This is a genomic window from Actinoplanes sp. HUAS TT8 (assembly GCF_051380535.1).
Lineage (GTDB): Bacteria > Actinomycetota > Actinomycetes > Mycobacteriales > Micromonosporaceae > Actinoplanes.
Map to the genome: position 1 here is coordinate 2,501 of NZ_CP195646.1, position 115,343 is coordinate 117,843.

Annotated in this window: 85 protein-coding genes, 1 tRNA gene, 2 rRNA genes and 2 pseudogenes (2 of these 90 running past the window's edge); 63 read left to right on the forward strand and 27 right to left on the reverse strand. The window is 69.2% G+C overall.

Annotation, left to right across the window (positions count from 1 at the left end; genetic code table 11):
• The 4 genes from ACSHV8_RS00010 to ACSHV8_RS00025 form a co-directional block, all read left to right on the forward strand.
• Window positions 1-2,684 (forward strand): 23S ribosomal RNA (locus ACSHV8_RS00010); it begins 392 nt to the left of the window's first position.
• A gap of 158 nt (window positions 2,685-2,842) precedes the next feature.
• A 5S ribosomal RNA gene (gene rrf / locus ACSHV8_RS00015) occupies window positions 2,843-2,959 on the forward strand.
• Window positions 2,960-4,908: 1,949 nt separating this feature from the next.
• The gene (locus tag ACSHV8_RS00020; RefSeq protein ID WP_436536639.1) at window positions 4,909-5,904 is read left to right on the forward strand and encodes a Replicase polyprotein 1ab; all 996 of its coding nucleotides are present in this window, start codon (window positions 4,909-4,911) and stop codon (window positions 5,902-5,904) included.
• On the forward strand, window positions 5,901-6,899 hold the full coding sequence (locus ACSHV8_RS00025; protein ID WP_436528099.1) for an HAD-IIA family hydrolase: 999 nt from the start codon (window positions 5,901-5,903) through the stop codon (window positions 6,897-6,899). The genes ACSHV8_RS00020 and ACSHV8_RS00025 overlap by 4 nt, the downstream gene beginning before the upstream one ends.
• A gap of 298 nt (window positions 6,900-7,197) precedes the next feature.
• Here ACSHV8_RS00025 and ACSHV8_RS00030 read toward each other — a convergent pair whose 3' ends face one another.
• Window positions 7,198-7,413, reverse strand: a complete 216-nt coding sequence (locus ACSHV8_RS00030) for a hypothetical protein (RefSeq protein ID WP_436528101.1) — start codon at window positions 7,411-7,413, stop codon at window positions 7,198-7,200.
• 148 nt (window positions 7,414-7,561) lie between these two features.
• Between ACSHV8_RS00030 and ACSHV8_RS00035 the strand changes: the two genes are divergently transcribed.
• On the forward strand, window positions 7,562-8,842 hold the full coding sequence (locus tag ACSHV8_RS00035) for a methyl-accepting chemotaxis protein (protein WP_436528103.1): 1,281 nt from the start codon (window positions 7,562-7,564) through the stop codon (window positions 8,840-8,842).
• Here ACSHV8_RS00035 and ACSHV8_RS00040 read toward each other — a convergent pair whose 3' ends face one another.
• Complete coding sequence (locus tag ACSHV8_RS00040) at window positions 8,843-9,376, reverse strand: GNAT family N-acetyltransferase (protein WP_436528105.1); 534 nt, start codon at window positions 9,374-9,376, stop codon at window positions 8,843-8,845.
• A gap of 113 nt (window positions 9,377-9,489) precedes the next feature.
• Window positions 9,490-9,825, reverse strand: coding sequence for an alkyl sulfatase C-terminal domain-containing protein (locus ACSHV8_RS00045; protein ID WP_436528107.1), 336 nt, complete (start codon window positions 9,823-9,825; stop codon window positions 9,490-9,492).
• Between the two features lie 95 nt (window positions 9,826-9,920).
• On the opposite strand from ACSHV8_RS00045, the pseudogene ACSHV8_RS00050 reads away from it, so the two are divergent.
• The 13 genes and pseudogenes from ACSHV8_RS00050 to ACSHV8_RS00110 all read left to right on the forward strand — a co-directional run.
• Window positions 9,921-10,505: pseudogene (locus tag ACSHV8_RS00050) on the forward strand (phasin family protein); the annotation flags it as partial.
• A gap of 703 nt (window positions 10,506-11,208) precedes the next feature.
• The gene (locus tag ACSHV8_RS00055; RefSeq protein ID WP_436528109.1) at window positions 11,209-11,436 is read left to right on the forward strand and encodes a hypothetical protein; all 228 of its coding nucleotides are present in this window, start codon (window positions 11,209-11,211) and stop codon (window positions 11,434-11,436) included.
• A gap of 25 nt (window positions 11,437-11,461) precedes the next feature.
• Complete coding sequence (locus ACSHV8_RS00060) at window positions 11,462-12,403, forward strand: TlyA family RNA methyltransferase (RefSeq protein ID WP_436528111.1); 942 nt, start codon at window positions 11,462-11,464, stop codon at window positions 12,401-12,403.
• On the forward strand, window positions 12,400-13,287 hold the full coding sequence (locus ACSHV8_RS00065; RefSeq protein ID WP_221323139.1) for an NAD kinase: 888 nt from the start codon (window positions 12,400-12,402) through the stop codon (window positions 13,285-13,287). Before ACSHV8_RS00060 ends, ACSHV8_RS00065 begins: the two co-directional genes overlap by 4 nt.
• A gap of 166 nt (window positions 13,288-13,453) precedes the next feature.
• Entirely contained in the window at window positions 13,454-15,211 is a 1,758-nt protein-coding gene (gene recN / locus ACSHV8_RS00070; protein WP_436528114.1) for a DNA repair protein RecN, read from the forward strand.
• Window positions 15,212-15,313: 102 nt separating this feature from the next.
• Complete coding sequence (gene steA / locus ACSHV8_RS00075) at window positions 15,314-16,492, forward strand: putative cytokinetic ring protein SteA (protein ID WP_436528116.1); 1,179 nt, start codon at window positions 15,314-15,316, stop codon at window positions 16,490-16,492.
• Between the two features lie 7 nt (window positions 16,493-16,499).
• Window positions 16,500-17,426, forward strand: a complete 927-nt coding sequence (locus ACSHV8_RS00080; protein ID WP_436528117.1) for a copper transporter — start codon at window positions 16,500-16,502, stop codon at window positions 17,424-17,426.
• Window positions 17,427-17,442: 16 nt separating this feature from the next.
• Entirely contained in the window at window positions 17,443-18,270 is an 828-nt protein-coding gene (locus ACSHV8_RS00085) for a hypothetical protein (protein ID WP_436528119.1), read from the forward strand.
• Window positions 18,267-20,117: a murein biosynthesis integral membrane protein MurJ gene (gene murJ / locus ACSHV8_RS00090; protein ID WP_436528121.1), complete on the forward strand. Its 1,851-nt coding sequence runs from the start codon at window positions 18,267-18,269 to the stop codon at window positions 20,115-20,117. Before ACSHV8_RS00085 ends, murJ begins: the two co-directional genes overlap by 4 nt.
• A 268-nt stretch (window positions 20,118-20,385) precedes the next feature.
• Window positions 20,386-21,492: a glycosyltransferase family 4 protein gene (locus tag ACSHV8_RS00095; protein WP_436528123.1), complete on the forward strand. Its 1,107-nt coding sequence runs from the start codon at window positions 20,386-20,388 to the stop codon at window positions 21,490-21,492.
• Window positions 21,489-23,726 (forward strand): hypothetical protein, encoded by a 2,238-nt coding sequence (locus ACSHV8_RS00100; RefSeq protein WP_436528125.1) that lies wholly within the window; start codon window positions 21,489-21,491, stop codon window positions 23,724-23,726. Before ACSHV8_RS00095 ends, ACSHV8_RS00100 begins: the two co-directional genes overlap by 4 nt.
• Window positions 23,727-23,849: 123 nt before the next feature.
• On the forward strand, window positions 23,850-25,550 hold the full coding sequence (locus tag ACSHV8_RS00105; protein ID WP_436528126.1) for a CTP synthase: 1,701 nt from the start codon (window positions 23,850-23,852) through the stop codon (window positions 25,548-25,550).
• A gap of 49 nt (window positions 25,551-25,599) precedes the next feature.
• The gene (locus ACSHV8_RS00110) at window positions 25,600-26,148 is read left to right on the forward strand and encodes an NUDIX domain-containing protein (RefSeq protein ID WP_436528128.1); all 549 of its coding nucleotides are present in this window, start codon (window positions 25,600-25,602) and stop codon (window positions 26,146-26,148) included.
• Window positions 26,149-26,151: 3 nt separating this feature from the next.
• Here ACSHV8_RS00110 and ACSHV8_RS00115 read toward each other — a convergent pair whose 3' ends face one another.
• Window positions 26,152-27,543 carry an alpha/beta hydrolase gene (locus ACSHV8_RS00115; protein WP_436528129.1) on the reverse strand — a complete coding sequence of 464 codons (1,392 nt, stop codon included), beginning with the start codon at window positions 27,541-27,543 and terminating at the stop codon, window positions 26,152-26,154.
• 177 nt (window positions 27,544-27,720) lie between these two features.
• Between ACSHV8_RS00115 and ACSHV8_RS00120 the strand changes: the two genes are divergently transcribed.
• Window positions 27,721-28,233: a helix-turn-helix domain-containing protein gene (locus ACSHV8_RS00120; RefSeq protein ID WP_436528131.1), complete on the forward strand. Its 513-nt coding sequence runs from the start codon at window positions 27,721-27,723 to the stop codon at window positions 28,231-28,233.
• A 44-nt stretch (window positions 28,234-28,277) separates the two neighbouring features.
• Entirely contained in the window at window positions 28,278-29,522 is a 1,245-nt protein-coding gene (locus tag ACSHV8_RS00125) for an MFS transporter (RefSeq protein ID WP_436528133.1), read from the forward strand.
• Here the strand turns inward: ACSHV8_RS00125 and ACSHV8_RS00130 are convergent.
• Complete coding sequence (locus ACSHV8_RS00130; protein WP_436528135.1) at window positions 29,512-30,489, reverse strand: NAD(P)-dependent alcohol dehydrogenase; 978 nt, start codon at window positions 30,487-30,489, stop codon at window positions 29,512-29,514. The genes ACSHV8_RS00125 and ACSHV8_RS00130 overlap by 11 nt on opposite strands.
• Before the next feature lie 92 nt (window positions 30,490-30,581).
• Here ACSHV8_RS00130 and ACSHV8_RS00135 point away from each other — a divergent pair, with 92 nt between their 5' ends.
• Window positions 30,582-30,998: a VOC family protein gene (locus ACSHV8_RS00135; RefSeq protein ID WP_436528136.1), complete on the forward strand. Its 417-nt coding sequence runs from the start codon at window positions 30,582-30,584 to the stop codon at window positions 30,996-30,998.
• Between the two features lie 50 nt (window positions 30,999-31,048).
• Window positions 31,049-31,687, forward strand: a complete 639-nt coding sequence (locus tag ACSHV8_RS00140) for a maleylpyruvate isomerase family mycothiol-dependent enzyme (protein WP_436528138.1) — start codon at window positions 31,049-31,051, stop codon at window positions 31,685-31,687.
• Here ACSHV8_RS00140 and ACSHV8_RS00145 read toward each other — a convergent pair.
• Window positions 31,677-32,462: an SAM-dependent methyltransferase gene (locus tag ACSHV8_RS00145; protein WP_436528140.1), complete on the reverse strand. Its 786-nt coding sequence runs from the start codon at window positions 32,460-32,462 to the stop codon at window positions 31,677-31,679. The two genes, ACSHV8_RS00140 and ACSHV8_RS00145, sit on opposite strands and share 11 nt — an antisense overlap.
• A 22-nt stretch (window positions 32,463-32,484) precedes the next feature.
• Window positions 32,485-33,690 carry a barstar family protein gene (locus ACSHV8_RS00150; RefSeq protein WP_436528142.1) on the reverse strand — a complete coding sequence of 402 codons (1,206 nt, stop codon included), beginning with the start codon at window positions 33,688-33,690 and terminating at the stop codon, window positions 32,485-32,487.
• Between the two features lie 126 nt (window positions 33,691-33,816).
• On the opposite strand from ACSHV8_RS00150, the gene ald reads away from it, so the two are divergent.
• The 9 genes from ald to ACSHV8_RS00195 all read left to right on the forward strand — a co-directional run bounded on the left by ald (window position 33,817) and on the right by ACSHV8_RS00195 (window position 43,355).
• A complete protein-coding gene (gene ald / locus ACSHV8_RS00155) occupies window positions 33,817-34,932 on the forward strand; it encodes an alanine dehydrogenase (RefSeq protein ID WP_436528143.1) in 1,116 nt (371 codons plus the stop codon).
• Window positions 34,929-35,843, forward strand: coding sequence for a site-specific tyrosine recombinase XerD (gene xerD, locus ACSHV8_RS00160; RefSeq protein ID WP_436536641.1), 915 nt, complete (start codon window positions 34,929-34,931; stop codon window positions 35,841-35,843). The genes ald and xerD overlap by 4 nt, the downstream gene beginning before the upstream one ends.
• Window positions 35,844-35,944: 101 nt before the next feature.
• Window positions 35,945-36,877, forward strand: coding sequence for a ParA family protein (locus ACSHV8_RS00165; RefSeq protein WP_436536643.1), 933 nt, complete (start codon window positions 35,945-35,947; stop codon window positions 36,875-36,877).
• A 12-nt stretch (window positions 36,878-36,889) separates the two neighbouring features.
• A complete protein-coding gene (locus ACSHV8_RS00170) occupies window positions 36,890-37,564 on the forward strand; it encodes a hypothetical protein (RefSeq protein ID WP_436528144.1) in 675 nt (224 codons plus the stop codon).
• A gap of 515 nt (window positions 37,565-38,079) precedes the next feature.
• The gene (locus ACSHV8_RS00175; protein ID WP_436528146.1) at window positions 38,080-39,225 is read left to right on the forward strand and encodes a hypothetical protein; all 1,146 of its coding nucleotides are present in this window, start codon (window positions 38,080-38,082) and stop codon (window positions 39,223-39,225) included.
• A 23-nt stretch (window positions 39,226-39,248) separates the two neighbouring features.
• A complete protein-coding gene (locus tag ACSHV8_RS00180; RefSeq protein ID WP_436528148.1) occupies window positions 39,249-40,337 on the forward strand; it encodes an adhesin in 1,089 nt (362 codons plus the stop codon).
• Between the two features lie 144 nt (window positions 40,338-40,481).
• On the forward strand, window positions 40,482-41,552 hold the full coding sequence (locus ACSHV8_RS00185) for a segregation and condensation protein A (RefSeq protein WP_436528150.1): 1,071 nt from the start codon (window positions 40,482-40,484) through the stop codon (window positions 41,550-41,552).
• A gap of 32 nt (window positions 41,553-41,584) precedes the next feature.
• Entirely contained in the window at window positions 41,585-42,622 is a 1,038-nt protein-coding gene (scpB, locus tag ACSHV8_RS00190; protein ID WP_436536645.1) for an SMC-Scp complex subunit ScpB, read from the forward strand.
• Complete coding sequence (locus ACSHV8_RS00195) at window positions 42,591-43,355, forward strand: pseudouridine synthase (protein ID WP_436528152.1); 765 nt, start codon at window positions 42,591-42,593, stop codon at window positions 43,353-43,355. The genes scpB and ACSHV8_RS00195 overlap by 32 nt, the downstream gene beginning before the upstream one ends.
• Window positions 43,356-43,400: 45 nt before the next feature.
• Here the strand turns inward: ACSHV8_RS00195 and ACSHV8_RS00200 are convergent, their stop codons facing one another.
• Entirely contained in the window at window positions 43,401-44,066 is a 666-nt protein-coding gene (locus ACSHV8_RS00200) for a permease-like cell division protein FtsX (protein WP_436528154.1), read from the reverse strand.
• Window positions 44,067-44,229: 163 nt separating this feature from the next.
• Here ACSHV8_RS00200 and ACSHV8_RS00205 point away from each other — a divergent pair, with 163 nt between their 5' ends.
• Window positions 44,230-45,123, forward strand: coding sequence for an aminoglycoside phosphotransferase family protein (locus tag ACSHV8_RS00205; RefSeq protein ID WP_436528156.1), 894 nt, complete (start codon window positions 44,230-44,232; stop codon window positions 45,121-45,123).
• Window positions 45,124-45,205: 82 nt separating this feature from the next.
• Complete coding sequence (locus ACSHV8_RS00210) at window positions 45,206-46,531, forward strand: hypothetical protein (RefSeq protein WP_436528158.1); 1,326 nt, start codon at window positions 45,206-45,208, stop codon at window positions 46,529-46,531.
• Here ACSHV8_RS00210 and ACSHV8_RS00215 read toward each other — a convergent pair.
• Both ACSHV8_RS00215 and ACSHV8_RS00220 read right to left on the reverse strand, forming a co-directional pair.
• On the reverse strand, window positions 46,525-47,319 hold the full coding sequence (locus ACSHV8_RS00215; RefSeq protein ID WP_436528159.1) for an alpha/beta fold hydrolase: 795 nt from the start codon (window positions 47,317-47,319) through the stop codon (window positions 46,525-46,527). The two genes, ACSHV8_RS00210 and ACSHV8_RS00215, sit on opposite strands and share 7 nt — an antisense overlap.
• Before the next feature lie 141 nt (window positions 47,320-47,460).
• The gene (locus ACSHV8_RS00220) at window positions 47,461-47,970 is read right to left on the reverse strand and encodes a hypothetical protein (protein ID WP_436528161.1); all 510 of its coding nucleotides are present in this window, start codon (window positions 47,968-47,970) and stop codon (window positions 47,461-47,463) included.
• Window positions 47,971-48,184: 214 nt separating this feature from the next.
• On the opposite strand from ACSHV8_RS00220, the gene ACSHV8_RS00225 reads away from it, so the two are divergent.
• Complete coding sequence (locus tag ACSHV8_RS00225; protein WP_436528163.1) at window positions 48,185-59,767, forward strand: LamG-like jellyroll fold domain-containing protein; 11,583 nt, start codon at window positions 48,185-48,187, stop codon at window positions 59,765-59,767.
• An 11-nt stretch (window positions 59,768-59,778) separates the two neighbouring features.
• The gene (locus ACSHV8_RS00230; protein WP_436528165.1) at window positions 59,779-60,492 is read left to right on the forward strand and encodes a hypothetical protein; all 714 of its coding nucleotides are present in this window, start codon (window positions 59,779-59,781) and stop codon (window positions 60,490-60,492) included.
• 185 nt (window positions 60,493-60,677) lie between these two features.
• Here ACSHV8_RS00230 and ACSHV8_RS00235 read toward each other — a convergent pair whose 3' ends face one another.
• Together ACSHV8_RS00235 and ACSHV8_RS00240 are read right to left on the reverse strand one after the other, a co-directional pair.
• Window positions 60,678-62,561: a purple acid phosphatase family protein gene (locus ACSHV8_RS00235; protein ID WP_436528167.1), complete on the reverse strand. Its 1,884-nt coding sequence runs from the start codon at window positions 62,559-62,561 to the stop codon at window positions 60,678-60,680.
• A gap of 10 nt (window positions 62,562-62,571) precedes the next feature.
• Window positions 62,572-63,966 (reverse strand): AMP-binding protein, encoded by a 1,395-nt coding sequence (locus ACSHV8_RS00240; RefSeq protein WP_436528169.1) that lies wholly within the window; start codon window positions 63,964-63,966, stop codon window positions 62,572-62,574.
• Between the two features lie 74 nt (window positions 63,967-64,040).
• On the opposite strand from ACSHV8_RS00240, the gene ACSHV8_RS00245 reads away from it, so the two are divergent.
• The 3 genes from ACSHV8_RS00245 to ACSHV8_RS00255 all read left to right on the forward strand — a co-directional run bounded on the left by ACSHV8_RS00245 (window position 64,041) and on the right by ACSHV8_RS00255 (window position 67,085).
• Window positions 64,041-65,198, forward strand: a complete 1,158-nt coding sequence (locus ACSHV8_RS00245) for an RNA ligase RtcB family protein (RefSeq protein ID WP_436528171.1) — start codon at window positions 64,041-64,043, stop codon at window positions 65,196-65,198.
• Window positions 65,195-65,806, forward strand: coding sequence for a peptide chain release factor H (prfH, locus tag ACSHV8_RS00250; RefSeq protein ID WP_436528173.1), 612 nt, complete (start codon window positions 65,195-65,197; stop codon window positions 65,804-65,806). Before ACSHV8_RS00245 ends, prfH begins: the two co-directional genes overlap by 4 nt.
• A 511-nt stretch (window positions 65,807-66,317) precedes the next feature.
• Entirely contained in the window at window positions 66,318-67,085 is a 768-nt protein-coding gene (locus ACSHV8_RS00255) for a hypothetical protein (protein WP_436528175.1), read from the forward strand.
• A gap of 268 nt (window positions 67,086-67,353) precedes the next feature.
• Here the strand turns inward: ACSHV8_RS00255 and ACSHV8_RS00260 are convergent, their stop codons facing one another.
• The 3 genes from ACSHV8_RS00260 to ACSHV8_RS00270 form a co-directional block, all read right to left on the reverse strand.
• Complete coding sequence (locus ACSHV8_RS00260) at window positions 67,354-69,771, reverse strand: transglycosylase domain-containing protein (RefSeq protein WP_436528177.1); 2,418 nt, start codon at window positions 69,769-69,771, stop codon at window positions 67,354-67,356.
• A 78-nt stretch (window positions 69,772-69,849) separates the two neighbouring features.
• Entirely contained in the window at window positions 69,850-71,067 is a 1,218-nt protein-coding gene (locus ACSHV8_RS00265; protein WP_436528178.1) for an alpha/beta hydrolase family protein, read from the reverse strand.
• Window positions 71,068-71,138: 71 nt separating this feature from the next.
• Entirely contained in the window at window positions 71,139-72,032 is an 894-nt protein-coding gene (locus ACSHV8_RS00270) for a LysR family transcriptional regulator (protein ID WP_436528179.1), read from the reverse strand.
• An 81-nt stretch (window positions 72,033-72,113) separates the two neighbouring features.
• On the opposite strand from ACSHV8_RS00270, the gene ACSHV8_RS00275 reads away from it, so the two are divergent.
• On the forward strand, window positions 72,114-73,328 hold the full coding sequence (locus ACSHV8_RS00275) for an MFS transporter (protein WP_436528181.1): 1,215 nt from the start codon (window positions 72,114-72,116) through the stop codon (window positions 73,326-73,328).
• 76 nt (window positions 73,329-73,404) lie between these two features.
• Window positions 73,405-74,148, forward strand: a complete 744-nt coding sequence (locus ACSHV8_RS00280) for an SDR family NAD(P)-dependent oxidoreductase (protein ID WP_436528182.1) — start codon at window positions 73,405-73,407, stop codon at window positions 74,146-74,148.
• Between the two features lie 14 nt (window positions 74,149-74,162).
• Here ACSHV8_RS00280 and ACSHV8_RS00285 read toward each other — a convergent pair whose 3' ends face one another.
• The 3 genes from ACSHV8_RS00285 to ACSHV8_RS00295 form a co-directional block, all read right to left on the reverse strand.
• On the reverse strand, window positions 74,163-75,113 hold the full coding sequence (locus ACSHV8_RS00285; protein WP_436528184.1) for an NADP-dependent oxidoreductase: 951 nt from the start codon (window positions 75,111-75,113) through the stop codon (window positions 74,163-74,165).
• A 41-nt stretch (window positions 75,114-75,154) separates the two neighbouring features.
• Window positions 75,155-75,580 carry a ricin-type beta-trefoil lectin domain protein gene (locus ACSHV8_RS00290; RefSeq protein WP_436528186.1) on the reverse strand — a complete coding sequence of 142 codons (426 nt, stop codon included), beginning with the start codon at window positions 75,578-75,580 and terminating at the stop codon, window positions 75,155-75,157.
• A 106-nt stretch (window positions 75,581-75,686) separates the two neighbouring features.
• A complete protein-coding gene (locus ACSHV8_RS00295; RefSeq protein WP_436528187.1) occupies window positions 75,687-76,481 on the reverse strand; it encodes a hypothetical protein in 795 nt (264 codons plus the stop codon).
• 231 nt (window positions 76,482-76,712) lie between these two features.
• Between ACSHV8_RS00295 and ACSHV8_RS00300 the strand changes: the two genes are divergently transcribed.
• The gene (locus ACSHV8_RS00300) at window positions 76,713-77,387 is read left to right on the forward strand and encodes a nucleotidyltransferase domain-containing protein (RefSeq protein ID WP_436528189.1); all 675 of its coding nucleotides are present in this window, start codon (window positions 76,713-76,715) and stop codon (window positions 77,385-77,387) included.
• 151 nt (window positions 77,388-77,538) lie between these two features.
• Here ACSHV8_RS00300 and ACSHV8_RS00305 read toward each other — a convergent pair whose 3' ends face one another.
• The 3 genes from ACSHV8_RS00305 to ACSHV8_RS00315 all read right to left on the reverse strand — a co-directional run bounded on the left by ACSHV8_RS00305 (window position 77,539) and on the right by ACSHV8_RS00315 (window position 81,001).
• Window positions 77,539-78,432 carry a DMT family transporter gene (locus tag ACSHV8_RS00305; protein WP_436528191.1) on the reverse strand — a complete coding sequence of 298 codons (894 nt, stop codon included), beginning with the start codon at window positions 78,430-78,432 and terminating at the stop codon, window positions 77,539-77,541.
• Window positions 78,433-78,487: 55 nt separating this feature from the next.
• Window positions 78,488-80,602: a bifunctional polysaccharide deacetylase/glycosyltransferase family 2 protein gene (locus tag ACSHV8_RS00310; protein WP_436528193.1), complete on the reverse strand. Its 2,115-nt coding sequence runs from the start codon at window positions 80,600-80,602 to the stop codon at window positions 78,488-78,490.
• A gap of 99 nt (window positions 80,603-80,701) precedes the next feature.
• Window positions 80,702-81,001 carry a hypothetical protein gene (locus ACSHV8_RS00315; RefSeq protein ID WP_436528195.1) on the reverse strand — a complete coding sequence of 100 codons (300 nt, stop codon included), beginning with the start codon at window positions 80,999-81,001 and terminating at the stop codon, window positions 80,702-80,704.
• Between the two features lie 164 nt (window positions 81,002-81,165).
• Here ACSHV8_RS00315 and ACSHV8_RS00320 point away from each other — a divergent pair, with 164 nt between their 5' ends.
• Window positions 81,166-81,705 carry a GNAT family N-acetyltransferase gene (locus ACSHV8_RS00320; protein ID WP_436528197.1) on the forward strand — a complete coding sequence of 180 codons (540 nt, stop codon included), beginning with the start codon at window positions 81,166-81,168 and terminating at the stop codon, window positions 81,703-81,705.
• Here the strand turns inward: ACSHV8_RS00320 and ACSHV8_RS00325 are convergent.
• Window positions 81,649-82,488, reverse strand: a complete 840-nt coding sequence (locus tag ACSHV8_RS00325; protein WP_436528199.1) for a hypothetical protein — start codon at window positions 82,486-82,488, stop codon at window positions 81,649-81,651. The two genes, ACSHV8_RS00320 and ACSHV8_RS00325, sit on opposite strands and share 57 nt — an antisense overlap.
• Window positions 82,489-82,788: 300 nt before the next feature.
• Here ACSHV8_RS00325 and cmk point away from each other — a divergent pair, with 300 nt between their 5' ends.
• The 7 genes from cmk to ACSHV8_RS00360 all read left to right on the forward strand — a co-directional run bounded on the left by cmk (window position 82,789) and on the right by ACSHV8_RS00360 (window position 91,661).
• Window positions 82,789-83,484 (forward strand): (d)CMP kinase, encoded by a 696-nt coding sequence (gene cmk / locus ACSHV8_RS00330; protein WP_436528200.1) that lies wholly within the window; start codon window positions 82,789-82,791, stop codon window positions 83,482-83,484.
• Entirely contained in the window at window positions 83,481-84,923 is a 1,443-nt protein-coding gene (gene der, locus ACSHV8_RS00335; protein WP_436528202.1) for a ribosome biogenesis GTPase Der, read from the forward strand. Before cmk ends, der begins: the two co-directional genes overlap by 4 nt.
• A gap of 51 nt (window positions 84,924-84,974) precedes the next feature.
• Window positions 84,975-85,051: transfer RNA gene (locus ACSHV8_RS00340), tRNA-Pro, on the forward strand.
• Window positions 85,052-85,219: 168 nt separating this feature from the next.
• Entirely contained in the window at window positions 85,220-86,356 is a 1,137-nt protein-coding gene (locus ACSHV8_RS00345) for a tyrosine-type recombinase/integrase (protein WP_436528204.1), read from the forward strand.
• Window positions 86,357-86,438: 82 nt separating this feature from the next.
• Window positions 86,439-86,660, forward strand: coding sequence for a hypothetical protein (locus ACSHV8_RS00350; RefSeq protein WP_436528206.1), 222 nt, complete (start codon window positions 86,439-86,441; stop codon window positions 86,658-86,660).
• A 1,632-nt stretch (window positions 86,661-88,292) separates the two neighbouring features.
• A complete protein-coding gene (locus ACSHV8_RS00355) occupies window positions 88,293-89,018 on the forward strand; it encodes a hypothetical protein (RefSeq protein WP_436528208.1) in 726 nt (241 codons plus the stop codon).
• Between the two features lie 180 nt (window positions 89,019-89,198).
• Window positions 89,199-91,661 (forward strand): phage/plasmid primase, P4 family, encoded by a 2,463-nt coding sequence (locus tag ACSHV8_RS00360; protein ID WP_436528210.1) that lies wholly within the window; start codon window positions 89,199-89,201, stop codon window positions 91,659-91,661.
• A gap of 481 nt (window positions 91,662-92,142) precedes the next feature.
• Here the strand turns inward: ACSHV8_RS00360 and ACSHV8_RS00365 are convergent, their stop codons facing one another.
• On the reverse strand, window positions 92,143-92,676 hold the full coding sequence (locus tag ACSHV8_RS00365; protein ID WP_436528212.1) for a hypothetical protein: 534 nt from the start codon (window positions 92,674-92,676) through the stop codon (window positions 92,143-92,145).
• A 1,026-nt stretch (window positions 92,677-93,702) separates the two neighbouring features.
• Here ACSHV8_RS00365 and ACSHV8_RS00370 point away from each other — a divergent pair.
• Window positions 93,703-94,839 carry an SAM-dependent methyltransferase gene (locus ACSHV8_RS00370; RefSeq protein ID WP_436528214.1) on the forward strand — a complete coding sequence of 379 codons (1,137 nt, stop codon included), beginning with the start codon at window positions 93,703-93,705 and terminating at the stop codon, window positions 94,837-94,839.
• Window positions 94,840-95,408: 569 nt separating this feature from the next.
• Window positions 95,409-95,705: a helix-turn-helix domain-containing protein gene (locus ACSHV8_RS00375; protein ID WP_436528216.1), complete on the forward strand. Its 297-nt coding sequence runs from the start codon at window positions 95,409-95,411 to the stop codon at window positions 95,703-95,705.
• 103 nt (window positions 95,706-95,808) lie between these two features.
• On the opposite strand, the gene ACSHV8_RS00380 is transcribed toward ACSHV8_RS00375, so the two are convergent.
• A complete protein-coding gene (locus ACSHV8_RS00380) occupies window positions 95,809-96,516 on the reverse strand; it encodes a hypothetical protein (RefSeq protein WP_436528218.1) in 708 nt (235 codons plus the stop codon).
• 547 nt (window positions 96,517-97,063) lie between these two features.
• Between ACSHV8_RS00380 and ACSHV8_RS00385 the strand changes: the two genes are divergently transcribed.
• From ACSHV8_RS00385 to ACSHV8_RS00410, 6 genes are all read left to right on the forward strand, one after another.
• On the forward strand, window positions 97,064-97,870 hold the full coding sequence (locus ACSHV8_RS00385; protein WP_436528220.1) for a L,D-transpeptidase: 807 nt from the start codon (window positions 97,064-97,066) through the stop codon (window positions 97,868-97,870).
• Between the two features lie 39 nt (window positions 97,871-97,909).
• Entirely contained in the window at window positions 97,910-98,503 is a 594-nt protein-coding gene (locus ACSHV8_RS00390; protein ID WP_436528222.1) for a hypothetical protein, read from the forward strand.
• 63 nt (window positions 98,504-98,566) lie between these two features.
• Window positions 98,567-100,348 carry an asparagine synthetase B family protein gene (locus tag ACSHV8_RS00395; protein WP_436528224.1) on the forward strand — a complete coding sequence of 594 codons (1,782 nt, stop codon included), beginning with the start codon at window positions 98,567-98,569 and terminating at the stop codon, window positions 100,346-100,348.
• A gap of 75 nt (window positions 100,349-100,423) precedes the next feature.
• Complete coding sequence (locus ACSHV8_RS00400; protein ID WP_436528226.1) at window positions 100,424-101,707, forward strand: cytochrome P450; 1,284 nt, start codon at window positions 100,424-100,426, stop codon at window positions 101,705-101,707.
• Complete coding sequence (locus tag ACSHV8_RS00405) at window positions 101,704-102,876, forward strand: histidine decarboxylase (RefSeq protein ID WP_436528228.1); 1,173 nt, start codon at window positions 101,704-101,706, stop codon at window positions 102,874-102,876. Before ACSHV8_RS00400 ends, ACSHV8_RS00405 begins: the two co-directional genes overlap by 4 nt.
• Window positions 102,877-103,041: 165 nt before the next feature.
• Window positions 103,042-104,058, forward strand: coding sequence for a YaaC family protein (locus ACSHV8_RS00410; protein ID WP_436528230.1), 1,017 nt, complete (start codon window positions 103,042-103,044; stop codon window positions 104,056-104,058).
• Window positions 104,059-104,387: 329 nt separating this feature from the next.
• Here the strand turns inward: ACSHV8_RS00410 and ACSHV8_RS00415 are convergent, their stop codons facing one another.
• The 3 genes and pseudogenes from ACSHV8_RS00415 to ACSHV8_RS00425 form a co-directional block, all read right to left on the reverse strand.
• Window positions 104,388-105,632, reverse strand: coding sequence for a hypothetical protein (locus ACSHV8_RS00415; RefSeq protein WP_436528232.1), 1,245 nt, complete (start codon window positions 105,630-105,632; stop codon window positions 104,388-104,390).
• Between the two features lie 84 nt (window positions 105,633-105,716).
• A pseudogene (locus ACSHV8_RS00420) lies at window positions 105,717-106,588 on the reverse strand (IS5 family transposase).
• A gap of 15 nt (window positions 106,589-106,603) precedes the next feature.
• Window positions 106,604-106,936 carry a hypothetical protein gene (locus ACSHV8_RS00425; protein ID WP_436528234.1) on the reverse strand — a complete coding sequence of 111 codons (333 nt, stop codon included), beginning with the start codon at window positions 106,934-106,936 and terminating at the stop codon, window positions 106,604-106,606.
• Window positions 106,937-108,161: 1,225 nt separating this feature from the next.
• On the opposite strand from ACSHV8_RS00425, the gene ACSHV8_RS00430 reads away from it, so the two are divergent.
• From ACSHV8_RS00430 to ACSHV8_RS00455, 6 genes are all read left to right on the forward strand, one after another.
• Complete coding sequence (locus ACSHV8_RS00430; protein ID WP_436528236.1) at window positions 108,162-109,220, forward strand: hypothetical protein; 1,059 nt, start codon at window positions 108,162-108,164, stop codon at window positions 109,218-109,220.
• Window positions 109,211-109,588 (forward strand): hypothetical protein, encoded by a 378-nt coding sequence (locus ACSHV8_RS00435; protein ID WP_436528238.1) that lies wholly within the window; start codon window positions 109,211-109,213, stop codon window positions 109,586-109,588. The genes ACSHV8_RS00430 and ACSHV8_RS00435 overlap by 10 nt, the downstream gene beginning before the upstream one ends.
• Window positions 109,589-109,674: 86 nt before the next feature.
• The gene (locus ACSHV8_RS00440) at window positions 109,675-111,723 is read left to right on the forward strand and encodes a hypothetical protein (protein ID WP_436528240.1); all 2,049 of its coding nucleotides are present in this window, start codon (window positions 109,675-109,677) and stop codon (window positions 111,721-111,723) included.
• Window positions 111,724-111,738: 15 nt separating this feature from the next.
• Entirely contained in the window at window positions 111,739-113,253 is a 1,515-nt protein-coding gene (locus ACSHV8_RS00445; protein WP_436528242.1) for an SCO6880 family protein, read from the forward strand.
• Window positions 113,250-114,821, forward strand: coding sequence for a hypothetical protein (locus ACSHV8_RS00450; protein WP_436528244.1), 1,572 nt, complete (start codon window positions 113,250-113,252; stop codon window positions 114,819-114,821). The genes ACSHV8_RS00445 and ACSHV8_RS00450 overlap by 4 nt, the downstream gene beginning before the upstream one ends.
• Before the next feature lie 50 nt (window positions 114,822-114,871).
• Window positions 114,872-115,343 carry the 5' end (the start) of a type IV secretory system conjugative DNA transfer family protein gene (locus ACSHV8_RS00455; protein ID WP_436528246.1) on the forward strand. The gene runs 1,334 nt beyond the window's last position, so the window shows 472 of its 1,806 coding nt (coding positions 1-472); it begins with the start codon at window positions 114,872-114,874; its stop codon lies off the right edge, out of view.

Genomic DNA, 115,343 nt, shown 5'->3' on the forward strand with positions numbered 1-115,343 from the left:
AAGCCAGCCGTAGACGGTGAGAGCCCGGTAGACGAAAATTCCAAGCCTCCTTACAGTGTTCCCGAGTAGCAGCGGACTCCTAGAATCTGCTGTGAATTTGCCAGGACCACCTGGTAAGGCTGAATACTTCCTGGTGACCGATAGCGGACTAGTACCGTGAGGGAATGGTGAAAAGTACCCCGGGAGGGGAGTGAAATAGTACCTGAAACCGTTCGCCTACAATCCGTCGGAGCCTTTAGGGGTGACGGCGTGCCTTTTGAAGAATGAGCCTGCGAGTTAGTGGCATGTGGCGAGGTTAACCCGTGTGGGGTAGCCGTAGCGAAAGCGAGTCTGAATAGGGCGCTCTGTAGTCGCATGTTCTAGACCCGAAGCGGGGTGATCTAGCCATGGGCAGGTTGAAGCGTGGGTAAGACTGCGTGGAGGACCGAACCCACCAACGTTGAAAAGTTGGGGGATGACCTGTGGTTAGGGGTGAAAGGCCAATCAAACTCCGTGATAGCTGGTTCTCCCCGAAATGCATTTAGGTGCAGCGTCGTGTGTTTCTTGCCGGAGGTAGAGCACTGGATGGTCTAGGGGGCCTACAAGCTTACTGAAATCAGCCAAACTCCGAATGCCGGTAAGTGAGAGCGCGGCAGTGAGACTGCGGGGGATAAGCTTCGTAGTCGAGAGGGAAACAGCCCAGATCGCCAGCTAAGGCCCCTAAGCGTGTGCTAAGTGGAAAAGGATGTGGGATCGCATGGACAACCAGGAGGTTGGCTTAGAAGCAGCCATCCTTTAAAGAGTGCGTAATAGCTCACTGGTCAAGTGGTTCTGCGCCGACAATGTAGCGGGGCTCAAGCACACCGCCGAAGCTGTGGCATTCACATCTTGATGTGGATGGGTAGGGGAGCGTCGTGCAGCGGGTGAAGCGCCGGAGTGATCCAGGTGTGGACGCTGTACGAGTGAGAATGCAGGCATGAGTAGCGAATGAAGGGTGAGAACCCCTTCCGCCGGATGACCAAGGGTTCCAGGGCCAGGCTAATCCGCCCTGGGTGAGTCGGGGCCTAAGGCGAGGCCGAGAGGCGTAGTCGATGGATAACGGGTTGATATTCCCGTACCCGCAAAGAAACGCCCAAGACGAACCTACTTGTACTAACCACGCAAAGCCGGCGAGGACTTCGGTCTGAACTGGTGGAGTCTGGGACCTCGGGTGGTAGTAGTTTAGTGATGGGGTGACGCAGGAAGGTAGATGAGCCCGGCCGGTGGTTGTGCCGGGGTAAGCGTGTAGGCCGTCATGTAGGCAAATCCGCATGGCAATAGGCTGAGACGTGATGCCGAGCCGTTCTGGTGAAGTCATTGATCCTATGCTGCCGAGAAAAGCCTCTAGCGATGTTTCGAGCGGCCCGTACCCTAAACCGACACAGGTGGTCAGGTAGAGAATACCGAGGCGACGGGTGAACTGTGGTTAAGGAACTCGGCAAATTGCCCCCGTAACTTAGGGAGAAGGGGGGCCGGACGCGTGAAGCCACTTGCTGGTGGAGCGTGGTATGGCCGCAGAGAGCAGGGGGAAGCGACTGTTTACTAAAAACACAGGTCCATGCCAAGTCGTAAGACGATGTATATGGACTGACGCCTGCCCGGTGCTGGAACGTTAAGGGGACCTGTTAGCTCTTCGGGGCGAGGCGGAGAACTTAAGCGCCAGTAAACGGCGGTGGTAACTATAACCATCCTAAGGTAGCGAAATTCCTTGTCGGGTAAGTTCCGACCTGCACGAATGGCGTAACGACTTCCCCACTGTCTCAACCACAGGCCCGGCGAAATTGCAGTACGAGTAAAGATGCTCGTTACGCGCGGCAGGACGGAAAGACCCCGGGACCTTTACTATAGCTTGACATTGGTATCTGAATTCGATTGTGTAGGATAGGTGGGAGACTGTGAAGCTCGGACGCCAGTTCGGGTGGAGTCATTGTTGAAATACCACTCTGTTGGGTTTGGGTATCTAACTTGCGGCCCTGATCGGGTCGAGGGACAGTGTCTGGTGGGTAGTTTAACTGGGGCGGTTGCCTCCTAAAGGGTAACGGAGGCGCCCAAAGGTTCCCTCAGCCTGGTTGGCAATCAGGTGTTGAGTGTAAGTGCATAAGGGAGCTTGACTGTGAGACTGACGGGTCGAGCAGGGACGAAAGTCGGGACTAGTGATCCGGCACTTGCGTGTGGAAGCGGTGTCGCTCAACGGATAAAAGGTACCCCGGGGATAACAGGCTGATCTTCCCCAAGAGTCCATATCGACGGGATGGTTTGGCACCTCGATGTCGGCTCGTCGCATCCTGGGGCTGTAGCAGGTCCCAAGGGTTGGGCTGTTCGCCCATTAAAGCGGTACGCGAGCTGGGTTTAGAACGTCGTGAGACAGTTCGGTCCCTATCCGCCGTGCGCGTTGGATACTTGAGAAGGGCTGTCCCTAGTACGAGAGGACCGGGACGGACGAACCTCTGGTGTGCCAGTTGTCCTGCCAAGGGCACGGCTGGTTGGCTACGTTCGGAAGGGATAACCGCTGAAAGCATCTAAGCGGGAAGCTCGCTTCGAGATGAGGTATCCCACCACCTTGAGTGGGTAAGGCTCCCAGCTAGACTACTGGGTTGATAGGCCGGAGATGTAAGCACGGTAACGTGTTGAGTTGACCGGTACTAATAGGCCGAGGGCTTAACCACCCTAAACATTTTACTTGCGTCCACTGTGTGATTCACAGCAAACGAACAACCACCCCGAGAATTCTCAGGGTTGTTGGTTGGTAACCGATTCTGTCGGTGCCGGCCGGCAAGCCGGAGGGGAAGATCGGGTTGCTGGTTGATTCCGCGCTGACAGTTGTTTCGGTGGTCATAGCGGAGGGGAAACGCCCGGTTACATTCCGAACCCGGTAGCTAAGCCCTCCAGCGCCGATGGTACTGCACTCGGGAGGGTGTGGGAGAGTAGGACGCCGCCGGACTTAACGTAACGGTCGAGGGCCGCCCCACCTGGGGTCGGCCCTCGACTGCGTTTATGACTTGGTTCCCTAGTAACTTTGTGTTTGACGACAGGCCGCCGCCCGCATCGAGGGGCCGCCGCCGTGCTTGGAAGGAATGATCCGTGAGTACAGGACCGCAGGACGGCGGCTCCAGCAACCGCGACGAGGCCCGGGAGGGCCGCGGTCGCGATGGCGGCGACGCTCGCCGCGGCGATGGAGGCGGATATCAGGGCGGCAACCGTTCCGGGGGTGACCGGGGCGGCTTCCGTGGCGGCGACCGCGACCGGGGTGCCTCGCGCGGCGGTGACCGTGGTGGCTACCAGGGCGGTGGCGACCGCGGCGGGTTCCGTGGTGGCGACCGTGACCGTGGTGGTTACCAGGGTGGCGGCGACCGTGGCGGCTTCCGGGGCGGGGACCGCCCCCAGGGCGACCGTCCGCAGGGTGGTGGCTTCCGTGGTGGCGACCGCGATCGTGGTGGTTACCAGGGTGGCGGCGACCGTGGCGGCTTCCGCCCGCAGGGTGACCGTCCCCAGGGCGGTGGCTTCCGTGGTGGCGACCGTGACCGTGGTGGTTACCAGGGTGGCGGCGACCGCGGCGGGTTCCGGGGCGGCGACCGTGCCGTAGGCGGCGGCGAGCGTCGTCCGTTCAACCGTGACGACCGTGGCGGCAGCGCCGGCGGTGGCTACCGCGGTGACCGGCCCCAGGGCGACCGTCCGCAGGGTGGCGGCTTCCGTGGCGGCGACCGTGACCGTGGTGGTTACCAGGGTGGCGGCGACCGCGGCGGCTTCCGCCCCCAGGGTGACCGTCCCCAGGGCGGTGGTTTCCGTGGTGGCGACCGTGACCGTGGTGGCTACCAGGGTGGCGGCGACCGCGGTGGTTTCCGTGGTGGCGACCGTCCGCAGGGCGACCGTCCGGGTTACCAGGGTGGTGGCGAGCGTCGTCCGTTCAACCGTGACGACCGTGGTGGCAGCACCGGTGGTGGCTACCGGGGTGACCGTCCGCAGGGCGACCGTCCGGGTTACCAGGGTGGCGGCGAGCGTCGTCCGTTCAACCGTGACGACCGTGGTGGCAGCACCGGTGGTGGCTACCGGGGTGATCGGCCCCAGGGCGACCGCCCGCAGGGTGGCGGTTTCCGTGGCGGCGACCGCGATCGTGGTGGCTACCAGGGCGGCGGCGACCGGGGCGGCTTCCGTCCGCAGGGCGACCGTCCGGGTTACCAGGGTGGCGGCGAGCGTCGTCCGTTCAACCGTGACGACCGTGGTGGCAGCACCGGTGGTGGCTACCGGGGTGATCGGCCCCAGGGCGACCGCCCGCAGGGTGGCGGTTTCCGTGGCGGCGACCGTGACCGTGGTGGTTACCAGGGTGGCGGCGACCGCGGCGGGTTCCGTGGTGGCGACCGTACCGGTGGCACCCGTGAGGGCTTCCAGGGTGGCGGCGGATATCGCGGCGATCGGCCCCAGGGCGACCGTCCGCAGGGTGGCGGCTTCCGTGGTGGCGACCGTGACCGTGGTGGTTACCAGGGTGGCGGCGACCGGGGCGGTTACCAGGGCGGCGACCGCGGTGGTTTCCGCGGTGGTGACCGTCCGCAGGGCGACCGTCCGGGTTACCAGGGTGGCGGCGACCGCGGTGGATTCCGCGGCGGGGACCGTGACCGTGGTGGCTACCAGGGTGGTGGCGACCGGGGCGGTTACCGCGGTGGCGACCGTCCGCAGGGCGACCGTCCGGGCTACCAGGGTGGCGGCGACCGTGACCGCGGCGGCTTCCGGGGCGACCGGGACCGTGGCGGCTACCAGGGTGACCGGCCGGAGAACACCGAAGACGGTCAGGCTGCCTTCCAGGCGCCCGACATCCCCGACGAGATCGTCGCGACCGACCTCGACCAGGAGGTTCGCGCCGAGCTGGTAGCGCTGGCCCGGGACGTCGCCGACAAGGTGGCGCGTCACCTGGTGGCGGCCGGCACCATCATCGACGAGGACTCCGAGCTGGCTCTGCAGCACGCGATCGCGGCGCGGCGGCTGGCTTCACGGATCGCCGTGGTGCGTGAGGCGGTCGGCCTGGCGGCGTACGCGGCCGGCGACTGGACCACGGCGATCGCCGAGCTCCGGACGTACCACCGGATGACCGGCAAGCAGACCCACCTGGCCGAGATCGCCGACTGCGAGCGGGCGCTGGGCCGCCCCGAGCGGGCCATCGACCTCTACCGGGGCGCCGAGGTCGCGAAGCTGGAGAAGTCCGGCGCGATCGAGCTCCTGATCGTGGCCGCGGGTGCACGTGGTGACCTCGGTCAGCACGAGGCGGCCGTGGCGATGCTGCAGGTCAAGGAGCTGACCGCGGAAGAGACCGCCGACTGGGCGGCCCGTCTGCGGTACGCGTACGCCGATGCCCTGCTCGCCGCCGGTCGGCGCGACGAGGCCCGGGAGTGGTTCGGACGGGCCGCCGCGGTCGACGAGGACCAGCTCACCGACGCCGCGGACCGGATCCTCGAGCTCGACGGCGTCACCATCGAGGGTGACGACGACGAGGACGACGAGGACCTGGACGACGAGCCGCGCGACGCGGCCGACGAGGACTCGGACGACGACGAGGACGACCAGGACGAGGACGACGAGGAGCTCGACGACGAGCCCGCGGCGGACTACGACGAGGACGACCTCGACGAGGACGACGAGGACTCTGACGACGACGACTCCGACGCCGAGGACGAGGACGAGCAGGACGAGGAGCCGGTCGCCACGACCGACGCCGACGCCGAGCCGGTCAAGGCCGAGCCGGCCAAGGCCGACGCGGTGAAGGCCGACGCCGGGAAGTCCGAGAAGCACGAGGTTCCGGCCGCGGTCTTCGAGGCGCCCAAGTCGGACGACGCGGAGAAGGACGAGAAGGACGGCGACGAGTTCGTCGGCCGGGGTGAGGACCGCCCGCAGGCATGAGCGATCACCTTGCCGGTGAGTACGACCTGGCCATCTTCGACCTGGACGGCGTCGTCTTCCTGATCGACGAGCCGATCCCGGGCGCGGCCGAGGCCGTCGAGCGGCTGCGGGCGGACGGGACGTCGATCGCGTACGCGACGAACAACGCGTCCCGTCGCGCCGCGGACGTGGCCGCTCTGCTCACCGGCATGGGTGTCAGTGCTGAGCCGGCCGAGGTTCTGACCTCGGCCGGCGCGGCCGCCGCCCGCATCGCCGAGCACGTCGAGGCCGGCTCACCGGTCCTGGTGGTCGGGGCCGAAGCGCTCCGGGCCGAGGTCCGCGACGCGGGCCTCACCCCGGTCGACTCGGCCGACGACGCGCCGGTCGCGGTGGTGCAGGGCTACGGGCCCGAGGTGGGCTGGAAGATCCTGTCCGAGGCGGCGATCGCGGTTCGCGCGGGCGCCACCTGGTACGCCACCAACACCGACCGGACGCTGCCCAGCCCGCGCGGCCCGCTGCCGGGCAACGGCTCGCTCGTCGCCGTGCTCCGGACCGCGCTGGACCGGGAACCGGACGTGATCGTCGGCAAGCCGCAGCCCGCGCTGTTCACCACGGCCGCGTCACGGGCCGGGGCCGAACGTCCGCTGGCGATCGGCGACCGGCTGGACACCGACATTCAGGGTGCGGTCGGCGCCGGGATGGACAGCCTGCTCGTCCTGACCGGGGTCAGCAGCCCGAAAGACCTGCTGGAAGCGCCGGCCGAGCGCCGGCCGAAGTTCGTCGCGGCGGACCTCTCCGGTCTGTTCCGCCCGGCCGCGCTGGCCGTGGTCCCGGCCGCCGAGGTCGACGGCTGGACGGTCACCCGTGAGGGCGACCGCGCGACCCTGGACGGTTCCGGCGACCCGACCGATGCTCTGCGTCTGCTGTGCGGCCTCACCTGGGACGGCGTGAAGCCGGCCGACGTGACCGGCACGTCCGACGCCGCCACGAACCTGCTCCACACCTGGGGTCTCTGACCCCGACCGGACACCAGCAGCCCCGGCCACTCGGCCGGGGCTGTTCTGTTTCACCACCGGCTGGTGCTCAGGGCTGTTTCGAGGGCTCGGAGGCAGCCCTGAGCACCAGCCGGAGGCGGGAGGTCTGCGGCGGGGCCGGCCTGCGGCGCGGGCGGGCTTCTGGCCGGTGGTGACGGAGTGGGGCAGTCGCCGCTGCCGGCTGGAGGGTGAGCTGGGTGAGAAACGAGGGCCGCTGGGCGTGGCTGGGCGGGCGGGGGCTCACCACGTACGGCGAAATGGGGTTGGGGGTGAAAAAGGGTCAGGAATGGTGGTACTGCTCGGGGCGGGGGCGGTGGCTGCGACGGGGGAGTGGGGGTGCCTCCGGGTCGATGCGGAAGATGCCGTCGACCATGGCGACCATCGGGGAGCTCATGTAGTCGAAATCGGGCACGGCGACCCGCTCGGCGCGGGCGTGCACGTTCTCCGCGTTGCACGAGCCGTCGATGCAGGGGACGTCGGGGCGGACGTGGATCATGGGTGCCTCCCAGTTTCCCGGGGCGGCCGTCGTCCGGGCGGTCGCGTTCCTACGGTCATCGTCCCACCGGGAACCGGCGAGCGACCAGGAAAATCGCTGCTGTTGCGATTCCGGTCAATCGGGCGGGCGAACAGCCGATGCTTGGGATGTGACCTCTCTTACACTGCCGCGGGGCGCACGGCTGTCCGAGGCGTCGTGGCGGGCGCGGCACCGGATCATCAGCCGGCTGTTGTGGTTCCACGTCCCGGCGTTCCTGGTGCTGGGGATGATCGGGCCGCGTCCGCGCTGGGAGGTCGTGCTGCTGGTCGCCGCGGTGGCCGGGTGGGCCGCGCTGATCCCGGTCCTGCCGAGCGCGAAGGCGCAGGCCTCGCACACCAGCGTCGGCCTGATCGCCTGCACGTTCGTGGCGATCGAGCTGTCCGGCGGATCGATGACCGCACACATCCACCTGTACGCGATCCTGATCTATGTGGCGCTGTATCAGATGTGGGCGCCGCTGATCTCCGCCGTGCTCGTCGTCGTGGTGCATCACGGGGTGCTCGGGCTGCTCGCGCCGGAACGGGTGTTCGGCATGCACCACATGGGCGTGGGGGCGGCGATCGAGCAGGTCGCGGTGCACGCCGGACTGGCCGTCGTCGAGGTGGTCGGCATCGTGATCTTCTGGCACTTCGCCGAGCAGGTCGAGCGGGAGAGCGAGCAGCTGGCCAAGGAGGCCGAGCAGGCCCGGGACGAGGTCGAACGGGCCGAGCGAGAGGCGTCCGAGCGGGCCGCCGAGGAGTTGCGGGCGCGCTCCGAGGAGACCGCCGAGCAGGCCCGCCGGCTCACCGCGGACGTCGGGTCGATCAGCGAGCAGGCGCACGCCGCGATCTCGGCGGTCGCCGCGGTCGATCGGGAACTCGCCGCGCTGACCGCTTCTGTTCAGGACATCGCATCACGGTCGGCGTCGGCCGCCACAACGGCTGCCGAGGGCAAGGACGCGGCGGCGTCGGCCGGGGAGAAGGTGCGGGCGCTGGAGCGCTCGGTCGGCGAGATCGCCGACGTCAACGCCATCATCGCGTCGCTGGCCGACCAGACCAACCTGCTCGCGCTGAACGCCACGATCGAGGCGGCCCGGGCCGGCGAGATCGGCAAGGGGTTCGCGGTGGTGGCGAGCGAGGTCAAGGACCTGGCCCGGGAGACCGCGGACTCGGTGGAGCGGGTGAACACGGTGATCACGGCGATCGTCGCCGAGACCGACGACGTGGCGCAGACGTTCGCGCAGACGACCGGAGCCGTGGACGGGATCCACGAGCTGCAGCTGAACATCGCGTCGGCGGTCGAGGAACAGGCGGCCGTGCTCGGCGAGGTGACCAAGCAGCTGTCGACGGCGACCGCCTCGGCCGATCAGGTGCTCACGGGGCTTGAGGAACTGGCGGCCAAGGCGCGGTGATCATCGGAGTCCGACGCAGTCGTAATCCCAGAAAGTGTGCAGGTAGACCAGGGTGCCGGTCATCTCCGGCCGATATCCGGGCAGCGGCATGACCTGGAAACCGGGGTCGGGGATGCGCAGTGACGGCTTGCGGAAATCCAGGGTGTGGCCGGGGACGAAACCCCACTTCGAGTAGTACGCGGGGTCGCCCTCCAGGAAGATCAGGGGGACGTTGCGTCTGGTGAGCTCGGTTATCCCGTATGCGATGAGGGCCTTGCCGATGCCCTCGCGCTGTCGCCCCGGAGAAACCGCGAGCGGGCTGAGCACCTGGACCGGGATCAGGCGTTCCGGGGCGTCGAGCAGGTTCCGGGTGAACATGACGTGCCCGACGACCTCGCCGCCGTCATCGGCCACGAAAGCCTGAAAGTTCGGATCGTCGCGGCGCAGCGCCGTGACCAGCTCGGCGACGACGCGACCGTGATCACCCCCGAAGGCCAGCTCGACGAGTCGGCCGACGGCGGGGTGGTCGGCGGGAGTCTCAGCGCGAATCTGCATTCCGCGACGCTATGCGGCCTGAGCTCGGCCGGCAGCTCAATTTCGGCGGTGACCGGAACTGATCGGGCGGCCTTTGAACGATTCAGGGACCGGGGTCGTATGACCGGGCGTGATCAGAGGAGTTTGCGGAGCTTGAGCAGGTCGAACGGGTTGGCCCGGATGGTGATCTGGCGGGCGGCGACCGCGCGGGTGATGTCCAGCTCGCCGGCGATCAGCTTCAGCAGATCCTCACTGTTGGCGACCAGGGCGATCTTCGCCTTCGGGTCGTCGCCGTCGGCGATGTCGGTGAGCAGGCCGCCGGCGATCCGGCCGTGGAAGGCCGTCTCCAGGTCGGTGACCCGGCAGGCGAGTGTGCGATCGAAGTCCAGACGACCGCGGGCCTCCGCGTTCGCCGCGAGCTTCGCGGCCAGATCGTGCAACGCTTTACGGCACTCGTCCACGGTGGCCATCGCCATCCCCCCTCGCGACACCAGCACCGTACCTCAGGAAGTTGTCGGGGGCTCCCGGTAGCGTGGCACCCGACGCGGCGAGAGGAGGAGGGATCATGCCGGATGCATGGCGTGCGTATCTGGACCTGGCGCTCGGGCTGACCGAGGCGCCCCGGAAGAGGGCGCAGAAGGTCGCCGGTGAGTTGCTCAACCGGGGCGGTGCGACCGCGGCACAGGTGCAAGGGCTGGTCGAGGATCTGCTCTCGGCGGGCATCGCCAATCGTGAGGCTTTGACCAGCATCGTTCGGTACGAGGTGGACCGGGCGCTCGGGCGGGTCGGTCTGGCTACCGCTGATGAGGTTTCCGAGCTGACGACCCGGGTTCATGACCTGGAGAAGGAGTTGCGGGAGGCTCGGGCGGCCGGAGGGGCTCCGGTTCCGAGTGCCGGCCGGGTGGGTTCTGCCCCGGTCCCGGCTCCGGTCCCGGCTCCCGTGAAGAAGGCCGTGGCCAAGAAGGCGGTCGCGAAGAAGGCTGTGAAGGCTACGCCGAACGCTATGCCGTCGGCGGGGACCGGTCGGGGTGGGCCTGCGGCCAACGCGGCGGCCGGGACACCGGGGTCCTCTTCGACTCCTGCGGCTGCTCCGGGGGCTCCGGCCAAGAAGGCTGTGCGGAAGTCCACTTCGCCTGGTGGGAGTCCGGCCGAGGTCGCGGCTGAGGCTGTCGCTGCGGCGGTCGAGGCGCAGCCGGCGAAGAAGGCGCCCGGTCGCGTGGCCAAGAGTGCTGCGCCGGCGAAGAGCGCGCCCGTGAAGAAGGCGGCGGCCGGGCGGGCGCCTCGGAAGAGTGCTGCCGCGCCGGGTTCGGCGAGCATCACGCCGGCGGGGACGGCCGCTTCGCCGGTCAGTGGTGTGAAGGAGGCGGCGGCCGCTACCGAGTTGCCGTTCATCGCGCCGAGTGAGGCCGCGTCGGGTGGCAGCGCTCCGGGTGACGTCTCGGGCTCGGTGGGGGCGGCTCGGAAGAGTGCGCCGGCCAAGAGGTCGGGTGGGAGTGCGGCCGGGCGGACCACGCCGGTGAAGCGTGGCGCGCGGAAGGCGGCTCAGGTGCCGAGTCAGACGCAGGCCAGGAAGTCGCAGCCGGTGGGCGAGAGCACCGGGCGGACCGAGAAGCCGGAGGCGTGATTCCGTGACGTTCCCGAATTCCGTGCCCGGCCCGCCGCCGGGTGGTTTCCGGCCCGGTCCGCCTCCGGGTGGGCCGCGTCCCGGGGCACAGCCCGGTGGCGGCCGGCCGGGTCCGCAGCCCGGTGGGTTCCGCCCGGGGCAGCAGCCTGACGGGGCGCGTCCGGGGCAGCAGGCCGACGGGGCGCGTCCGGGGCCCGGTGGGTTCCGGCCGGGGCCGCCGGCCGGTGGGGTGCGGCCGGGATCGCCGGGCGGGTCGGCCGGGGGTGAGGCGTTCGCGCCGGGTGAGCATTACCGCACGGCGGAGGACGGGACAGTGGTGGAGACCGGTCACCCGGCGGTGGACGCGGTGCTAAGTTCGCTCGCCAACGCCGCGCGGCTGGCCCCGGGCGAGCAGATCGCTGAGTACGAGGCCGCGCACCAGGTGCTCCAGGAGACTCTGGCCAGCATCGATCGCTGATCCGACGTACCGAAAAAGGATTGTGATGGCCCGCCGCGCGCGTCTCGACGCCGAGCTAGTCCGCCGCAAGCTCGCCCGTTCCCGGGAACAGGCCGCTCAACTGGTGGCGGCCGGCCGTGTCCAGGTCCGGGGGACCGTGGCCCACAAGGTGGCGGCCATGGTCGACCCGGCCGACCCGGTGCTGGTCACCGGGGAGGACCCGCAGACCGAGTACGTGTCGCGGGGTGGCCACAAGCTGGCCGGCGCGCTGGCCGCGTTCGGCGCCCGGGGCCTGACCGTCGAGGGGCGGCGCTGCCTGGACGCGGGCGCTTCGACCGGCGGGTTCACCGACGTGCTGCTGCGTGCCGGGGCGAGCCGGGTGGTCGCGGTCGACGTCGGTTACGGGCAGCTGGCCTGGCCGATCCGCACCGACGAGCGGGTCGACGTGCACGAGCGCACCAACGTCCGCACGCTGACCCCGGAGATGATCGGCGGGACGGTCGACCTGGTGGTGGCCGATCTGTCGTTCATCTCGCTGCGCCTGGTGCTGCCGGCCCTGACCGCGTGCACGGGTCCCGAGGGGGACCTGGCGCTGATGGTGAAGCCGCAGTTCGAGCTGGGCCGGGAACGTCTGGCCGGCACCGGCGGCGTGGTCCGCGACTGGCGGTTGCGCGCCGAGGCGGTGCTGGACGTGGCGGCCGTCGGGGCCGAGCTGGGGCTCGGTGTGGTGGATGTGACCGCGAGCCCGCTGCCCGGCCCGAGCGGCAACGTGGAGTTCTTCGTCTGGTTCCGGCGTGGCGCGCCCGCCGCGGACCGGGCCCGGGTGGAGGTGGTGGTCGAGGCCGGCCCGACCGGCGCCGGGCTGCCTGCCGAGCTCCTGGCCGAGGCGGCGGCTGCGGCCGAGCCGGCCGGTGAGCCGGATCATGAACGACCGGTGCCCGCAGAGGCGCGGGAGCATCGACCGGTGGCCCACCTGGAGGACAAATGACTCGCTCGGCTTTGCTGGTGACGCACACCGGGCGCCGGCAGAGTACGCAGCATGCCCGTACGGTCGCTCTCGATCTGATCGCCGCGGGCTTCGAGGTCCGGGTCATCGCCGACGAGGTCGCCGACCTGGGGCTGCCCGACGAGGTGCGGGCGGTCGACAACGAGGAGGCGGCCGAGGGTATCGAGATCGTGCTGGCGCTCGGCGGCGACGGCACGTTCCTGCGCGCGGCCGAGCTGGCCCGGCCGGTGAAGGCGCCGCTGCTCGGCATCAACCTGGGCAAGGTGGGGTTCCTGGCCGAGGCCGAGATCGACCACATCGACGAGGCGGTCCGCGAGATCGTCTCGGGCGACTACACCGTGGACGAGCGGCTCACCCTCGACATCCGGGCGGAGTACGACGGCCGTCTGATCGCCGAGTCGTGGGCGCTCAACGAGGTGAGCGTGGAGAAGGGCCAGCGGGCCCAGATGCTCGAACTGATGGTCGACGTGGACGGGCGGCCGCTGTCCCGCTACGGCTGTGACGGTGTGGTGTGTGCCACTCCGACCGGGTCGACGGCGTACGCGTTCTCGGCCGGTGGCCCGGTGGTCTGGCCCGAGGTGGAGGCGTTGCTGCTGGTCCCGATCAGTGCGCACGCGCTGTTCAGCAAGCCGCTGGTGACCGCGCCGACGTCGACGTTCAAGCTGACCGTGGATCCGTACACCTCGTTTGCCGTGCTGTGTTGTGACGGTCGCCGCACGTGGGACCTTCCGCCGGGGTCGACGGTGACCGTCGAGCGGGGGCAGTTGCCCGTCCGGCTGGTCCGGCTGGCTCCGCGGCCGTTCACCGACACCCTGGTGGCGAAGTTCGAGCTGCCGGTGGTGGGTTGGCGGGGCAACCGGCGCTGACCTGACGCTCCGTCCGGTGCCGCCGCCACGGCGAGCCGGCACCGGGTGGGGCGCGGAGGACAGAAACGGCGAAGTCCGGGAAAACCGGCGGTATCCACGATGATTGACGCTGATCAGAAACCCCCGCGCTGGGCAATTGTCAGGGGTCCCCACTACCCTCTGCCGTGTGCTGGAGGAACTGCGCATCACCGGTCTGGGCGTCATCGACGACACGACCCTACGGCTGTCGGCGGGTATGAACGTGATCACCGGTGAGACCGGCGCCGGTAAGACGATGGTCGTGACCGGTCTCGGACTTCTGTTCGGTGGCCGGGCCGACGCCGGCCGGGTCCGGGCCGACCCGGGCCGGGCCGTGGTCGAGGGCCGGCTGAAGCTGAAGGGCACGCTGGGCGACGCGGTCCGCACCCGGATCACCGACGCCGGCGGCGAGACCGACGACGACGGCGCGCTGCTGCTGAGCCGTACGGTGACGGCCGAGGGCCGGTCCCGGGCGCACGTCGGTGGCCGCAGCATGCCGGTCTCCACGCTGAGCGAGCTGGGTGAGCAGGTGCTGGCCGTGCACGGCCAGTCTGACCAGTTGCGCCTGCTGCGCCCGAGCGAGCAGCGGTCGGCGCTGGACCGGTTCGCCGGCCCCGAGCACGAGAAGCTGCTGGACGGCTATCGGGAGTCGTTCGCCCGCTGGCGCAAGGTGGTCGACGACCTGGCCGACCGGCGGCGCAACGCCCGCCAGCGCTCGCAGGAGGCCGACCTGCTCAAGCTCGGCCTCGACGAGATCACCCGGGTCGACCCGCAGCCGAACGAGGACGAGGATCTGCGCGCCGAGGTGCAGCGGCTGGAGCACGCCGAGGGTCTGCGGATCGCGGCCGCCCTGGCCGCGCAGGCGCTGGCCTCCGGGGTGGAGGTCGCCGACGACGCGCCGGATGCGGCGACGCTGCTCGGCACGGCCCGGCGCACGCTGGAGGGCCAGGCCGGTGTCGACGCCAAGCTGGGCGATCTGGCGCTGCGCATCGAGGAGGCGGCGACCCTGGTCAGTGACGTCGCCTCGGAGCTGTCGGCCTACCTGAGCGAGCTGGACGCGGATCCGGCCCGGCTGGAGGCGATCTACGAGCGGCGGGCCGCGCTGCGCGGGCTGACCCGGAAGTATGCGGACGACATCGAAGGCGTCATCGCCTGGGCCGAGAACGCGAAGACCCGCCTGACCGAGCTGGACTCCTCCGACGAGCTGCTGGAGGAGCTGGACAAGGAGCGTCAGCGGCTGGCCGTCACGGTCGGTGAGCTGGCCGGCCGGTTGACCGCGGCCCGGCGTGAGGCGGCGGTGCGGTTCTCCGAGGCGGTCAGTGTCGAGCTGGCCGGGCTGGCCATGCCGCACTCGCGGGTCGAGGTGGCGGTGCTGACCCACGCCCCGTCGAAGGACGAGCCGGCCGTCACGGTCGACGGCGAGGAGCTGGGCGCCGGGCCGGACGGGGCCGACGAGGTGGAGCTGCGGCTGCTGGCCCACCCGGGGGCGCCGTCGCTGCCGCTGCAGAAGGGCGCGTCCGGCGGTGAGCTGTCGCGCGTGATGCTCGCCATCGAGGTGGTGTTCGCCGGTTCGGGCGGCCCGCCGACGCTGGTCTTCGACGAGGTGGACTCCGGCGTGGGTGGCACCGCGGCGGTGGAGATCGGGCGGCGGCTGGCCCGGCTCGCCCGTACGCATCAGGTGTTGGTCGTCACGCATCTTCCGCAGGTCGCGGCGTTCGCCGATCGCCACCTGGTGGTCGCCAAGGACACCGGTGGGGCGATCACCACGAGTGGGGTGCGGATCGTGGAGGAGACCGAGCGGGCGCGGGAGCTGTCCCGGATGCTGGCCGGCCTGCCGGATTCGGATCTGGGTATCGCCCACGCGGAGGAATTGCTGGCCGTCGCGGGCCGGGAAAAGCGGAGCTGAGTGAAACATGACCGGGAAGGGGCGGACGATAAGTCCGTTTTGTCAATGAGCTAGAGCATGTCTAACGGGGGCCGCGTGAAGCGGCGTGTCAGGATGGCCGGGATGCGACTTCCCACCTTGCGCCGTGTGCGCACCACGGAGCCGGGCCCGGTCTCCGGCGTGGCCCGGCTCGACCGGCGCACGAAACGGCTGACCGGCCGGCTGCGGCCGGGCGAGATCGCCGTGATCGACCACGTCGACCTGGACCGGGTCGCGGCCGACTCGCTCGTCGCCTCCGGGGTGACCGCGGTGCTCAACGCCAAGCCGTCCATCTCGGGGCGGTATCCGAATCTGGGCCCCGAGGTGCTCATCCAGGGTGGCGTGGTGCTCCTCGACAACCTGGGCGAGGAGGTCTTCGCCGGCCTGCGCGAGGGCCAGGTGGTCAGCATCGAGGGTGACGCCGTGCTGCTCGACGGCACGCCGGTCGCCACCGGCACCCGGCAGGACGCGGAGACCGTGGCCAAGGCCATGGCCGACGCCCGGGACGGCCTGTCCGTGCAGCTCGAGGCGTTCGCCGCGAACACCATGGACTACCTGAAGCAGGAGCGTGACCTGCTCCTCGACGGCGTCGGCGTGCCCGACGTGCAGACCCGCATCGCCGGGCGGCACGTGCTGATCGTCGTCCGCGGCTACGACTACAAGGAAGACCTGGACGTCCTGCGCCCCTACATCCGGGAGTACAAGCCGGTGCTGATCGGCGTCGACGGCGGTGCCGACGCGCTGGTGGAGAACGGCTACACCCCCGACATGATCATCGGCGACATGGACTCGGTCACCGACGACGTGCTGCGCTGCGGCGCCGAGGTGGTCGTCCACGCGTATCCGGACGGCCGCGCCCCGGGCCTGGAGCGGGTCAGCAACCTGGGCGTCGACGCGCTCACCTTCCCGGCCGCGGCCACCAGCGAGGATCTGGCGATGCTGCTGGCCGACGAGAAGGGCGCGTCCCTGATCGTGGCCGTCGGCACGCACGCGAACCTGGTCGAGTTCCTGGACAAGGGGCGCGGCGGCATGGCTTCGACGTTCCTCACCCGGCTCAAGGTCGGCGGCAAGCTGGTCGACGCCAAGGGGGTGAGCCGGCTCTACCGGCAGAACATCTCCGGCTCGGCGCTGCTGTTGCTGGTGCTCTCGGCGGTGGCGGCCATGGCCTCGGCGGTGGCGGTCTCCACGGTGGGGAAGGCATATCTCACCGTCGTGTCCGAGTGGTGGGACAATCTCGTCTTTACGCTGGGCAATCTTTTCTGAGGGCGTCGTGATCAACTTCAGGTACCACGTGGTGTCGCTCACCGCGGTCTTCCTCGCGCTGGCGATCGGCCTCGTGGTCGGCACCGCCGCACTCAACGGCCCGGTCTCGGAGAATCTCCGCGCCCAGCTCACCGCGCTCAACAAGGACAACAACGCCAAGCGCGACCAGGTCAACCAGTACAAGGAAGAGCTCAACCGCAACCAGGACTTCGCCACCCAGACCGCGCCCTACGTGCTGGCCGGCAAACTGGCCACCCGCAAGGTCGCGGTGGTGGCGCTGCCCGGCGCCTCCGACTCGGCCGACGGCGTCGCCAAGATGCTCACCGTGGCCGGCGCGACGATCACCGCGCGGGTCACGATCGAGGACAAGTTCGTCGACCCGAACAACGCGAACGAGCTGCTCGACCTGGCCGACCAGTCCTCGCAGCCGACCATCTCGGCGGCCCTGCTGCCGTCCAACAGCGACGGGGTGGAGACGGCCGGCGCGCTGCTCGCGCTCACCCTGCAGCAGGGCACGACCGTGGTGAACGCGGACGACGTCACCGCCGTGCTGGCGGCGCTGTCCAAGCCCGGTTACATCTCGGTCGGGGACAAGGCGGTCGGCGGGGCCGAGATCGTCGTGCTGGTCGGTGGCCCGCCGCCGACCGACAAGGACGCCGGTAAGAAGACGTCGAACGCGGTCACCGTCGCCAACCAGTTCAAGAATCACCCGCTCGTGGTCGCCGGGACCAGCGTCGGTGACAACAACCTGGTCTCGGAGATCCGCAGCGACCCCACCCTGGTCAAGGTGATCTCCACGGTGGACAACGCGAGCACCGTGCAGGGCCAGGTGTCGACCGCGATGGCCACCCACGAGCGGCTGCTGCAGAACAAGGTCGGACAGTACGGTCTGGCCGCGGGCGCGACCTCGCTCGTGCCGTCCGCGGCCCCGTAAGGCAGACTCTTCTGCCATGGCTTTCTTCCGTTCGCTCGGGACCGGTGCCCTGGTCGCGCGTGCCGTGCTCAGCTGGGTGAGCCGCGATCCGAACGCGGGCGGCCTGCGCCGGAGCAACTTCCAGGGCCGCACGGTCACCCTCGCGGGTGGTCCCGCGCTCGCCGCCGGTGCCACGATCGGCGCGGCCGGCGGGGCGCCGTCCAAGCGGCTCGCCGCCGCCGTGGTCACCGCCGGGGCGGTCAGCGGCGCGGTCGGCCTCTACGACGACATCGTCGGCAGCCGCCCCGACCAGAAAGCCGCCAAAGGTTTCGCCGGGCACCTCGGCGCGCTCCGCGAAGGCCGTGTGACCAGCGGACTCGTCAAGATCGGAGGGGTCGGCGCGGCCGGGCTGGTCGCCTCCGCGCTGATCGGCAGCCGCCGGAGCAGCGCGTTCGGCCGCGGCGTGGACGTGCTGATCGGCGCGGGCGTCATCGCCGGCGCGGCCAACCTGCTCAACCTGCTCGACCTGCGCCCCGGCCGCGCGCTCAAGGCCGGTCTCGTGCTCGGCGCGCCGCTCGCGGTCGGGCGCAACGCCGCCATGACCGCCGGCACGCTCGGCGCGAGCGCGGCCCTGCTCCCGGCCGACCTCGGCGAGGAGATCATGCTCGGCGACTCCGGGGCGAACGCGCTGGGCGCGCTGCTCGGCGTCGCGTACACCGCGCGGACCGGCACGTTCGGCCGCCTGGCGGCGCTGGCCGCCGTCGCGTCGCTCACCGCGGCCAGCGAGAAGGTCAGCTTCACCAAGGTCATCCAGGACACGCCGTGGCTGCGGCGCCTCGACGAGCTCGGCCGTCGTCCGGCGTGACCTCGGCGAACGACTCCGGCGCGGCCTCCGCAGCGCCGGTCGACCCGGGCACGCCGGCTTCGCCCGCGGCCACCTCCGGTCCGGCTCCGGCCGCCGGGTCCGATGCCGCCTCCGGTCCGGCTCCGGCCGCCGGGTCCGGTCAGAGCGAGGCCGCGGGTGGTGCCGCCGGGCGGTCCGCCGCCGGGTCCGCTTCTGGTGCGGCTTCCGACATTTCCCGTACGGCGGAGTGCCCCGCTCCCGCGTCGGTGCGGGACACGCCGCGGGAAGGGGCGGCGGCGCCCGGCCACACGGCGGTCAAGCTGGCCGGGGCCGCGGCGCTGATCACGGTGCTGACGATCCTGGCCCGGCTGGCCGGGTTCGGGCGCACGCTGGTCTTCTTCTACGCGGTCGGCGACGGTGGTCACGGCGGGCTGCCCGACCTGTACTTCGCCGCCAACACGGTCCCCAACATCGTCTTCGAGCTGGTCGCCGGTGGGGCCCTGGCCAGTCTCGTGGTGCCGCTGCTGGCCGGTGCGGTCGCCGACGGTGACCGGGCGCGCGTCGGCCGGATCACGTCGGCGCTGCTCACCTGGATGCTGGCGCTGACGGTCCCGCTGGCGATCGTGGTGGCGCTGGCGGCCGGCCCGATCACCGGGCTGCTGCACGGGATCCCGCCCGAGCATCAGCAGGTCGCGGCCCGGATGCTGCGGATCTTCGCGCCGCAGCTGCCGCTCTACGGGATCGGGATCGTGCTGACCGGCACCCTGCAGGCGCATCACCGTTTCGCCTGGCCGGTCATCGCGCCGCTGCTGTCGAGCCTGACCGTGATGGGCGCGTACCTCACGTATGCGCTGGTGGACGGTGCGCGTAGCGACTTCGCCGGCCTCACCCGGGCGGGCGAGCTGATCCTGTCCGCGGGCACCACGCTCGGCGTCGTGGTGCTGACTTTCTGCCTGCTCATCCCGCTGCGCACGCTGCGGTTGCGGCTGCGGCCGGGCTTCACGTTCCCGGGTGGCGAGGGGCGGCTGGCGGTCCGGCTCGGCTGGGCCGGTGCGGTCACGGTCGGCGCGCAGCAGGTGGTGGTCGCGCTCATCGTCACGCTCGGCGCGCAGCAGCTGGCCCGCTACAACGGTGCGCAGACCGTCTTCCTGCTGCCGTGGGCGGTCCTGGCGGTGCCCCTGGCCACCGCGGTGTACCCCAGGCTGGCCGACGCGGCGGTGCGGCGGGACGAGGACGCGTACGCGGGGGCGCTCTCCGGCACCGCCCGCTCGATCGTGCTGCTGGCCGGGCTGGGCATGGCCGCGCTGGCCGGGCTGGCCGTCCCGGCCGCGCACCTGATGAACGCGCGCGGCGCGGCCCCGGCGATCGTCGGCTTCGCGCCCGGGCTGCTCGGCTACGCGCTGTTCGCGCTGCTGTCCCGTGCGCTCTACGCCCGCGGTGCGACGGTCGCGGCGGCGGTCGCCTCCGGGGTGGGCTGGCTCTGCGCCGGGATCGCGGTCGTGATCGTGACGTCGACGACCGGGGGCGGGGCCGAACTGGCCGGGCTCGGACTGGCCAACGCGCTCGGCATGTCGGTAACCGGACTTCTGCTCGTGCTCGCCGTGCGCCGGCACGCCGGCCGGGCCGCGCTGGCCGGCCTGCTCCGCGCCGCCGTGGCCGCCGTGGTCGCGGCCGCCGTCGCCGGCCTGGCCGGGTGGGCGGTCGTGACCGGCATCGAGGGGCCGGTCCCGAGCATTCCGCGCAGCCTGGTCGAGGGTGTCCTGGGTGGGATCGTGGTCGCGGTGGTCTTCGTCGCGGTCGCGGTCGCCCTGGACCGGCGCGACCTGAGCCCGCTGGCCGCGACCCTGCGCCGCCGGCTCACCCGGTGATCCACCCGCCGCGCACACCGGGCGGGGCCGGCCGGGGAGTGCGGCCTGCCCCGCGTCGGAGCCGCGGTTGCCGGGCGTTGCCGGCAGTGCGGAACGTCGCAGGCGGCCCGGGCTGGCTCCGGGCGGTGCGCCGGCCGCGTGATAGACACCTGGAAGCCGGCCCGTTCGGCGGGGGTTGACCGACCCCGGAGAGCCGGCCGGACGGGTGGCGGGGACAGGTCAGGGTCGAGGGACGCGAGAAGCGCGTCGGGAGAGGGGTGGACCGCTCGTGAGCAGCGACGACGGGTGGCGCGGTTCGGTCGTGCTGGTGCTGGGATCCGCTACCGGCGGGACCGGCGGGCACGTCCTCTCGCTGGCCCGCGGACTGGTCGCGGCCGGTTGCCGGGTCCTGGTCTGCGGTCCGGCCGCCAACGACGAGCACTACGGGTTCACCGGCTCGGGGGTGGAGTACGCGCCGGTGGAGATCCCGGCCGACCCCGGGCCGCAGGACTCCGGGGCGATCCGGGCGTTGCGCCGGGCGATCGCCGGACGCGACGCCGCGGTGATCCACGCGCACGGACTTCGGGCGGCCTTCGTGGTGTCGCTCGCCCGCACCGGTGTCCCGCTGGTCGTGACCTGGCACAACGCCGTACTGGCGAAGGGTCTGAAAGGTCAGGCAGGGGCCCTGGTCGAACGCATCGTGGCCCGCAACGCCGCCCTGACGCTGGGGGCCTCGGAGGATCTCGTGCAGCGGGCGGTCGCGCTCGGCGCCCGGAACGCCCGGCTCGGGCCGGTCGCCGCACCCGAGATGCGGCCGCCGAAACGCACCCGGCAGGCGGTGCGGGCCGAGTTCCGGGTCAAGGGGGACACCCCGCTGATCCTGTCGGTCGGCCGGCTGCACCCGCAGAAGCACTACGACCTGCTGGTCGACGCGGCCGCCCGGTGGCGCGAGCTGGACCCGGCCCCGGTGGTCGTGGTGGCCGGCTCCGGGCCGAGCTACATGGGCCTGGCCCAGCAGGCGTCCCGCACGCACGCCCCGTTCCACCTGCTCGGGCATCGCAGCGACGTGCCCGACCTGCTGCTCGGCGCCGACCTGGCCGTGGTCACCAGCGACTGGGAGGCGCGGCAGCTGTTCGCCCAGGAGGCCCTGCGGGCCGGGGTGCCGCTGGTCACGACCGCAGTCGGCGGGCTGCCGGGGCTGGTCGGGGACGCGGCCGTGCTGATTCCGCCGCGCGATCTGGACGCGCTGGATCATGCCGTACGGGAAATTCTCTCCGACCGGGGGAAAAGAGCGGACCTGGCCGCCCGTGGTCCTCGGCAGGCAGCGACCTGGCCGGACGAGACCGCCGTGGTGAACGCCGTCCGAGCCGCCTATGCCGAGGTCAGCGCCTCGTGACCAGTCGTCTCGACCACATCCGGCGGGTTCGTCCGCCGGGCACCCCGCGGGGGCGCCGGGCCGCCGTCTGGGTGCCGTCGGTGCTCGTCGTGCTGATCGCGGTGGCCAGCCTGATCGGGCTCACGATCCGCCCGGACGGGCAGGACAAGCGGGGCACCGCCGACTACGTGGTGGTCGCCGCCGCGGCCGGCCTGCGCTGGGACGATCTCGACCCGCAGCGCACACCGGCACTGTGGGCGGAGGCGACCAAGGGCTCGACCGGCTGGCTGTCGGTGCGCTCGGCGCATCAGGTGACCTGCCCGGCCGACGGCTGGCTGACGCTGGGCGCGGGCAACTACGCGGCCTGGGACACCCGGGCCGTGACCGGCCGATGCCCGGCCGTCTCGCCCGAGGTGACCCGGCCGGACGCGATCGGTGCGAGCGTGACCGCGCAGAACACCGTGGTCCGCACGAACCAGGACCGGCTGCCCTACGGCACCACCCCGGGCGCCCTGGCCGAGTCGGTCCGGTGCACGGTCGCGGTCGGCCCGAACGCCGCGGTCGCCGCCGCCCGCCCGTTCGGCCGCGTCGACCAGTACGCCGAAGCCCTGCCGCCGGAACCGGCGAAACTGCTCTCCGAGTGCGTGCTGAGCATCGTCGACCTGGGCACGATCACCGGCACCGGCGCCGAACGGCAGGAAGCGGTCGCCGCCGCCGACCGGATCCTGGCCCGGGTCCTGGCCGCCCGCCCGGACCGGTCGACGATGCTGATCGCCGGGATCGCCGACACCGACACCACCTCCCGGCTGCACGTGGCGATCGCCGAGGGCGAGGGCTGGGACGGCGGCTGGCTGACCTCGGCCGGCACCGGCCGCGAAGGCTACCTGCAGCTCATCGACCTGGCCCCGACCGTGCTGGCGGTGCTCGGCAAGGCGCCGCCGGAGAAGCTTTTCGCCGGGTACGCGGCGACCGTCTCGGACGGCCGCACGGCCGACCCGGCCGCGGCGATGCAGGGGCGCAACAACGCCGACCAGCGCGCGATCGCCCAGCACGGCGTCGCGTCGATCTTCTTCGCGGTCCTGGCCGGGGTGCAGGTGCTGCTGTTCGCCGCGCTCGTGCCGGTGCTGATGCGCGCCCGCCGGCACGCCGGCCCGGCCGCTCCGCCGCTGCCCCCGCCCCGCCTGGTCGCCGTACTGGAGGCCGCCCTGGTCGCGGCCTCGCTGGCCATCCCGGCGGCCCTGGTGGCCGACGTGGCGCCGTGGTGGAACGCCGACCATCCGGCCTGGATGTTCGGCGGCGCCACGTTCGTCCTGATGATCCTCGGAACGCTGGCCGTGCGCCTCGGCCCGCGCTACCGGATGACGCTGTGGCCGATGGGCGCCACCGCCGCCCTCAGCGCCGTCGTCATCGTCGTGGACCTGCTGACCGGGGCCCGGCTGCAGCTCAACGGCGTCGCCGGCTACTCGGCCACGCACGGGGTGCGCTACGCCGGTCTGGGCAGCGTCGGCCTGGGCGTGTTCGTGGCGGCGTTGCTGCTCATGGCCGGCTGCCTGGCCCAGTGGGTCGGCAAGACGTGGCGGCCGGTGGTGCTGGTGCTGGTCGGCGGCCTCGGCGTGGTCATGGTCGGCAGCCCCTACCTGGGCGCCGACCCGGTCGGGGCGATCGCCGTGACCGCCGGGGTGTGCGTGGCCGCGGCGATGAGCTCCGGCGGCTGGCTGACCTTTCCGCGGGTGGCCTGGGCGGCCGTCGGCGCGATCACCGTGACCGCCAGCTTCGCCGCCTTCGACCTGCACCGGACCGCCCTGGAACAGGGCACCCTGGGCCGGTTCCTGACCGCGCTGGGCAGCGGCACGGCCGGGCCGGCCATGCAGCGCGCCGCCACCGCGAACGGTCAGGCCCTGCTGGACAGCCCGCTCAGCCTGCTGGCCCTGGCCGGTGCGCTGATGCTGGCGTTCGGCCAGTTCTCGCCGTGGGGTGGTCTCAACCGGGTCTACGGGCTGCACCCGGCCCTGCGCGCCGCCGTCGCCGGCACGGTGGTGGCGTCGATCACGGCCGGGATCTTCGGCGGCACCGCGCTCGGGGTGGCCGGTGCGGCCGCCGCCACCGCGGTCCCGGTGGCGCTGCTGACCGCCCTGCGGGTGTTGTTGCACGCGGCCGACCGCACCCCGCCGCCCGGCGTGACCGAGGGCCCGGGCGGCCCGTTGTTGCGCAAAGCCGACGACGACGAACTGACAGTGACCGAGCAAGCCGGCTGACACGCACGCCGACCAGCCCGAACGTGGCAGGCCCGGCAAACAGTGTTACGGTGAACTCCCGTGGATGGGGCGATGAAGCCCCGGTCTGCATCTTCACCTGACAGGCGACCACGGGAGCGGGCCTTGGCCTCAACAGTGCGCGACACTCGGCACATCTTCGTCACCGGGGGCGTCGCCTCCTCGCTGGGCAAGGGCCTCACCGCCTCCAGTCTCGGCAATCTGCTCACCGCCCGCGGTCTTCGCGTCGTGATGCAGAAGCTCGACCCCTACCTGAACGTCGACCCGGGAACGATGAACCCGTTCCAGCACGGTGAGGTCTTCGTCACCGAGGACGGCGCCGAGACCGACCTCGACGTCGGGCACTACGAGCGCTTCCTGGACCGGGACCTGTCCGGCAAGGCGAACGTGACGACCGGCCAGGTCTACTCGGCCGTCATCGCCCGGGAACGGCGCGGCGAATACCTGGGCGACACCGTCCAGGTGATCCCGCACATCACCAACGAGATCAAGAGCCGGATCTTCGCGATGGCCGACCCGGACGAGAACGGCCTGGTCCCCGACGTGGTGATCACCGAGGTCGGCGGCACCGTCGGCGACATGGAGTCGCTGCCGTTCCTGGAGGCGATCCGTCAGGTCCGCCACGAGGTCGGCCGGGACCACGTGTTCTACCTGCACGTGTCGCTGGTGCCGTACCTCGCCCCGTCCGGGGAGCTGAAGACCAAGCCGACCCAGCACTCGGTGGCCGCGCTGCGCAACATCGGTATCCAGCCGGACGCGTTGATCTGCCGCAGCGACCGGGAGATCCCGGCCAAGATGAAGGAGAAGCTGGCCCTCTACACCGACGTGGACGTCGAGGCGGTCATCGGCTGCCCGGACGCGCCCAGCATCTACGACATCCCGAAGGTGCTGCACGACGGTGGGCTGGACGCGTACGTCGTACGCCGTCTGGGCCTGTCGTTCCGCGACGTGAACTGGAAGACCTGGAACGACCTGCTGGAACGCGTGCACCACCCGAAGCGGACGATCACCGTCGCGCTCGTCGGCAAGTACGTGGACCTGCCCGACGCCTACCTGTCGGTCACCGAGGCGATCCGCGCGGCCGGCTTCGGCAACACCGTGAAGATCCAGATCCGGTGGGTGCCGAGCGACAGCTGCGAGACCCCGGCCGGCGCCGCCACCGCGCTCAAGGGCGTCGACGGCATCGTGATCCCCGGCGGCTTCGGGGTGCGCGGCATCGAGGGCAAGGTCAACACGTCGCGGTACGCCCGGGAGAACGGCATCCCGATCCTCGGCCTCTGCCTCGGCCTGCAGTGCATGACCATCGACGCCGCCCGCAACCTGGCCGGACTGACCGGGGCCAACTCGCTGGAGTTCGACGAGACCGCGGCCTACCCGGTGATCTCGACCATGGCCGACCAGGAGGACATCGTCGCCGGTAAGGGCGACATGGGCGGGACCATGCGGCTGGGGGCGTACCCGGCCGCGCTCAAGGAGGACTCGATCGTCGCCGAGGTTTATGGCGCGACCGAGATCTCCGAGCGGCACCGGCACCGCTACGAGGTGAACAACGACTACCGGGACAAGCTGGCGCAGGCCGGCCTGATCTTCTCCGGCACCTCGCCGGACGGCCGCCTGGTGGAGTTCATCGAGCTGGACCGGGCCGTGCACCCGTACTTCGTGGCGACCCAGGCGCACCCGGAGCTGAAGAGCCGGCCGACGCGGCCGCACCCGCTCTTCGACGGCCTGGTCAAGGCCGCCGTGGTCTACAACGCGGCCGACGAGCTGCCGGTCGAGGCCGCCTCCGAGCCGGTCGAGGCATCCTGATGGGCCGCGCCGTCATGAGTCGCGCTCAGGGGACGGCCGGGGTCTCTTGATGGCGTTCGAGCACGAGACCGTCGGCACGACCGAGCAGTACCGCGGGGCGATCTTCGACGTGGTCACCGACGAGGTGACCATGTCCGACGGCGGCACCGCCAAGCGCGACGTGGTCCGCAACCGGGGCGCGGTCGTGGTGGTCGCGCTCGACGAGGACGGCCGGGTCGTGCTGATCAAGCAGTACCGGCATCCGCTCGGCCGGCGGATCTGGGAACTCCCGGCCGGGCTGCGCGACATCGACGGCGAGGAGCCGGCGCTGGCCGCGGCCCGCGAACTGGCCGAGGAGGCCGACCTTGTCGCCGGGCGGATGGAGAAGCTGGTCGAGGTGCACACCTCGCCCGGCTTCAGCACCGAGCACGTGCTGATCTACCTGGCCCGGGACCTCTCGCCGGTGCCGGACGCGGACCGTTTCGCCCGGCACGACGAGGAGGCCGACCTCGAGGTCACCCGGGTCGGCCTCGACGAGGCGATCGCGATGATCTTCCGCGGGGAGATCACGAACGCGGCCGCCGTGGCCGGCCTGCTGGCCGCCGCCCGGACCGTCTAGGTCCTACTCCGCCGCCGGGCAGGACGCGCCCGGCGGCGGGACCGTCAGGTCGATCAGGTAGCGGTCCACCACTGCGGTCATGCAGGCGCTGCGCTGGTAGGACCCGTGGCCCCAGCCCTGATAGGTGACCAGCCGGCCGCTGCGGCCCAGCTCGGCGGCCACGTGCTGAGCCCACGGGTAGGCCGTCCGCGGGTCGTGCACCGCGTTGATCAACAGCAGCGGGACGTGGGTGCGGACCGCCAGCCGGTGCGGCGGATTCGCGATCGGTTTCGGCCACCCCAGGCACGTCGAGATGGCCAGCATCCCGGCGCCGTACCGCACGTCCGGCGCTGCTTCGGCCGCGACCTTCAAGACTTTCGCGTACGACCGGAAGTCGCGCACCCCGGCCGGGAAGTCCCCGCAGAAGATCCCCGACGCCACGTCCAGGTTCGGCGCGGACGGCACGTAACCACCGTCCAGCGCCTTGATCACCTGGGCGAAGTCGGACCAGCGCGGAGTCTGCAGGAACCCCAGCGGCGCCGAGGCGATCTCGAACGAGTTCCGCGGCGAATACCCACCGGCGTCCGCGCGCTGCAGGATCGACCGCCAGGTGGCCCGGACGTCGGTGCCGTGCAGCACGCACTCGGTCGTGGTGACCCGCCCGCACCAGGCCACGAACTCGTCGAACGAATCCTGCAGAGCCGCCGCCTCGGTGCGGACGAAATCGGTCACCGGCAGGTCGTGGTCGAACACGCTCTCCAGCACGATCGCGCGAACCCGGTCGGGGAACTGCTCGGCGTACATCTGGCCCAGCAACGTCCCGTAGGAACTGCCGTGGAAGGTCAGCTTCCGCTCGCCGAGGGCCTGGCGCAGCGCGTCCAGATCCCGCGCGAGCGTCACCGAGGCGGCGTGCTCGAAGACCGGGCTGGTCGCGGCGCACTGCGCCCAGTAGGCCCGGTTGGCGGTCACGGTCGCGTCGAAGCCGGCCTGGTCCCGCAGGATGACCGGCGGGCGATCGGCCGACGGCGTGCAGGTCGGCGCGGCCGTCCGGTGAACCGTGCGGGGATCGAAACTCACCAGGTCGAACCGGTCCAGCTGCTCGTCGCTGAACCGATCGCCCTTACGCATCCGCTCCACACCGGAGTCGATCGGCCCGCCCGGCCCGAAGACGAGCGTCCCCACCCGGCGGCCGGCATCCCGGGCGATCCGCTTCTCCACCGCCATCCCGAACGTCGGGCCGTGCGGATCCGCCCAGTCCACGGGCAGGGTCAGGGTCGCGCAGACCTCGTTCTCATCCGGGGGGAAACCCGGCACGTCGTCGACGCACTCACCCCAGTCGAGACCGGGCGCCTGGTGGGTCACGCCGGTCGGGGCGATGCTCAGGGCGAGCGCGGTGATCAGGGCGACCAGGCGCATGGCGACTCCTCGGGTCCAGTGACGCTGACCGATTCATCGTTCTCCGCCCACGTCCCCGGGCCCATCGGGATCGTCCCCTAATGCGTCCCCTAGATCCGCTCCAGCCGCCCGGCGATGGTCCGTGCACATGGCGAAACGGCATGGACGGGATTTACGTACTTCCGTAAGTTCGTCTTCATGAGTGATGACCTGAGCGAACGCCTCGCCGCCCTGGAACGTGTTGTTGCCGACCTGGTCGAGCAGGCCGCGAAACCCGCCCCCGAGCCCCCCGCCGACGTCGCGCACGCGGAGACCTTCTGGGCCCTGGAAGGCCTGCGCGCCAAGGTCGCCGACACCACCGGCGGTGTCCTGTTCACCGGCACGGTCGATCTGCCGACCGGGGAGCACTACGACTGGCAGTACGGCCGGATGCTCGACGACCTCCTGGAGATCGATTGGACCGAGGCGGCGCCGGTGCTGGCCGCTCTCGGCCATCCGGTCCGGTTGCGGTTGCTTCAAAAGATCATTTCGGGTACGCGGGCCGCCGCCGACCTGGCCGAGGATGCCGAGCTGGGCACGACCGGGCAGGTCTACCACCATCTGCGCCAGCTCGTGTCGGCCGGCTGGCTGCGCACGGTGGGCCGCGGGCAGTACACGATCCCGGGTGAAAGGGTCGTGCCCCTTCTCGTGATCCTGGCCGCAACCAGATAGACCATCATTGATCATTCGGTCGTTCGGTGATCCGATGGACCTCGATGACCGATTCACGAGTTTCAATCGGGAAGATCCTTCCACCGGCCGGCCTGCCCCGGATGCTCGCGGTGCAGAGCGCCCTCTGGGGTGTCGGCGTCGGCGCGTTCCTGGCCGGCAGTGTCGTCTTCTACAGCCTGTACGTCGGGTTGTCCCCGGCCCGGATCGGCATCGGCCTGTCCGTGGCCGGTTTCACGGCGGTGATCGGTTCGATGCCGCTGGGTCATCTGGCCGACGTGCTGGGCGGGCGCCGGGCCTGGGCGTTCGGTTCGGCGGCCCGGGCGGTGGCGTTCGCGGCCTACCCGCTGGCCCACAGTTTCTGGCCGTTTCTGCTGCTGATGGTCGTGCAGACGGCCGCCGACACGCTGTCGATCGGCGGGCGGGTGGTCTACACCGCGGCCGCGGTGACGCCGGAGAGCCGGGTGCGGGTGATGGCGTTCAGCCGGGCGTACCTCAACGTGGGCTGGACCGTGGGCGCGGGTCTCGGGGCCGGCGCGCTGGCGCTGGACTCCCGGCCGGGGCTGCTGATCCTGACGTTCACGGCGAGTGCGGTGTCGGCGGTCAACGCGATCTGTGTGGCGCGGATGCCGACGGTCGCGCCGGCCGCGGCCGGGGACGGCCCACGGCCCGGGCCGTGGACGGTGTTGCGGGACCTGCCGTACGCGATGGGGTCGGTGCTTTATGGGTTTTTGTGGTTGCACGCGATCCTCTGGACCGATGTGCTGCAGCTCTGGGTGATCACCCGGACCGATGTGCCGAAACCGGTGCTGGGCGGCCTGGTCGCGTTGAACACCGTGCTGGCGGTGGCCTTCCAGGTGCGGGCGACCCGCGGCGCCGCGAGCATGCCGGGGGTGATCCGGCTGACCCGGGCGGCGGCGCTGAGCGCGGCGGTCGCCTGCCCGATCGCCGCCGCGACCGGATCGACCCGTGGCTGGCCGGCGGTCGCCCTGCTGTTCCTGGCGGTCCTGCTGTTCACCGCCACCGAGCTGTGGGCCTCCGCGTCCCAGTGGTATCTGCAGGTGGAGGTTCCGCCGGCCGCGCGGCGCGGGGTCTACGCCGGCCTGGACCGTTCGGTGCAGGGGGTGGCCCGGATGGCCGGGCCGGCCGGGCTGACCTTCCTGGTGATCGGTTCCGGCGGCTGGGGCTGGTGGGTGATCGGCGCCGGGTTCGCCGCGTGTGCGCTGGCCGCGCGCCCGGTGCTGGCCTGGATCGAACGCACCCCGCGGGCCGCCGAGCGGCTCAGACTGTGACGGCCAGCTTCCCGCCGGTGTGACCGCCGCCGACCAGCCGGACCGCCTCGGCCGCGGCGGACAGCGGGAACACCCGCTCGACGGCCGGGCGCAGCGTGCCCGACTCGATCAGCTCGGCCAGCGCCCGCAGGTCGTCCGCGTTCTCCTTGGCGATCATCCCGACCAGGCGCTGCCCACTGACCAGGGAGGCCAGCGGCGCGGCGATCCAGGCCCGGCTCATGCCGCCGAGCAGGGCCGTGCCCCGGGCCTCGCCGCCGATCAGCACCAGCGTGCCGCGCGGGGTGAGCGCCCGGCGCAGCAGCGACAGGCGGCGGCTGCCGGCGATGTCGACGATCACGTCGAAGACCGGGCCGCGGGCGTCGACCTCCTCGGTCCGGTAGTCGAGCACGTCGGTCGCGCCGAGCGAGCGGACCAGGTCGGCCTTGGCCGCGCCGCACACCCCGGTCACCTCGGCACCGGCCGCGGCGGCCAGCTGGACCGCGTACGACCCGACGCCGCCACCGGCGCCGATCACCAGGACCCGCAGGCCGGGGCCGACCCGGCCGGCGTCGCGGATCGCCTGCAGCGCCGTGGTGCCGGAGACCGGGACGACCGCGGCCTGCTCGAACGAGAGGTTGGCCGGTTTGGCGGCGATCCGGGCGGCCGGGGCCGTCGCATACTCGGCGAAGGAACCGGTGGAGGTGGTGCCGTAGACCTCGTCACCGGGCCGGAAGCCGGTCACCCCCTCGCCGGCCTGCTCGACGACGCCGGCCAGGTCGCGGCCGCGCACCCGGACCTTGGGCACGCGCAGGCCGGTGACCGGGCGCATGGCCCACGGCCGGCCGGTCATCATGTGCCACACGCCGGGGTCGACCCCGGCGGCGACGACCCGGATGAGGACCTCACCGGGTTGCGGTACGGGCGGGTCGACGTCGCCGACTCGGAGCACGTCGGCCTCGCCGTAGACGTCCTGAACGACAGCTCTCATACGACCGACGGTATGGACGCGCGGCAACCGGGACTTTTCGTCCGGGGTGGGTAGTACGTTCAGCGGCGGCATCGAACGATGGAGGAGGAGACATGGGTTTTCCGAGGCTGCAGTCGGTCGTGCTGGACACTCCGGACGCGCGCGGCCTGGCCGAGTTCTACCGGCGCCTGCTCGGGTTGGAGTATCGGCCCGGCGACGAGCCGCCCGCCCCGGGGCAGGACGACGAGAAGGGCCGCGACTGGCTCGTGCTCGTCGGTGACGGCGGGGTCCGGCTGGCGTTCCAGCAGGAGCCGGGGTTGAAGCCGACCACCTGGCCCGGCGGCGAGATCCCGCAGCAGTTGCACCTGGACACGTCCGTCCCGTCCGTCGAGGAGCTGAACCGGCAGCACGAGCGGGCCCTGAGCCTGGGCGCGACGCTGCGTTTCGACCGCAGCGACGACCCGGAGGAGCCGCTGCGCGTCTACGCCGACCCGGCCGGGCACACATTTTGTGTGTTCGTGGGTGAGTGAAGGGCGCCGGATCCTGTAGCGGGGCGGCTTCGCACGGTAACTTGTCCATCGTGGACCTTGTGTCGATGATCGCCGATGAGCGCCGCCGCATGGCCGAACTCGTCGAGACGCTCAAGCCGAGCCAGCTGTACACGAACAGTCTGTGCGAGGCCTGGACCGTGCACGAGGTCGCCGCCCACCTGTGCGCCCCGTGGATCTTCGGCGCGCGCCGGATCGTGCCGGCCGTCGTCCGGCACGGTTTCCGGGTGCACCGGGCCAACGCCGAGCTGGTCCGTGACCTGGCCACCGACCTGACCGCCGACGAGATCGCGCTGCAGCTGCGGATGAACGCCGAGTTCCTCTTCAACCCGCGCGTCGTCGACCCGCTGGGGCAGCTCACCGACCTGCAGGTGCACGGTCAGGACATCTGCCGGCCGCTCGGGCTGACCCGCGATCTGGTCCCGGAGCGGATGCTGCTGTCACTGGAATTCCTGCTCGGGCCGAAGGCGCGCGGCTCGTTCGTGCCGCGCGGCCGGCTCGACGGCCTGCGCTTCCTGGCCGAGGACCTGGACTGGGAGGGCGGGCAGGGTCTGCTCACCGTCCGAGGTCGTGGCGAGGCGGTGCTGCTCGCGGTGACCGGCCGCCCGGTGGTGCTGGACGAGCTGACCGGAAGTGGCGTGGCCGCGCTGCGAGCGCGCCTCAGCGCTTGATCGCGACCCCACCCGACATCTGCACGTGCAGGTCGTCCACCCCGGCCGCGGCCGCGTCGGGCCGCCACCGGTGCACCAGCTGCACACCGGGCTCGACCAGCTCCAGGCCGCGGAACAGGTCGGTCACCTCGGCGTCGGTGCGCGGCTTGGCCGCGATGCCCCGCGCCGTGTACGCCTTGGCGCCCTGCACGGCCTGCTCGTTGTGCGCGGTCACGGTCGAGATGGCCAGCGCGCTGCCCGGTGCGAGCGGCGCCATCAGCGTGTCGATGATCCGGTGCGCCTCGTCCTCGTCGGTGACGAACTGCAGGATGGCGATCAGGCAGATGGCGATCGGGCGGCTGAGGTCCAACGCCCGTACCTCGGAAGCCTGAATGATTTTCTCGACGTCACGCAGATCGGCGTCGAGGTAGGCGGTGGAGCCCTCCGGGGTGGAGGTGAGCAGCGCCCGCGCGTGCACGAGCACGATCGGATCGTTGTCGGCGTAGACCACCCGGGCCGCCGGGTCGACGCCCTGGACGACCTCGTGCAGGTTGGGCGAGGTGGGCAGCCCGGCGCCGATGTCCACGAACTGGCGGATGCCCAGGTCGGCGGCGAGGTAACGGGCCGCGCGGGCGAGGTAGTTACGGTTGGCCCGCATGGAGATCGGCAGGCTGGGGGAGGCCTTCACGATCTCGCCGGCGGCGGCGCGGTCGGCCGCGAAGTTGTCCTTGCCGCCCAGCAGGTAGTCGTAGATGCGGGCGGAGTGCGGAACGTCGGTGTTGAGATCAACAGCCATGCGTGCAATGTAGTCGAACAGATCAGCGCAGTTCGACGTCGACCCCGTCCTCGGCGAGCCAGGCGAGCAGGTGGTCCATCGTCACCGACGGGCAGAAATCGCGGCGGTCGTAACCGGGCACCAGGTGCTTGCGGGCCACCGTCGAGTCGTGCCAGACCAGCCGGAACCCAGGGGCGGCACCCCAGTCACCGAGCAGGCAGTCGTGCAGCGCACCGGCGTTCCAGCCGAAGTACCCGCCCGGGCCGTTGACCGCCTCACCGATCGCGCAGTAGAAGCCGTCCTCGTCGGTGACGTTTCGCCCGTCCAGGTGATAGGTGCGCCCGGTGGGCCGGTCCGGGCCGGGCCGGTGATGCGCGAGCGCGGCGCCGGCCCACTCGTGCCGCAGCTCGGCCGGGAACGCCGCCCACAGCCCGGTCTCGGCCGGCCGGCCGGCCCGCCAGTGCTCCCAGATCTCCCGGGCGCCGGACGGGCGTCCGCCTTTGATCGCATCCCCGTACGTGCTCTCAAACGTCACGTCGAGCAGACCGTCCCCGAGTACCGAGGGACGGACATCCGACACCTCGGCCCCCAGTCCACTGTCCAGCATGTGGGTCGCGGTGCCGTCGTCGGCGACGCTGAAGATCGACGCGATGATCATCCGCCGGTGCCGGGCGGCGCCCCGCTGGAGCGCGTCGATGGCCCGGGTCAGGCGCGGCTCGGGCCGGCAGCCGATCAGCGTGGCCGGCCGGGGCAGCACCGCCGGCCGGGGCCGGAACACCCCGGTCACGTCCTGGCAGGTGCCGAACTTCTCCTCGCCCTCACCGGTGATGCCGGTCAGCACGTATCCGTCCGACTCGGGCGCGCGGTCCGGCCCGCGGCGGCGTTTGCGGTGTTCGGGGTCTATTCGCAGACGACCCTCCAGGGTGACGTCGAAGACGCCGAACCCGGTCGGGCGCACGTCGACCACGTTCAGGTCGAGCAGCTCCTCGGTGCACTCCCAGCACTCGCGGGGATGCTTGGAGTCGGGCCGGTGGATCGTCTCCAGACCGATGTTGCCCACCCAGGGGGCACCGAAGCCGTCGCACGCCGCGCGCAGCGCGCCGGCCGGGGCGCAGCCCTGCAGCGTGTACCGCTCGACCGGCAGCTCACCCGGGTCGGCGAACAGGCCGTCGATGTCGGCGCAGGCCGCCACCACCGCGTCGCCGTCGTCGATGTTCTGGTCGACGAGAAGCCAGGGAAAGCCGGTCATCGGGCGACCGTACCGGTTCACCGGCGTGACGCGGACATGGGGATCAGTGCGTATGAACCGGGGTAGTCTGCGGCGGATAAGGACATATCGCGCAACGCAACGTCGCGGTGACGCAGGGAGAATGAAGTGAAGGTCGGTATCCCCAGCGAGGTCAAGAACAACGAGTTCCGGGTCGCGATCACCCCGGCCGGTGTCTTCGAGTTCGCCCGCGCCGGTCACCAGGTGTTCGTGCAGAGCGCGGCCGGGATGGGCTCGTCGATCACCGACGCCGACTTCCGGGACGCCGGCGCGACGATCCTGCCCGACGCCGACGCGGTGTGGGCCGACGCCGACCTGGTCCTCAAGGTCAAGGAGCCGGTGGCCAGCGAGTACCACCGGATGCGTGAGGGCCAGGTGCTCTTCACCTACCTGCACCTGGCCGCGTCCAAGGAGTGCACCGACGCGCTGGTCGACCGGCGGATCACCGGGATCGCCTACGAGACGGTCGAGCTGCCGGACCGCTCGCTGCCCCTGCTGGCCCCGATGTCCGAGGTCGCCGGGCGGCTCGCACCGCAGGTCGGGGCGTACCACCTGATGCGCCAGGGCGGCGGGCGCGGTGTGCTGATGGGCGGCGTGCCCGGCGTCTACGCGGCCAAGGTGGTCGTCATCGGCGCCGGTGTGTCCGGGATGAACGCGGCCGCCATCGCGCTCGGCATGCAGGCCGAGGTGATGCTGCTGGACCGCAACATCGCCCGGCTGCGGGCGGCCGACGCCGACTACCGCGGGCACCTGCAGACGATCGCCTCCAACGCGTACGAGATCGAACGCGCCGTCCTCGACGCCGACCTGGTCGTCGGCGCGGTCCTGGTCCCGGGCGCGAAGGCACCGACCCTGATCTCCAACGACCTGGTCGCGCGGATGAAACCGGGCAGCGTGCTGGTCGACATCTCGATCGACCAGGGCGGCTGCTTCGAGGCGTCCCGGCCGACCACCCACGACGACCCGACCTACCGGGTGCACGGCTCGATGTTCTACTGCGTGGCCAACATGCCCGGCGCCGTGCCGCACACCAGCACCTACGCGCTGACCAACGTGACTCTCCCGTACGCTCTGGAACTGGCCAACCGGGGCTGGCGGTCCGCCCTGCGCAACGACCCGGCGCTGGCCGCGGGCCTGAACACGCACGACGGCCACGTGGTCTACGGGCCGGTGGCCGAGGCGCACGGCATGGCGGTGACACGGTTGACGGAGGTGCTCAACTGACACTCGATCGGGCGATAACGGCGTACCTGGACCACCTGGGCGTGGAACGCGGCCTGTCCCGCAACACGCTCGCCTCCTACCGGCGCGACCTCGACCGCTACGCCGAGCAGCTGACCGCGGCCGGGATCACCGACCTGGCCGCCGTCCGGCCGGCCGACGTCACCGGGCACCTGGCCACCCTCCGCGAGGACGGTCTGGCCGCCTCGTCGGCCGCCCGGGCGATCAGCGCGGTCCGCGGCCTGCACCGGTTCGCCGTCCGCGAACGCCTGGTGCCGCACGACGTCGCGGCCGACGTGCACCCGCCGGCCCCGCCCAAGCGCCTGCCCAAAGCTCTCGACGTGCACCAGGTCGAGCGGCTGCTGGCCGTCCCGGCCGCGGACGACCCGCTGGGCCTGCGCGACCGGGCGCTGCTGGAATTCCTCTACGGCACCGGGGCCCGGATCTCCGAGGCGGTCGGCGCCGACATCGACGACCTCGAACTCGGCGACGACAGCGCCGCCGTGCTGCGGGGCAAGGGCGGGCGCACCCGTCTCGTGCCGGTCGGCGGGTACGCCAAGAGTGCGGTGCAGACCTATCTCGTACGGGCGCGACCGTCACTGTCCGAGAACGGTCGCGGCACCCCGGCGATCTTCCTCAACGCCCGCGGCGGGCGCCTCTCCCGGCAGAGCGCCTGGACCGTCCTGCACCGATGCGCCGCCGCGGCCGGCCTGCCGGTGGACGGGCCGCACGCGGTCAGCCCGCACACGCTGCGTCACTCGTACGCCACGCATCTGCTCGACGGCGGCGCCGATGTGCGGGTGGTGCAGGAACTGCTGGGACACGCCTCGGTCACCACGACGCAGGTGTATACGCTGGTGACCGTCGAGCGTCTGCGAGAGGTCTACGCGACTTCTCACCCGCGCGCTCGTTAGAAGCTACGCATCCATAGGTGCGACACGCCGAACGGCTGACCCCGAGGGGACGGCACGTGTGGCGTACAGTCGGGCTTCGAGTCGGGAGGGGGGCGATGGCGATGGCAGCGAACGGCGACCGTGCGGAAGCCTGGACAACCGCGCTCCGCGATCAGCAGAATTCCCTGGACCTGGGCGCCGACCTCGGTCCGGCGGACCCCACCGCGTACACGATGCGCCGCCCGATCCCCGAGCCGATGCCGACCGATCGGCACGGCCCGGCGCGGATCATCGCCCTGGCCAACCAGAAGGGTGGTGTCGGCAAGACGACGACCACCATCAATCTCGGAGCCGCCCTGGCGGAGTACGGGCGCAAGGTCCTGCTCGTCGACTTCGACCCGCAGGGTGCCTGCTCGGTCGGCCTCGGCGTCAACCCGCACAACCTCGACCTGAGCATCTACAACCTGCTCATGCAGGACGACGTCGCCACCGAGGACGTCATCATCAAGACCAATGTGGCCGGGCTGCACCTGCTGCCGGCCAACATCGACCTCTCCGCGGCCGAGATCCAGCTGGTCAACGAGGTCGCCCGCGAGATGGCCCTGGCCCGGGCCCTGCGCTCGGTCCGTAAGGAATACGACTTCATCCTGATCGACTGCCAGCCCTCCCTGGGCCTGCTGGCGATCAACGCGCTGACCATCGCGCACGGCGTGCTCATCCCGCTGGAGTGCGAGTTCTTCTCGCTGCGCGGTGTCGCCCTGCTGCTCGACACCATCGACAAGGTGCGCGAGCGGCTCAACTTCGACCTCGAACTCGAGGGCATCCTGGCCACCATGTACGACTCCCGCACCACCCACTGCCGCCAGGTGCTGCAGCGGGTCGTCGAGGCGTTCGGCGACAAGGTGTACCAGACGGTCATCACGAAAACGGTGAAGTTCCCGGAGTCGACCGTGGCCGGCGCCCCGATCACTACGCTGGACCCGGCGTCCTCGGGCGCCCGCAACTACCGTCAGCTGGCTCGCGAGGTCATCGCGGCCAAGGTCGAACGAGGGTAGGACCCAGGTCCGGTGCTGTTCGCGCTCGGGACGCCGGTCGCGTTCGCCGCACTGGTCGTCTCCTTCCTGTGCGGCGTCATGCTGCGTGCCGTCGCCATCCGCTTCACCGCGCGCACCGTCGGACTCGCCGACCGCGGCGACCGGCTCACCCCGAACCTGCGCCACGACCTCGACCCGTTCGGCGCGGTCGGCGCCGCCCTCGGCGGCATGGGCTGGGGCAAGATGCTCACCGTCGACGACGTCCCCCGCTGGCGCGGACGCGGCCGATCGGCCGCCGTCTTCGCGGCCGGCCCGGTCGCCTGCATCCTCGCCGGCGAACTCCTGGTCGCCGCGTTCGCCCTCACCGAGTCCGACCCCGGCCTGTTCCGGTACCTGACCGTCACCGGCGTCCTGCACGGCGTCGACGGCCTGCCCTACGGCCAGCAGGCGCTGCTCTCGTTCGGCGTCGGCCTGCTCGCGTTCGGCCTGCTCGCGCTGATCCCGATGCCCCCGCTGGACGGCTTCGGCATCCTGCACAACGCGCTGCGCAAGCCCGGCCCCGGCATGCAGTGGATGCGCCTGTGGTTCGAGGACAAGAACATCGGCGTCCTGGTCCTGCTGATCTTCAGCCTCTTCCCCGGCGGTTACCCCCTGGTCACCCGCATCCTCGACATCCTCGGCAACTTCTTCCTCCGCGTCTGGGGATAACCCGCGGCGCCCCACCCCGAAGATCAACTTCAAATTCTTCATTGCCTCGGTCCGCCGTGGTCCCGATCGTCGCTCCCGCGGGGACCCTTCCGACCCTCGCAGGCCGCTGGCGCGGCCAGAACGCGAGGCCCGCAAGGGCGACGTGGTCGGTTGGTTGCGGTCAAACCACAAACCCCCGTGGACAGTTTTGGAGCTCGTTTCCTCCGCGGCTGGTTGCGGTCAGAGCAACCCCGAACCCACGCGAGGCCGCAGCCACTCCGGGCCCGGCCGCGGGTCGCGATCCCCAGCTGGTGCTGAGGGCTGCTTCCGGACGTTTTTACAACCCTCAGCACCAGCCGGAGACTGCGACCCCGCGGCCGGGCCCGGAGTGGCTGCGGCCTCGCGTGGGTTCGGGTGGAGCTCATGCCGGCCGGTCTGAAGGGGGCCCGCACGGTTGACCGATCTTGAACCGGCTGACCGATAACCGCCGATTCGGGTAGCGTTCCGGTGACTTACGGTGACCGGGAGATGCGGTAATGGAGAAGACCCTCTGCTTCTGCTGCGGGGGTGACGGGCCGGGCGACCGGCAGTGGTGCGGCTGGTGTGCCGCGCCCGTGGTCGTCGCTCCACCGCCGGTTCCCGCGGCCCCCGCGCCCCCGCTCCCGGGTCCGTCTCTGACCCTCGGTTCCGCTGATTCTTCGGTACGTCCTGGAAGTCCCGTCCTGGCGATCGTCGCCGCCGTCGGCGTCCTGCTGGTCGCCGCCGGCCTGGTCACGGTGGTCGCCGCCCACACCGGTAACAGCCCGCGGGTGGCCGCCGAGCGCTACTTCGACGCCCTGTCCGACGGCGACGCCTCGGCCGCGCTCGCCTGGGTGGCCTCGGCCGACCAGATCGACACCGGGAAGTATCCGCTGCTCAGCGACGCCGCCCTGGACCGGAGCGGCGACCGCCCGCGGGACGTCGAGGTCGGCGACGACATGACCGCGGGCGGCCAGTTCGGCACCGAGGCGCGATCCGTACGGGTCGTCTACCGGGCCGGCGGGCAGTCCGTCGCCCAGGAGCTGGTCGCGGTCGAGGAGAACGGGAAGTGGCGGCTGCGGCTGCCGTTCGTCCTGCTCGGCATCGACGGCCAGCGCGGCCGGCAGGTCACCGTGAACGGTGTCGGCCTGGGCACGGCCGAGCGGGCGACCGCAGCGTTCCCCGGCGCGTACGAGGCCGTAGCGGCAGGCAACACCCTGCTCGCCGAGAGCCGGGCCAGCGCCGTCGCGCAGGCCAACGGAATCGTCGACTACGTCGCCCCGCTGCAGTTCGGCGTGCCCGAGCTGGCCGGCGGCGCCCGCGACAGCATCCAGGGCCAGGTGCGCACCGCCCTGGACAAGTGCGCCGGCAGCACGACCGCCCAGCCGGCGGGCTGCCCGTTCGGGCTCAACGTGCCCGGCACCGACGTCGTGGTGACCTGGACGATCACGACGTACCCGCAGGTGGACGTCCGGACCGACAGCATCATGTGGTTCAGCGGCGCGGCCGTGCAGCTCGTCGACGACGGCGCCGGGAAAGTGCACTGGAGCGCCACCTACACCGATTACCGCGGGGCGCGGAAGTCGCAGAGCGGCGACTCGGCGTTCCGGATCAACGGCAACGCGCAGGCCACCCCCACCGGCATCCAGGTTTCCCTGACCTGACTCGCACTAGAAAGTGAGGATCCATGAGCATGCCCGCACTCGGCCCGGGCAACGGCGACGTCGCGTACCGGATGCAAGGCCTGCGGCACAATCCGGTGGAGCTCGGGCTGGACGAGTCGGTCCCGGTCTGGACGCTGCTCCGGCTGTGGCTGTCGGCGGCGGTTCCGGCGCTCGTCGTCTGGGCCGTCTTCGCGTTCCTGGCGCTGTTCGTCCGCGCGGTCTCCGAGCCCAACGCGTTCAGCGAGAACACGCCGGGCGACGAGGTGTTCGCGATCGGGTCTCTGCTGAGCTTCATCATCTTCTGGGTGGTCCTGCTCTCGGCCCGCGTGGACGAGTCGGTCGCCGAGTGGAAGGCGCTGATCGAGGACCGGTGGCAGAGCGCCGACTCTGCGTACGCGGCGATCTACGGCACGCTGCGGCGTCGCGGCATCCCGGTGGAGGCCGACGCCGTACGGGTGCGCAGTGACCTCCTGCCGCCCGAGGTGATCAACAACCGGCTGATGATCACCGATCGGAACTACCAGATCTTCATCTCGGTTTTCCCGTACGGCAGCAGCCTCTACCTGGGCTGGACCATGGCCCGCGGCCGGCGCGGGGTGACCCTGCTCGGGCACTTCCTGCGCGACCTGGTCGGTGGCATGTCCGGGCGCGGCGGCTCGGTCGACCGGATGCTGCGCACCGAACGGGTGCGGGCGCTGCGCGAGGCCGTGCACTCCGCGGTCCGCGAGGGCGCCGACGTGGCCGCGCAGGGGCTGCTGGTGCCCGCCGGCGCGGTCTTCGGGGCCGAGGTCCCGGTGCGTGACCTGCGGGCGCGGGTGGCACCGGCCTACGCACCGCACCCCGGGCCGCACCCGGGCGCGGGCCCGGCGCAGCACAACGCGATGCCGTCGCAGTCCGGGCCGATGCCGGTGCCGAGCGGGCCGGTCTCGGCGCCTCCCGGCCCGGTCTCGGCGATGCCGGCGCCCGGCCCGATGCCGGGTTATGCGGCGCCCGATTCCTACGCGCCGCCGCAGCAGTCGACGACGCCGCCCGAGGCGCAGGCTGAGCAGCCGAAACCTCGCCCGCACCCGCATCCGTCGCCGTCCGAGGGCACCGACCCACCGATCAGCTGACCGTCGTTGTCCCGGGCCGCCGCGCCGCAAGCGTGGCGGCCCGGTCGTCTACCCGAGAAAAGCGCGCCGGAGCAGGACTTTCGCGCAACCGTGGGCTCTTTGTGACGTTGGTAGGGCGTGAGCCCGGAGCGCGTTGTCACAGGCATGGTCTACGGTCGGCAGGTGCTTGAAGAGCCTGCCCAGCCGGTGTCTGCCGACGAGCTGCCGCCCGATCCGGAGCCCACCGCCTCCGATGATGCGGCGGTCGTCGCGGCGGCGGAGGCCGATTCCGGAAAGTTCACGGTCAAGCTGCACAACTTCGAGGGCCCGTTCGACCTGCTGCTGCAGCTGATCGGCAAGCACAAGCTGGACGTCACCGAGGTCGCCCTGCACGTGGTGACCGACGAGTTCATCTCCTACATCCGGGCCATGGGCGACGACTGGGATCTCGACGAGACCAGCGAGTTCCTGCTGGTCGCGGCCACCCTGCTGGACCTCAAGGCGGCCCGGCTGCTGCCCTCGGCCGAGGTCGAGGACGAGGAGGACCTGGCCCTGCTGGAGGCCCGCGACTTGCTCTTCGCCCGCCTGTTGCAGTACAAGGCGTACAAGGAGGCGGCCGCCCACATCCACGAGCTGGAGGGGATCGGCGCGCGCCGCTGGCCGAGAATGGTCACGCTGGAGGCCCGCTACGCGGAGGCGCTGCCCGAGCTGGTCCTCGGCATCGGCCCGCAGCGGCTGTTCAAGCTGGCGCTCAAGCAGTTCACCCCGAAACCGGGGCCGCCGCAGGTCTCCATCGCGCACATCCACCAGGTGCGGGTCAGCGTCCGCGAGCACGCCGAGATGCTGCGGGACCGGCTGCGCCGCATCGGGGTGGCCACGTTCAGCCTGCTGGTGGCCGACTGCGACAGCCTGCTCGAGGTGGTTGCCCGCTTCCTGGCGCTGCTGGAGCTGTACCGGCAGGATCTGATCGACTTCGAGCAGCCGGTGTCGCTGGACGAGCTGACCGTTCGCTGGATCGGCGGTGACCAGGCGGCCGAGCTGTCCGTGGACGACTACGAGGGCAGCCCGGAGAAGATCACCGACAATCCGGACCGTCCGGAGGGTGCCGGGTCCGATGATGACGGTGAGACCGCCACCGGTTCGGACGAAACGCCTGCGAGCGAGCTTGACTCGGCCCCGCCGGATGGCGATCTTGACGAGGGCGACGAGGCGGCCCTGGAGGAGAAGCAGCAGTGAGCGACGAGCGTCAGGAGTCCCTGGCCGCGCAGATGGGCGCGTGGGTGCCGCCGTGGGAGCGCAAGCGCGACGACGAACCGGACCGCGACTTCCAGGCCGAGGCCGAAGAGGCCTCCGCTGAAGCTTCGGTGTCCGATTCAGATCACATTCAAACCGATGCGGCGTACGGCGATCAGGCCGTGCCCGAGCTCATCGACGCCCCGCCGGAGCTGCCGGGTGCGGACGAGGAAGCACCCGCCGAGCCGGAGCCCGCTCCCGTCGAGGAGCCCGCGCGGTCCGAGGCCGAGGCGCTGGGTTACGTGGCCGGCCTCGCGGACACCGCCGCGCACTTCGAGGACGCCCCGGTGCCGGTCGCGGACTCCTCGGCACCGGTCGCGGACGTCCCGGTGCAGGTCGAGGCCGCGCCTGTCGCCGAGATCACGCCGGCCCGGCCCGCGGCGGTCGCCGCGCCGGCGGTTCCGGCCCAGGCCACCGGTCCGCGGGCCGACGAGACCGGCGACGACCGTACGCCGGAAAGGGTTGTGGATGACGCCGAGTTGGCCGCCGCCCTGGAAGCGATCCTGCTCGTCGTGGACGAACCGACTAACGAGCTGAAGCTGGCCGAGGTCCTGGAGCAGCCGGTCGAGCGCGTCACCCGGATGCTGGACGACATCTCGGCCCGCTACACCGCGGCCGGGCACGGCTTCGACCTGCGGCGCGCGGCCGGCGGCTGGCGGCTCTACACCCGCCCGGAGTACGCGGCCTACGTCGAACGGTTCGTGCTGGACGGCCAGTCCGTGCGCCTCACCCAGGCCGCCCTGGAGACACTCGCGGTAGTCGCCTACAAGCAGCCGGTGACCAGGTCGCGCATCTCGGCCATCCGCGGTGTGAACTGTGACGGTGTCATGCGTACGCTTGTCACTCGCGGCCTGATCGAAGAGGTCGGCACCGAGCCGGAGACCGGGGCGTATCTGTACCGGACCACCGCTCTGTTCCTGGAGAAACTCGGCCTGAACTCGGTCGATCAGCTGCCGCCGCTAGCTCCGTTCCTGCCCGACGATGTGGAAGAAGTGCTCGATGCCTCAGGCTGACACCGCCGAACGCCTCCAGAAAGTCCTGGCCTCGGCCGGTGTTGGATCCCGCCGTGCCTGCGAGGACCTGATCTTCCGGCGGCGCGTCATGGTCAACGGCCGGGTCGCCAAGCTCGGCGACAAGGTCGACCCGGCCACCGCGGAGATCTACGTCGACGGCTCGCGGGTGATCACCAACACCAAGCTGGTCTACGTCGCGCTGAACAAGCCGCGCGGCGTCGTCTCCAGCCTCGACGACGAGAAGGGCCGCTCCGAGCTCGCCGACTTCCTGCAGGTCAACTTCGAGCAGCGGCTGTTCCACGTCGGCCGGCTCGACGCCGACTCCGAGGGTCTGCTGCTGCTGACCAACGACGGCACCCTGGCCCACAAGCTGATGCACCCGTCGTTCGGGGTCAGCAAGACGTATCTGGCCGAGGTCGTCGGCCCGCTGCCACGCACGGTCGGCCGCGCGCTGCAGTCCGGCATCGTGCTGGAGGACGGCCCGGCCCGGGTGGACTCGTTCCGACTGGTCGACGCGATCGGCAAGACCGCCCAGGTGGAGATCACCCTGCACGAGGGCCGCAAGCACATCGTGCGCCGGATGATGGACGAGGTCGGCCACCCGGTCACCCGCCTGATCCGTACCGCGGTGGGCCCGATCCGCCTCGGTGACCTGCGCCCCGGCGGTTTCCGCCACCTGTCCAACGCCGAGGTCGCGGCCCTGTTCAAGGCCGTCGGCGACGAACCGGAGTGACACCGACCGGCGGGCCCGTCCGGGCCCGCCGGGTCCGGTCCGGCGTCAGCAGAGGACGTCGGCGCCCGGGTTGCTCTCGTTCACGTAGGGCTTGACCACGGACATCTTCGTGATCGCGGTGTTCCCGCCGAGCGGCTTGAGCGGCGTGCAGTCGAAGTCCCGTTCGACCACGGAGAGCCGGAACGACTCCGGCATGCTCTCCTCCTTGAGCCCGGCCAGCGCCTCGGGCTGCGAGGCGTAGGCCTTCTGCGCCTCGGCGAACGCCTCGGCCTTACCGACCAGGCGGACCGCGCTGTGCTGGGGCAGCGTCTCCAGCACCTTCTGGATCTCGTCCTTCTGCTGCTGGCTGGTCCCGTCCTTGAGGATCACCACCATCGTGTACTTCTCCTCGGGCACCTGACGCCAGCCGGCGAACCACAGGCCGCCGAAGGTGGCGCCGGCCCCGACGAGCAGTGCCACCAGCGCGACGACGGCGACGGGCGGGCCGCGCCGCTTCCTGGTCGGCTTCACCCCGTCGGCCGGCTTGAAGCGCTCCCCGGCGGCCGACGCGGGCCGCTCGGTGCCGGCCGGCTCGGCCGTTTCCGGTTGCTCAGCCTCACGCTCGGCGGCCGGGTCGTGGTGCGCGGCGGTCGGCGAGGGCTCGGCCGGGGACGGCGTCTCGGGGTCGTGCTTCGCGGCCGGCTCGGGCGTCTCCGGGGAATTGTCGCTCACGATCGCGGAACATTACCGGCCCGAACCTACTCGTGGGTATCTCCACGCTGGCGTTTCTCGGAGCCGGCCGGCCCTCCCGGGTGTCTCCGGTCCCGTGAGGCACTCCGAAGAGCCGGCCGGGGACCGGGTCGCGGGTTCCGGGGCGTGCGCCTAGGGTCGGGCTGTGGTGATCGTCCCGGAGGGGCTTCGGGCCTCGCACGAGCGGTACTTCGGCCCGGCCACCGCGGTCTGGATGGCCGGGCTGTCCGAGCTGGCCGAACGGCACCTCGACGAGTGGGGGCTGCGGCTCGACGGGAACCCCGGGCACGGCGCGGTGGCGCTGGTCCTGCCGGTGCGGCGGGTCGACGGGACCCCGGCGGTGCTCAAGCTGCAGCCGATCGACGACGAGACGGCCGGGGAACCGGCCGCGCTGCGGGCGTGGCGGGGGCGCGGGGCGGTACGCCTGCTGGAGCACGACGCCGAGTCCGGTTCGATGCTGCTGGAGCGGCTCGACGCGCGGCGCGATCTCGGTTCGGTGGCGGAGGTGCGGGTTGCCCTCCGTACGCTCAGTGAGGTTTTGAAAGAACTGCATGCCGTCGCCGCGCCGCCGGGCCTTCGCCACCTGTCGGACATCGCGTCCCGGCTCCTGGACCGCGCGCATCGCGCGATTCCGCAGCTGCCCGACCCGGCCGACCGGGATCTGGCCCGCTCGTGCGCGGCGGCGCTGGCCGAGGTGCGGTCCGAGCCGGGCGACCGGCTGCTGCACTGGGACCTGCACTACGAGAACGTCCTGGCCACCCCGGACGGCCACGGCTGGGTCGCCATCGATCCGAAACCGCTGGCCGGCGACCCCGGGTTCGAGCTGCTGCCGGCCCTGCACAACCGCTGGCCGGAGATCGACCCGCTGTCCTGCTTCGACCTGATGACCGAGGTCCTCGGCCTGGACCGGCCGCGGGCGGCCCGCTGGACGCTCGCCCGCGTCCTGCAGAACCTGGTCTGGGCGGCCGAGGAGGGCACCGAGAGCTGGTCGGCCCACCCGGATCGCCTGATCGCGGAGTCGCTTCTCGCTCGCTACTGATCCGGGGCGACATCGGCGGTCATCGGTGCCAGGATGACAGCGCCAAGAGCGTCCCGCGGTCGTGATCGTGAGGGGATCAACGATGTCCGGTGACCAGGTCAGAACGATCAAGCGCACCATCGTCGCCGTGACGGGGGTGGTGGCGTTCACGGCTCCGGCCTCGCCCGCCGGGGCTGAACCCGGCGGCGCCCGCACCGATCGGGTCAGTGTCGCCGTCGGCGGCGGCCAGGGCGATCAGACCAGCCTCGGCCCGCAGGTCAGCCGGAACGGCCGGTACGTTGCTTTCGTCTCGGCCGCGTCGAACCTGGTGCCCGGCGACACCAATGACGCCTGGGACGTGTTCGTCCGGGACCGCTGGGCCGGCACGACCCGCCGGGTGAACGTCTCCGACGGCGGCGCCCAGGCCGACGGCGGCGCGCACGGCGAGGTCCGGATCAGCGCTGACGGTCGATACGTCGCCTTCCTGTCGTACGCCGCGAACCTGGTGCCCGGCGACACCAACGACACCTCGGACGTGTTCGTCCGCGACCTGTGGCAGGGCCGGACCAGCCGGGTCAGCGTGTCGAGCACCGGCGCGCAGGCCGACGGCTTCAGCGCCTTCTCGGTGGCGCTCAGCGCCGACGGGCGGTACGTGCTGTTCGACGCGGAGGCCACCAACCTGGTGCCGGGCGACACCAACGGCTTCTCGGACGTGTTCCTGCACGACCGTGCCACCGGCCGGACCACCCGGGTGAGCGTCGCCGGCGACGGCGGTCAGGCCAATCATCTGAGCCGGTCACCGGCGATCAGCGACGACGGCCGCTATGTCGCGTTCGAGTCGTTCGCCGGCAACCTGGTGCCGGGCGACACCAACGGCTTCTCCGACGTGTTCCTGCGCGACCGCCGGACCGGGCAGACCACGCTGGTCAGCCGGACCCGGGCCGGCACACCGGGGCAGGGCAACGCGTTCGCTCCGTCGATCAGCGCGGACGGGCGTCTGATCGCGTTCATGTCCGATGCCCCGGGCCTGGTCGCGGGGGACGACGACGCGCTGGTCGGCGTCTTCGTCCGGGACCGCCTGGCCGGGCGGACCACCCCGGCCAGTGTGGCCGCCTCCGGCGGGCCGGCCGACGACCATGCCAACAGTGCCTCGATCAGTGCCGACGGGCGCTACGTGGTGTTCAGCTCGCCGGCGACCGACCTGGTGCCGCGCGATCGCAACGCGAGCGAGGACGTCTTCGTGCGGGACCTGCGGGACCGGACCACCACGCTGGTCAGCGTCGCCACCTCGGGCCGGCCGGCCACGGACTGGAGCGGCGAACCGTCGATCGCCGGGGACGACCACGTCGTGGCCTTCTCCTCGGTGGCCGACAACCTGGTGGCCGGGGACACCAACGCGGTGCCCGACGTGTTCGTCCGGTCCTACTGATCGAGGAAGGTGTGCAGGGCGGCGTTGAACGCGGCCGGCTGCTCCAGGTTCGGCAGGTGGCCGGCGCCGTCGACGATCGTGAGCATCGACTCCGGGATCAGGCGGTTCATCAGTTCGGCGTCGGCGACCGGGGTGAACTCGTCGTCGCGGCCGACCACGATCAGGGTCGGCACCGCGATCGTGGTCAGCAGCTTCTGGTAGTCGGGCCGCTCGGCCCGGCCGCGCAGGGCGGCCGCGGCGCCCGCCGGCGAGGTGCGGATCATCATGTTCCACACGTGCTCGGCGACCTGCGGCATCGCGGTCACGTTGTACGCGGCCATCATCTTCGCCAGGTTCTCGGTGGCGTACCCGGTCATGCCCTCGGCCAGCAACTGGTCGGCGACCCGGTTGCGGTGGGCGTGGCCCTCCGGGGTCTCGCCCTGCGGGAACGTGTCGGCCAGGACCAGCCCGGCGATGCGGTCGCCGAAGAGCCGGTAGCACTCCATCACGATCTGCCCGCCCATCGACAGCCCGCCGAGCACGACCTCGTCGAGCTCCAGGTGGTCGATCAGCGCGAACGTGTCCCGGGCGAACGTCTCCAGTGTGGTCACGCCCGGGACGACGGTGCTCTGCCCGTAGCCGCGCAGGTCGGCGGCGATGACGCGGTAACCCTCGGCGGTCAGTGCGGAGATCTGCGGCCACCACATCGAACGGTCGAACGGGTGGCCGTGCACCAGCACGAAGGCCGGCCCGGCACCGTAGTCGTCGTAGCTGACCGTGATTCCGTTGACGTCTGCCGTGCGAGTCATGGGCCCACCGTAGAAAAACTTGCTCGCGCAGGGAAGATCCAATACGGATGACGTGGCCCAGGCCTCACGAGGGTCCGGCCGGCTCGGGGACCCCCTCCGGTGGATGTCGGCAACCATTCACGGCCGTACCGTAAATGTTTTTCATGATGCCTCTGAGGCCAATTTCTGGAGTTCCGTGGAAATGGCATTCGGCACGCCGGCGGCATCGACCACCTGAACGTTTCCGGCCGTGGTCCCGCCACCGACGGTGACGAACGTGACCTGCGGGTTCGCCGAGGCGACCTGATCCACGGCGGCCGTCTGGTTCTTACCCACGGCGACGATCACACCGCATCTGGTGGCGATCAAAGAATTGATGAAACCGTTGGCGTTGTCGACGGTCTGCGGCCCGCTCACCGGCAGATTCTGCACGCGGACCAGAGTGGTGGTCGAGCTCTGCTGCATCGACGACCAGACCGTGTTCGCGGGCTCGCCGCCGATGCCCTCCTCGCCGGTGAGGAGGCAGGCGGTGGCGTCCCGGTACTCCCGCTGCCGGGGTTCCGGGTCCGGCCACAGTGCCCACGTGGTGATCCCGGCGGCGATGACGAGGACCGCTCCACCGGCGATCAGACGCCCTCGAAACGTGCCGATACCGAATTGTGACCTATGCATCTGCGCAACCCCCGTGACCTCGCCTTTTTGGACTGCAACGGAGGGTATGCAGGTGAACGCGCTCTGAACAAGATCTTGTGGACATCGATAGTCATCCCGCATGCTTCGCCGAATTCTTGAAGAAAGCTGAGAGCGGGGGCTCTGCATGAGACGGCGTATAGCTGTCGTAGCTGCGCTTGCCTTGGGCCTGTCGGTGGGTGTGCCACCGGGAGTTGTGCCCGAGGAAACCGATGGATGGCCGATCTCCGGGCTGGTGGACGCGTTCCGGCAGATTCCCGCGCTGGCCGCGGTGACCACCGGCATCCCGAAGCAGCCGCGCGGTGGCGCGATCGGTGACGTCGACCACTACGTGCCGGTCGACGAGACCCGGGCCAACGGTGGCGTCGGCACGGCGCCCGGCCGCGGCAAGGGCGTCAAGGACGCCGCGCAGCCGGACCGTCCGACCCAGAAGGCGACGACCACGCCCCAGCGGCAGGGCAACGCCGACAGTTTCGACAAGCGCACCAGCAAGCGGCTGCCCAAGCGGTCGACCGCCCGGTACGACGAGTTCCAGAACGAGGACGGGTCGTACACCCGGGTCTTCTTCGACTCGCGGATCAACTACAAGGCGGCCGACGGCACGTACCAGCCGATCGACACCAAGCTGACCCCGAGCGCCGGCCGTCTCGACAGCGGCGCCAACTCGATCGACGTGTCCCTGGACGCGACCGGCGCGGACGCCACCCCGGCGACCCCGGTCGACGACCCGCTGGCCACGGTCACCACGGCGTCGGGCCACTCGATGGCCTACGACCTGGCCGGTGCGGCCGCGGTCCCGGCCGTCGTGGACGGCTCGACCGCCACCTACAGCGACATCCTGCCCGGCACCGACCTGCAGCTGCGGACCACCAACGACGGTCTCAAGGAGACCATCGTCCTGGACTCGCCGGCCTCCGGGAACGAGTGGGTGTTCCCGCTCAAGCTGCAGGGCCTGACCCCGAAGGCGCAGAAGGACGGGTCGCTCGACCTGCTCGCCGCCGACGGCAGCGTCGCCATGCGGGTGCCGCGCGGCTACATGCAGGACTCGAAGGTCGACCCGCACTCGGGCGCCCCGGCCGAGTCCGACGCGGTCACCTACGAGCTGATCACCGCCGCCGGCGCGCCGGCGCTCAAGGTCACCGCCGACCGGGCCTGGCTCGACGACCCGGCCCGGCAGTACCCGGTGAAGGTCGACCCGACCATCGAGACCACCGACACCGGTGACATCTTCGTCGACAACAGCACGTCGACGGTCACCCACAACGGCGACAACCTGCCGGTCGGTACCTGGGACGGCGGCGACACCATCTCGCGGTCGTTCATGCACTTCGACCAGTTCGACGACGACGGCCTGGTCGGCACGCAGATCAAGTCGGCCAAGCTGTTCATGTTCCACACCTGGTCGTACAACTGCGGCGACCACAAGCCGATCGAGATCCGCCGCAACACCAAGACCTGGACCGTGGCCGGCATCGAGGACGCCAAGGGTGTCCTGGCCTCCGGCCCGACCTACTCCTCGCCGATCGCCAACTGGGTGATCAGCGACAACAGCCCGGCCTGTGGCAACACCGGCGGTAACCGGGGCACGGGCGCGATGCGGTCGGTGTCGCTGCCGACGCAGACGTTCAACGGCTGGTCGACCGGGTCGCTGCCGAACTTCGGCCTGGCGCTGACCGCGTCGGAGAGCGACTCGACCGCGTTCAAGCGGTTCACCTCGGCCAACTACGGCGGCTACGACACCGACCCGCGTGTCGAGGTCACCTATGACTACAACACCGACCCGCAGGTCAACGAGCAGTACCCGGCGTACGGGGCGACCACGGCGACGCTGACGCCGGAGCTGATCGCCGACGCGCACGACCCGGACAACTGGCCGAAGACGCTGGAGTACAACTTCTTCGTCTACGACAAGGACAACAAGGTCCAGCTGGCCACCTCGGACTGGCAGGCCAAGAAGTCCTGGACGGTCCCGGCCGGCACGTTCACCTGGAACGAGTCGTACTACTGGACGGTGCAGGTCCGGGACGGACTCACCGACAACCACGACGCGCTGGTCAAGAACCTGATCACCACGCCGGTCCCGCAACCGTCGATCACCTCGGTGCTGTCGCAGAACCCGGGGCAGGGCTTCGACCCGGCGATCGGCAACTACACCACCTCGGTGCGCGACGCGATGGTCAACACCGTCGGGCCGCCGCTGGAGGTCACCCGCTCGTACAACAGCAGCGACCCGCGCGACGGCCAGTCGTTCGGCGCCGGCTGGTCCAGCATCGCCGACGTCAAGGCGACCGAGAAGCCGGTGACGATCAACGGCTCACAGCGGATCAACACGGTCGTGGTGTCCTACTCGACCGGGCGTGAGCTGGCCTTCGGGCGCAACAACGACGGCTCGTACCTGTCACCGGCCGGTCTGGCCTCGACGTTCCGGGAGATCCCGGCCGAGGAGGGCGGCGGCTACCGGCTGACCGAGAAGGACGGGACCACCTACGAGTTCAAGCGGCTCGAGGAGGGTTCGCCGCAGTTCCCGGTCAAGTCGATCACCGACGTCTCCGGGCGCAGCGAGACCTTCACGTACGAGAACGGCCTGCTCGCCAAGATCACCGCGGCCTCCGGTCGCACCCTGAGCCTGTACTGGACCGACACCGCGCCGAAGAAGGTGGCCTACGTCGCCACCGACCCGGCCGAGCCGGGCAACTTCGACTCGGTCAACACCTGGAAGTACGAGTACACCGGCAACTCGCTGACCAAGGTGTGCCCGCCCAACAACTGGGGCGAGTGCAACACCTACCAGTACAACGCGACCGGTTCGCTGTTCTCGACCGCGATGGTCAACGCGCGCCCGCACTCGTACTGGCGGCTCAACGAGAGCACCGGCACCACCGCGGCCAGCTCGATGCTGGAGAACGGCGGCGCCGACGTCGGCACGTACAGCGGCGTGACGCTGGGCCAGCCCGGCCCGGTGGCCGGATCGACCTCCACCTCGGCCGGCTTCAACGGCACGTCGTCGCAGGTGCAGATCCCGGCCAACCTGGCCGCGGACGGCGCCAACCAGGCCATCAGCATGTGGTTCAAGGCGCCCGCGGGCGGCGGCGACGGCGTGCTGTACGGCCAGTCGATGGAGGCCGCCGCGTCGACCGCGGCGACCACCAAGACGGCCTACAACCCGACGCTCTACCTCGGCTCGGACGGCCAGCTGATGGGTGGCTTCGCCAAGGCCCCGAAGCTGGGCGCCTCGCTGGGCACCCTGACCGCGGTCGGCCAGGGCCAGTGCCTCACCGTCCCCGGCAACGTGTCGACCAACGCCACCCGGCTGGCCCTCGCGGCCTGTGCCGGCACCGCCAACCAGGTCTTCACCTGGACCACGACCCGGCAGCTGCAGGTCACCACCGGCGGCGTCGTCAAGTGCGTGGACACCGAGGACCAGGAGGCGGTCAACGGCACCGACCTGGTCATCAACACCTGCGCCTCGACGGCCGGCAGCCAGCGCTGGGACGTGCAGGCCGACGGCCAGATCATCAGCGACTTCTCCGGGCTGTGCCTGGACTCGGTCGGTGACGGCTCGCAGGCCGGCGCGCTGATGCAGATCTGGGCGTGCGGCAAGACGCGCCCGGTCGACCAGCTGTTCCTGACCCGGATCCACACCCCGATGGCCGCGACCACCACGGTCAACGGCGTGACCTCGCCGCTCAAGGTGAACGACGACACCTGGCACCACGTGGTGCTGTCCTCGTCCGGCAACCGGCAGGACCTGTACCTGGACGGCAAGCCGGTCGCCTCCGAGACCGGGGTGACCGTGCAGGACACGGCCCCGGCCTCCTCGTTCATCGGCAAGGGCTTCCTCGGCGGCGGCTGGCCCAACCAGTCGCACGCCAACGCGAACAGCAACCTCGGCACCCGGGACTACTTCACCGGCTCGATCGCCGAGGTGGCGCAGTTCGACACCTCGGTCGACGGTCAGCTCGCCACCGACCTGTACGACTCGCGGTCTGCGGTCAGCCTGATGACCAAGATCGTCCGGCCCTCCGGCAACGCCACCGCCGAGATCTCCTACGACCCGGCGTCCAGCCGGGTGAGCAAGGTGATCGACGGCAACGGCGAGTCGTGGGTCCCGGAGGTCCCGGCGATCGTCGGCACCACCAAGGTCTACGAGAGCGGGGTTCTCGGCGGCGCGCCGACGAACTACTGGCGGATGGCCGAGTCCGGGGTCACCGACGCGGTGAACCAGGTCAACGGCGGCACCGCGACCTACAACACGGTCACGCTGGGCTCGGTCGACGGCCCGTTCGGCGCCGGCCAGGGCAAGGCGGCGGTGTTCAACGGCACCAGCTCGTACGTCACCCTGCCCAAGGGCATCGCGCCGACCGGTCCCAGCTCGGTGTCGATGTGGTTCAACACCACCACGACCAAGGACGTGCTGCTCGGCATGAAGTCGAGCACCACCGCCCGCTACGACACGCCGACCATCTGGATCACCCCGGACGGCAAGCTGCGCGCCCTGTCGCCGTCGCTGACCCCGACCGGCCCGCTCAACTCGGTCGGTGTCGCCGGCAAGTGCGTCGACGTGACCAGCAGCGGGACGGCCGACGGCACGCTCGTGCAGAGCTACGACTGCAACAACACCAACGCGCAGAACTGGACGCTGGTCCCCGGCACGGCGCTCAACGGGAACCTGAGCACGATCCGGGCGTTCAGCAAGTGCCTGACGCCCCAGAACAACGCGAAGGTCAGCGGCACGAAGATCGTGCTGTCCACCTGTAACGCCAACGCCTCGCAGAACTGGGAGCCGGTCAGCGGCGGCCTGCGCAACCCGAACTCGGGGCTGTGCCTGGATCTGCCTGGCTCGTCCAAGACCAACGGCACCGACCTGCAGCTGTACGCCTGCAACGCCAGCGCGGCCCAGACCTGGATCCCGTCGCTGACCAGCAAGACCGCGGTCAACGACGGCAAGTGGCACCACGTGGTCCTGGCCACCGACGGCCTCTCGCAGGCGCTGTACGTCGACGGTGCGAAGACGCAGTCGTCGACGGGCACCACGCCGATGGCCCCGTCCCAGCTGACCGGGTCCGACCCGACGGTCTACACCCTCGGCGCCGGATATGTCGACGGCTCAACCGCCGGCAACAACTGGTTCTACCTGGACTCCAACACCACGCCGTACTACAAGGGCAGCCTGGCCGAGGTCGCGTTCTACGCCTCCGACGTCGACGCGACCCAGGCGCAGTACCAGTTCAAGGCGCGCGACGCGGTCAAGGGCGCGCCCTCCGGGCAGATCAACTACGTGGTCACCGGGCCCAAGGACTACGAGGGCAAGGTCACCAAGACGACCACCGTCAACGACCTGCAGTACGCCCGCAAGATCGCCGAGATCGACGCACTGGGCAACACGACCCGGTACGGCTACAGCGGCAAGGGCAACCTGCGCACGGTCACCGACGCCAACGGCAACATGACCATCAACGAGTACGACGTACGGGGCAACGTCGTCTCGGTCACGACGTGCCAGGACCGGTCGGAGAACAACTGCTCGACCTCGTACTCGCTGTACTACCCGGACGCGACCACGCAGAACCCGGACCCGAAGAACCGTCGCAACGACCGGCTCATGGAGCTGCGGGGTGCCGGCTCGTCGTCGGCCACCGACAACAAGTTCCTGACCAAGTACGAGTACGACGATCAGGGCAACCGGGTCAGTGAGACTGATCCGTTGGGCCGGCGGACGACGATCACCTACACCGACGGTACGACCCGTGGTGGTTTCCAGGGTGGGACGGCTCCGGCCGGTCTGCCGTGGCGGGTGGTCAAGCCCGGCGGTGGTATGCAGACGATCCTGTACTACGCGAACGGTGACGTCGCCGAGACGACCGACCCGGCCGGCGCGACCACGCGCTACGAGTACGACGGCCTCGGCCGTACGTCCAAGGAGATCGACGTCGTCAAGGGCGTCGCCGGCTCCACGGTCTCCTACATCCACGACCGCCTGGACCGGGTCGTCACGGTGACCGACTCGGTGGTGACCAACGCCGTCACCGGCGCCAAGCACACGCCGGTCACCACGATGTCGTACAACGTCGACGGTCTGATGACCACCGAGACGGTGTCGGACGCCACCGGCGGCGACGCGTCCCGGACGGTCGCCTACGACTACGACGACCACGGTCGCCGCGTCGCCGAGTGGGACCAGCTGAGCAACTCGGTCGAGTACGGCTACGACTCGTTCGGCCAGATCAACCGGCAGACGCACGGCGACGGTTCGACCGTGATGACCAATTACGACGCGGTCGGCAACGAGGTGTCGACGGTCGTCAAGGGCTTCACCGGCGACCCGGACACGCCGACGGCGGCGCGTGATCTGAAGGTGCGGCAGCTGGCGTACGACCCGGCGGGCCGGCTGGCCTCCGAGACGGACGCGATGGGGTTCGTCAACCAGTACACGTACACCGACAACAACCTGCTGGTGTCGGTGACGCGCACGGACGGCAAGCAGGCGTTCGTTCTGGAGAAGAACTCCTACGACGTGGCCGGGAACCTGATTACGCAGGTCACCAACAACGGCCGTACGAAGACGGTCCGGACCTATGACGCTGCGGGTCGGAACCTGACCGCGAGTGTCGAGGTGGTCGAGGACGGTGAGGCGACCACCAACCGGATCAGCACATACACGTATTCGGCCGAGGACGAGCTGCTGAACACCACGCTCAGCGACGGCTCGACGGTTCTCGGCACGGGTGGGAGCACGTACGACCGCCTCGGTCGGGTCCGGCAGCAGACCGGCTACCTGTCCACCGCGGTGACGCCGACGTTGCGGTGGAAGCTGGACGAGACGTCCGGGACCACCACCGCCGACTCGGCGGCCAACAACACCGGCGCCTTCGCGGGTGCGGTGACCCGGTCGACCGAGCGTGGCGGTGCGGCGTCGTTCGCCGGTGGCACCAGCGGCACGATCAGTGGTCAGGCTCCGGTCGACACGTTGCAGCCGTACACGCTCAGTGCGTGGGCCAAGCTCGACAAGCAGGACGCCGACCGGTATGTGGCGGCGCTGCCCGGTGACATCGGCAGCTCGGCGTTGAAGGTCTACTACGAGAAGGAGCACAACGCGTGGCGTCTGGCCATGGCGGTGCGCGACACCAACGGTGAGGTCAGCTGGCCGAGCAGTGCCAGTACCTACACCGAGGGGTCGGCGACTCTCGACTGGACGCATCTGGCGGTCACGGTCACGCCGAATGCGGCGGTCGGTGGCGACAACGTTGCTCAGCTGTACGTCAACGGTGTGGTCAAGGCGTCGCTGACGACCAGCAAGCAGTTCAACAACCAGGCGACGGGTCTGCTGGTCGGTGGTCAGACGGACACGACCGGGATTTTCTCCGGTCAGATCGACGATGTGCAGGCGTATCAGAAGGCGTTGACGGCGGCTGAGGTCGGCCAGTTGCAGGCGGGTACGTTGCCGGCGGCTGGTGCTCAGGTGAGCCGGACGTCGTACGGGCTGGACAGTGACGGCACGGTCACCTCGGCGACCGACCCGAGTGGTGCGGTCACCACGATCACCAACGATGAGGTCGGTCGTCCGGTGATCACGGTCAGCCCGGAGGTCGGCACCGTCGAGAAGGACGCGGCCGAGGTGCGGCAGCGGGCGATCTCGCGGATCGGTTACAACACGTTCGGTGACACGACCGAGCAGATGGATCCGTACGGGCGGGTCGTGACCAACCGGTACGACGCTCTCGGCCAGATGGTCGAGCAGGAGTCGCCGGAGTACAAGGCGCCCACTGCGACCACGGCGATCCGGGCCAAGACCAAGGTCGAGTACAACAACGTCGGTCAGGTGATCACCAGCACCGACCCGTTGGGTGCGATCACCAAGTACACGTATGACCAGCTGGGTCGTACGACCAAGGTGGTCACGCCGGACGACGGGATCACCCGGTACAGCTACGACGACAACGGTGAACTGCTCTCGCACACCGACCCGACCGGGGCGCAGGCCCTGTCGACGGTCGACTACCTGGGTCGCACGATCACCGCGACCGAGGCGGTGCGGCAGGCCGGGACCGGTTACACCACCAACTACACCTATGACGCCAGCAGTCCGTGGCCGACCAGTGTGAAGTCGGCCGGTGGGGTCGTCAGCACGATCAAGTACAACAGCCTCGGCGAGCAGACCGTGGTCAGTGATGCCGCGGGTAATGCGACGAAGACGCGGTATGACGGGGCCGGGCGTCCGGTGAAGTCGATCGCGCCGGACGGTTCGTACTCGACGGTGACCTACGACCTGCTGGGCCGGACGGTCAGTTCGTCGGAGTACGCGGCCGGGACCGCCGAGCTGCTGCGCACGCGTAGTCAGCGGTTCGACATCGCCGGGAACACCCTGGCGGCGAGTAACGCGTACAACCCGGCGGTGGCGGCGAACACCGATGCGGCCGGTAGCCGGCATGACACGACGTTCGAGTACAACGAGCTCGGTCAGTTGGTGGTGCAGCGGGAGCCGATCAGTGGCTCCGATGCGATCGTGTCGAAGTTCGGGTACGACGTGGCTGGGCAGCAGACCCGGTTCACTGATGGGCGGGGTAGCCGGTTCATCACCACGTACAACGCGTGGGGTTTGCCGGAGTCGCAGATCGAGCCGGCCACGGCGCGTACGCCGAGTGTGAATGACCGGACGTTCACGATGTCCTACGACGCGGCCGGGCGGGCTACCCGCTTGGACTCGCCGGGTGGGGTGTCCACGACGTCGGAGTACGACGTCATGGGCCGGCTCAAGAAGAGCTCCGGTACCGGGGCGCAGGCGGCCACTAAGGATCGGTTGTTCTCGTACGACAAGACGGGTCGGGTGACGTCGTTCACCGGTGCGGCTGGTGAGAACAGTGTCGAGTACGACGATCGTGGTCTGGTCACGAAGATCACCGGGGTGTCGGGGAACTCGTCGTACGCCTACAACCCGGACGGCGGGCTGACCTCCCGCACGGATGGGGCGGGGACGACGACCTACGGGTACGACACCCTGGGACGGCCGTCGAAGGTGGACAACAGCACGGCCGGCGTGCACATGGTGTACGGCTACGACTCGCTGTCGCGGGTCAAGGACATCGCGTACGGCGGTAACACGCGCACGTTCACGTACAACAAGTACAAGCAGTTGGAGTCCGACGAGGTCAAGACGTCGGCCGGGGCGTCGGTGGGCAAGATCGCCTACGCGTTCGACCTGGACGACAACATGGTCAAGAAGACGACTACCGGGTTCAACGGGGCCGGGACCAACACGTACAAGTACGACTGGGCGAGCCGGTTGACCGGTTACGACAACGGGGTTACCCCGGTCGTGTACGCGTACGACAAGTCGGGTAACCGGGTTCAGGCCGGGACGAAGACGTACGAGTACGACGAGCGCAACGAGTTGCTGCGGGAGAATTCGACCGGCACCAGCTATGAGTACTCGGCGCGGGGCACGCTGATGTCGACGGTGGTCAACGGCATCGAGACCAAGACCACCACGGATGCGTTCAACCAGGTGATCACCCAGGGCACCAAGACCGGGGGAACGACCACCTATTCGTACGACGGTGTCGGCCGGGTGATCCTGCCGAACCTGACCTACACCGGTCTGGGTAATGACGTCGCCTCCGACGGCAGCACCGGTTACGTCCGGGATGTTGCCGACGACCTGGTCGGTGTCGTGTCCGGCAGCACCCAGCGCTACGCCTGGACCGACGTACACAGCGATGTGGTCGGCGAGTTCGGCGCAGCCGGCACCACCCTCAGTGGTTCGGTCACCTACGACCCGTGGGGCAAGGTTGTTGCGTCCGGTGGGATGGTCGGCAAGCTGGGCTACCAGCAGGAGTGGACCGATCAGGGCACCGGCAAGGTCAACATGTTGTCGCGCTGGTACGACCCGGAGACCGGCGCGTTCGACACCCGCGACACCGCGAACAACAACCCGTCCCCGGACTCGGGTGCGGCCAACCGGTTCGCGTATGCCGAGGGTAACCCGCTGACCAACACCGACCCGTCGGGTGAGGGTGTGGGCGGTAAGTGCGGGCAGTACGACTACGCCTGCGAGGTGAAGAAGTACCAGGCCGCGTTGCAGGTCTACAACCTGGCCATGCAGGCCCGTGACCGGGACATGAAGGCCGTCGGCGCGCAGATCGTGGCGCAGGAGGCCGAGTACGTCCGCGCTCTGCGGGAGAGCAACACCAGCCTGCTGGACATCCTGTTGCAGGTCGGTGTCGGGATGCTGCTGGACATGATCGGCTACAACTCGGTGGTCGGTTGTCTGGGCGGCAGTGTCATGGACTGTGTCGACCTGGCGTTGAGTGCGCTGGGCCCGATCAAGGCGTTGAAGATCGGCCGGTCGTTGTACAAGGCCGCGGACCGGGCGTTCTCCGGGTACCGGTTGTGGAAACGCATCGTCGAAGGCGCGCGGACGGTGATGCGCCGGGCGCAGGATTTGGTGAACGCGGCGCGTAAGAAGCTCGGTGACCTGATGAACAAGGTGCCGAAGAAGCCGAAGCCGCCGAAGAAGAAGCCGAAGCCGCCGGCGAAGAAGAAGCCCAAGCCGAAGCCGAAGCCGGAGAAGAAACCGGCGCCGTCGAAGCCTGCGAAGAAGCCGAAGCCGGAGAAGGCTCCGAAGAAGCAGGACAAGCCGAACAAGAGCAAGCCCCAGAAGACCAAGTCGAAGTCCGCGAACAAGTCCGAGCCGAGCAAGAACAAGAAGAAGGAGAACCAGCGGCAGGAGGACGAGGACGACGACGATCAGGAGGACAGCGACAACGAGACCGGCGGGGAATCCTGCCCGATCCCGCAGCGCCAGGAGAAGCACAGCTTCGACCCGTCGACGCGGGTGCTCATGGCCGACGGCACGACCCGGGCGATCTCCGAGATCAACGTCGGTGACTCGGTCCTGACCAAGGACCCGGCCACGGGCGAGGTCAGCTCACGCCAAGTCACTGTCCTGCACTCCAACCGCGACCTGGACCTGACCGACGTCACGGTCTCGGCGAAGCCGGCCGACGCCACCACCGGGACCGAGACCCAGGTCGAGGGCAAGGGCGGCCGCAGTACCCGAGGACCCACCGACGGGACGGTCCTCAAGACCACGGCGCACCATCCGTTCTGGGACGCGACCACCGAAAAGTGGGTCGACGCCGCAGAACTGGTGCCCGGCAAGTCCACCCTGGTCGGCCCGGACGGTGAAACCCAGTACGTCACCGGCGTCCACAACTTCGCCGGCGCGAAGGTCATGCGCGACCTCACCGTCGCCGACATCCACACGTATTACGTAGTCGCGGGCAACGACCCGGTGCTCGTCCACAACAATGACGCCGAAGAACCGTGTAAGACCCTCCCCAACGCCAAGCAGATGCGTGCGGATCTGCGTCAATCCGGTGATGGAGATTCTGTTGACATCGTTGCTCGCCTGGATATCGGTGGCGATACGTTCTACGGAGTCAACGGTCACGGGCAGTCATACCCGCTGCTGCCCAAGATGCGTTCTGAGGCGCTCACTCATGCCGAGACCGACGCTTTGATGCAGGCATATAACGCGGGGCATCGTGGTGGCACAGGAAGGCTGGAGGTTTCCGGCAAGTGGGGTCTCACCAAGGAGAAGGACGGATATCCGTGCAACTACTGCATCTCGAGTCTTTCGGCCTTGGCGCGACATTTGGATCTTGACGTGCTGGAGGTCTACGGCGATAAGGGATACGTGGGCCGGTATGATAAGACCAGAGATAGTTACACCACCGTTTCCTGGGGCTTGAACCCGAATCCGCGGAAAAAGAAGAAGTAAGAGGTGTATTTGTGGCGGGTCTTGTGGAGAGATTGTCAACACGATCCTGGGACCCGCCGCGCGCCATCGATCTTTGCCGCGCCTTCATGGATGAATGGATGGGGGGACTCGGGAGCGATGACGGGTATTCCGAGGTGGAGCTTTCAGCTGCTGAGGAGTCGCTCGGTTTCCGAATCCCGCCCCTTCTGCGGCAGTTTTACGGCTTGTTGGGCAAACGTGAGGATGTCCTGTCCCTTCAGGACCCGGTGGCAGGACCCCGAGATCTCTATTTGGATGGGCCCGACATCCTCGTGATCCGAGGCGAGAACCAGGGCAGCGCTTTGTGGGGCGTGCCCTTCGGCGACGAGCCCGACCCAGCTGTGCAGTGGTATGACGGGAGCGCCGGGTCCTCCGCTCGATGGCGCGAATACGGGCAGCCGCTGTCCGCGTTTCTTCTTGAAGCGATCATCACCGAGGGGATGTTCAGCGAATCGGTGGAGACGGTTTTCTGCTTTTTGGACACCGAGAGCTCACAGGCTCTCAAGGACCGGCTTCCGCCGTTGTCGATCCCCTCGCATGTGTTCTGGCCATTGCCCGATGGCGATCCGGTCCAATGGTTCGGAATCGATGGTGTCCTTGTTCGCCTTGATTGCACTCCAGGGGCATGGGCGGTGGGGCAGAACCCGGAAGTCCTGGTTGACCTTCTCGAGCGAGTTCCCGCCGAGTGGGAACACTTCGACTTCTGACTCGGTTTTTCGCGATGCCCGCGTGCTCGTTGACGGCAGGGTGGTCTCGTTGGCGGAGCCGGGTTGCCACCGCGACCACGAGACCGCCCGGGCCGTAGCTGCTCCATACCGTCGAAGTAGCTCGGTTTGTGGGCCGGCGATCAGAACGTGATCGCCGGCCCGCTGTTCTGTCAGACCGTCCCGGGTTAGCCGGTGATGAGGGGTGACGACGTTCGCTTCAGGGTGATGCGGTCGATTTCGGTGTAGGGCTTGCCGGTGCCCGGGAGGGCGTCGGCCAGCGTCCGCACCGTCAACGTCGTCTCCCCACCCGCCCGCGCGGCCGGCACCACGTCCACCGCGATGAACGCGTACCCGTCATAACGTACCTGCGACCAATCCACCGACTCCGGCACCCGCAGCCCGGTCGGCGCACCTTTACCTTTCTTGGGTTTGTGCTTGTCCTTGGCCCAGAAGTAACTGTTCGTCACGGTCGACGACGAGTTCTCCCGTCCGCTCGGCTTGTGCCCCCGATACCGCTGTCCTTCGGGCAGCTGCTGTTCCCCGGTCGGTGTCACCCCGGCCGGCGCCGGCGCGTCCACGCCCGGCTTGGGCCGGAACTGATACCTGGGCCGCCCGCCCGATCCGACGCACACGTAGACGGTCCCGTCCTGCTCAGGGTTGACCGTCGCCCCGTCCGGCGCCGCTTTGGTGCGCCGCCCGTGCCGGATCGGGTCGGTCCGTTCGAACAAATGGTTGTGGCCTTGCACGGCCAGATCCACCCGGTATTTGCTGAACAGCGGGTCGATCGCCGCCCGCACCCCACCGTCGGAGGCGTGGTTGTGCGCGGTCGAGAACGCGCAGTGGTGCAGGAACACCACGATGAAGTCCACCCCGGATCCGGCCGTACGCCAGCGTTTGAGGGTTTCTTTCAGCCAGGCCACCTGCGCTCCACCGGAGTAGCCCAGGTTCGTCTGCAGTTCCCAAGACAGTTCGTTGGCGTCCAGCGAGATCAGCCCGACGTTGCCGTAGACGAACCGGTAGACCGACGGGCAACCTTGCGGCCCGGTCGCCGGGAAGTCCAGGCGTTGCACGTGCCCGCCGTAGCCGTGCGACGGGCTCCCGCCCAGGTAGCTGGTGCTTCCGTAGAGCGGTTCCATGTCGTGGTTGCCGGTCGCGAACATCCATGGCGTGTAGGCGGCTTGCGGTTCGATCTGATGCAGAAAGACATCCCAGACGTACGGGTTGTACAGGTTCTTCCCGGCCGGTGCCCGCCCGGTCGTCAGCGCCGTCGTGTCGTCGGCCGGCAGCCCGGTCCCGGACGGGTTGGCGTAGCAGATGTCCCCGGCCAGCAGCGTGAACGCCGGCCGCTGGGTGCTCATCAGCCGGGTCATGCTGCTCGCCGGGTGCTTGTCGGTGCCTTTCGGGCCGCCGACCGGGTCGAGGACGCCGTACTCCTGGTTGTCGAAGACGCCCCTGGGCCAGATGGTCTGCTTGCCGGTCCAGGCGTAGGCCGGGTCCTTGGGCGCGGTGTCGGTGCCGACGTCGGCGAACGCGGTGAACGTGAACGGTTTGGCCGCCGCCGGTGCCGTGGTGAAGTGGGCGTCCCCGGTCACCGTCCCGTCGGAGAGCCGCAGCCGGTAGTGGTAGACCGTGTCCGGTTTCAGCCCGGTGATCCGCGCCTTGGCGTAGAACTGGCTGCCGACCGGCCCGCCGGGGATCGCGTACATCCCGGTCAGGTGCCTGATCCCGGCCTCGACCCGGGTGCCGTAGACCCCGGGGGCGTCGCCGACGTCGACGAACGCGCGCAGCCCGGCCGGCATCGCCCCGGTCGCGCTGACCAGCTGCGCGGTCACCGCCATGGCGTCGCGGGGCACGTCACCGGCGCCGGGTACGAACGACAGGTGCCGGCCGGAGACGACCACGCCCGCGCTCCCGGCCGTCCCGCCGGCCGCCGCGAACGCCCGCCTGGCCAGGGCGAACTGGCCGCCCAGGCCGGCCATGGCGGCCAGCAGCAGCGACCGGCGGGTCACGGCCTGGCGGGCGAGGAGCTGCTGGTTCCACTCGCTGAACTCGTCGAGGGTGAAAGTCACACAACGAACGCTAATCGCCCATGAGCTGCTTTTTCTGGATCTTTCCCATCGCGTTGCGCGGCAAACTCGGCACCAGGTGAACCGTGCGTGGTCGTTTGTGCGCGGCCAGGCGCTCGGCCACGAATGCGATCAGCTCCTGCGGCGTGACCGGGTCGGCCACCACGAACGCGGTCACCTGCTCGCCCAGGTCGTCGTGCGGGGTGCCGATCACGGCGGCCTCCCGCACCGCCGGGTGCAGCAGCAACGCGTCCTCGACCTCGCCGGCCCCGATCCGGTAGCCGCCGCTCTTGATCAGATCGGTCGACGCGCGCCCGACGATCCGGTGCCAGCCGTCCGGGCCGATCGTGGCGACGTCACCGGTCGGGTACCAGCCGTCGATCAGCTCGGCCGGGCGGACGCCGCCGTCGCGCAGGTAGCCGTCGAGCAGGGTCGGCCCGCACACCTGCAGGCCGCCGATGCTCACCCCGTCGTCCGGAAGAGGGTTGCCGATCTCGTCGACCAGCCGGGTGTGGATGCCGGTCAGCGGCAGCCCGACGTGCCCGGCCCGGCGTTCGCCGTCGGCGCGGGCGCTGACCGTGATCAGGGTCTCGGTCATGCCGTAGCGCTCGACCGGGGACTGGCCGGTCAGGTCCCGGATCGCGTCGAAGACCGGGACCGGCAGGGCCGCGCTGCCGGACACCAGCAGCCGAGCCTTGCGCAGCTTCTCGGCCGAGGCGGGGGCGGCGGCGATCCGCGACCACACGGTGGGGACGCCGAAGTACATCGTGCCGGGATTATCGCCGTACGCCTCAGGGGTGGGCTTTTTGGTGTGCCGCAGTTTCGAGCCGATCCGCAGGGGACCGAGCACGCCCAGGACGAGTCCGTGCACGTGGTAGAGGGGCAGGCCGTGCACCAGGGTGTCGTCGGCGGTCCACAGCCAGGCGTCGGCGAGCGCGTCCAGATCGGCGGCGAGGGCGGCCCGCGACAGCACCACGCCCTTCGGCGCACCGGTCGTGCCACTGGTGTAGAGCACAAGACCGGGCCGGCTCGGGTCGGGCTCCGGCGGCACGCTGCCGGCTTTCCCCCCGGAGATCTTATTCCGGGGTACGGCGGTGGCCCCGCCCGCCGCGGGATCGTCGGACAGGATCAGCTCGGCACCGGAGTCGCGCAGGATGTGCGCGCGCTCCAGCTCGCCCGCGTCGGGCGGGATCGGCACGATCGGCACGCCCGCGAGCAGGGCCGCGGTCACCGCGATGATCGTCGGCAGGCCGGGCCCGGCCTCGACCGCGACGATCCGCCGCCCGGCTATCTCGGCCGCGAGCCCGGCGGCCAGCCCGAGCAGTTCGTGCCGCCCGAGCCGGCCCTCCGGAGTGACCACGAAATCGGCGACATCGGCGTCCTGCGACAGTGCGGCGAGCAAACGCATGTGTGGATCATGCCAGGCGAAAATCGGTTGCCCCAGTTCCGGCCGTCGGCGAGGCTGTCCGACATGAATTACTGATGTCGCCACCCCGGGTCCCGTTTCTTCCTTCGGCATGCCTTCTTCCGCGCTGCCGTTCTCCCAGTGGAGCATCAGTTTTGTCTTCCAGCGTGTCCATTTTCGCCTCCCCGTCCAGCTGGATCGAGTCCGCCGCGATCGACCAGTGTCACCAGGTCGCCGCCCTGACCGGCATGCGTCACGTCGCCGGCATGCCCGACCTGCACCCCGGCAAGGGCGCCCCGATCGGCGCCGCGATGACCTCGTCGGTGCTCTACCCGTTCCTGGTCGGGTCCGACATCGGCTGCGGCATCGCGGTCTTCCCGATCCGGCTCAAGCGTCCGGTGCCGGAGAAACTGGCCGCCCGGTTCCCCGACCTGGACGTGCCCGACCACTCTTTTTTCGACGAGGCCGACGTTCCCGCCGGGCACACCGACAGCCTGGGAACCGTTGGCCGCGGCAACCATTTCGTCGAATTGGCCCGAGTCGGCACCGTTTTCGATTCTGACCATGCCGTACGCCTCGGGCTCGCGGCCGGCGACACGGTCCTGATCGTGCACAGCGGCTCGCGCGGGCTCGGCGAGCGGATCCTGCGTGCGCACACCGAGGTGCACGGCGCCGGCCCGGCCGAGGACCCGGCGGCGTATCTCGCCGCGCACGACGACGCGGTGCGCTGGGGATCACTCAACCGGCGGATCATGGCGGCCCGGGTCGCCGACGCGCTCGGCGCCGCCCACGAGCCGCCGATCGTCGACGAGTGCCACAACTCGGTCGAGGTTCGCGACGGGCTCTACCTGCACCGCAAGGGCGCGGCCAACGGCGACGGGCGGGACGTGCTCGTCGCCGGCACCCGCGGCACGCCGTCGTTCCTGGTCGCCGGGCACGCCGGCGCCGACGCGGGCTTCTCCGTCGCCCACGGCGCCGGTCGCAAGATGTCCCGGGCCGACGCCTTGCGCCGAGGAAAAGCCAAACACACCATCGAAGAGCTTCGGCGTACGGCGGTGGGCTCGTATGTGGTGTGCGGGGACCGGCAACTGCTGTTCGAGGAGGCGCCGACCGCCTACAAACGCATCGAACAGGTCATCGGCGACCTGGAGTCGCACCGGCTCGCCACCCGTGTGGTGAGCACGATTCCCCTGGTCACGTACAAGACCGCGGACCGGGCCAAGGTGCGGCGATGAGCGTTCACCTGCTGATGTCGGCCGGGCGCGGGCCGCAGGAATGCTCGTGGGCGCTCGCCCAGCTGCTGCGGCGGCTCGAAGCGGACGCCCGCGAGCGGGCCGTGACCGTGGAACGCGTCGAGACCGTGCCGGGGGAGCGGCCCGGCACGTACCGGTCGGTGCTGCTGCGGATCTCCTCGGCCGAGTTCGCCACGACGTGGACCGGGACGCTGTGCTGGCAGGCGCCCAGCCCGTACCGGACCGGTCCCGGCCGCAAGAACTGGTACGTCACCGCCCAGCCGTGCGAACTCGGCACCCCCAGCACCGCGTTCGCCGAATCCGACGTGGACGTGGTCGCCGTCCGCACCGGCGGCCCGGGCGGCCAGCACCGCAACAAGGCGAGCACCGCGGTCCGGGCCACCCATCGTCCGACCGGGACGGTCGTGGTCGTCGACACCGAACGCCAGTTCACCCTGAACCGGCGCCTGGCCCTGCGCCTACTGCGCGAACGCCTGGAGAAATCGGACGCGGCGGCCGGCCGGGAGACGGTCACCGCACGCTGGCGCATCCACGATGACCTGGTCCGCGGCGATCCGATCCGGACAGAACGCCCCACCTCCACCGCGTGAGTCGATCAAACTCGCGCCGACTGGCCCTGTCCGCGCCGCTCGTGATCTGTCAGGCTCGATGAGTTGCGTCCAGGAACCGTGGGGGTGTCTGTTGCGCGAGGTCCCGCGCCCGGAGGAGAGGCCGGCCTCTCCTCACCAGGCACCCCGTCCGGAACAGCGCGAGGAGGAAGTCACCGTGCCCCCGTCCTCCATCGAGATGCTGATCTTCCATCCGTCGTCGGGGGAGGGGCGGCCGGCGGAGTCCGAACCTCGGATCCCGCACCAGCAGCAGCGCACCGACCCCGCCCCACCTCCCTCTGCCGTCGCCTCCGCGCCTTCCGCAGCCTCCGCGCCTTCCGCAGCCTCCGCGCCTTCCGCAGCCTCCGCGCCTTCCGCAGCCTCCGCGGCTTCCTCGGGTTCCGCGGCTTCGGCGGCTTCTGCGGCGGCTTCGGCTCCTCCGGCTGATGATCTGCGGATCTTCGGGCTGCTCAGCCTGCTGCGCCAGGGTGAACTGGAGCGCCGGGGCCTGGACGTGGAAGCGCGCCCCCTGCGCAACTACCAGCTGCGCTTCTCCAGCGCCGGCCGGATCCGCCCGGAGTACCACACGGTCGCCCTGAGTATCGGCCCCGAGGTCCGCACCTACGGGCTGGGCGTGATGTTCCCGCCGTACACGGTCCACGCCCGCAATTCGACCTCGCCCACCGGCACCGACAACTGCGACCTCACCCAGGTCGACCACGTTCACGTCCGCCGGGCCGAGGTCCCCCTGGACGATCCGCTGCGCTCCGGCCCGATCCGGGAGATCCTCGGCCACGCCCGCCCCGACCACGACAACGCGCCAGTGGTCCGCGAGCTGCGCGCCGCCCTGGCCGACCACCTGGCCGCCCGCCGCCTGCCCCGCCCGGTCCGCGCGGCCTGCGTCGCCACCGTCCACGACGTCCACGCGGTCGTCCTCGGCGACGACGCCATGACCCGTCTGGCCCCACGCTTCGTCCTGGAGGAGACCGTCGTCCCGGCCGGCGCCCTGCTGGCCGCCGACGAGGACCTGGCCCGCGCCTACGTCGACCTGATCGCCGACCCGCACGACCACCCGGAGGCGCTGGCCGCTTTCCTCCACGACCTGGTCGAGGCCGCCGCCTCCACCACCCCGGAGAACCTGCTCGGCTACGCCGACGGCCTCGCCCAGCAGCAGCCCACCCTGCTCGGCCTGTTCAGCCTGGTCGCAGCCGTCTCGGCCACGAGCATCCAGCTCACGGCCACCCTCCCGGCCGACCCCCGCTCAGCAGTACCCCACACATAGAACGGGCGGGAGTCCCCACGACCCCCGCCCGCCCCAATCCCCAGCCCCGGCCCGCCGCGCTGTTTCACGCCGCGGCCGACTGCCCCACGGCGCGGTCCGCCGCCCAGCCGCCGCCCGCGCAGGCCGCGCGCGGTGCGCCCAGCCGCAGCCTGCCCAGCGGGCGGCCCGACAGGCCGCGCCGCCTGGCCGCGCTTGTGGCCCGCCTGGCCGCTGTCAGCTCAGCCGCTGACCCTCCGGGCGTCGGGCCGGCCAGATGACGGGTGACCGGCTAATTGCCGGCGGGTTTGGACTTGCCGGGGTCGGGCTGGCCCGGCTGGTTCTTGTTGTCGTCCTTCTTCGTGCCGTTGCTGACCTCGATGCTGACCGCGCCGCCCTTGATCGTCCGGTTCTCCGAGGTGCCCGCGGCGGTCCCGGCCGGGCAGTCGGAGTCCACGCTCGGCCCGGTCACCGGGTCGAACCCGGCGTCACTGATCTTGTTCTGGGCCGTATCGATGGAATCGCAGGTCACGTCCGGAACATCGCGCAGGTCACCGACCGAGACCTTGTCGTCCGTGGGCTGCTTGAACTGGACGCTCGGCTTGCCCTTCATGAAGTCCTTGAGCGTGTACTGCACCGCCCCGTTGATCACGTCGTGCGACATCTTGTCGTGGTGGTCCTGCCAGTCCGGCACAGCCATGTACCCGGCGACGACCAGCGACGTCGTGCCGACGATCAGCGACGCGGTCTTGTCGGCGTCGGTCGTGCCGGTCTTGCCGAACACCGGGTGGTCGATGATGCCGTGGGTGGCCGCCGCCGTGGTCTTGCCGTTGCAGCTGCCGAGCTGGGCCGAGTCGCCGACCGGGCACCGGGCCGCGTCGAGCGCCGCCCGCGCGACGTCCTTGCTGGTCGCCTGGGTGCAGTGCGGCTTGCCGACGTCGATCTTCTGGCCGTTGTTGGTGGTGATCTGCTCGATCGGGGTCGGCTCGCAGTACTTCCCGTCGCCGGCCAGCGTCGCGTAGGCGTTGGCCATCTCCAGCGGCGTGGAGTTCATGACGCCGAGGGTGAACGCACCCCAGCTGGCCGCGTTCTTGGCCTGCAGGATGTCCGTGCTGGTGCGGAAGTGGATGCCGAACCGCTTGGCCACGTCGACCACGTTCTCCGCGCCCACGGTCTGTTCCAGCGGCACGAAGTACGTGTTCACCGATTTGCCGAAGCCGGTCCACATGTTGAAGACGCCGGCCTCGCTCTTGCTGGCGTTGCTCGGGCACCAGTCGTCCGAGCCGGGGCAGGCCGACGAGTCGCTCGGTGACGTCTTGTACTGCGAATGGAACGTGGCCGGCGAGTTGATCGGATAGCTGAGCGGGATGCCCCGTTCCAGCGCGGCGACCATGGTGAACATCTTGAACACCGAGCCGGCCTGGTAACCGCTGATGTCGGCCCCACCGGTGATCAGTGGGTTGGTGGTTTTCGGGAACGAGCCGCGGATCTTCTTGGCGGCCAGCTTCGGGTCCGGCGAGATCTTGTTCGCCGGGTGGTCCGGATCGTCCAGCCCGTAGATCCGGTTCGTGGCCAGGATGCGGACCTTGCCGCTGCCCGGTTCGACGCCGGCCAGCAGCAGCGCGTTCTTGCTGCTGTCGGGCTGGCGGTCGGCGATCTCGGCGCGGGCCGAGTTCTGGCCCTTGACGTCGATGGTGGTGATGACGTTGTAGCCGCCGCTCTTGAGCTGCCGCTCCCGGTCGTACGTGGTGGCGCCGAACGCGTCCTGGTCCATCCACCAGCGGTAGAAGTAGTCGCAGAAGAAGCCCCAGCTGTTGCGGGCGACCGACACGCAGCCGTTGCCGATCGGCTTGACCTTGGTCGGAATCTTCTCCTTCTTCGCCTTGTCGGCGTCGGCCTGCGTGATCGCGCCCATCGCCAGCATCCCGGGGATGATGTAGTTGTCGCGGCGATCCTGGATCTGCTGGTGCCCGGACGGGATCGTCGGGTTGAAGCTGGTCGGGGCCTTGACCATGCCGGCCAGCATGGCGGCCTCGGCGACGTCGAGGTCCTTGGGCTTCTTGTTGAAGTAGACCTGGCTGGCGGCGTAGATGCCGTAGGCCTGGTTCCCGAAGGGCGCGATGTTGAGGTAGCGCTCGAGGATCTGCTCCTTGGAGAGCTGCTTCTCGATCTGCAACGCGTACTTCATCTCGGTGATCTTGCGCTTCGGGGTGTCCTTCGTCGCGTCGACCACCTCCTGCGGGTTGGTGGCCGAATACGCCAGCGCCATCCGTACGTACTGCATCGTGAGGGTGGACGCGCCCTGCTGGGAGCCGCTCTGGCTGTTGCTCACGAACGCACGGGCGACACCCTTGAGGTCGACACCGTTGTGCTCGTAGAACTTCCGGTCCTCGGCGGCCACGATCGCCGTCTGCACGTTCTTGGAGATGTCCTTGAGCGGGACGTCGTTGCGGAATTCGTCGTGGAACTGGGTCAGCAGGGTCCGGCGGTCCGAGGCGTAGACCCGGGTGACCTGGGGTGAGCTGAAGTCCTTGAGCTCGCTGGGCAGACTCGCGAACGTCGTCTCGCCGGCCTTGGCCGCGAGGCCGGACAGGGCCGCGACGGGAAAGGCGGCCGCGGCCACCACCACTCCGGCGAGAAGACCACACGCCAGGAGCGATGTCGCCTTTGTGAAGGTGTTTCGCACATGAGGTAGACGCACGCCAAGCATCCTGGGTCATGGTGTCCACTCCGATTGTGAGCACAGTCATACGGGCGGCCCGGTCGTCGCCGACCGGGCCGCCACCGTTCACAGACTGCCGAACCAGCGGGCGATCTCGGAGACCGACAGCAACTCCGAGCCCTCGTGGACCATCCCGCTGTAGGAGGTGTCCACCCCGACGTTCACCGTCGGCACCCGCACCCCGTGGGCCGCGAAGGACGCGCGGCAGGCCGTCGTGTTCCCGTTCACGGCCTGCTCGTCGCCCGGGCTGTAGTAGAGCCGGACCGGCACCCGGGGCGCCCACTCGCAGACGCTGTCGGCCTCGCGCAGCGCCGCCGCGAACCGGGCGTCGGGCCGGGTCAGCAGTTCACGCCCGCGATCGGTGAGCAGTTCGTCCACCGAGGCCGGCACGCCCGCGAGCACCTCCTGGCCGGGGTGGCTGGCGTCGAGCAGATCCCCGATGCCGACGTAGTCCGGCTGGAAGACGTCACGAGGATCCCGGTAGATGTCGTGCAGGCGGTCGTAGGCCGTCAACAGATACGCCATGTAGGCCGCACCCAGCCGCGGCTGCACCTCGGGCGTGAAGACCGCCGGGATCTCCACCCGTCGCAGCGCGTAGCCTCCGCTGACCGGCGCCACCGCCGCGATCCGGAACCAGGGGTCGGCCCCGTCCTGCAACGCCCTCGACAGCCCGAGCGCCGCCGAGGCGCCCTGGGAGAACCCGGAGGCGTAGACCTCCCGGTCCAGGGTGATGCCCTGCCGGGCCGTGTAGATCCGGGCCGCGCGCAGCAGGTCGAGCGAGGCACTGGTCTCACTCGGCACGTCCATCCACGGGTGCGGGCCGGTGCCGACGCCGAGCCCCGGGTAGTCGGGGGCGACCGCGGCGAACCCGGCCGAGGCGAAGGAGATCGCCGGGCCGGTCAGGAACGTGTCGTCGGCGACCGACGGGGCGTCCCCGCGGTAGACCGACGTGCCGTGCGCGAACGACACCGTCCGCAGGTGCCGGGCGGTGGTGAGGGGGAGCACGAGCAGCCCGCTGGCGACGGTGGGCTTTCCGCGCTCATCGATGGTGCGGTAGACGAGTTGGTGCAGGCTCACCCCGTACGTCGCCATGGGGTTGGAAAAACCGCCGGCGGTGAGAAGGTCGCCGACCTCGGCCCCGGACCCGTACGTCACGATGGGTTTTTCCGTGACGAGCGAGCCCCGGGTGACCGTGGGAGTGCCGGCCAGGGCCGGCGTGCCGATGGCTGCCGCGGCCGTGGCCGTGAGCAGCGCTGTTGCGATGATTCGTCGAAGCGTCCGCATGAGAAGAACGGTATGGACGCGGCCGGTCGCGAACGATCCTGCTGGCGTTAGTCCTTGGAGTGGTGACAGCACTACTCCGGATTCCGGAAGACCGCCCGGACCAGGGCGATGAGCGCTCGCGTGGCCGCGCCGGGCGCCCGGTCGGCCGGGATCGCCAGCGACAGCGGCCACCGCAGGTCGGCGCCGGTCACCTCCAGGATCGCCACCCCGGTCGCGCCCTGCAGCACGAAGCGGGGCAGCAGCGCGATGCCGAGACCGTGCTCGGCGAAACCGGTGCCGGTGCCGATGTCGCTGATCTCGATGGTGACCCGGCGCCGGACGCCGGCCTCGGCGAACGCCCGGTCGGCGACGGCCCGGTTGCCGAATCCGACCGGCGAGTCGATGAAGTCCATCCCGTCCAGCTCGGTGATCGCCACCGAGCCGCGCCCGGCCAGCGGATGGTCGGCCGGCACGACCAGGTCGAGCTGCCCGGAGGCCAGGTCGATCAGCCGGACACCGGGCGGCGGCGGGCCGGGCAGCGACACGAAGGCCAGGTCGAGCCGGTGGTCGGTGAGCCGGTCGACCAGGCCGGCCGAACCGGACGGCGCGGCGCTGGTCTGCAGCAGCACGCCCGGGTGGCGGCGATGGTACTCGCCGAGCAGCTCCGGCAGGTCGAGCAGCCGGATCGAGGTGAGCACGCCGATCCGCAGCGTGCCGCGCAGGCCGCCGCGGACCTCGTCGACCGCGTCCCGGGCGTCGCGGGCCGCGTCGAGGGCGATGCGGGCCCGCGGCAGCAGGGCCGTGCCGGCGTCGGTGAGCAGCACCCGCTTGGCGTTGCGGTCCAGCAGCTGGGCGCCGAGCTCGCGCTCCAGGGACTTGATCGCGGCCGACACCGCCGACTGCACGACGTGCAGTCGGGTGGCGGCGCGGGAGAAGTGCTGCTCCTCGGCGACCGCGACGAAGTACTCCAGCTGACGCAGCTCCATCCCTCAAGTATCACTTATTTTGATGATCCCCTTCGAAACCTTTCGTTGGCGGTGATGCTTGCCGGTGCGGATGCTGATGGCATGACTCTTCTGGCTTCCGCTCCGGTTTCTGACACCGCGCCGGTGAAGACCCGGCACGGCGCCGGGTTCTGGATGATCGCCGCCGTCTTCCTGATCGCGATGGCGTTCTCCACCGTCCCGACTCCGCTCTACCCGCTCTACGTGGCCCGGGACGGCTTCTCCACGTTCACCGTGACCGTCGTCTTCGCCGTCTACGCGGTCGGCGTCGTGACCAGCCTCGTCCTGGCCGGCCACATCTCCGACTGGGTCGGCCGCAAGAAGATCCTCATCCCCGCGCTAGGGTTCGAACTCGCCGCCGCGGTGCTGTTCCTGACCGGCACGTCCCTGCCGGTGCTGCTCGGCGCCCGCTTCCTGACCGGCCTCGGCGTCGGCCTGATCACCGCCACGGCCACCGCCTACCTGCACGAACTGCACGCGGCGCACCGGCCCGGGGCTTCGAAGCAGCGCTTCGAGGTCGTCTCCACCGCCGCCAACACCGGCGGGCTCGGCGCCGGGTCGCTTCTGGCCGGCCTGCTTTCGACGTACGTCGTCTCGCCGCTGCGCACGCCGTACCTCGTCTTCGCCGTGCTGCTCCTGCTCGCGCTGGTCGCCGTCGCCCTGACCCCGGAGACGGTGGAGGAGCGGCCGGTCAAGCCCGCCTACCGCCCGCAGCGGATCAGTGCCGACCGCGCCGTCGCCGGCTACCTCGCCGCCGCGTTCGCCGCGTTCGCGGTCTTCGGCCTGTTCACCTCGGTCGCCCCCGGCTTCGTCGCCGGCACCCTGCACCACTCGTCCCGCACCCTCGCCGGCGCCCTGGTCTTCGCCGTCTTCGGTGCCGCCGCGGTCGTCCAGGCCCTGACCGGGCGCCTGAGCACCCGGGCCAAGCTCACCCTCGGCCTGAGCGCCCAGGCCGGCGGCGTCCTGGTCCTGCTGGCCGGCATGTACCTGACCAGCCTGCCGATCTTCGTCCTGGGCGGCGTGATCGTCGGCGTCGGCGCCGGCACCCTGCTCAAGGTCGCCATCGGCACGGTCAGCACCCTCGCGGTCCCGTCGCGCCGCGGTGAGGCGCTCGCCGGTCTGTTCCTGATCGGCTACCTCGGCCTGACCCTGCCGGTGATCGGTCTCGGACTCGCCACCCAGGCGTTCACGGCCCTGGCCGCGATGACCGGCTTCGTCGTGCTGATGCTCCTGCTGCTCGGCGCGGTCGCCGCGATGACCACCCGCCGCACCGCGTAACCGCCGTCGCCGCGTCGACAATGTCAGGTCCGATCCCCGCCAGATCGGACCTGACATTTTCGGCAGGATTTCCGGCATGGGAAAAACGATCGAGAACAGGGTTGCCTTCGTCACCGGCGGCAGCCGGGGAATCGGTGCGGCAATCGCATTACGGCTCGCCCGGGAAGGCGCCGACGTCGCCTTTACCTTTCGGCAGAACAAAGCCCGCGCCGACGAGATCGCCGAACAGATCCGGGCCGACGGACGCCGGGCATTGGCGATGCCGGCCGACAGCGCCGACCCGGACGCGCTGACCGATGCCATGAACGCCGCGGCGGCCGAGTTCGGGCGGCTGGACATCCTGGTCAACAGCGCCGCGACATTCCCGGTCGGCCCGATCGAGCAGTTCGGCCCGGACGACGTCGAGCAGGCGATCGCGGTCAACATCCGGGCACCGTTCGTCGCCACGCAGGCCGCCCTCCGGCACCTGGGCACCGGCGGCCGGATCATCAACATCGGCAGCAATGTCACCGTCCGCGCGGCCTTCCCCGGATTCTCGCTGTACTCGATGAGCAAAACCGCGCTGATCGGACTGACCAAAGCGCTGGGCCGCGAACTGGGTCCGCGCGCCATCACGGTGAACCTGGTCAACCCCGGCCCGACCGACACCGAATTGAACCCGGCCGACGGCCCGATGGCCGAGACGATCAACGGCTTCACCGCTCTCGGCCATTACGCCGCCCCGGCCGACATCGCCGCCGCCGTCGCATTCCTCGCCGGACCGCAAGCGCGCTACATCACCGGCGCCACCCTGAACGTCGACGGCGGCTTCACCGCCTGACCGAACCGCCGGGCTCAGACGGTTATCACGCGCTTTCCGAGGGTGTGCCGGGTGGCCAGATCGAGGTAGGCCCGGACGCCCTCGGAAAGCGGATAGCGCTCCGAAATACAGGGCCGCAGGCCGTCGGCGGCGACGTCGCGCATCGTGCCCAGCGTGGCGTTCGTGTCCAGGACCAACCGGTAGGAGACGTCGTCGCGGCCGATCCATTCCGGTCGCGGCGGCGGGAACGTCACCGTGTAGAGACGGCCGCCGGGGCGCAGCGCGGCCGCGATCGGCGTCAGCGCCGGGCCGGGCACCGCGAAGTTGACCGCCACGTCGACCCCGCCCGGATAGGCGCCGTACTCGACGACCTCGGAGGCACCCAACCCCAGCAACACCGATGCGTCCTCCGGCCGGCCGGTGGCCACGACCGTCGCCTTCGCCGCGCTGAGCAGCGGGATCAGAACAGTCCCCATGCCGCCGGAGGCGCCGACGACCAGGACGGTCTCGCCGGGGGAGACGGCCGCGGAGATCGCCACGGCCCGCGCGGTTAGGCCGCTGGTGCCCAGCGCCGCGGCCTCCTCGGGAGTCAGGGTGGCCGGGCGGTGGGCGACGAACGGGGTGTCGGCCTCGACCACCACGTACTCGGCCAGGGTTCCGGTGCCCAGCGAGGGCCGATCAGAACCGGCCATCGCGCGCATCACCCGCGGCACCGCGTGACCGAACACCTCGTCCCCGGCCGCGAACCCGGACACACCGTCGCCGAGCGCCGTGACCGTACCGGCGAAATCGTTGCCGAGAACGTGTGGGAAAGGCAGATCGATCATGGTGCGAAGGTCCCCGCGCGGCAGCGCGAGATCGGCCGGATTGAGTGCGGCCGCCGACACTCTGATCTGCAACTGCCCGGGGCCGGGCTCCGGAATCGGGACCTCGGCGAGGGTGAACTGCTCGGGTGGGCCATAGCCGGTTGCTACCACTGCGCGCATGGCGGCGAGGCTAGGGACGACCGAATCGGACGGTCAACCGATTAAGAGCTGGACACCCATTTCTGCTCGATCCGCCAGGTGCAGGTGCGCAGCCGGACCCGCCCGGAGCGCTCCTCGGTCAGGCACGGACCGTACTGACCGTTGCGAATCGCCTCGACGAACCACCATTGCTGCGTCGGATCGGCGCCGTTGCATTCGGCGACCTTCACGACCGTACGCTCCGCCTTGATGCAGTTATCGCCGTTGTAGAACTTACCGGAACTGGCCTGAAACCATTCCTGCCCCGGCGTCCCGTCATCGCACGGGCGGACACTCAGAACGGTTCCGATCGCCCCGCCGGTCAGGCAACGGCTGTCGTCGGCCTTCGTGAAGATCCAGCCCTGATGCAGCGGCGGCGGAGCCGGAACGGGCGCGGAAGCCGCCATTCCCGTAGTCAGAGCGGTCAGGAACCGGATGATGCGGCGCATAGGTCTTCACTCTACGAATTCCACGCCGCACCCCGCAGGAAAACGCGGAAAGGGAAGAAGGGGCAGGCACAAAGGCCCACCCCATTTCCCGTACGGCGTCAGCCGCTCACTTCTTGGCGGCCGGAGCCGAACTCGCCGCCCCGGCGTCGTCGGCCGCACCCTGCTCGTCCTGACCGGCCGCGTCCCCGCCGGCGTTCTGGTCGTCGGCCGCGCCCTGGTCAGCGGCACCGGCGCCGGCCCCGGCAGCCACCACGGCCTTGGCGTCGGCCAGCGCCAGACACGCCTGCAGCAGGCTCGCCTGAGCCGAGGTCACCGCGGTCGCCGCCGCGTCGTTGGCCGCCGCGCCCTGGTCACCGGCGTTCTGACCGTCGGCCGCACCCTGATCGCCCGCAGCCTGATCGCCGGCCGCGCCCTGGTCACCGGCGGCACCCTGATCGTCCGCGGCGCCCTGCTGCTCGGCGGCCTTCGCGCCCTTCAACGCCTTGAGGTACTTCTTGGTCAGCTTCTTGTTGTCGGCCTTGTTCTCGGCCGCGCTCTGCTCCGCGGCCGCGCCCGCCTGCTCCCCGGCCGCCGCCGCGGCATCGGCCGCGAACTGGTCACACGCCGCTTCCAGAGCCTGCGCCGAAGCCACCGCCGTGGCGCCCGCGTCCTGCGCCTTGACCGGCTGCAACTCCTCGCCGTCACAGACCACACTGCCGGCGTTGACCTGCAACTGCTGGCACTGGGACACGTCGAACTGCTGACCGTCCACACTCAACAACCCGCCGGCCTTGGGTGTCGTGCTCGCGTTCGCGAGCTGCACCCCGGCCACGCCGGACACCACCAGCACCCCCGCGACCACCACCGCGCCGATCGTCTTCCGCCGGTTACCCAGGTTACGTCGGTACGTGCGCGACCTCATGATCACTCCTCGTCGTTGGACGTCGATGTTCACCGGTTGGGGGGCCATACGGGGCCCGCGGTGCGGCCGGTTCAACGCCCCTCCGCTCCGAGCCCACCCCGGGAGCGCCGATCGTGGGGTAAAAGCGCAGGTCAACGGCGTACTGGAAAAAGGTTGAAAAAAATTGCCCGCGTCCAGCGATCGGGTGGTGTCAGTCGCTCCGGCCGCTCCCCGGACCGTCAGAATCGGTCAGTGCGCGATGATCGGTCGATGGATCCGGTAGAAGTCGCCCGCGAACTCGTCCTCGAACGCTTCCCAGACGCCGAGTGGGCCATGCTCACCGGCAGCGTCGTCACCGCACATCGGACCGCCGGATCCGACCTGGACATCGTGGTGCTCGACGAGACCGACCCAGGCCATCGCGAAAGCCTGCGCCATCGGGGCTGGCCGGTCGAATTCTTCGTCCACACCCGGGCCCGGCTGACCGGATTTCTGGAGAGCGAGCGGGCGCAGCGCAAGCCCAGCACACACCGGATGCTCGCCCAAGGAGTCGTGCTCACGGGCGACCCCGGGGATCTACCGATGTGGTGCGCGCGGATCCTCGCCGACGGGCCAGGGGCGCTGACCGATGAACAGAAAGACTGGCTTCGGTACGGGTTGACGGACGGGCTCGACGATTTTCGTCACGCTACGGATCCGGGGGAACGGGTGGTGATCGCGGCCGGGTTGTGGACCGGGGTGGCCGAGGCGGTGCTGTCGCTTGGTGGGCGGTGGGTCAGCGGTGGGAAGTGGCTACTGCGTGAGCTGCGGGAATACGATCCGGATTTTGCTGAACGGTGGCTGGCGGCGCGGGAGGATCCGGCCGGGCTGGTGGTGGAGGTGTTGGAGGGCGCGGGTGGGCCGCTGTTCGAAGGTTACCGTGCGTGATTCTTCCGAACCACCGCCGCGCAGACCCCACCACCACAAAGGGGGGTGCCTTACCCACCGTCATCATCGCGCGATTTCTCAAGATCATGCCGGCGGCCTGTGGACAACCCGCCAGTGTGGATAACCCGAAACCGCCCTCCCGGACGTGGAATCATCGACGCCGGGCCAGCGCCACCCCCACCAACGCCACGGCGCCCCCGGCCAGCGCGAGGAGGTGAGGCGTCTCGGACAGAACCGGCCAGGCGAGCAGAATCGTCAACGGCGGCACCAGATAGGTGGTGACCCCCAACCGTCCCGCGTTCATGTTGGCCAGCGCGTAGGCCCACGTCCCGAACGCGAGCGCGGTCGGCACCAACCCGAGGTACACCACGCCGGCGACCGATCCCGCCGGAGCCGACCGCAGATCGTGGACGAGGCTGCCCGCGAACGGCAACGTGACGATCATGCCGACCACGCACGCCATCTGCGTGACCTGCAGAGCCGGCAGCCGGCGCAGGGCCGGCTTCTGGAGGGTGACGCCGACCGCCCACGCCGCCGCCGAGATCAGGCACAGCGCCACACCGAGCGGATCGGCGGACTCCCCGCCCCGCCCGGCGAACCCGATCAGCAGCACACCACCGAAGGCGACCCCGGCGCCGATCAGCAGACTCCGCGGGAACCCCTCACCGAGGAAGAGGCCGGCCAGGATCGCGATCAGAATCGGTCCGACGTTGACCAGCATCGCCGAGGTTCCGGCGTCCAGGCGCTGCTCGGCGGCGTTGAGGGTGACGTTGTACAGCCCGAACCAGACGACGCCGACGCCGATCACCTGGGCCCACTCGCGGCCGGTCGGCCGGACCCAGGTACGGGTGGCGGCCAGGGCGATGCTCAGGGCGATCGCGCCCGCGGCCAGCCGGCCGAGGGCGAGCGATCCGGCCGAGAAGTGCGCGTGCACGGCGCGGATCGCGACGAAGGCCGAGGCCCAGGCGACGACGGTGATCGCGACGGCGGCGAGGACGGTGAGGGGTGGGCGGACACGATCGGTGGGAACGGCGCTGACGGACATGCGCACACCGTAGAGCGGCGACAGTTCGGCCGCCGCCGCAACGTCCGGTAGCGCCTCACGACACCTTCGAGCCGAGCAGCGCGCTGAGCCCGCCGGCGCGCTGCAACTTCTGCCAGCCCAACCGGATCCCGCCGATGGCGGCCAGTGTCGACTGGATCAGCACCAGGTACATCAGCTGGCGGTACACGAACTGCTGGATCGGCACCCGCCAGATCGGGCGCAACGATTCCTTGTCGAGGTGGAACGCGTAGACCGTACTGAAAATCTGGGTTGCCAGCATGGCCAGCCAGGCGACGACTGTCTCGACCGGGTTCAGGAACAGGAGTCCGTAGATCAGGAACACGTCGATGAGTGGGGACAGCAACGGCATGAGGGTCTGGAACAGCGCCAGGTTGAGCAGTCCGCGCCGCCCGAAGCTGCCCTTCTCGACGAGGGCGCGCCGGTGCTTCCACATCGCCTGCATCGTTCCGTAGCTCCAGCGGTACCGCTGCCGCCACAGCTGGGACACGGTCCGCGGCGCCTCGGTCCAGGCGCGAGCCTGCTCCTCGTAGACGACCCGCCACCCGGCCCGCACGATGGCGATCGTGAGGTCGGTGTCCTCGGCCAGGGTGTCGTCGCTGAGCCCGTTGACCTGCCGTAACGCGTCGGTCCGGAACGCGCCGATCGCGCCGGGCACGGTGGCCATGCAGCCCATCACGTCGTGCGCACGGCGGTCGATGCTGAAGCCGACGACGTATTCGATGTGCTGCCAGAGCGCGATCATCCCGGTCCGGTTGGCGATCTTCGCGTTGCCGGCGACCGCTCCGATCCGCGGGTCGGCGAAGGGTTGCACCAGGTGGCGGACGGTGTCGGGTTCGAATACGGTGTCGCCGTCCATCATGACGACGACCTCGGTGTCGGCGGCCGCGATGCCGGTGTTGAGCGCGGCCGGTTTGCCACTGTTGGGCTGCCAGATCACCGTCACGTTGCGGTAGCCGAGCGATTCGGCGATCTCCGCGGTCCCGTCGGTCGACCCGTCGTCGACCACGATGATCCGGATCGGGTGGGTGCTCGCGGCCAGCGACCGGACGGTGTCGGCTATGCACTCCTTCTCGTTGTAGGCCGGCACGATCACCGTGACCGGTTCTGTATAGGCCGGACCCCACACGTGCCCGTTCCTGGCGCGGCGGGCGTGGCGCCGCCCGAGGACCAGCATGATCAGCAGCCGGGCGATCGTCAGCACACCGAAGACCAGCAGCAGGACGGTGAACCAGGTCGACACGTTCTTGGCGATCTGCACGGCGCCGACGATGCCGGTGCCGAGCACCTTCTCGTTCGTGGTGGCGACCGGGTTGACCGTTTCCATGCCGGAGGCGGCGGCGACGGTGGTGAACGTGTATCCGGCCGCCTTCAGTGCCGGGATCACCTTCTCCAGGGCTTCGACGGTCAGCGAGCGGTCGCCGCCGCCGTCGTGGAAGAGCAGGATCGCGCCGGACCCGTCGTCGGGGGTGACCGCGTCGACGATGTCGTCGACCGTGACGTCGGCCTCCCAGTCGCGGCTGTCCAAGTTGTTGACCACGGTCAGGTAGCCGCGTTCGCCCATGTCCTGCATGACGGCCCAGTTGTCGTTGTCCAGGGCGGCGACGGTCGACGAGTACGGCGGGCGGAAGATCACGCTGGTCACGCCCGCGGCGCCGGCCAGCGCGAGCTGGGTCTCCTCCATTTCGACGGTACGGCGCCACTCCCCCTTACTGGACAATTCGGGATGGGTGAACGTGTGGATGCCGATCTCGTTGCCGGACTCGGCGACCTGCTTCACCACGTCCGGGTACTCGGCGATCTGCGAGCCGATCATGAAGAAGGTGCCCGGTACGTCGTACTTCTGCAGGACCTTCAGAATTTCCGGCGTGTACTCGGGGTTCGGGCCGTCGTCGAAGGTCAGCACGATCTGCTTGTCCGGGACGGAAACCGTCGTGGTCGTGGTGCCGTCGGTCTGGATGATCGGGCCGCCGTTCAGCGCCTCACCCGGGACCTGATCGGTCTGCGACGTGGAGGCGGTCGCCCCGTCCTGGGTGAATTCGCCCTGCACCAGTCCGTTCACCATCAGGATGCTGGCGAACAGACTGATCAGCACGGCGAAGACGATCCAGCGGGGTTTCGGCACCCGGATTCTTCGCGGTTCCTTCGGCACGTTCTCCCTTTCTGTGTGCAGGCATTTCCATAGGGCGATCAAAGGAATCGGTGTCACCATCCGGCGATGGATCCGATTCGACGCTGCCCGATCTGTCTCTCAGCCCACCGGGCCGGTATCGGCGAATCCGGGCGGCGCGGTGGCCGCCCGCGACGTTTTCGGGCTACGGCGCGCGACAGCGGAAGCGGTCGCGGAAGCCGTGCTCGACACCGTCGCTCTCGTCGTCAGCTCGGCGCTCGGCGCCTGCACGACACTGGCGATCACGACGCCGATGTAGGTCAGCGCACCCAGGGCGGCGGCCCCGCCGAACAACGCGAGAATCCGCTTCCGGCGCCCGCTGGAATCGACGAACACCTTGGTTCCGCCGGATTCGTTGAGCCTGGTCGACGCGTAGATCATCGCACTGGTCCTTCCCGAACAGAGCGGATTTCTTCCCGGCAGCAACCTAGGAATTCAATCTGGGCGCGGACTGTGCCGACCCCCAGCGCGTTCTGTGCAAAAACGTGACAGTGCGTATCCGTGGCGATTACCGAATTCCCGCCGGAATTCTGCGATCATGCGGCATGACCGTTCTCCGTACGGTGCACACCGCCGACCTGACCGCGAGTGACCGCACCCGGATTCGCGCCATGCTGGACGACGCCTTCGACGGCGGTTTCGACGACCACGACTGGGATCACGCGCTCGGCGGCCAGCACATCATGATCAGCGTCGACGGCACCCTGATCGCCCACGGGTCGGTGATCCAGCGGCAATTCATGCATCGAGACACGTCACTGCGCTGCGGTTATGTCGAAGCGGTCGCCGTGCATCGCGCGCATCGCGGCCGCGGATTCGGTGCCGCCGTGATGACCGAGGCCGAACGGCTGATCGATCACGGCTACGCCCTCGGCGCCCTCTCCGCGTCGCGCGCCGCCCTCGGCCTCTACCAGGGCCGCGGCTGGCACACCTGGCCCGGCGGCACCGCGGCGTTCACGCCGTCCGGCGTCGTGCGCACCCCGGACGAGGACGACAGCACCCTTTTTCGCCGCATTCTCGGCGGCGCGTCACTCGACGAATTCGCCCCAGTCGTCTGCGACTGGCGCGACGGCGACCTCTGGTAATCCTATCCGCCGCGCCATTTCGGCAACAGGAAGAGCCGGATTGGCGGCCGCCGAGCCACACAGTTCCGGATCATCCAGAAGAGCAATTATTTCCCGTACGGGAATATGGGGTGATCGTGCGGTGGCCCAGCGCACCTCGACATCCACATCCGCGCTGAGCCGTACCGTCTGCTCGGGGGTCAGATCGGCGCGGCGGGCGGCGTGCCGCCGCGCGGCCGGATCGCGGTGGGTGACCAGGGCCTCGACCACGTCCGGCGGCAGATGCGGGTTGTGGGCCAGATCGGTCAGGTCGTATTCGTCACCCTCGGCCAGCACCCACGCCACCGGCTCGTCGGCGAGCGGCCCGCGCAGGATCGCGGCCCGCAGATGACCACGGCTGCCGTTGAGATCGGTGAGGGTGTGCCTCCGGGCCGGCTCGGCCGCGGTCGGCTCCGGCCGGGTCGCCTCACGGGCGTTCGCCATCTGCTGCCGCACGAACGGGTCGGGGTCGTCGAGCAGCCGCCGGCGCACCCGTGCGTCGACCGCCTCGTTCGCGCCGAGCGCCGCCCGCACCCACGGCTCGGGATGCCCGGCCATGGCCGCCACCGCCACCTGCGGCAACGACGCGCGCTCGGCCAGCCCGGCGACGGCCGCCCCGCCGTGCCGCGTGATCAGCCGCACCAGCAGGTCCTCGGGGAGGGCGGGATTGACGGCCAGACCCTCCAGGATCGCGTCCGGCGGCGGAAACCCCGGCCAGCGGCGCAGTTCCGGCGAGGATCGTGGTCGGGCCCTACCCGCGTGCATCAACACTCCTGACGGATCGATGTGAATGCCAGCCTAGGCGCAAGTATGCGCAGGTCAAGGGGTGTGTTCACCCGATCGGCGCGGGGCCGCGGGGTCGGGTAGGCTGGATTTGGACCCGCTCGGCGAGCGCGTGGTGCGCCGCCTGGAATGGGGCGCCGACCGGTCGTACCTCCCAAATGACCTGGTCCCGAGCGTGCCGTGAGCGAATCGCCGTTATGGCGCCGCAGGCGCCGGTGGCCCGAGCCCCAGGTTCGTCGGGGGCCGCGGCTGCGGGCACAATGGGAGGGTTGTTGCCGTGGGATGTCAGGAGGAACGGTGGCGCTAGAGGTACGGCCGAAGCGGTGCGTCGTCGCGGTCGACGGCCCGTCCGGCTCGGGCAAATCCACCGTCTCCCGGCGTCTGGCCACCACGGTCGACGGCGTCTACCTGGACACCGGCGCCATGTACCGCGCGGTGACCTGGGCCGTCCTGCAAGCCGGGGCGGACCTGGACGACCCGGACGCGATCACCAAGATCGCGCTGGAGACCGAACTGTCGATCGGCACCGACCCGGCCGCGCCGCACGTCGCCGTGAACGGGACGAACGTCGACGCCCCGATCCGCGGTCCCGAGGTCACCGCCGCCGTCTCCGCCGTCGCCGCGGTGCCGGCCGTGCGGAAACATCTCGTCGCGCTGCAGCAGGCGGTCATCGCGGCCCAGCCGCGGATCATCGTCGAAGGCCGCGACATCGCCTCGGTCGTCGCGCCGGACGCCGACCTCAAGGTCTACCTGACCGCGTCCGCGGCCGCCCGCGCCGAACGGCGCAGCGCCGAGGACGCCACCGACGTCAACGACACGGAGGCGGACCTGGCGCGCCGCGACAAGCTGGACTCCAGCCGCGCCACCGACCCGCTGCGCCAGGCCTCCGACGCCATCGAGGTGGACACCACCGGAATGGGCATCGACCAGGTCGTGCAGCACATTTTCGCTCTGCTGAACAGCAAGGTAAGTAAGTGACTGAATTTCCCGCCGGGCTCGACATCAACGATTTCGAGGGCGGTCTCGATTTCGCGTCGTCCGATCCCTCGGCAACCACCGACGACGAGAACTTCTCCGGGCCCGTCCCGGTCGTCGCCGTCGTCGGCCGCCCCAACGTCGGCAAATCGACGCTGGTCAACCGCATCATCGGCCGCCGCCAGGCCGTCGTCGAGGACGTGCCCGGGGTCACCCGCGACCGCGTCCCCTACGACGCGCAGTGGACCGGCCGGCGATTCACCGTCGTCGACACCGGCGGCTGGGAACCCGACGCCAAGGACCGGGCCGCCGCCATCGCCGCCCAGGCCGAGATCGCCGTACAGACCGCCGACGTGGTGATCTTCGTGGTCGACGTCACCGTCGGCCCCACCGACGTCGACGAGGCCGCGGTCCGCATGCTGCGCCGCAGCCACAAACCGGTCATCCTGGTCGCCAACAAGGCCGACAACCAGAACCTCGAACTCGAGGCGGTGTCACTCTGGTCACTCGGCCTCGGCGAACCGCACCCGATCTCCGCCCTGCACGGCCGCGGCTCCGGCGACCTGCTCGACGACATCCTCGCCGCGCTCCCGCCCACCCCGCCGATCATCGAGGGCGCCCCGCGCGGCCCCCGCCGCATCGCCCTGGTCGGCCGCCCCAACGTCGGCAAATCCAGCCTGCTCAACCGGATCGCCAAAGAAGAACGCGCCGTCGTCGACTCGGTCGCCGGCACCACCGTCGACCCGGTCGACAGCCTGGTCGAGATGGACGGCGAGATCTGGCAGCTCGTCGACACCGCCGGCCTGCGCAAACGAGTCCACCAGGCCTCCGGCACGGAGTACTACGCCTCCCTGCGCACCGCCGGCGCCGTCGAAGCCGCCGAAGTCGGCGTCGTCCTGCTCGACTCCGGCGAAGTCATCAGCGAACAGGACCAGCGCGTCATCTCCCAGGTGATCGAATCCGGTCGCGCCCTGGTCATCGCCTTCAACAAGTGGGACCTGGTCGACGAAGACCGCCGGTTCTACCTGGACAAGGAGATCGACCGCGACCTCAAACGGGTTACCTGGGCCGTCCGCGTCAACATCTCCGCCAAAACCGGCCGCGCCGTCGACAAACTCGCCCCGGCCATCCGCCGCGCCCTCACCTCGTGGGAACAGCGGATCCCCACCGGTGCCCTGAACCAGTGGTTGACCGCCCTGACCCAGGCAACCCCCCATCCCGTACGGGGTGGGCGCGCCCCCCGCGCCCTGTTCGCCACCCAGGCCGGCGTCGCCCCGCCCCGCTTCGTCCTGTTCACCACCGGCCCGTTCGACGCCGGGTACCTGCGCTTCATCGAACGCAAACTCCGCGAGGAGTTCGGCTTCGAAGGCACCCCCATCGAGGTGTCCGTCAAACCCCGCAAGAAGACCGGCCCGGGGGGCCGCGGAAAAGCCCATGGGTGAGGTTGGTAAGCTTTAGGAGATGTCGCGCCGGGTTGAGGCTCGGGGCGGGATCGGGCTGTAGCGCAGCTTGGTAGCGCACTTGACTGGGGGTCAAGGGGTCGCAGGTTCAAATCCTGTCAGCCCGACCAGTGTTTTGAAGCCGCTGACGAGGACGAAAGTCCTGGTCAGCGGCTTTTTCTATGGACGAACATCGCTCGCCCAAGATCGCTCTAGTGGATCTTGTGGTCACGGACGTGGTCACGGCAGTGGCTACCGTGGATCTCACCTGCTCGAACATGTGACCACGGGGGGACCTGATGACCATCGGCTCGTACGAACTCTCCAACGGCAAGACCAACTGGTACTTCGTCATCGACCTCCCCATGGGGGACGACGGAAAACGACGCCAGCACAAGCGCCGCGGATTCCCGACCAAGGGCGCCGCGGAGAAAGCGGAAACTGAAGCGCGTAAGGCGTACGGGGCCGCGAGTATCGCCGCCGACGGCAGCGTCGCGGCGGAGCTGGGCGGCTGGTTGTCGGAGCGTGAACTCGATATCGAAGAGACCACGCTGGACAGCTACAAGAACATCATTCGGATGTATGTGATCCCGCACATCGGGGGCCGGCAGCTCTACAGCCTCGACAAGCGCGTTGTGCAGGACATGTACAAGACGCTGTTGAGGGAGGGCGGCAAGGACAGGAAGCCGTTGTCGCCGACGACGGTGCGCACCACGCACCGGGTGTTGCAGAAGGCGTTCAAGGACCTGGGGATCAATCTGGAGAACGTGCGACAGCCGAGGCCGGCCGAACGTGAGGATCACGGCCGGAAGGGGGTGTGGTCACCGCAGCAGTCGAAGACGTTCCTGCGGCATCACCGCGATGCCCGGCTGTATGCGGCATGGGCGCTCGCGATCGTCGCGGGTATGCGCCGAGGGGAGCTGGCGGGGCTGCGCTGGTCGAAGATCGATCTCGACCAGGGGATCGTGTATGTGCACATCCAGCGGACGATCTGCGGGAACAAGGTGATCGAGAAGTCACCGAAGGGCAAGAGCCGCCGGCCGGTCGCGATCGGCCCGGCGATGGTGAAGGTGCTGCGCGAGCACAAGGTCCGGCAGGACGCGGAGAAAGCGGAGGCCGGGCTGCTGTATCACGACCGGGACTACGTGTTCCCGCGTGAGGACGGGGAGCCGTACTACCCGCGGTATTTCACCGACATGTGGGAGAAGGCCTGCCTGGAGGCGGGGGTGCCGCAGATCGTGCTGCACGATGCCCGGCACACGTCCGCGACGGCGGGCGCGGATGCGGGTGTTCCGGAGCATGTGATGCAGAAGCGGCTCGGTCACGCGGATGGGCGGACCACGCGGGAGGTGTACACGCATGTGTTGCCGGAGAGCGAGCGTAAGGCGGCTGAGTTGATGGACTCGGCGTTGCAGGACTGGGACCAGGCAGCCTGACCGGCTTGGTGTCGGTCTGTGTGCAATTGCTGGGGCGGGCGTTCGCGCCCGCCCCAGCGCCGTTCGGATGTGGTTAGTCGTCGTGGCGTTCGTCGACGACGTACGGCGTGCCGGCCAGCGTGTCACCGATGGGTGTCTTGGCCCAGTCGGTCAGCAGGCCGGGTTGGTCGGTGCAGAGGCTGAGCAGGGTGACGATCTCTTCGACGGTGGGGGGAGTGTCGAGGTGGCAGCCGAGGATGTTCTTGTTGCTGGCCGTTCCGCCTTCGTCGCCGAAGTCGTCGTTGTCCGGGATCCACTGCTGTAGTTCGATGGTCCAGAGGCTGCTGTGGCCTTTGTCCGGGTGGGGTGCTGACAGCTCGACGAAGTACCGTTCGGGGTTATCGTCGGCGGGGTCCTCGGTGATGGACAGATACTCGGCCTCGAGGCGACAGGTGCTACTGGGATGACGACGCCGAAGAAGGATTCACGCCTGCCCAGCTTCGCCTCGGCATCAGAACCTGCGGCTCCTCGCGGAAGCGCGGTGGCGTCGAGCATTTCACGGTAGCTGTCGGTCAGCTGGCGTAGACCGCCGCCGTGAAGCACGGCGGGATGCTCGTAGTCCCAGACTCGTTGCTGGAGGGGCTCGCTGGTGGCGGCAGCGTCGTATCTGGTCGGTTTGGCGTGCAGGCAGGTGGCTTCGGCGGCGGGTTCTACGGTGATGGCGGTCCGAACCGGAGCTGGCACGTCACTGGTCGCGTGGTCGAGATCGGTCAGCGCCTGATACAGCAGGACCTTGACGTATTCGTACCAGAAGCCGTGAGAGCCGGTCAGTAGCCCGGGTCGGGCTTCAGCGTTGGTGAGTGCGTCGAGATGTGTGACGGGATAGCGGCGGAACTGGTCTTGCCGGTCGTCGCGGACGTGCAGGGGAATGTTGCGCATGCGGACACGCGGTTGAGGGCGTTGACGATCGGTGTTGCGGTCGCGGTGTCGTTGACGCTGGTGACGGTGGTTGCCGCGAGGCCGGTCGGGGTGTGGGTGGGTGGCCAAGATCTGGACCTTGCCGCGGCTGGGGTGTTGCGCGTAGATGGTCATCGGTCGCCTTCCGCTGGGCCTACTTGCCGCATGGGGGTAGGCCGGAGGGCAGTCGTGAGGATGATGGGTGGTGGCGTGGGCGCGTTCCGACGCTCCGTACCCGGTAGATCGTGGTGGTGGCTCAGGTTCGATTCCGAGCTCCGTACCGGCCGTCACCGTACATCGATGAGTCGCCAATTGCCACCAGCCCGACGCCGCATTCCGGACGTCGTTCCAATGCCACTGTCACCGCTCGCTCAGCGGCGACAACTAGCGACAACCGGCGGCAACCGCAGACAACTATCGACCGGTCCCGTTCTGTGTTGCCCTTGATCAAGCAGATCCGGGACGTGATGCCTGAGCCGGCGCTGTCGGGAACTGCGTCATCGCGATGGTTCGAGGGGGAGCGAGATGGCCAGACGAGTATGGGCGGTAGCGGAGGTTCGCGGACTCGGCACCGTCACCGACGTCGAGACAGCGGCTTCGGTCTTGGGAATCGGACGTACGACGGCCTACCGGTTGGCGAAGGAGAAGTCTTTCCCGGTTCCGGTGCTGAGGGTCGGTCACCGCTACATCGTGGCGGTCGAGAACCTGCTCAAAGCCCTCGGCGCCACGACTGACGCAGACGCAGCAACATGATCTCTTCAAGGTCGGTGCTGTTTCGAAAAACATCGTGTGGTGTCCATCCCCGCATTGCGACTCGTCAGTAAGGCGAGCAGCGGATCCCGAGACCGGTAACCCAGACGAACTACGAGGAGGAGATCGTCGATGAACAGCTTCTATGATCCGACTATAGGCGAGAAGATTTCGGCTGGCCGGACTGGTCGACATCAGGAACCCGACAATGGTGAGCGGGAAGTCGACTGGCGTTCCCTCATGATTCGCCATGCAGCCCTGCTCCGGGCTTTCGACCTCGACGTATTCGTTACGCCTTGCGGCGGGCGCGCTAATGTTCGCCTCTACATACGTCATCGACGAACTGTTCCAGGACCTCAAGACGCTGGCAGGTGATGGCGGCACGGTAGCCGACGGCGACGGGTTCTTCGTCTTGGACGACCTACCCGAAAGGTTCGCCCGTCACTACGGCGCGCGCTTCGCACATAAGTTCCTCGTCGCCACGGTCTCGATCACTGGCCGCCTGTCGGCCCAGCAATGGGCCCCGCTGGCATCGGTCGCCGAAGCGCTGGCGTTGCACCTTGTGGTTGAACGGGCGAAGTGGGTGCTCATCGATCACGAGATCCTTGCGGACGGCCAGGTCAGAAACCTGTATGCCGACTTTCAGGACGCTGCCTTTGACGACATCGATCACGAGTTGCTCTACCAAGCTCAGGCTGACGGGTTCGAGGACGACGATGATCTCAACGCCCAACTCGGCCTCGCCGTGGCCGAGGTAGCGAAGCGTCTACGCGTGTCCGCGCGGTGGCTGGGAAACCAGTGCCGCAGCGGACTGGTCGAGCACGTGTTCCTGGCGCGCAAACGAAGTTTCACCGAGGACCAGGTCCAGAAGCTCCTGGATGCCTACACCGTCACTACGCCCAAGCAGGCTGCTCGGGACAAGTCGACCCGACGTATTGCGGCTCGGGTGCGACGGGACCGCACCGGGCTTCGCTGACTGCGACCAAGCGGCCTGAACGCCACAAGGGGGCATGTGGGGGTCGCTGCGCCTCCGCCGCGACTGACCGGCGGCGATCCTGGCGCCTGAGCGATAGCTCGGCTGTCAGCGACCTCCCTATGCTACCGCGCCATCTTCTCCAGCAGGGCTACCTGACGGGGAACATCCGATGGGGACCGGGTGAACCAGCAACCTGATATCGATATGCAAGCCGCCGCGCTCGCGTGGCATGACGCGGGCTGCGCGGTGATTCCTATCCGCGCTGATGCCAGCAAGGCGCCGCTAGTGCCCTGGCGCCGCTACCAGCATGAACGAGCAAGTCGCGACGAAGTACGCCGCTGGTTCGCTGGCGGACCGCCGGGGTTGGCCGTGCTGTGCGGCGCGGTCTCCGGAAGCTTGGAGATGCTCGAACTCGAAGGCCGCGCGGTCGATGAAGGCCTCGCTCGCCAGCTGGTCGAGTTGGTCGAGGCCGCCGGCCTGAGCGATCTGTGGCGCAGAGTGGCGGTCGACGGATACGCCGAACGCACGCCGTCCGGCGGCGTGCACCTGCTGTACCGGCTGGCAGATGCCAGCGTCGGCGGCAACGTGAAACTCGCGCGTAGGCCGGCTAACGAGGCGGAGCTGGCGGAGAACGCCCTCGACAAGATCAAGACTCTCGCGGAGACCCGCGGCGAGGGCGGGTACACGATCGTTGCGCCGTCGCACGGCACGGTGCACGAGACGTTACGGCCTTGGTCGGCGCTGGGCGACTCGACTCCTGCCCGGATCCCGGTGATTTCGGCTGAGGAACGGGCGTCGTTGTTGGCGGTCGTGCGATCGCTGGACCAGATGCCGCCACCGCCTGTTCTGCTGGTCCAGCGAACCGCGGCGAGGCCGGCGGGCCCGTCGGCGATGACGCCCGGGGATGACTGGGAGGCCCAGACTGATTGGGCTGACATCCTTGAACCGGCTGGCTGGACACTGGTTCATCAGGCCGGGCGGACCCGGTACTGGCGTCGGCCCGGCAAAGTGGCGGGAGTGTCGGCGACGACGGGGCGGGCCGATGACCGCGACCGGTTGTACGTGTTCAGCACGTCGACGGTGTTCGAGGCGGAGCGCCCGGTGACCAAGTTCGGGGCGCTGGCAGTTCTCCAGCACCGCGGTGATCATTCGGCGGCGGCGCGGGCCCTGCGCGAGGCGGGGTTCGGCGGATCGGCGCTGAAAGGTGCGGGACGGCCAGGGGCAGCTGAGCTGGCTGTCGTCGCATCGTCGGCTCGTGTGGTTCAGGAGCCGGTTGCGCATGTAGCGGCGTGGGGGCCGACCGAGGACGGGTTGGCTCGGGCGCTGGTTGCCCATCATGGTCATGAGCTGCGTTATTGCCCGCAACGGGGTAACTGGCTGGTCTGGGAAGGTCACCGCTGGGTCTGGGACGACGCCGAAAGGCATCGGGAGTTCGTGCGTGCGCTGGCGCGGGACCTGCCAGCGAGTGGTGTGTGGCGGCGGTTCCGCAACAAGGCGCTGTCGGCCGGCGGGGTGTCAGGGGTCGTCCGGCTGGCTCGCTCCGATCCATCGATCGTTGTCGGGATGCAAGAGTTGGATGCGCGCCCGTATGAGCTGAATGCCCCGGGCGGGGTGGTGGATTTACGGACGGGTGAGGTTCGGCCGTCGGATCCGGTGCTGTTGCACACGCGGTCCGCGGCCGTGGCGCCGGACTTCGGCCGGCGCTCGGACGCGTTCGACAGGTTCTTGAAGGACACCTTCGGCGATGACGCTGGGTTGGCGGCCTACGTTCAGCGACTGCTCGGGGTGTCCGCGATCGGTGTTGTTCTCGAACAGTTGCTGCCGTTCGCGGTAGGTCCTGGGGCGAACGGCAAGTCCACGCTGATGGAAGCGGCCATGCACGCGCTGGGACGCGGCGACAGCGGGTATGCGGCGGCGGCCTCGGCCGAGATGCTGATGGTGCGCAAGCACGCCGAGCATCCCGCCGAACTGGCTCAGCTGGCCGGCGCCCGACTGGTGGTCTGCACCGAACTCGACGATGGCCAACGGTTCGCTGAAGCGCGGGTGAAACAGCTGACCGGCAAAGATTCGATCAACGCCCGGTTCATGCACCGCAACCCGTTCACCTTCGCACCAAGCCACACGTTGTGGCTACTCGCCAACCATCTGCCGGTAGCGCGGGCAGGCGGGCCGGCCTTCTGGCGCCGGATCAGGGTGTTGCCGTTCAACCGGATCGTGCCGCCCGAACGGCAGATCAAGCAACTGGGCGAGATCCTGGCCCAGGACGCGCCGGCCGTGCTGGCATGGCTGGTGACGGGCGCCGCGGCCTACAACGCTGAGGGACTACAGGAGCCGACCTCGGTTTCGGCCGCGACCGAGGCGTACGCGCGGGATCAGGACACCGTGGGCCGCTTCGTCGAGGAGATGTGCCGTTACGGGCACGATGCGGCACACCTGCGGGTGTCGACGGCGGCCTTGCGGGAGACCTACGAACAGTGGTGTGCCCAGGCCGGTGAACGAGCTGTCCCCGCCAAGCGGCTCACTCAGGAGTTGCGTCGCTTCGGAGTGGTCGACGTGCGGGGTGGGAGGGGACGCCGCTTTTACGAGGGGGTCGTGCTCACCGATTTCGAAGATCCTCAGCAGCCGCTGTTGGAACGGGCCTGACCGGGAGGGGTGACACGTGTGGCGGGAGTTCCGGGTTTTCAGGCCTCGCGCGTGCGCGTGCGAGCGCGCGCGAGGCCTGGGCATGCCAATACCGCTTTCGGGATGCGGTGACCACCACGCGCGGGTGACCCGCGCGCACGAGGCCGCGAATTGCTGAGGTCCTGCCACACCCGCCACCCACCGGATCGCGAAGCGTCGAGGCGGGCACCCGAGCCGCGGGTGGCTGTGACATTCAGTGAGCAATTGCTTCCGCCGACCGCGGTGCCCTACCACCCCTTAGATCCGGCCTGGTCCCGACGACTCCGCAGCGCTCCCGCCTAGGCGGGAGATTAGAGAAAGCGATCAGGTGTCGCGCGCTGGAGACTCTCGGCTCATGAGGTTCCGGCTTCGGTCCTCGCGCAGCGGCAACTCCAGGACTTCGTAGGGCAAGGAGGCATCCCGGCGAAGGTTCGTGTCTCACGGGGTCCGTGAGCTAAGCGGGTTACTTCCGGTGCCACCACCGGGGGCGGGTGCCCTTGATGGTGCCGCGGCCAGGGTCGACTGGGTGACCGACGAGGTATTGCAGAGCGGCGTCGTCGATCCGGCCGCCCCAGATCGCTGGACGTTGCAGTGTGTGCTGCGAGGCGTCGGCAACTCGGAAATCCACCGGCATCCACCCAAGATCTTGAACTCCGTCGCCCTCATCGGCGGTCAGCATGTGGCCGATGATGATCGGCGGCAACGGGTCGGTTGGCAGTAAGTGCCGCCAGATGGCCTCGGCGTACCGTTCGGCGTGGTTGACCGGCCCGGCGCCCTCGGTAGGGACAATTTGCGTGATCACCGCGATCGGCCGCAGCCCGGCGCCGGTGAACAGCTGCACTCGGAAGCTCGCCTGCTGCCACCCCTGGTTGGCTGGGACAACGAACTGATGATCGTCAACCGTCAGGTCGCGCATGCCGGCCTGGTCATAGAACAGCGATTCGCGTCGCGTTCGTCGCGGCTGGCCGGCAGGCGATGAAGGCGTATCGGTTGGCACCTACCAATGATGCCTCCGGCCGAGCCTAGGCGGGATCTGGGTGGCCACCGGTGCCGGCTCGGATCGGACGAGCACCTGCGAGGAGTAGCTGCTGTCCGTCGCCGACGTCAGTGAGTGGTTCATCGGCTGCCCTAGCGGTTGGTGGAAGCGAACACCTGAGGTCCGTGTAGCCAAGATCACATAGCGTGTCGAGGTGCGGCGCTCGCGGTTGCGGAACACGGAATGTAGCCGCACTCACCTGGCGATTCGCTTGAATTCAATAGGCGGGCATCAATTAATTGGATGCTGCGCAAGGCGGGCGAAGTTCACGTGGATGCAACGGATGTTGACGCGACCGCGCCCAGGTGACGGCCTATGTGGACGGCGAGCAGTGGCAGAAGGAGAGCGCACCCTCCACTCTGGAGCAGGCGTCACGTCGCGTGGTGCCCGGGGCCTTCCTTGCGCGGAAAGTCGTCGCTGGCGCTGCTGGCTACGCTGCGTGTTCTGGCGCGCGACTTCGTGGCATGGAAGGCACTTTCACAGGGCCCCACGTTGCAAACGGATCACGCTCTCACGGCCCGTCCTGCTACGTTAGCGCCTTCCTGACGTGCACAACTGTCAATCTACGGCTGCGCGCTGTTGTATCGACGACGGGGACATGTGATGAGTCCAGGACGCCCACGGCATGGCCGCCTCGCGGATCGGCGTGAGCTGGTTCGCCCGGCTTTGTTCCGACCGATCATGTGCCTGCCGTCGACGGTCCTGCCGACTTCGGTTCGGCCGGATATCGGATTGGCCACCACGTGCGGCAGCCTTATCGGCTTCTCGCGCCGGAGTTCCGGTCGCTCCTTGAGGGGTGATCGTAGGGACGTTGTCGTCATGCAGCGTCGAGACCCCGGGGCAGGGCTGGTGCCGCACTGCGCGCCAGGAGTCGGCGACGAAGCGCCCTGTGCGATGACCGAGATCGATCAGGTGCTTTGACCGCGTTCCTCGGAACGAATGCTCATCCGGCGATGAGGCGTTCCGCCACCGCGACATCGAGGACACATGACTAAGGCCAGGCAGCCCGGATTCAAACACAACCTCAAACTCATCGAACGTCGCCAAGCGATGAAGACCCCCAACCGGGAAAAGCCGGGCTGGAGCAGAACAGAGCTGGCCGAGGCGGTTAACAAGGCGCTGGTCGAGCTCTTTCCAGGCCAGAACACCAAGTCTGACGAGGTCGACGGACGCTGGATCGGCAAGCTGGAGCGCCGTGACCACAGCTGGCCTTCTGACGCGCGCCGTGCTGCCCTGCGGCGCGCTCTCGGCGTCCAGACCGATGCCGAGATCGGGCTGTACATCCGCAGGAAGATGGTCCGCAGTGAGCCTCGTATCGCCCGTGATCTCTCGTCGGTCGATGGGTCGGTAGCCCACCCGGCTCGCCGGTACAACTACTGGCTCGGAGGGAAGGACAACTTCGCCGCGGACCGCGAATCAGGCGACGAGATCAGCAATTTTTTCCCGACGGCGGTTATCGCGGCGCTGGCGAATCGGGCGTTCGTGGGCCGCGCGATCACCTATCTTGCCGGCCTGGGGGTGCGGCAGTTCCTGGATATCGGTTGCGGGCTGCCGGCGCCGGACAACACCCATGAGGTGGCGCAGCGGATTGTGCCTGATGCCCGCGTGGTCTACGTCGACAACGACCCGATTGTGATGGCCCACGCGCGTGCACTGCTGCTGGGTCACCCGAGTGGTAAGACGGCCTATCTGGAGGCCGATCTTCGCGACCCGGAGTCGATTCTCGACCATCCTGCGCTGGAGGAGACGCTCGATCTGACGCAGCCGGTGGGTTTGCTTCTGGTGGCCGTCCTGCACTTCATCCGGGATGACAGTCAGGCTTTGGCCGCGGTCCGGCGATTGCTGGAAGTGCTGCCCTCCGGCAGCTACCTGGTGGTGAGCAACGCCACGACGGACTTCAACACGCCAGAGGTTGTTGCCCTTTACGAGCAGATGGTTGCCGCTGGCCGGAACGACATCGTGTGTCGCTCCAAGGAGCAGTTCGGGCGGTTCTTCGACGGCTTGGAGCTCGTGGAGCCGGGCATCGTTCCCGCCCACGACTGGCACGCGGAGGACGCTGACGCCCCTGGGCGGCCGTCTGCCGCCGACGTGTCTCTTTATGGAGCCGTAGGCCGCCTGCCGTAGAAGGAAGACCGGGGGCGGTGGGTAGAACGCCTGCCGCCCGTGATTGAGCATCGATCAATATTAAATGAGGTGGCGCGATCGGTGACGAGACGCCACTGATCCGTATATCGGACAGTAAAGCGGCATTCCTAATAGTGGATCTAGCGTCCAGTATTGATCAGTGCAACAGTCACCAGGCCCGCCGTCGCCCGAGGATCGTGGCAGTGTGCCGAGGAGCTACGGCATCGGCGCCGCCATGGACGAGTTCCCGCCTGCGGGCAAGAGCGGGCGGGGCGGCGGCGCTAGAGGTCCGCAGCAAGCGACTCTGGACCGGCCGCCTAGATTGGCTGGCCAGATGGGATGGATCTGGCCAGCGATGATGAACAGCTTAAGCAAGGGGCGAGTTCATGGAGAGGGGACTGCTGACGCAGCGGTCGCGGCAACGCATCGATAGCCACTAGTAACCATGGGGGATTGCCGTGGTGACCATGTTCATGGCCGACTCGGTCGGGTCGGCCCATCAGGAAAGGTCCGCAGATTTCGCTGATGCCCCACGAGGGGTGTCACGGACGGGGGGATACGAACCGGGGATGGACTTGTCCAGGAGCGAGGACGCCAACGCCGATCCTGGACTTAGCTTCGGTCGCCGGCTGCGCCGGACTCGCATGCGACGCCGCTGGACACAGTTGCAGGTGGCGAAGCGGATGAGCGAGGCCGCTGTCGACCATGGCGGGACAGCCGGTATGCGTTCTCTCATCCAGATGATCAGCAGATGGGAGAATGAGGAAAGGGAGCCGAGCCAGTTCAACCTGCATTTGCTGGCGGCTGCGTTTGATATCGAGGTTGCCGAGTTCGGTCTTCCGGTTGACCCCGATTTCTATTGGTGATCGCGTCGGTGGGTGAGTCGTCGTAGCGAACTCCCGCTGCAGAAGCCGCAGGTGTTCGTTCCCGCTCCGGCTGCGTTGATGGTCTCCTGCTCACGCAGCGATGTCAGGCGGTGCTGGCTGAGCCGGCACTGCCTGGCTCGCGGATCTCGGTGAGGACGCTTATCGCGAATGTCAAGGTCGCAGCGTATTGGTGCAGGGCGTTCGGGAACGTCTCCGAAATTCCCGTGGGGTCGGCTGCACCGGCCCTAACCGCTGCAGGATCGTCGTAAGCAAGCGGGTTCTCACCCCGCAGCTGAAGGGAGACGACCTGCCACAGCTGGTGATGGGCGGCCAGGACCTCCGCGTTCTTCTCCGCCAGGGCTGGATCATCCGGTGTATCGAATTCGATCTTCGGCAGACACAGGTCGAGCGCCGTGATCACATCGGACGGCCTGACCGGCTGCTGCTCCGGGAGCGGGGCCGCCCGACCGGCGAGCAGCTCCGTGGCGACCTGCGAGGCGTAGCCGGCATAGTGCGCGGCTGCCCGAGTCAACGCCACCAAGGTCTGGTCATAGAAGCTGCCCGCGATTCGCTCTAGGTCGTCGACTACGCGGGCTCGCGGTGAAGGCTGCTGCGACTCGGGTGCATGCTCACCCAAATTCACTGTCGATAACGCGTCTCGCTCGGTGGTGTACTGCACCTGAAACCCGAACGCGTGATTCACCGCGATGGCGGCGGTGTTGCAAGCCATAGCCGCCTCGTTCAAGGCTTGGCGGATCGGCTCGGATAAGCCGTTGCCCCGCTGAAGAAGCTCGTGCGTGTACGCACTCATTATCTATCCCCCGGTAGCCACAGTCGCGTCTGTGCTCGGTGGCAGGACCCCGGCGCCGGCCCCATCCTGCCCCGATGTTCGTGCCCCTTTGAGTCACGCCGCTGCCTTCGCGGGACAACCCCGTCAACCCCCGGCAATCGGCGGCAATCGGAGACAACTATCGATCGCTTTCCTCGTGGTTGAGGGTCAATGACGTGATCAAAGTTCTCCGAACTCTAAACGAGGGCGGCGTGCCGGACCAGTCGTACCCTGTGTCTCCCGGCGTGCCATATTTCCGGCGAAGACTGGCCTTGCCAGGCACACGCCTGATCCGACTACTGCCAGCCCAGGCGCGACGCCGAACACGGCAGATCCAGCTGGTGGTCGCCTGCCGCCGCGCGGAGCTCCACTCCTGCACGCCCTGCGAGGCATGACCGGCATGACAACGCCGGTCCACGACACTTGGAACCTGGCCCAGCCAGCAGACTCCGGCGGCCCGTCCCGGCCGAGGCCCGTAGGCGGTGGGTGGTGGGCCAGCGCTCACCAGCATCGAGTCGGCCGGACTTGGGTGGTGCCGGCTGCGGCTCTTGCTGCAGGTCTCGCGTTGCTGACGCCGATGGCGTTGCGGCGACGGGCCAGCACATCGGCCTCCGGACGGGCAACTGGCTACCACAAAGGCTTCACCGGGCGTGCCCGGCCGGTGATGACGGCTGCGGAGGCATTCGACCTGGCGCTGCTCCCGGAAGCGACGGTCGGCCAGGAGATCACGGCCGCGCCGCTGGATGAAGCCGTCACCGCCGGCACGGCCGGCATGATCGCTCACCACCGGCAGCCGGTGCACGTCTACGCCGAGCCCGATGGTGCGGTGATCGCCTGGTTGTCGCCGCAGGTGCTCGGCAGCGACGTGTGGTTGCCGGTGATCGACCAGCAGCCGGGCTGGATGCGGGTACTGCTGCCTTCGCGGCCGAACGCAGCTACCGGATGGATCACCACCGCCGAGCTCGCTCTGACCCACACCCCGCACGAGATCCGCGTGCATCGGCGATCAAGCCGCCTGCAGCTGTTCACCAGCGGCCGCCTGGCCGGCTCCTGGCGGGTATCCGCCGCAACAGACCCGGCGCTGCCCCCGGCCGGGCGAACCTTTCTGCTCACAGTCATTCCCGGCGCCGAACCGGCCGCCGCGTTCTTAGCCCTCGGCCAGCATGGCCCGGCCGTGCCGACCTGCACCGGCAGCGCCGGAACCGTCGCCATCCACGCGCTGCCCGTCGAGCCTGACGACGACCGTTCCTGCCACGCCTGCCTGCGCGTTCCCGCCGACGCCATCGCCACCCTGGCACGGATCCCGGCCGGCTCGCTGGTGCGCATCTACCGCTGATCACCACCATCACCATCGCCCGAAAGGGGTATCGCACTGATGACCATGCCTCAGCTCGCCCTGCTCGCCGCAACCGCTCTGACCGGCACCGGAACCGCACTCGCCGCCACACCGCCGGCCTCACCGGCGCCCCGCTATGACGCCGCGTACGCCATCTTCGCTGTCGGCGACGACCCCCTGTCCGCCGGCCCTAACGCCTTCAGCAACTCCAGCCGCATCCGCGGGAGCTCCGGCGGCGCTCGCTCCGCTGATGGCCGCCAGGAAGTCAGATGGGGACACACCTCCGCCGGCGACGGCCAGGCCTCTGCCGCTGCCTACGACGTCTACCTGCTCAGCGGCGCCATTCGGGTAACGGCGGTCACCGCGCTCTGCCGTAACGGCGCCGCCGTCTCGCAGGTCAGCGGAGTAACCATCAGTCGCCTGCACGGCAAGGCGACGGTGGCCTTCGACGTCCGGACCAAGAACCAGGACGGCTCGACCACCGTGATCGGCATGCAGGTCCGGGTCCACGCCGGCCGCGGCAGCACCATCAACGTCGCCGCGGCCACTTGCGCGCCGGTCCCGGACCGGCCGACCCCACCGCGGCCGCCACTCGGCTCCGCACGCCCCGCATCGGGGCCGAGTGGCTCCTGAGCGCCGCGAACACGCCAGCGCGTCCTTCCTTTCGTTCCCGGCATCTTGCAGGAGATCACTGGCATGGGTATCACCGGCTGGACCGACACCGCCCACGATCTGCGCGACCACCGCCCCACCCTGGGCGCGCTCGCCGACGCGCTCGATCCCACCAGCGGAACCGACAGCCTGGCGCAGACGAGCCGCCACGCGGCGCTCGCGCGCCGCGGCCCGGCGACCGGGTACGCCGACTGGCGGCACCCCGACCGCCCGGACCCCGACCTGATGCTGCTCATCGACGGCCACCTGAGCAACCGCATCCGCCTCGAGGAACAGCTGTATCAACGGGCCAGGCCGCTGAGCAGCGACGCCGAGGTGCTGCTGCACGCCTACCGGCAGTGGGGCGCCGCCCTGGTCGACCGGATCGACGGCAGCTACAGCATCGCGATCTGGGACAACCAGGCCCGGCAGCTACTTCTGGTCCGTGACCCGCTCGGCACCAAAACTCTTTTCTGGCACACCCAGTCGCACGGGCTGCTGTTCGCCAGCACCGCGACCGCGCTGCTGGCCCATCCTGACGTTCCCGCCATCGTCGACGCCGACGGCCTCAACGAACTGATCACCCTCGGCCCGACACGCACGCCCGGGCACGGCGTGCTCCGCGGCGTCCGGGAATTGCTGCCCGGCCAACTTCTGCGCTCTAGCCCGGCCGGGATCCGGCTGCACCGCTACTGGCAGCTGCAGGCCGAGGAACACGGCCAGGACCTCGACGGCACCGCCCACCAACTCCGGCAGGCCATCGCCGACAAAACCGCGCCGCTACGTCAGCGCCCGGCTGGGGCGATGCTGCTCTCCGGCGGCATCGCCTCCGCTGTCGCGGCAGCGTTCTCGATCAAACCCGAAGCCGACCAAGGAAGCGCCTACTCGCTGACCCTGGCAGAGCCGGGAAGCCAACCGCCCGGCACCGGCGCGGACATCACCGCCGCGGCGGGCACCGCCGCCCATCTCGGCCTCGACTACACGATCATCACCGTTGGCACGGACCGGCTCCTCGACACCGCCGCCACAGCACAACGCGCCCTCGACTTCCCCGGCCCGGCGAACCTCGACGCACCCCTGCTCGCCCTGCTCCAGCACGTCGCCGGCCGCGGCCACACCAGCGTCGTGTCCGGTGCCGGCGCGGACGCCGTCTTCGCAGGCTACCGATGGCTGCACGGACCAGAAGCGCTGGCCCACGACGAGGTCCCGTGGCGGTCGTCCGGGCTGGCCGCGACCGATCTGCTCACCGATGACGCCCGCTGGCATCTGATCCCCGGCGCCTACCGCACGATGCGCTTCGCGCTGGCCACCGAGAACATCACCCGGGTTGACGGCGAAGACGTCATCGCCCGGCGGCGCCGGGTCATGCACCACCTCACCCTGACCGGCTACCTGCCGCAGCTGCTGGTCCGTCTCGGCCAGCTCGCCGCGGCCGCCGGCGTCACCGTGCACACCCCGTTCGCGGACTGGCTGATCGCGCAGCTGCTGTTCAACACCCCGTGGTCGATGCGGCACCTGCTCGGCATCCCCAACGGCCTGCTGCGCCACACGATCGCCGACCTGCTGCCACCGGCCGTGACCTGGCTACCCCAACGATCGATGCCCGGCGCGCATTTACTGCCGGCCTGGGACCGCACTCAACGCGAACGCCTGCATGCGATCACCACCGACCCGGCCGCCCCACTGAACGGGCTGCTGCACCGCGACCGCGTCCGATACGTCCTTAACCAGGCGGCCGCTCCATCGGTCCGGGACTGGCACACCACCATCGCGTATCTGATCGAGATCAACGCCTGGCTCGCCCGGCACCACATCACCATCAATTAGCCCTGCCCGGCCAGCGGTCCCGGGCAGAACTCATCCCCGGATCCGGCCAGCAGGCTTCTCCCATAGGGCCTGATCATGAGACTCGACCCGTTCGGCACCACCTACAGCACCTACAGCACCGCCCCCGCCGAGACTTGGAAGAAGCTCCTCGGCTTCGGCGCCAGCCAGATCTTCCACGACCCCGACCTCGACCTGTGGCTGATCGCCGGGCACGACAACGTCCGCACCACCCTGACCGACAGCCGGATGTACTCCAACGCCGCGACTCTGACACCGATCCTCCCGTTGACCGACGCGGCGGCCGTCATCCTCACCGGGCTCGATGCAGCCGGCGTGCTGGTCAGCGCCGACGCCCCGCAGCACACCCGGATCCGGACCACCCTGCGCGCGGTGTTCCCGACCACCACGGCGAGCGCCGAACACACATGGGGACACCTCGTCGCAACCCACGTCGACCAGCTCGCCGACGCGCTCGCCGGCCACGACAGCGTCGACCTGATGCACACCATCGCCGCCCAGCTGCCGCTGCTGGTGATCCTCGACATCCTCGGCGTTCCCACCGACGACCATGACCAGATTGCCGGCTGGGCGGCCGGCTTCGCCGACCTCGTCTGGGGTGACCTCGAACCGCACGCGCAGGTCACCGCAGCCCAAGGTCTCGTCGACTTCTGGCACTTCTGCCGCGACTTCGTCGCGACCCGGGCCGGCCACCCGGATCCCGGGCCGGGCCTGATCGGAGACCTGCTGCGCCACCACGACGGTGAGGCTCGGCTGAGCCTGGACGAGATCGCCGCGCTCGTCCTCAACCTGACCATCGCCGGCTGGAAGACCACCACCGGGGCCCTCGGCCACGCGCTCGAACACGGCCTCACCGACCCGCACCGGTGGTCGCAACTGGCCGACGACGAGCACTACCTGAACACCCACGTCGAAGAATCCCTGCGGCACAGCCCTGCCATCGACGGCTGGCTACGGATCACCACCAACGAGATCACGCTCGACGGCACCACCATCCCGGCCGGAGCCCGCTGCCTGCTGCTGATCGGCAGCGCCAACCACGACCCCCGCGTCTACGGCACCCCCGACCGCTTCGACCCCGGCAGAGCCTGGCTCTCCCAACACCTCGCCTTCGGCGCCGGCCCACACCACTGCATCGGCGCAGCCCTGGCCCGCCTCGAACTCACCACCACCCTGCGGACCCTCGCCCGCCGATTCCCGCACCTGCGACTCGTCGACGGCTACCAGCGCCGTTTCCAGCCCAACGCCGCCCTGCGCACCCACCTCACACTGCCCGCCACCACCGGCGCGGCAGCGCGCTGCCCGTTCGCGCACCACACGAGCACCGGAGCCCAGCCATGACCACCCACCTGACCACACCCGCCCGCCACCCGGCGCCGGCCTCATCCACGCAAGCCGCGATGGGGCCGCGCTATCACGATCTGCTGCACCGGCTTACCACTGCGGCCCGCACCAGCATCGGTTTCCCAAACGCCGTCGACATCGACTACCGGCCGCTTGGCCCGCTGCTCGGCGTGCTTCTCAACAACCTCGGTGACCCGCGTGTCGACGGCATCTTCCCGATGCAGGCCAAAGACATCGAACGCGACGTCCTCGACTACTTCGCCACGCTGTTCCGTGCCCCCGCTGGCTGGAGCGGGTACGTGACCAGCGGCGGCACCGAAGGCACCCACTACGGACTTTGGCTGGCCCGCACCCGGCTACCCAACGCGGTCGCCTTCCACAGCGCGGCATCGCACTACTCAGTCGGTAAGGCCGAACACCTGTTGGGGCTGCCCAGCGTCACCGTCGCTGCCCTGCCGAACGGCGAGATCAACTACGCCGACCTGCGCCGCCAAGCGGCCCGCTTCCGGAATCGGCCCGCGCTCGTGACCGCGAACATCGGCACCACCATGACCGAAGCCGTCGACGACGTCCACCGCATCCACCTCGCCCTCGACGCCGCCGGGATCACCCACCGGTACGTGCACTCCGACGCAGCTCTCGCGGGCGCACCCCTGGCCGTCACCGCTGACCGGCCCGGCTTCGACCTCGCCGACGGCGCCGACAGCATCTCCATCAGCGGCCACAAATTTTTCGGCACCCCGATCGTTTGCGGCCTCGTGATCGTGCGCCGCGGCCTCCACGAACTGCCGCCCGCGATCCGTTACACCGGCGCACCGGACACCTCCATCACCGGATCCCGCACCGGTCTCGGCGCCGTCATGCTCGCCCATGCCCTGGACGTCCTCGGGCCCGCCGGGCTCTTCGAGCGCACCCAACAGGCCCGAGCCGTCGCCGCGTACGCCTGCCGTCGACTCCAGCAGATCGGCTGGCCGCACTGGCGCAACCCGAACGCGTTCACCGTCATGCTGCGCGAACCGGCCGACCCGGTGAAGGCACAGTGGCGGCTGCCCTCCACCGACGGCTGGAGCCACATCATCTGCATGCCCGGCGTCACCACGCACCAAGTCGACGCCCTGATCGGCGACCTCACCGCCGGCCGCGAACCCGCAGCGTCAGCCTCGTGATCAGGGTCGTGAGCTGACCTATCGCACCCTTCACGACAAGCGTCATGGCTGTCTGGCGCGGGCCGGTGCCTGCTTGTGTCAGATTGAGCGTGGTGAGCCTGGCCGTCCCACCAAGGTCGACCAAAGGTGGTTGGCCATGGAGGCGGCATGATGGAAGATCACTAGGTGACTTCGAGACTCGGTGTCGATGAGATCTGGTCACTGCTGCGAGTGACCCGAGCCGATCCGCCCGCTGGTATCAGAGGTGCCCGGCGGAAGACCTATACGGCCGCGTTGGAACAGGCCCAGCAGATGTTCACCGCCGCGGCGAGCGTAGGAGTGGCGACACGCCCACTGCTGCTCTTCTACGGTCTCTCTCAGGGAGGCCGAGCCATCGCCGCAGCAGCCAAACATGTCCACAACGACGAATATCGTCTCATCGGACACGGCATCAAGGCGAACACCGGAACGCTGGTAGGGCCCATTTGCGACGTGACGGTGTACTGCGACCGAACTAGCGCCGGTAGCTTTAACCGGCTGTCGAGGATTCTTTCCTCGCCAGTGTGGGAGGAATCTACCCCAGTCCGGCTCGGCGAGTTGTGGGGAACGTTGCCCGAGACGGGGCACTTCCAGTTGGATGATCCGGAGCCGGCGGGCCCGCTACCAGCCAATGCCGATGACTGGTCTCTGACGGTTGCCGCCGACACCAGCTCGCCCGTTCAGCTAGCCGTGACGGGAGTCCCGCCCGAGCTCATGCCACAGTCTCCGCAATTGGCCCCCACATCGGAGTTGGAGACTTTTCTTCAGCGTTACCCAAGGCTCAATGGGCACTCGGCAATTTATCCCAGAGGTGTGTATCCCGGCGACCCCGGGGCAGTAGTTCATCTCGCTTACCCCAGTACTAACAGTGGGTACCGGGAGAGGGCTGATGAGGCGCTCATCCACAGCACGCGATATCGACTTCATGAGCGATACGTCTTTCCTGTAGTCGGCGCTAACACGGATTCGCTGCATCCGATCATGGCTTGGTGGGCGACACTTTTCGCGCTCTCCATGCTTGCTCGCTACCACCCCGAATCGTGGGCAGGGCACATTGCCGTCGATGCCAGCAAAGATGCCGTGAGTATCGAGCGTCTACTCACCGAGGCGCTGACCGCTGTGCCTGAGCTGCTCCTCCAGACAATCGGAGAGGTGTCACAGTAGAATCGCCGACCTGGTAAGAGTGGCGCGAGGTGAACTTTCATACTTCATTTTGAAATGCCGCTTACGTCAGTGAGGGCCCGCCTGCCTCATTGGTCGCGGTGGGGCCAACCTGACGGCCGCGCGAGTGGCTGAGCGACATCCACAACGCGATTCTGAAACGGTGCGACAGGGTGAGCGATCGTATCAACCAGCACACTATCGTGATGCCGAAAATGGGTGCGGCCGGCGGAAGGTTGCGAGGCGCTATCGCGGAAATTCCAGATCTGGGCAATCGATGCGGGCGCTCAGAGGTTCCGTTAACATGTGCCGGGCCGGTCGCACCGACCCTATTAGGTGTAGGTGCCAGCGTCTCGTTGTTCGGCGGGTGTCGAGTCGTTCGGAAGCATGATGTAGATGTGCTCCCCTTCGGTGCATTCCCAATGCGCGGAGACTTCGGCATCGGTTCCGGCTGCTGCCTCTAGCTCTTCCCGGTTCGCCAGCCTGACATTGGCTCTTAGCTCCACGAGCCCTAATGCGAACTCGTGTTCACCGCAGAGGACGACCATAGGATGCCCGCCGACGACTAGGTCCACGGCATCGACGTAATTTGCGCGCTGCAGGAAGGATTTGAGGCGTTCGGCCCGTATTCCCGTTGTGATAGTGCGATCAAGCCACTTCACGCGGTCGCCGGATAGTAGGCGGTGCGCGATCTCAAGTTCGAGAAGATTTCGTAAAGTCAAGTCACTGGGGATCGGGAATAGATCTTGGAAGTGTTGTTGCAGCTCGTCTAAGATGACGATAAGTCGGGCGGCCGGCATGGCCCCGGTCAAGATTTCGGCGCCAACGTCCGCGTAGCCAATGCGAATTGGGCCGACATGGACGGCGATTTTATTTCCGAGTTGCATGGCGATGACAAAGTCGGCCACTCTCCGCGCTTCATACGGGAAGCGGCCGGTAGTTTCGCCGAACGTGAAGTTGAATTTTCCGTTCTGCATTTCTCCAGGCTCGGGGGTGTCAACGATCTGTGTAACGTTCATTAGCTGGGAGGCGTCCGATCCTATTAACTGAACCCCTCGGCCGCCGACTGTCCTCTTGCTTACGATGATGTCTATCGAGGCGACCGCGGAGCCCTCGGGAGTCATCACTTTAAAGGTCATTACGAGCGGGAGACCTTCGTTGTTGATGGCTTCGCCGATGGTAATCTGGCCGGGGATTTCCATTTCTTTGCTGCCGAGTAGTTGGCGGGCCTGGTCGGACGCTTCGACGGCGACATGCTTGACGAATTGGGCGGGCACGGTTGCGGCAGAGCCATAGTGGAACGCGTGCTCTAGCTGTTTTGCAGCGGCTGCTGCCTCAGGATCGCGGAGCGGGAAGGCGAATGTCGGTCGTATCGTCACAGGATCAAGTGCTGCCGCGTTCGGTACGCGAGCCGAGTAACGCAGTACTGTGGTGCCGCTATCGGTTTCCACGTCAACCTGCCAGTAAGGTGACAGCTCCCTGGCTCGGCCATGAACGAGCGTGTCGATCCGGCGCGCTAGGTCTGTTGCCCCATCGGCGAGCGCAGCCTGTTCCATGCCGAGTTCACGCGCCCGCACTAGCAGGTCGTAGTCGGAGCCTTCGACATAACGGCGAAGATCCTGGTGGTTGGCGAATTGGCCGTCTAGGCCGTGTCCTGCCGATCATCGAAGCCACATCAGGGCGGCGATGAGCAGTAGTGATGCTCGGTAGATGGCTGCTCGTTTGGCGTAGCGGGTGGCCAGAGCACGCCATTGCTTGAACCGGTTGAAGCAGCGTTCCACGACGTTTCTCTGCCGGTAGACCTCGCTGTCGAAGGCGGGCGGGCGTCCGCCGCGGCTGCCCTTGGCAGCGCGGCGGGCCACCTGGTCGGCGCGTTCGGGGATGGTGTGGGCGATACCGCGGCGTCGCAGCCCGCGGCGGGTGCGGTCATGGGCGTAAGCCTTGTCCGCGATCAGCATGTCCGGCTTCTTGCGGGGCCGGCCCGGTCCGCCTGCGTGCACGCTGATGGCGTCGAGCAGCGGGAACAGTTGCGGATTGTCGCCGGCCTGCCCCGCGGTGATCAGCAGTGACAGCGGCCTGCCGCGGCCGTCGACCGCAAGGTGGATCTTGGTAGTCAGGCCGCCCCGCGAGCGGCCCAGCGCTTCACCGTCCTGCGCTGCCACCGTGATACCGCCGGCAGAGCCCCTTTTTTGCGTGCTCCGGCGGCGTGCTGGTGAGCACGCACGACGCTGGAGTCCACGCTGATGATCCATTCGACCGGCTGGCCATCGTCGTATACCTGAGCCCTGGCCAGGATCTTTTCCCAGGTCCCGTCGTCGGTCCATCGACGCAGCCGTTCGTGACAGGTCTTCCACGGCCCGTAGCGTTGCGGCACGTCACGCCACGGCGCCCCGGTCCGCAACTTCCACAGCACGCCGTTGATCACCTGCCGATGATCGCGCCACCGACCCGATCGGCGACCCGGCTCGGGCAGCAGCGGCTCGATCACCGCCCATGCCTTGTCCGTCAGCTCACCACGTCCAACACCCGACACATCAACCAGAACTGATCAACTGATCGGCAGGACACGGCCTAGCCAGTCTCGGCCACGCCACTGCAGGTCGGTGGGCGAGAAGTCTTTACGGAGTCCGTTGAACCAGGCTTCTTCTGCAGGCGTTGGGTCGAGGGGCAGGATGAGGATCCACTGCGCCGGGTCGTGTTGGCTAGCAGTGGTGAGTGAGTCTCGAATATTGCGTCTTTGTGTCGATCCCAGCCGACTGGTATAGGACTTAACCTCGAATACAACCAGGCCATCGGGACTGTTCCAGGCGATGTCTCGGCCGCCGTCGCCGCCGGATCCATCGATAGCTTGCGCCGACGGATGCAAACGTCGTACCAGCATTTTGATGGCTCGTTCGACGTTAGCGGGATCGAGACTCTCCCAACGAATCACGAGATGCCCCCGTACGAATCGCGTATGAGCAAAGGGCGCAGGCGGCGCTGACTCTCGTCCGGCGACGGGCGTGCTGTCCGAGGACCATGCCGTCAGTGCCCTTTTCGGGGATACCGTAGTCGATGGTGGTCGCTTACCTGTAGGGCCAACCCTCGCGGATGGCATCCATATGAGTGTCGCCGTCTGCTGCCGGGGCACTCGTACTAGCCGAGTACGCCGTGTCCGCGATGACAGACGCTTCTCCATAGTCCAAAAGTGCGCAGGTGCCATCGAGGACGGCCACGGCCTGCCCCACGGGGCGACGCTCGTTTCTTCTCCCCGGCGAGGAGCCTGCCGGACGGCAGGCCATATCCAGCCAACGTGCTGTGTCGGCGTGCACCTTGAACCGGATATGGCAAGATTTCTGTGGCAGCAAATCGTTACTGAGCTGCGGCGTGGCCAGGGTGGAGTGACCTGTCGGGGTCGGCTCCTGAATCACAACCGAGACCTTCGACATCCAGCCCTGCGCCTTGCCTGCTGCCGCAGCTAAATCGGCCTGAGTCATCCCATCCGAAGTCGCGCCCGCCGAACCCGCTTACCGATCGGCTCCCGTTCCTCCAGCACTGCTGCCCTCTCGCCCTCGCGACCCCGGCAAACCCGCCCCGCCTATGCACAACGGTACCGGCGCAAGGCGGGCGTTAACACCGACGCGCGACCGCATCCACTGGCGCCGGCGCCGCATCCGCCCGGCGCCTTGCAGGGCGTCGGTATCCGCGAACGGCGCCCTGGTCCGTCTCGCCTTATGTGGAGGCGTCGATGGAAGTGTGTCAAAACTCCAGTTCAGAGCCCTGCTTGGTGAGAGCGCGGCAACCGGCGGCAATCGGAGGCAACTATCTATCGGCGTTCGTGGGCGGCATCGTCGTTGTCGTGATCATCGTCGCGGGGCGGTAGCCGGTTCGCTCGGGGGGAGCGCTGGATTTCAGGCGGCTGGGCCGTAGGGGTGCGCAGCCGTACCGGAGTTATCGGCCGAGCGCGACGCCAACGACGACCGGGCGAGAGCCCCTGGGTGTCGTGGAGCTGATGATCACCGGCCGCTGAGTTGAGGCGGTCGTGTCAGGTGCTGGCCGGCGGCTTTCGTCCCCGTTCGATTGCCGCCGGCCCGCGACCGCGGTCATCGACCAGTTCCGGGGGACGTATGACTCTGCCCGATCCGCCGCCTTTTATCACCCGCGACCGGCGCCGCTCGGTAGCTGCCGCCGCACCGATGCACCACTCCTTGGCTCCGCCTCCTGCCGGCCCGACGCCGGCCGCACCTTCGGCCGCACTCCTGGCAGGCACGATTTCCGAGGGAACGCCGGCCGTGCCGGCTGGCCGCCTTGTAGTGCATGAGCCGCGTCCGGTTCCGAACGAGTTCGGGCCGGCCGATGTCGCCGAGCGGGTCTGGCTCAACGCCGCTGCCCTGCAGCCCCGTGCGTTGGTGGCGGTCACCTCCGCTGACGGCGGGGTGGGCCGGTCCACGCTCGTTGCGGCGCTCGGCGGGTTGCTGGCGCTGGCGGTGCCGGAACCGGTCATCGCTGTGGACATGGTCCCGGCGCCGTGGGGCGGTCTAGGGGTGCGGGTGGGCCGGCAGAATCGGGCCACCGTCTGGGACGCCGTCGAGAACCTTGGCGAGCTGACCAGCCGCAACGAGGTCGAGCAGTGGGTGCAGCGCGGCCCATCCGGGTTGCTGGCGCTGGTCGGTGAGACCGAGGGCCGGCAACGACGTCCGCCGCGGCACGACGAGGCGGCGGCGTTGGCCGACCGGCTGCGGCAACTGTTTCCGGTGACCGTGTGCGATCTGCCTCCAGCGGTGACCGGCGCGGTGTGGCGCGTCCTGGCCGCAGCCACGGCTCCGGTGCTTGTTGCGCGGGCCAGCACGGACGGGTTGCGGCACGCCTTGCGGCTGCTGACGCATCTGACCGCTGCCGGCTATGCGCGGGTGGCGCGCGATTGCGTGCTGGTGGTGATGGCCACCGTGCCGTCGACGCCGCGGCAGGTCCGCGCAGTGGTCCGGCAGGCCGACGACATCGCGGGTGCGGTGCACGAGGTGCCGTACGACCCCCGTCTGGTCCAGCCGGAGCCGGTCGATCCGCGCCAGTTGCGCCGGCGGACCCGTCGCGCGCTGGTGCACGTTGCCGATGCCGTGCTGCAGCGCTGCGCCGCCGGTCGGCCTGCGTTGGCGGCGCCGATCGAGGAGCGTGCCGGATGCCACTGACGACCATGCACTACGACCTGGCGGCCCGTGTCCACGCGGCCGCTCTGCAGGCTCTGGCGGCTCCGGCACCCACCCCGACACCGACTGGAACGCCGTTCAACTTCGACTGGAGCAAGATCCACCCGGATCCGGACCAGATTCCGAAGAACGGCGGATTGTTCTACGACATCGCCAACGGCTTGCTGTTCCTCGGCGCAATCGCGGCCCTGTCCGGCCTGGTCGCCGGCGCGATCGCCTTCGGTGTAGGCCCTATTTTCGGGGCTCACATCGTGTCTGATCGAGGCAAGTCGATGATGTGGAAATCCGGCTTGGTCGCGGTGATCGTCGGGTCGGCGACCAGCATCACTGCCTGGCTGCTGAGTAAGTGACAGCGCCGATGACCAGTCCTCGCTACCTACACACCGGCCAGCCGGCCAGGCTCGGTCTTGTACTGCGTCGAGCCGCGAAGTCCTTTGTGGCACGCCTGCTTGTCGTCCTGCTTGGGGCCTTGGCAGTGGTGTTGGTTGTCGCCGGTCCGGCGCGATCGGCGCCGCAGGCGCCGGCCGTGGATGCCGCGTGTGCGCAGAAGGCGCCGCATGCGGTGGCGTGGTGCATGCCGTGGGCGGTCCATGTCGAGACCCCGCCGGCAGGTGCTACCTCGCATTGGGTCACGCGGTGCAGCGAGGCCGTGAGCGACGAGGACCTCGCGTCGTGCACGGCGGCGTCGCTGAGTCTGGACTCGCCGGCGGTCGACGGAACGCCGTCGGTGCTGCTGGACGGCCCGACCGACGGTAAGGGCCTGGCCGCGCTGGTCGACTGCTCGCTGTTCGGCAAGCAGATGGCAAGCGAGCCGCAGATCGGTCGCCGGGCGATGTGGCGCACCAAGCAAGCGGGCTGTGCCACCGCGTCGGCGGCCTGGGTGAAGGCCGGGTTCGACCCCGATCCGAAGGAACCGGACTGTGTGACGGCTGACGTCTCGTGCCGGGTCGAGAAGAGCGCTGAGGATGCCATCGAGCGCGGGATCCGGTCGGGGGTTCAGGGCCTGGTCGACGTGATTGTGCAGGCCGAGGTGTACCTGCTGAGCCAGCTCGCCGGGCTGGTGTTCTCCGGGACGTCGATCGCCACCCCGGATCAGGCGTTCTACCACGCCTACAACGGCGTGGCCGGTACGGCCGTGATGTTGGTGTTCGCCTTTTTTCTCCTCTCGACGGTCATAAACGGACTGCGGTTCCGGGGTGGCCCGAGCCCGCTGGCTTCCCTGGTCGGCCTGGTCAAGGCCGTGATCGGGATAACGGTCGCCGGCGGTATCGCCTACGTGATCGTCATGGCGTGGGACCAAGCCGCTCAGGCCGCGCTGGACGCCAACGCGAGTAAGCGGTGGAATCCGTCGATCTGGATCGAAGGGATCACCGGGCTGAGCGCGGGCGCGGGCACCCTGTTCCTCGCGGCTGTACTCGGCATCGTTGCGATCATCGGTCTGTGCCTGCTGTTCATCATGATGATGTTCCGCGGCATGATCACCACGGTCGCGGCGATCTTCAGCGCGATGGCGATGGCCGGATATGCGTGGGAGCAGACCAGCCACTGGCCGCGCAAAGCGTTGTGGACCATCAATGCACTCGGCGCCAGCAAGTACGTCATTGTCCGGATTTGGATCTATGCCGGCGAGTCCGAGTACTCGTCCACCGACTTGATCACGGTGCTGCAGTCGACGTTGATGATCTGGCTGATGGTGGCCGCCCCGTTCATCTTGCTCCGGGTCATGAACATGTGGGACGGCTATCTGTCCGACGTCAATGCGCATGGCATGTTGTCCGCGTTCGGCGGGCCGCTGACGGTCGGCTCGGGGTTGCTCGACGGGGTTCGCCAGGGCGTCCAGGACAGCCAGGGTACAGGTGAGGGCGGATCCGACAGCGCGGTCTCCATGATGGACGCGAACGCTTCCAGCACACCGACGAACCCGGCCGCTCAGGTCGGTCAGATGGCCGGTCTCGGGAATGGCCTCGGCGAGGATGCGGCGCAGGCCGCCGGTCAGGGCCAGGACGGCGAAGACGTCGGCGCGCCGGTCGCCAACCCGCCTGGCGGCGAAGACGACGGTCAGGGCCAGGAGTCCGCCGGTCAGGGCAAGTCCGGCGGCGAAGTGCCTGCCCCTGGTGACAGCACCAGTGACGGCGGCACGCAGCCGGTGACGCCGCCTGCCGCGACCGGCACCAGCCCGGCCGGGGCGGGCCATGGAGACAGCACACCGGCATCGGGTGCGGATGCTGGCGGTGACCCGGCAACGACGGCAGCTCTCGGCGGCCCCGAGAACGGACCAGCGAGCCCGGACGGCTCTGGTGTCGCCGCTTCCGCAGACCCGGCTGCTACTGGTCCGGCTTCCAGCGCCACCACACCGGTACCCGCTATGGCCGGCACCGGCGACGACCGCGATGACCAAGCCTCGACATCCGGCAAATCCGGTGAAGCGGCAGGCGGAACGCGGGGTGCGTCCGCAGTAGCCGACGCCCCGATCCTGCCCATCTGACACGGGGGAAATTTGATGACGAAGTTCGAATTCCCGCCCCGCTCCAGCCGGGGTGCTGTGCTCGGGTTCACCTGGTCCCAGATCTTCATGGTCGTCGCCGGGCTCATTTGCGCGGTCGCCGGCCTCAACCTGCTGATGATCAACAAAGCGGCCGGTGCCGGCATGTTCGCGCTGGCGTTCCTGTTGATCACCCTCGGTCTTTTGCGGATCAAGGGTCGACGGATCACCGAATGGGCGCCGGTCGTGATCGCGGCTCTGGTGCAGCGCGGTGCCCGTCAGCACGAGTACCGGGGCGGCCCGTACGGCGCGAATGCTGCCGGGGAGCACCTGGATTTGCCCGGTCCTGCGGCCGGGTACCGGTGGCTGCCCGCGGTCGCCGCGGACGGGACTACCGAGATCGGGTTGCTGCACCACCGGCGTGAGAAGACGGTCACCGCGGCCCTGTTGTGTTACGGCACGAACCTGATTCTTGCCGACCGTGATGTGCAGACCCAGCGGTTGACCGACTGGGCGCAGGTCCTCAACATCCTCGGCAGTGAGTATGCCGACGCGGGTCTGGTGCGCTGGTCGGTCACCGCGCGGGCGGTGCCGGATTCCGGGAACCGGGCGCAGCGGTTCCTTATCCACAGGGCTGTGGATACCGGCTCCGCCGCGTATCAGTCGCTCGCGGAACTGACCGCGGCCGCGGCGCCGACGGCGCAACGGCACGAAATTTTCCTGTCCGTGGTGTTCGATGCCGCGAAACTGTCCGGGGAGATCGCCGACGCTGGCGGCACCGACACCGGGATCGCGAAAGTCATCCTGGACCGGCTGTCCGGGATCGAAGCCGCTGTCAGCGAGGCCGGAGTCGCCACCGGCGGATGGCTGTCCCCGCGCGCCTACGCCGGGGTGATCCGCAGCCAGTTCGACCCCGACGATCAAGAAGTCGTTGACCTGCGCGGCAGCACCCCGCCCGGGGCCGGCCGGACCCCGGCGGGTGTGACTCCGCGGCTGGCGGGTCCGGTCGCGGCCCGCACGCTCGGTTGGAACACCTACCAGCACGACTCCGGGTTCTCCCGGACGTTGTGGGTGGCGCAGATGCCGCGCCAGCAGGTCCCCGCGACGTGGCTGACACCTCTCTATATGCGCACCACCTGCCGGCGCACCGTGACCCTGGTCGCGCAGCCGGTCCCGGCGCAGCTCGCCGCGCTGGCCACGCGCCGCGACAAGGTCGCCCGGGCCGGCGACGCGATCACCAAACGCAAGATGCGCCTGGTGCAAACCGCGGCCGAGCAGGAAGAGGCCCGCGCGATCGAACAGATCGACGTGGAACAAGCCCACGGCCACGTCCGCTACCGGTACGCGCTGCTGGTCACCGTCACCGCGGCCAGCGAAATCGACCTCGACCGGGATGTTCGTGCGGTCAAGCGGATCTTGTCGCGTTCCGGCTGCGAAGCCGTCAGCTTGGCCGGTGAACAAGACCAGGCCTTTCTGGCGGGGGCGCTGCCGCTGGCCCGCGGGTTGAAGCCGATGCGGGGGTGGGCCGCATGAGCGCCCGCCAGCTACGCCGTGAAGGTTCGCTCAGCGACCGGATCGAGCAGGTTGCTGAAGCCCGCGACCTGGCCCGCGCCGAGAGGGCATGGCGGCGCGAGCAGCGTGCCGTGGATCGCGACACCGACCGGCTGCTCGGCCCGGCGCCAGCTGGTTGGCGTGGCCAGTTCGGCCGGGCCGCGGGGCGGGTGTCGTGGCGGCTGCGGTTGCCGCCGCTGGTCACGACCAGCGCTCAGTTGTGCAGTGTGTACCCGTTTGTCACCGATCCGGGTCTGCCGGTCGACGGGCCGCTGGTCGGCATGGAGGTCTACTCCCGGTCTGCGTTCACGTTCAGCCCGCACGAGTTGTACCGAGCCAAAGCGATCACCGCACCGAACGTCGTCGTAACCGGCGAGATCGGCACCGCGAAAAGCAGCCTGCTCAAGTGCCTGGCCTTCCGTGGCGTGCCGTTCGGGACCCGCTTTTACATCACCGACGTCAAAGGCGAATACGAGCAGCTCGCCGCACTGGCCGGCATCACGCCAGTCCGGCTCGGCCCCGGCCTCGGCGTCACCATGAACCCCCTGGCCGGGATCCGCCGGCACCCCGGCCAGACCGAACCGCAGTGGCTGCAACTGCAGCGTTCCCGGCGCCTGCTGCTGCTCGAAGGGCTCCTGGAGATCCAACTCGGCGGCCCGCTGCACGAGGCCGAACGATCGCTGATCGAGTACGCCGTCGACGCGGTCACCCGCGAAGGCGTCGACACCTCGAGGATGGCCACGCCCACCCTCAGTGGCGTGCTCGCCGCGGCCGGATCTCCGCAACTCTGGCAGCACCGGCTCGACCACCTGCACTACCCCGTCGACATGTTCGTGACCGATTCCCGCCGCGTTCGCCTCGCTCTGGAGCGGCTGATCGGTGGTGCGCTCGGCGGAGTCTTCGACGGCCCCGTCGCGTCCTCCGTTCGCCTCGACTTCGCCCAGCCCGGCGCGATCCTGGACCTGCGCGCCGTCCGCGCCTCGGACGCGATGACCGCGATGGCGATGACCTGCGCCCAGTCGTGGCTGGAAACCGAGCTGTCGACGCCGGATGCCCCGCCGCGTGTGTGCTTCTACGACGAGTTCGCTCTGATCGCGCGGCATCTGCCGTTGATCCGCCGGATGCGCGAACAGCTGAAGCTGGCGCGTGCGTTGGGCATCGCGAACGTCCTCGCTTTCCACCGGTTCAGCGACTTGGCGGCCTCCGGGGCGGCCGACAGCGAGCAGGTCCGCATCGCCCGCGGCCTGATCGAGGACTCCGGGGTCCGGGTTTCCTACCGGCAGGCCACTGGCAGCCTGGAGCAGGCCCGCGAGTTTCTCGGGACGAGCGACGTCGAAACCGATCTGCTGCGTTATCTGCGTCAGGGCGTGGGCCTGTGGAAGATCGGCGTGCGTTCGTTCGTGGTCAAGCACCAGCTGAGCAACGCCGAGACGGCGATGGTGCACACCGACAGCCGGATGGAAGCCACCGATCCCGCCGACGAGCTCTCCCCGAAGGAGTACGACGAACGCCTGGAAGCGGTCGCCGCCGGCGGACGGGGCACCCGATGAGCCGCTCACCGCTGTCGGCGCCCGGGCACCGCCCGCCGCAACAGGGCCACGTGCGCGCCGACATCCAGGTCCGGATCGTGCTGCTGCTGGTGATGGTCATCGTCACCACCAGCGGGATCCTGTCGGTGTGGCTGGCCGGCCAGTTCGGTGGTGCGCTCGCCCACCTGGCGTGGCCGGACTCCGGCCTACCCGATGCTCCGGGCATCGCGTTGCGGGTCGCCGCCCATTTCGGCGACCCCGCGCAGGCGTGGCCGGCGCCGGCCCGCCGAGAGGTTGCACCGGTCTGGCTGTTCTACCCGCTCTGGATTGTCCTGTTCGCCGGCCTACTGCTGGGCTGGATCTTCGGGTTGGCCCGCATCGCCGGGCCTCGGATGCGCCGCGCAGGCTTCGTCCGCAAGCGAGAGCTCGACGCGGCGCTGTCCGCGGACGCGGTCCGCGCCCGCGTCGACGTCGTCCGGCCAGGACTGACGATCACCGACGCCGACGACGATTCGACCCAAGCGGCCAAGGAGCAGCGGCGCG

Bases quoted from the DNA above. Each gene is read 5' to 3' on its own strand.
- steA (WP_436528116.1), top strand. From the start codon at position 15,314: ATGCGACTTCCCACCTTGCGCCGTGTGCGCACCACGGAGCCGGGCCCG.
- ACSHV8_RS00305 (WP_436528191.1), bottom strand. From the start codon at position 78,432: ATGTCCGTCAGCGCCGTTCCCACCGATCGTGTCCGCCCACCCCTCACC.
- ACSHV8_RS00115 (WP_436528129.1), bottom strand. From the start codon at position 27,543: ATGCGCCTGGTCGCCCTGATCACCGCGCTCGCCCTGAGCATCGCCCCG.
- ACSHV8_RS00045 (WP_436528107.1), bottom strand. From the start codon at position 9,825: ATGGCCACCGTGGACGAGTGCCGTAAAGCGTTGCACGATCTGGCCGCG.
- ACSHV8_RS00345 (WP_436528204.1), top strand. From the start codon at position 85,220: ATGACCATCGGCTCGTACGAACTCTCCAACGGCAAGACCAACTGGTAC.
- ACSHV8_RS00110 (WP_436528128.1), top strand. From the start codon at position 25,600: ATGGCGTTCGAGCACGAGACCGTCGGCACGACCGAGCAGTACCGCGGG.
- ACSHV8_RS00185 (WP_436528150.1), top strand. From the start codon at position 40,482: ATGGTCTACGGTCGGCAGGTGCTTGAAGAGCCTGCCCAGCCGGTGTCT.
- ACSHV8_RS00450 (WP_436528244.1), top strand. From the start codon at position 113,250: ATGAGCGCCCGCCAGCTACGCCGTGAAGGTTCGCTCAGCGACCGGATC.
- ACSHV8_RS00285 (WP_436528184.1), bottom strand. From the start codon at position 75,113: ATGCGCGCAGTGGTAGCAACCGGCTATGGCCCACCCGAGCAGTTCACC.
- ACSHV8_RS00270 (WP_436528179.1), bottom strand. From the start codon at position 72,032: ATGGAGCTGCGTCAGCTGGAGTACTTCGTCGCGGTCGCCGAGGAGCAG.
- ACSHV8_RS00025 (WP_436528099.1), top strand. From the start codon at position 5,901: ATGAGCGATCACCTTGCCGGTGAGTACGACCTGGCCATCTTCGACCTG.
- ACSHV8_RS00405 (WP_436528228.1), top strand. From the start codon at position 101,704: ATGACCACCCACCTGACCACACCCGCCCGCCACCCGGCGCCGGCCTCA.
- ACSHV8_RS00120 (WP_436528131.1), top strand. From the start codon at position 27,721: ATGAGTGATGACCTGAGCGAACGCCTCGCCGCCCTGGAACGTGTTGTT.
- ACSHV8_RS00390 (WP_436528222.1), top strand. From the start codon at position 97,910: ATGACCATGCCTCAGCTCGCCCTGCTCGCCGCAACCGCTCTGACCGGC.
- ACSHV8_RS00245 (WP_436528171.1), top strand. From the start codon at position 64,041: ATGTCGCCACCCCGGGTCCCGTTTCTTCCTTCGGCATGCCTTCTTCCG.
- ACSHV8_RS00130 (WP_436528135.1), bottom strand. From the start codon at position 30,489: ATGAGAGCTGTCGTTCAGGACGTCTACGGCGAGGCCGACGTGCTCCGA.
- ACSHV8_RS00175 (WP_436528146.1), top strand. From the start codon at position 38,080: ATGGAGAAGACCCTCTGCTTCTGCTGCGGGGGTGACGGGCCGGGCGAC.
- ACSHV8_RS00400 (WP_436528226.1), top strand. From the start codon at position 100,424: ATGAGACTCGACCCGTTCGGCACCACCTACAGCACCTACAGCACCGCC.
- ACSHV8_RS00060 (WP_436528111.1), top strand. From the start codon at position 11,462: ATGGCCCGCCGCGCGCGTCTCGACGCCGAGCTAGTCCGCCGCAAGCTC.
- ACSHV8_RS00280 (WP_436528182.1), top strand. From the start codon at position 73,405: ATGGGAAAAACGATCGAGAACAGGGTTGCCTTCGTCACCGGCGGCAGC.
- ACSHV8_RS00135 (WP_436528136.1), top strand. From the start codon at position 30,582: ATGGGTTTTCCGAGGCTGCAGTCGGTCGTGCTGGACACTCCGGACGCG.
- ACSHV8_RS00375 (WP_436528216.1), top strand. From the start codon at position 95,409: ATGGACTTGTCCAGGAGCGAGGACGCCAACGCCGATCCTGGACTTAGC.
- cmk (WP_436528200.1), top strand. From the start codon at position 82,789: ATGTCAGGAGGAACGGTGGCGCTAGAGGTACGGCCGAAGCGGTGCGTC.
- ACSHV8_RS00315 (WP_436528195.1), bottom strand. From the start codon at position 81,001: ATGATCTACGCGTCGACCAGGCTCAACGAATCCGGCGGAACCAAGGTG.
- ACSHV8_RS00435 (WP_436528238.1), top strand. From the start codon at position 109,211: ATGCCACTGACGACCATGCACTACGACCTGGCGGCCCGTGTCCACGCG.
- ACSHV8_RS00215 (WP_436528159.1), bottom strand. From the start codon at position 47,319: ATGACTCGCACGGCAGACGTCAACGGAATCACGGTCAGCTACGACGAC.
- ACSHV8_RS00065 (WP_221323139.1), top strand. From the start codon at position 12,400: ATGACTCGCTCGGCTTTGCTGGTGACGCACACCGGGCGCCGGCAGAGT.
- ACSHV8_RS00030 (WP_436528101.1), bottom strand. From the start codon at position 7,413: ATGATCCACGTCCGCCCCGACGTCCCCTGCATCGACGGCTCGTGCAAC.
- ACSHV8_RS00265 (WP_436528178.1), bottom strand. From the start codon at position 71,067: ATGCGGACGCTTCGACGAATCATCGCAACAGCGCTGCTCACGGCCACG.
- ACSHV8_RS00165 (WP_436536643.1), top strand. From the start codon at position 35,945: ATGGCAGCGAACGGCGACCGTGCGGAAGCCTGGACAACCGCGCTCCGC.
- ACSHV8_RS00370 (WP_436528214.1), top strand. From the start codon at position 93,703: ATGACTAAGGCCAGGCAGCCCGGATTCAAACACAACCTCAAACTCATC.
- ACSHV8_RS00260 (WP_436528177.1), bottom strand. From the start codon at position 69,771: ATGCTTGGCGTGCGTCTACCTCATGTGCGAAACACCTTCACAAAGGCG.
- ACSHV8_RS00240 (WP_436528169.1), bottom strand. From the start codon at position 63,966: ATGCGTTTGCTCGCCGCACTGTCGCAGGACGCCGATGTCGCCGATTTC.
- ACSHV8_RS00150 (WP_436528142.1), bottom strand. From the start codon at position 33,690: ATGACCGGCTTTCCCTGGCTTCTCGTCGACCAGAACATCGACGACGGC.
- ACSHV8_RS00355 (WP_436528208.1), top strand. From the start codon at position 88,293: ATGCAGCCCTGCTCCGGGCTTTCGACCTCGACGTATTCGTTACGCCTT.
- ACSHV8_RS00425 (WP_436528234.1), bottom strand. From the start codon at position 106,936: ATGCTGGTACGACGTTTGCATCCGTCGGCGCAAGCTATCGATGGATCC.
- ACSHV8_RS00325 (WP_436528199.1), bottom strand. From the start codon at position 82,488: ATGCACGCGGGTAGGGCCCGACCACGATCCTCGCCGGAACTGCGCCGC.
- ACSHV8_RS00275 (WP_436528181.1), top strand. From the start codon at position 72,114: ATGACTCTTCTGGCTTCCGCTCCGGTTTCTGACACCGCGCCGGTGAAG.
- ACSHV8_RS00040 (WP_436528105.1), bottom strand. From the start codon at position 9,376: ATGCAGATTCGCGCTGAGACTCCCGCCGACCACCCCGCCGTCGGCCGA.
- ACSHV8_RS00290 (WP_436528186.1), bottom strand. From the start codon at position 75,580: ATGCGCCGCATCATCCGGTTCCTGACCGCTCTGACTACGGGAATGGCG.
- ACSHV8_RS00210 (WP_436528158.1), top strand. From the start codon at position 45,206: ATGTCCGGTGACCAGGTCAGAACGATCAAGCGCACCATCGTCGCCGTG.
- ACSHV8_RS00125 (WP_436528133.1), top strand. From the start codon at position 28,278: ATGACCGATTCACGAGTTTCAATCGGGAAGATCCTTCCACCGGCCGGC.
- ACSHV8_RS00395 (WP_436528224.1), top strand. From the start codon at position 98,567: ATGGGTATCACCGGCTGGACCGACACCGCCCACGATCTGCGCGACCAC.
- ACSHV8_RS00430 (WP_436528236.1), top strand. From the start codon at position 108,162: ATGACTCTGCCCGATCCGCCGCCTTTTATCACCCGCGACCGGCGCCGC.
- ACSHV8_RS00220 (WP_436528161.1), bottom strand. From the start codon at position 47,970: ATGCATAGGTCACAATTCGGTATCGGCACGTTTCGAGGGCGTCTGATC.
- ACSHV8_RS00180 (WP_436528148.1), top strand. From the start codon at position 39,249: ATGAGCATGCCCGCACTCGGCCCGGGCAACGGCGACGTCGCGTACCGG.
- prfH (WP_436528173.1), top strand. From the start codon at position 65,195: ATGAGCGTTCACCTGCTGATGTCGGCCGGGCGCGGGCCGCAGGAATGC.
- ACSHV8_RS00320 (WP_436528197.1), top strand. From the start codon at position 81,166: ATGACCGTTCTCCGTACGGTGCACACCGCCGACCTGACCGCGAGTGAC.
- scpB (WP_436536645.1), top strand. From the start codon at position 41,585: ATGGGCGCGTGGGTGCCGCCGTGGGAGCGCAAGCGCGACGACGAACCG.
- ACSHV8_RS00195 (WP_436528152.1), top strand. From the start codon at position 42,591: ATGTGGAAGAAGTGCTCGATGCCTCAGGCTGACACCGCCGAACGCCTC.
- ACSHV8_RS00085 (WP_436528119.1), top strand. From the start codon at position 17,443: ATGGCTTTCTTCCGTTCGCTCGGGACCGGTGCCCTGGTCGCGCGTGCC.
- ACSHV8_RS00145 (WP_436528140.1), bottom strand. From the start codon at position 32,462: ATGGCTGTTGATCTCAACACCGACGTTCCGCACTCCGCCCGCATCTAC.
- ACSHV8_RS00445 (WP_436528242.1), top strand. From the start codon at position 111,739: ATGACGAAGTTCGAATTCCCGCCCCGCTCCAGCCGGGGTGCTGTGCTC.
- ACSHV8_RS00295 (WP_436528187.1), bottom strand. From the start codon at position 76,481: ATGAGGTCGCGCACGTACCGACGTAACCTGGGTAACCGGCGGAAGACG.
- ACSHV8_RS00380 (WP_436528218.1), bottom strand. From the start codon at position 96,516: ATGAGTGCGTACACGCACGAGCTTCTTCAGCGGGGCAACGGCTTATCC.